Raw genomic sequence first — 94,454 nt, 5'->3', positions numbered from 1 at the left:
CTCATCGGTCAGGTCACTGTCGTAGTAAGGCTGACTCATATCCTCAAGCCATGTAGATGTCACTCTTCTGGTATCGCGCCTTTGTGACCGTAGTTGTCTTCTACTTCACATACATTTACAAACAGTTTCTTAGTGCCAGTCGTTGTTTTGGCGGCGGTCTTTTTGGCTGTGCCGCTAGTTTTGGTGGCTTTGGTTGTTTCAGTCGCGGCAGAAGTGCTAGCTTTGCGCGCTCGCCCTACCTTCTTCGTTCTCGCCTTTGCGTTGAGGGCTTCAACCGCTTTTGGCAGGGCGATCGCCTTCCCACCCTTTACCGTTCAAATTGGCTGAGATCGGACAGAGCGCGATTGCTCGGATAAGGCAAGGGCGATCGTCAGGGTTGCTGTACTGAACAATCGGACAGATCTTTGGCTTTTTTCACAAATTTGTTGTCGAACGTATAGAGGGTTGAACAACTCTGACTTTTAGCTAAATGAAATGCATCCGCAAAATCCAAACCTTGCTCGTGCCACTGTAAAACTTGTGCCATTAAACTGGCGTTTTCAAGTTGCACATTAGGCAACCCAAAAAGTTTGCTTAACGCTCGGCAGTTCTCATCCGGTTTGAACTGGTAAGCAAATCTTAAAACCCATTCCGTTTCAAGAATGACTGCATCCGCGATAAAAATAGCTTGCTCTTGAAACAGCTTGAGGCTTTTGTTGTACTGCTGTTCATCGTCTTGCGTCAGCAGGCGTACAAGCACATTCGTATCAACGGCAATCATGCCACTGCTCCAGGAAACCCTGCTGCACAGCGTTTTCGATGTCATCAAGACTCTTTGGCTTATCTTGATAGTGCAAACAGCCTGCAACGTCTGCCAGCGTCGTTTCTTGGAAGGGCTTTTTGGGTTTTAGCAAAATGCCGTCGCCAAAGGCAGTAGCAATGAGTTCTTGCCCAGCTTCCCAATGATGGGCAGCACGCAATGCCTTGGGAATAATCACTTGTCCCTTACTGGATAAGCGAGTGGTTTCCATTGAACGACCTGTAGGATAAAAAGTAAGAAAGATGTAAGAATTCTAGCAGCGCGATTGTCCCCCTTGAAATGACATCGACGGCAAAACCCTCGGCATCAATTTTTTAACCCTTGTGTTGCGCGAGCGCCTCTTCCTCTTACCGAGCAAATAGTCTGCGATCGCGTTCGTAGCGTTAGGACAAGATCACGTCGTAGAGGCTTTTTTGCTGGTGGTGGATTTTTTAGTGGTGGTTTTCTTGGCGGTTGTCTTTTTGGTGCCAGTCGTTGTTTTGGCGGCGGTCTTTTTGGCTGTGCCGCTAGTTTTGGTGGCTTTGGTGGTTTCAGTTGCGGCAGAAGTACTAGCTTTGCGCGATCGCCCTGCCTTCTTCGTTCCCGCCTTGGCGTTGAGTGCTTCGACAGCCGTTGGCATCGCGATCGCTTCGACGGTTTCGCCTTCGGGTAGCGAGGCATTCACCTTGCCGTGCTTAATGTAAGGACCATAGGGACCATCGTAAATATTGACAGGTTCACCGTCTTCGGGGTGAGCACCTAATTCACGGAGGGGTTTAGCGGCGGCACGTTTGCCCCGTCCGGTTTTAGGTTCTGCCAGCATTTCGAGGGCGCGATCGAGGGTAATCGTCAGAACATCATCGCCTGCTTTGATCGAGCGATACTCCTTCACGCCCTTCCCCTGATCCAGCACCACATAGGGACCAAAGCGGCCTAGGCTAGCCTGAATTTTGCCCCCTAGTTCGGGATGCGTACCCAGGAGACGAGGCAGTTTGAGCAAACCAACCGCTTGTTCGAGGGTCAGCGTGTCAGGCGTTACGCCTTTAGGCAAAGAAGCACGTTTAGGCTTGGGGTTCGCGTCTGATTCATCGCCAAGCTGCACGTAGGGACCATACGCACCGATTTTCAGGTAGATGGGTTCGCCTGTTTCGGGATGCAGCCCAACTTTATCGGGTCCTTCGGTTTTTTGGCGGAGTAAGACTTCGACCTGCGCGGGATCAAGATCGGCAGGAGTCAAATCTTTGGGAATCGAGGCTTTGACTGAGCCATCGCCGTTTTCAGCTTCGATATAAGCACCGAAGCGACCAATCCGCACTTTTGCTGCCAGGTTCTCTAAATCGACCGTGCGAGCTTCTGTTGGATCGATCTCGCTTTCGCGTTCTTTGACCTGCGTTTCTAGCCCGGTTTCGCCCAGATAAAACTCTTTCAGATACGGGAGCCATTCAACTGCGCCCGTGGAAATTTCGTCCAGGGCATGCTCCATACGAGCGGTAAAGCTGGTATCTACAAGGTCGGGAAAGTGTTTTTCTAGCAGTGCGGTGACGGCGAAGGCGGTGAAGGTGGGCACCAGAGCATTGCCGACCATGTTGGCGTAGCCCCGATCGATAATCGTGCCAATAATGCTGGCATAGGTGCTGGGGCGACCAATGCCTTCGCTTTCCAGCGTTTTGACCAGAGAGGCTTCGGTAAAGCGGGCAGGCGGTTGAGTTTCGTGCCCGATCGCTTCCAGATCAGCGCAGTTTGGCGTGTCGCCTACCTGGAGCGGGGGCAGAATGATTTCCTGATCTTCGATCGCCGCATTAGGATCATCTGACCCTTCTACATAAGCGCGGAAGAAGCCTGCAAAGTCAATCCGCTTGCCACTGGCACGAAAGCCAGCATCCTCAACCTGTATTTGCACAGTGACGTTGGTCTGGCGCACTTCTGCCATTTGAGTCGCCACGGTACGCTTCCAGATTAGGTCGTAGAGACGAAATTCTCGGTCTTTCAAACCCGTTTGCTGCGGTGTACGGAAGACGCTGCCAGACGGACGAATTGCTTCGTGAGCTTCCTGTGCGCCCTTGCTTTTGGTGGAGTATTGGCGCGGTTCAGGGCTGAGATACTCGGCACCATACATCGACTGCACACAATCACGAGCGGCTGTAATTGCTTGCTGAGAAAGGCTTACAGAGTCTGTCCGCATATAGGTGATGTAGCCTTGCTCGTACAGACTTTGCGCGGTACGCATGGTGTCACGAGCAGAAAGACCAAGTTTGCGGTTGGACTCCTGTTGCAACGTGGAGGTTGTAAACGGGGGCGAAGGCTTGCGGGTGGTGGGGCGCTCTTCCAGATTTGTGACTGTCCAGGGGCGATCGCGAATGCGATCGTGCAACGTCCGCGCTTCCGCTTCACTCAGCAGCACTACGTTACGTCCTGCAATCACCTGTCCGGTTGCCTCATCAAAGTCACTGCCGTTGGCAACGCGCACACCTGCCAGCGTCACTAACCGCGCTTCAAAGGCTTGCTTCTCCTGACTCTTGGCTCCCGACTCTTGACTGGCTGCCTCTAACGTCGCTTTCAAATCCCAATAGCTGCCCTGCCGGAAGGCTCGTCGCTGGCGCTCTCGTCTGACCAGTAGGCGCACTGAAACTGACTGCACCCGTCCGGCGGATAACCCAAAGGCAATTTTTTTCCACAGTAGGGGGGAGAGGGTATAACCGACGAGACGATCGAGAATCCGGCGCGTTTCCTGAGCACGTACCAACCGTTCATCCACATCACGACAATTGGTGATGGATTGGCGAATTGCTTCTTCCGTGATCTCATGAAACACCATGCGCTTAATGGGCACGGTGGGCTTCAGCAGTTGCAGCAAGTGCCAGCTAATGCTCTCCCCTTCCCTGTCTTCGTCCGTTGCCAGAAAGAGTTCGTCTACGTCTTTAAGCGCTTCTTTTAATTCTTTGACAATTTTCTTCTTGTCCTGTGGTACGACATACAGCGGCTCGAAGTTTGCCTCCACGTTTACGCCCAGCGGTGCCCACTTTTCGCCCTTAACGCTTGCCGGAATCTCACTTGCAGATTGGGGCAAATCACGGACGTGCCCCATGGATGCCTCGACCCGATAACCCGCAGGCAGGTAGTTACGGATGGTGCGCGCTTTGGTGGGGGACTCAACGATGACAAGCTTTGACATGGGTGGGAATCGTTAACACTGAAAAGAATGGGGCAGTGAGCAGGTGTCTTACTCTCTCTTATAGCTAATCTTGCCGAGACTACCAGAGAGAAGTGAGTATTTCCTGAACTATCTTTTGAACGGTGGCAGGTGCAATCTCGCACTCATATTTGGCTAGATGGACAGCTAGAAAGGGCATTCAGTTTCTTTAACGGGAGGCTAAACAATGCCTGAAGACGATCGTGTACGGAACGAGCCTAACTGAAGCTAACTTTAAACCCAATGTGACAAACCGAATGCGGCTAACTACAGCACTACACCAAATTGCGATGTAGAATCCACTGTAGAGGATTTCTGACTCGTGCGCCTCCTTGTTCATTCAACGAGAACGATCGCACGTCCTCTTAACGTAACCCTAACACCGTATTCATAGAGCTAGACCTCATGGATTTTGCCACGCTTGCTGCCCAGCTCAATACCGGGGCGATTCTGCCAGAAGGCATTGTGATTCTTACCCTCATGCTTGTCATTGTGGGGGACTTGATTGTAGGGCGAACTGCCTCCTCGCGTTGGACACCCTCTGTGGCGATCGGGGGGCTTTTAGCTGCTGTGGTTGCCCTCTACTACCAGTGGGATGCGGCTGACCCGATCGCCTTTCTGGGAAGCTTCAACGGCGATTCGTTGAGTGTCCTTTTCCGAGGCATCATTGCGCTATCGGCAGTGATCACCGTTTTGATGTCGGTCAGCTACATTAATCAGTCTGGTACAGCTGTAGCAGAGTTTCTGTCGATTTTACTTACAGCGACGATCGGCGGGATGTTTTTGTCGGGCGCAGACGAACTGGTCATGATCTTCGTCTCGCTTGAAACGTTGAGTATTGCGTCGTATCTTCTAACGGGCTATACCAAGCGCGATCCCCGCTCGAATGAAGCCTCATTAAAGTACCTGCTGATTGGGGCATCCAGTTCTGCTATTTTCCTTTATGGTCTTTCGCTGCTATATGGGCTGTCGGGTGGCGAAACAACGCTCAGCCGCATTGCCGCTAACATTGCAGAGACAGGCTCTTTACAGTCGCTAGGGCTGGTGATTGCGCTGGTGTTTGCGATCGCGGGCATTGCCTTTAAAATTGCTGCTGTCCCATTCCATCAGTGGACTCCAGATGTGTACGAAGGTGCGCCAACACCCGTCGTTGCGTTCCTCTCTGTCGGCTCTAAGACGGCTGGTTTCGCTCTGGCAATTCGCCTGTTGGTGACAGCATTCCCCTTACTAACAGACGAGTGGCATCTGGTGATGACCGTGCTGGCAATTCTAAGCCTCATCTTAGGAAACGTTGTCGCACTGGCACAAACCAGTATGAAGCGGCTCCTAGCATATTCTTCGATCGGTCAGGCTGGCTTTGTCATGATCGGGTTGGTCATCAATAGCGATGCTGGCTACGCCAGTTTGCTCTTTTACCTGTTTTCGTACCTGTTCATGAACCTGGGCGCGTTTATCGGCGTGATTTTGTTCTCTCTGAGAACGGGTACTGACCAGATCAGCGAGTACGCAGGCTTGTATCAGAAAGATCCGCTCTTGACGCTCTGCCTGAGCATCTGTTTGCTCTCTTTGGGTGGCATTCCACCACTGGTAGGCTTTTTCGGTAAGATCTATCTTTTCTGGGCTGGTTGGCAAGCGGGTGCGTATGGCTTGGTGCTGCTGGGGCTAGTGACTAGCGTGATCTCGATTTACTACTACATCCGCGTCGTCAAGATGATGGTGGTTAAAGAACCGCATGAGATGTCGGAGTCTGTGAAGAACTATCCCCCTATCACCTGGGATTTACCGGGGCTGCGATCGCTCCAGGTTGGTCTAGTGATGACGGTGATTGTTACCTCACTTGCGGGCATTCTCTCCAACCCGCTGTTTACGCTGGCAAATAATGCTGTCATGCAAACACCAATGCTGGAACTCTCTCTGACCGCCAGCAAGGAGACGATGACAACTCAAGTCGCTAAAGCAGCGGCACTACGTCAGTTAAATAACGTTGATCTAAGAGGCTAAAGGCTGATTTGGTTGCAGCCAAAGGTCAAACGATACAATGCCCACCCAGAAAACTCTGGGTGGGCATTGGCTGTAAGCGCGGCACGTCTAAAAGACTGATTGAGCAGGCAGTTCATGCCGTCTTTCAAGCGCATAACCTGTCAGAAAACGCGATCGCCGGTCTTGCCACCATTGACACCAAAGCGGATGAAGCGGGACTGATCGAGTTTTGCCGCGATCGCCATCTGCCCTTGCACTGCTTTTCGGCTGACCAACTGCGCTTGATCGCTGTACCTCATCCATCGGGCGCGAGCCTAGCCGCTGTGGGTACACCCAGCGTTGCTGAAGCGGCTGCGCTTCTGGCAAGTTGGGAGGTGGGGAGAGAGAGGGAGGCGGGGGGAGCAGAGGAGCAGGGAAGTGGTAAAGAGGAGCAACAGGAACAGAAGAAACTACCGCAAGGTGAAGCAGGCAAGCCGCACTTACCGACTCCCGACTCCCCATTCCCCATTCCCCCCTCCCAATCCCCGACTTCCACTCTCTATGTTCCCAAACAAATTGTTCGCAACGTAGGGCAGTCAGGATTGGTCACTGTTGCTATCGCTCGATCACTGCTTTATGAAGCGATGGAAGCCTAATTCACGAGGTATTCGTAGGTTCTCAGCAGCTTTTTAACTGCTTTAAGGTGGTCGCGCACGATCGCAGCTGATCCGGCTCCGGCACTCGCATCAATCAACAGATCGCCGATCGTTTCCAGTGCCCGTTCATTAATGGAGTCAATCAACAGCTCAGGCATAGTCAAATTTTCCTCGGCAATGTGCTTCAGCACGGCTGCTGGATTGTTTTGCTCGACAATGACTTTCAGCACTTGCAGTTCGTACTCTGGCGACTGCACCATAAATTCAGTCCATTCATTTGGCAGCTCTGTTGAGGGCTTGTCAGCAACAAGCGGCTCTGGCAGTACCGCCGCCGTGCTGAACTGACCCGCACCGGACTTAAGCGGACGGGCAGGTTTGGCGATCGTGGTTGGGCGTTTGGCTGCCGTTTCCTGAGTCACGATCGTCTTCTTGGCGCGTACCACTGCGGTTGCATCACCTTGATTGTTACTACCGCCGTTCCTGACACTACCATTTTTGCTAGTTACCTCAGTCTCCTCTAGTACAACCAGTGGCGCTTGGGAGGCTTGCTGTAATGCGTTAAGTGCTGCTACCTGTTGTTCGAGCAACTCTTTTTGGCTGCGGCGATCGAGGATTTGCACCTCCAGTTCACGCAGTTCTTCTTGCAGCAACTCGACTTGCGTTTGTAACTGCTTAAGCGCTTCCTGAAGTGGATTGGAGCCAGATTCTAACTCTTGTTTCTTTGCTTCTGCATAGGCTAAAAATTGCTCTAACTCTACCCGACAGGTCTCTAACTCCTGAACTTCACCCCGTAGCGTTTTTACCGTTGCATCAAGTTGCCGTTTTTCTTCCCTGATATCGGCGACATCGCGCGACAGCTTCTCTCTGGTTTGGCGATGGTCAGTAATGTGCCCCTTAATTTGGCTTAGTTCTGTCTGAAGTGCAGCCAGACTAGTTTCGATTTTCTGTTTGGCGGCAGCAGCGTCTGACAAAATCTGTGGGCTAATTTGTGTTTTCGATCGACCCCAATCCGGGCTACTGGTGACTACACCACTGGCTGAAATCTCGGTTGGTAGCTCGTATGCTGGCACCCTGGTACTAGCATTAACTGACAGTTGCGACCCTGCGGATGCGGCTAAATTCCAACTTAGCGGTCTAGGGGATGCAGGCAGCATTCTGGGTGCAAGCGATTCCGTTATGTATCGCTGACCAGACTGAAACGACGGTTGACCAGACTGAAACGCCAGCGTGTTCAGACTAATCGCTAGATGTTCTTTTTCAGCTTCTAGCTGCATATATGCCTGATAAGCTTCTGCACGTCGTTGCTGCAACGCCTGGATGTGATTTTTCAGCTCGGCAATTCTGCTGTGGGCATGTTGATGCTGCTGCCGATCGACTACTGCTGCTGCCACCACGGTTGCCACTGTCGTTGTGACACCTGACGCGATCGCAGAGCCAAGACCACGACCTGTCAAAAAACTGATGCCAAAACTGATGCCAAAAGCGACAGAGCCAAGAAAAAGCCGTTGTTTCACCATAGTCAGGTCACAAGAAATAGCGGGTGAAGAACTAACCCTTCAATCAACCCTACAGCCGTCAGCTGACGAATGGGCGTAGGATAGACATTGAAAGCCTCGCAGCATTTACCTCTTTAACGCTTCTGCAAGTGATTGCCCACAGCATTTAGCGGTGTTGTCCTAAACCAATTGCCTTAAACCAATCTAGTTAAGGTCACTTAAGGGTGAGCGCGTTGCTTCATAGTAGGTTAACTCAATACGTTTGGCGCATTGATGACGGATCGGTCTGTTTGGAAGCGAGTCGGGTTCTATGGGCTGTGCGGTGCACTAGCGGCGATCGCGCTACTGACGATTGCTGCCCTCACCCCGCGTCAATGGCACGCTTCGTCCCAGCCAGCAGACTGTCGGTTCAGCGTTTACGTCTCTGGCGGCGCGATGCACACCAACTTTTTTGTGCCCGTCCGTAATGAGACGTTTGATTGGAACCAGCATCTCGATCTGGCAACTCTTGGTAAGGCAGTTACTAACTACCGCTATCTGCAATTTGGCTGGGGCGATCGCATCTTCTATCTTGAAACGCCCTCCTGGGACCAAATCAACATCTTTAGCGCGCTGCGATCGCTCCTTTTACAAAACCCCGCCGCACTCTTTGTCAAAGGGCACCCGTCTGTTCCTCAATATCCTAACGAAACCCTCAAGTGTATTAGCCTGAGCAGAGGCAACTATCTCAAGCTGATGCACTTTATCAAAGCCTCGTTTCAAACGAATCAGGGCAAGCCTTTACGCATCGGCACCGGGCAAGACGGCGACAGTAGTTTCTACGCTGCTACGGGACGCTACTCCAGCCTCAGAACCTGTAACTCCTGGGTTGCAGAAGGACTACGAACCGCTGATGTAAACACACCTCTCTGGGGCGGACTTGCCCCTGCCGTAATGCGTCAACTGAAGGATACGTGTGACTGCGGGCACAAGGAGCAGTTGGCTATTGAGGGAAAGGCAGGGGTCAGAGGGCAGAAGGAAAGGCTAAAGGCAAGGGAGGATAAGGAAGCAGGGGGCTAGGGAAGCAGGGGGGCAGAGGAGTTAACTCAAAATGCTTCTTTGCTCTCGCTCCTCCAGCCCCTCCGTTTCCCTAGCTCCTTCGGTTTCCAGCACCTCTGATCCTCATACTCTCGTCTGCCTCTTCCAGGGGTTCACAGAAGCGTTTATTCTACTTATTACAGAACCCAACAATTAAGAATGCAGTTTTCAAAAGTTTTGATTGCCAATCGTGGCGAAATCGCTCTTCGCATTCTCCGTACGTGTGAGGAGATGGGGATCGCTACGGTTGCGGTTCATTCGACGGTCGATCGCCACTCGCTTCACGTCGAGCTTGCCGATGAGTCCGTTTGCATTGGCGAACCACCGAGTAACAAAAGCTATCTGAATATTCCCAACATTATTGCGGCGGCATTGACTCGCAATGCGACAGCCATTCATCCCGGTTATGGCTTTTTAGCAGAGAATGCCCGCTTTGCCGAAATTTGCGCCGATCACCAGATCGTGTTTATTGGTCCCTCGCCGGATTCAATTCGCTCGATGGGCGACAAGTCAACGGCAAAAAAGACGATGCAGCGAGTCGGCGTACCAACAGTGCCTGGTAGCGCTGGACTCTTGTTAGATGAGACAGAGGCTCAGGCGATCGCTCGTAAAATTGGCTATCCCATCATTATCAAAGCTACAGCAGGTGGTGGTGGGCGAGGGATGCGCCTGGTGCAAGAAGAAAGCGAATTGGGTAAGCTGTTTGCAGCGGCACAGGGAGAGGCTGAAGCTGCCTTTGGCAACGCTGGTGTTTATCTGGAAAAGTTTGTTCAAAAGCCGCGCCATATTGAGTTTCAGATTCTTGCAGACACCCACGGCAACGTAATTCATTTGGGTGAACGGGAGTGTTCAATCCAGCGCCGTCACCAAAAGCTGCTCGAAGAATCACCAAGCCCTGCGCTCACTCCTACGCTGCGCGAAAAAATGGGCACAGCCGCTGTCATGGCAGCAAAGTCGATTAATTATGTGGGTGCAGGCACGGTCGAATTTCTGCTCGACCAGTCTGGCGAATTTTACTTCATGGAGATGAATACTCGAATTCAAGTGGAGCATCCCGTGACAGAGATGGTGACAGGGCTAGATCTCATCGCTGAACAAATTCGGATTGCTCAGGGCGAGCCATTAAGCTTGACGCAGGATCAAGTCATGCTGCGGGGGCACGCGATCGAGTGCCGCATTAACGCAGAAGACCCTGAACACAACTTCCGTCCTCATCCTGGGCGTATTAGTGGTTACCTGCCGCCTAGCGGTCCCGGTGTACGGATGGACTCTCATGTCTATACTGACTACGAAATTCCACCCTACTACGACTCCTTAATTGGCAAACTCATTGTGTGGGGGCACGATCGTCCCGCCGCCATTAAACGAATGCGCCGTGCGCTCCGTGAGTGTGCTGTCACTGGCTTACCTACCACGATCGCCTTTCATCAAAAAATCCTGGACAACCCAGACTTTCAGAAAGGGGATGTGTACACAAACTTCGTCGAACAAATGATGCAGAAAGCGCAGGACGGGTAAGACAAGAAGCCGTGAGGCAGAGGCATTTTTTGAGGGAATTTTGGGGTTAGAGGTGGAAGTAGGGAGCAGGGGAAGCAGAGGCAGAGGCTTATGCCATCAAAGCTTCATCCCTCATCTTTCACCCTTTATCCCTTTCCCTGCTCCTTAAAAGCTTTTTCCCTGGAGCATCATCGTCAAAAGCCCCTGCTGCCCCAAAAGGATTTCGCGTACAAAGCTAAAGATGCCAACCCAAAGAATGGGTGTGATATCGACACCACCGATTGGTGACACTATCTTGCGGGAGGGTGCCAAAAAGGGTTCGGTCGGCACTGCAATAACATTAAACGGAAAGCGAGTCAGGTCAGCCTGGGGATACCAGGTCAGCACGATACGGAAGATAAACAGAAAGGTCATCGCGCCTAGCAATAGACCCAGAACCAACGTGGCGATCGCGACAGAATCCATATCAGAAGAAAGTTTTAAGCATTGTAAACAGCTTTCTCATTAATTTTAGCGCCATTCAAGTGCCTGCCCGTAAGAAAATCGCGCTGATGTAGTTAAAAACCTTTTGCTGCCGCTTCTCAAGTGTGTAACAGACCGTTAAAATGATGCTTACAGTAATGTTGTACCAAAGAGGCAAACTAATATGACTCCTTCTTTAATGAACTTTTTCATCAGCCTGCTAGCAGGTACTGTTGTAGTTGGAGGAATTTTCGCTGGGGCGCTTTTCATTAGCCAGCAAGATAAAATTCAACGTTAATCTGGTGCGCCAGCGGCAGAAAGAACGGTTTGGTGCTGAGTGGATGCGTTAATAAGTGGATGAATTCTCCCTAGAGCGATCGACAGCGCAAGCGTAAAAGGCTCGCTCAAAGGCATCTGTCGAAGGCACTGATCAAAGGTTGTGTGCAGAACGTTCTACTTCATGCCAGAGCAAAGCTGCAAGAAAGCGAAAGCCCTGAGTCGTCTTACAAGCAGAACTTATAAGCTGTTTTTGAAGGTGATGTCAGGGTTTTGCTATTTGTACAAGTGGCATTGGCTCATGCTGCGATCGCATGAGCTAGCTTTACAGACAAGGCTATAGAATCTGGGTTAGCCTGAACGTTGGGATATTCCGACGGCATCGATTCCTTACTATGCTGTATGACGCTAGGCTCCTGTCTGTGCGTCAGCCATTACTTTTTGCTGCTAGCTCTGGTTAAGAGTATTCTGTATGAAGCTCTCTTTCTTACTCAGGTTTGTTGGAGATTTTGGGCATCAGTCGTTAACATAGGATGTACTTAGGAGAAGGGATGCGATGGTAAACGCCTCACTGAATTGGGCAAGTTTTGTGGGCATTGCGCTGGCAGCCTCTGGTGCTGGTCTATATGCGCTGCGATCGTTGCGCCCCCGGCTTGCTCGCGATCATGATATTTTCTTTGCTGCGATCGCACTTCTCTGTGGTGGCATTCTCTTCTTTCAAGGCTGGCGACTTGACCCGATCTTGCAGTTCAACCAGTTCTTGCTGGCGGGTACAGCTATTTTCTTTGCTTATGAAAGTATCCGTTTGCGTGGCGCTGCTACAGAACAGGCAAAGCGGAATACGCCAATTGTTGACGATGAGCGTCCAGTCAGTCGGGTCTACCGAGCCGATCTGGAAGAGTTGAATCCTTACGAAGACCGTCCCGCTGCTCGACGTATTCGGGGTACTCGCGATGCACGCTCTGAGCGTGATGAATACGAAGAAGGGTCGCGCCGTCGTTCGACTAGCCGTACTGGTGAAGCTCGTCTAGGTACTGGTGCAGGCGATCGCACTCGCAAGCGCCGTCCTCGTTCAACCGATGCGTCGTTTGATGCACCCAGTAGCCGTGAAGACTCAGACCTTTGGGATGACAGACCTGCCCGTAGCCGCAGTAATTCTCCTTCGCGCTCAGGCAATCAACCACCAACATCAGCATCCCGACCCAAGCGGTCTCGTCCGGTTGGTGACGACGTTTCACCCCGCGATCGACGTGATGTAAGGAATGGTTCGTCTTCCTCAGAGTACGTCGATTACCGCCCGGTCGATGTTGATGAAGAGGATAATTGGGGTAACTACTAGCAGTAGTGTCAAATATTTTTGAAGGGTTAAAAGTGCTGAAAAGGCAGGCTTTCACCCTTTAACTTAAGGTTGGTCTCTGATCTGGAGACGTTTTTAGCGTTGTGTACGTGAGGACTGGCAAGCTTGGGTAAGCCCCTTGAGGCTACCGCAAGGGTGAGCCGTAATGTTGAGCGAAAGAGCTGGGCTTGGCGCACTGCAAGTGTGTCTTTAAGTCTTATCGGTCTACTGCTAGGATCTTGCAGTCAAGAAGATAGCCCTCCAACCATTTCTGCTGAGTTTGATAGTCGCCATAATGATGAGCAACCAGCCCTTAGTGGTGATGGTCGCTTTTTGGCGTTTGTTTCAAACCGTAGCGGCAATCGTGGTATTTTGCTGTATGACTTGAAGGAACGGCAGGTTGTGTCGTTGCCTCGCTTGAATCGAAGCGACGCGATCGCAGAGTCACCCAGTTTGAGCTATACGGGACGCTACATTGTTTATATTGCTAGCGATAGCGTTCGTCCTGAAATTGAACTGTACGATCGTGTACTCCAGCAACCGCAGGTGTTGACTGCCCACTATCGCGGCTGGTTTCGCAACCCTAGCATTAGCCCCGATGGACGTTATATTGCCTTTGAAACCGGTGGTCGAGGGCAGTGGGATATTGAAGTGATGGATCGAGGACCAAATGTAGAATCAGATATGCCTGATGGGCGGCGATCGCAAGCTTTTCCTTAACAGGTGTGCGAAGTAGGGGAAGCACAGGGGGCGGGGGAAAAGAGGGCGCAGCGAAGACAAGGAGGCTAGGACTAAACTCAAAACTCAAAACACTTCATTCCTGATCTTTTGTCCTTCACCCCTCATTCATTTGTGCAGTGCCGTTTCTCGCTTATGCTCTGTTTTGCCACCGTCTTGAGTGGCTGTGGTCCCCAACTAGTCAATTTTCCGTTTGAGCCAGGTGGTCGTAGTCTCAACAGTAGTTTCGCCGATCTCCAACCACGAGTCTCGGAGCGATACATTGTCTTTGTGTCTGATCGCAGTGGCAGCCAAAATTTGTATCTTTACGACACGGTTGTCCATAGTTTGGTGGAGCTACCAGGGTTGAATGCGATCGATCTGCTTGTCTCCAGCCCTAGTATTTCGGAGAATGGTCGCTTGATTGTGTTTGCTGGCTCTCGTGAAGGGCGCTCCGGCATTTATCTCTATGATCGCGAAACACGGCAGCTGCGTAACTTGACGGAAAACCTGAAGGCAGAGGTTCGCAATCCGACCATCACGGCTGATGGCAATACGATCGCCTTTGAATCAAGTGCTGATGGGCAGTGGGATATTCTGCTGTACAACCGTGACGGGCAACCGTTAGAGCCGCTGACGGATTTTCGCTAGCGGCTCTAACGTTTTAGCTAATGACAGTCCAGTTCCCTCCAGGCTCTAACCACCGACTGGCTCTGGTGTCTCCGCAAGGGTTTCAAGCTGCACTTGAGATGCTTCTAGCACTTGCACTGAATCAATGAGCGATCGCACTGTAGAAGCGCCTTCGGATGGCTCGAAGCCGAGCGGAAACTTGCCTTTCACAATCATCCGTAACCCTAACGGACTTAAGCTGGCTAGCCCTTTTAGGTCACGGAAGGAGTTACCTACCACTTTTAGACCAAAGAGACGTTCATCGATCCAGCCACCTTGCTTGACCAGTTCAATCAGCGTTTTGCGATGACGAATAATGCGGCTAGACTGAGCGCCCTTACGGTCTAAAATTTCGCCTTTAATTTTGCTGATTTGATCCAGCGGTGCGACTTCCATTGGGCAAACCGAGTTGCAGAAGTAACAGCGAGTACAGCCCCAGACACCGTCTGTACCCTGGTTATATTTTTCTAGCCGCGCTTCTGTTTGATCATCACGAGAGTCAGCCACCATGCGATAGGCTTTTGCCAAGGCATGGGGTCCCACAAAGTTGGGGTTGACCTCATACGCATTGCACTCGGAATAACAAGCACCACAAAGAATGCAATTGCCTGTCTGGTTCAGTTTGGCACGTTCTTCTGGAGTCTGTAAAAACTCGCGTTCTGGTATTTGTCGTGCGGCAGTGCTGACGTAAGGATCGATCGCTTTCAAGTTAGACCAAAAGCTTTGCATATCCACTACCAGATCTTTGATAACGGGCATATTGCCCATCGGTGCGAGCGTAATAGTGGGCATCTCAGCATTGGGCTGCGCTGTCTCGTCTGCCTGAAACGGCAGCGACTGCTGAACACGCGCCAGTTCGCTGCCAACATTCTCTTTGCACGCCAACGCCGATCGACCATTGATGCGAATAGAGCAACTGCCGCAAATCGTGTTACGGCAATTTTTGCGATATGCCAGTGTGCCGTCCTGCTCCCATTTGATGCGGTTTAAGCAGTCCAAAATTGTGCTGCCTGGATCAACGTCGAGTGTAAAGGTTTCCACTCTAGGCGCAGCGGTTTGGTCTTGGCGGATGACTTTAAAGAGAACTTGCATTCTGCGGGTGCTTCAGTCAGGAGTGTGTTGTTTCTAGTCTAAACGCGATCGCTGATGCCGTACCAATCGTCTGATCTACAGGCTTTAGTGCAACCCATTTAAGTGTAGTGCCTAGCCTGAAAGCCTATTAAAGCAACGTGTGATTGATCTTGACGCGCGGATCGGTGCTGTATCCCTTTACTTCTAGCCTACTTTCAACTCATTTCACTTGCTAACGCTGCACTTCTTTACTCCGTTACAAGATCCTTCACAAAACGCGATCTCTGACTGCTTTGCAACGTGCGGCAACAGTCAGATTAATAAACTTCATAGCGAAACGCTGCTTTCTCTGCCACTAACGTTAAATGTTTGGAACTGGCGCGGGTCGGAGTGTAAACGCCCTTCTCCCACTCACTGACCGTTTGTTGCCGCACACCTAGTTCTTTCGCCATCGCTGATTGATTCAGCCCCATGTGCAGCCGCAACGCACGGATTAACTCACTGTTCCACTGCAAGGTGTCGTTGATGCACTGCACTCGGTAGACAGCAGGCGGTTTGGTAAAGGTCACCTGTTCGCTCTCCAGATCGATCGTGTCAACCAGATACCCTGCCGACATCCAGGCAGTGGCTTGCAGTGCGCCTTTGCTGCGGTTGCTCCACCAACCACGCTTGCTGCGAGCAGACGGGGGCAACGCTCCACCCAGTAAGGCTTCGATTTCGGCAAAGGTTAACGTGACGTGGGTTCGATCGCTCTGGTGCAATGCATCTAATAACGGTTGATATTTACTGCCACCTTGTTTTCCACCTTGACTAGACATTTTACACGCCAGCGTGTTAATATTGAGGGCTTGATTGGATGCGATCGCCCTATTATAGATGTCTTCAAAGTCACAGCGAGAGAAGTTGTGGTCGGGTGTTTGGCGATCGTGGTAGCTCCATACGCTAACTGAAGATAAACTTTTCTTTCAACATCCGAAAATTTTTATATTCTAGCTATCCATTTTGGAGGGAGCAATTACGCTCTATTTATCTGCTGCGTCCTGAGTAGCTTATGCCCGTGCGCTAAACTTGTGGCCTACTAGGCATTGATTTAGAACTAAGTGAACAGCCATAAATAAACGTTGTTAAAAGCTTCGCCAAGCTTAGCTCAGCAGCGCCCTAGAACATCATTTAATTATAGACCTCTACTTATGTCCTATGATCTTTCGACAACCTCGCTACAGTAAAGAGGAATTTGCTCGACGTGGCAATGAGATTTATGAATCTCAGGTTCGTTCTCAAGTCGAGGAAGGTAATTACGGCAAGATTGTGGCGATCGACATTGAAACTGGAGCCTTTGAAGTGGCTAATACGCCAATGGAAGCAGTCGATCGTCTTTATGAGCGTGATCCCGATGCTCAACCATGGGTGATTCAGATTGGACATCGAGCAGTCTTCCGTTTCGGCAGCCGTAGTCTGAAGAAGTTCGTATGATGTTTGGCTTAGTTACTAACAATTGTGAAGCCATCGTCAAAGTTGCAGTAGGACGTATTGGCTCACCCAAAATCACTGTTGATACGGTTATCGTTTTGTACTATCTTCAAGCGTAAATCCATAGGCATAAAAAGCGAAGCCTAACGTTTCTATTTCTTCAGCATAAACTCATCAAATTTAACCACCGCAGATTTTGGATCGTGCGTATCAAATCGATAGCTGCTGATAGTGCCTGTACCTGTATCAAAAATGCTGAAGGCGGTAATATCGTTGCTGGCGATGTAGGGCATAGGCTGCTTTTTAGCATCAAGAAGTGGGGCGATCGTGGGTACGATCGGTTCCAACCCATTAGGGTCACCTGTGGCAGCGTAGTCTTCCTTGTAGCCTGTAGGTACATTGCGCTTTCGATCGCCCACAAACGCGCCGTAGGAGTTGCCGACATTCGAGGTTTCTAAGAAGTGCATACCGCTGGGGCTGATAAACCGATTCCACAGATGCGAGTGCCCGTAAAACACCAGTTGCACCTTCGCCTTTTCGAGCAGCGGCACTACATCTCGAATAATGTAATCCTCTTTAAGGGGGTACTCATGACGCATAGATGTAATCTGTCCTGCCTCAGTAGTAACGAAATGCCGAGGATTTGTGTAGGCAGGAACGATGTTTTCGCCTAACGAATGAGGCGGATGATGGAACATCACCACTTTATATTTTGCTTCTTGAAACGCTGGGCTTTTGAGTTCTTGTTCTAACCAGTTGTACTGTTCACTGCCTTGATCAACCTGCTCAAAAAGATGTTGTCCCCACCCCAATAGATCGGGCTGGTTGAGATCAAGGTCTCGTTCTCGGTACTTTCCTTTTGCGTCTGCTGCAAGGCTAGGAGTACGCCAGACGTTGGTGATGTAAAGCACGACTAGACGCACATCACCGAAGGAGACAGCATAGTAAGTTTTGCCGCCTGTGGGGCTTTGGGGTAGTGAAAAAATTTCTTCGTAGGTATCAGTATTAAAGGAGTGATCTTTGATCCACGCTTTACGAATGATTGGGTCACCTGTGGGGTTTAGCGTAGGCGGCTTACCAAATTCGTCCAACTCGAAGTCAGTTTTGCCTCGGTAGCGTTCTTCTGCAAAATCGCTTGGCTGTGTATTGGTAAACTGTTCGTCCAAAGAATCATCAGTGGAGAAGCGTCCCATAACTTCGTGGTTGCCGATCGCCGTGTACATCGGCGCGTTTTGAATAATTGCACCACCCTTGTATCGAGTCTTGATGCCGTTTTTCTCTAGCTCGTAGCAGGCGCGACCTTGCAGGGCTGGGAAGAAGGAACCGCCACAGTTGTCGTCAAACCATTCGGAGGCGCGATCGGCAACATTGATCAGATCACCTGCAAACAGCACGAGATCGACTTGCCCCACGGTTTCTACCACTTTTTGCAGATTCGCCGCTACCATCGGTTTTACTTGATGGTCGGAAGTCAGCAGGATCTTGAGTGGCTTTCCTGGTGAAGGTTTGGCTGCTAAGTTATAGACTGCACTCTTAACCGCAATGCCATCTTCACGCACACTTGTTACTTGATACCGTACAGATTGATCGGGCTTCAATCCGATGACTTCCGCCTCATGTCGCCAGATGGGACGGACGGTAACGCTGGTATATTTCACCGCACGTTTAGATTCTGAGTCTTCGCGGGTGCGGCTGAGTTGTGTTGTTTGGGCGATCGCCTGCTTCGACAACCCTGCGCCATAAGCAACTGTATGCTTGGCACCCGCAAACTCTGTGAACCAGACTACCCGCACAGATGACTCAGTGGGCAGTTGCAGGAACGGCTCGGTCAGGAGTGTTGGTTTGGCAGACATGGCGATCGTTGGGGTGAACGAGAGGAGAATCGACACCGCCAGCGCGGCTAGCAGCAGCATACGATTCGGCAGGCGCTTCAGCATAGGTACTGGGCTACATAAGCTAGACTACATCAGCGAAAAAAAAGAAGAGCTTGATCCGTAACTAGCAGTGAACAGACTGTGTGGTTTTGCCTGGATCAAGAAACCCGCGATCGTGTTGCTTACCGCTGCCCAGCCACCCGCACCAAACGATAAACTCCAGCGCGGCTAATCTCTTGATACTGCTGTGGCTGTAACCCCGATCGCCGGAGGGGTTTTTCTCCAGCAACAATGAGTGCCCCAGTACGATCGCCCGGCTGCGTTTGAAGGTAGTTAATTACCTCTGTTGGCTGCGTTAAGTAGGTGACGTGCTGGCGCGTATAGAAGACCAGGCTAGGCTTTTGGAACCCCAGCATCACTAACTCTTCAGTCGGTTGTTTGGTCTGCACAGCAACTTGCGCCAGTTGGCGTAACGGTAGCTGACGCTCGACATCCGCAATCAAGACTAGTGGATGCACCACCAAGATAAGGAAGGCGAGATACCCTAGCAGGTTAGCGATCCAGAGCCAACGACTCCGCCATAGCAGTAGCCCGATCGCCGCGATCGCTGTCGTACCCCAGATCACGCCACCCAGGAGGGGCAGACCTGCCTGTTGCAGCCGTAGCCCCAGGTTGGGCATCCAGGGATCAGAGCCTAGCCAGCGAGGGCTTTCGATCAGGACAAATGCTGCGATCACTAGGAGCAGTAGATTCAAGACTCCGCTGATGATGAATCCAGCTTGCTTACGAGTTTGTGGTCGCCTTACATAATCCGTCCATAGCAGCGCCACTAAAATTGCCGCCGCAGGCATCAGCGGTAAGGTATAGCTGAAATATTTCGTTGTGGCGATCGTAAAAAAGCCGAGGATCACCAGAAACCAGAAGAGTGCAAAAAGCCCCAGTTGCTGCCAGCGAGTCTGTTGTTGCCAGTAGCGGCGTTGCAAGGGCTTGATGTGCGCGATCGCCGCTGGCAGATAAGCTGACCAGGGCAAAAAGCCAACCACAATAACCAGAATGTGAAAATACCACGGTCCTGCATGGCTATTCACCACCTGCGTAAACCGCTCGACATTGTGATAACCAAAGAAAGAGTCGATGAACGCGTCGCCATTTGCCAGCGTGACCAGCACATACCAGGGCAGCGCAATGACCAGCACTACCAGTCCACCTCGCAGTAACCGCATTTCTCGTAACACTGCTCTGCCGTTGCCAACGTACAGCAAAAAGCAGCTAATGATGAGACCGGGTAAGAGGAGACCGATCGGTCCCTTCGTTAAAACTGCCAGTGCCATCAGCACGTAAAAGGCGAAATACCAACGCTTTTGCCGTAGAGGGCGATCGGGCTGAGCATACCCTAGAAAAAACGCTAGCAGCGAACTACCAATGCACGCATTCAGCAGCATATCGGCATAGCCAGTCCGCCCCCAAAAGAAGGTGTTGGGGTTGAGGATGAGCATCGTTGCAGCGAGTAAAGCAGCAAGGTAAGAGGGTGAAAAGTGTAGCTTGTTGCCGCTTTGCAGCGGAGTGAGGAGTGAATCCGTCCTCTCAGATTCTGCCTTCTGCCTTCTGCCTTCTGCCTCTTCGTAGCGCTGAAGAATGTAGAAGCAGAAAAGCGCGATCGCCACAGCGGCAAGGATAGATGGCAGGCGAGCTGCAAACTCATTAACGCCAAAGCTTTGGAAGGCAAAGACCATCAGCCAATAAATGAGCGGTGGTTTGTCGAAGCGGGGTTCGCCATTGACGTAAGGCGTTATCCAGTCGCCAGTGACGACCATTTGACGTGATGCTTCGACAAAGAGTGGCTCGGTCTCATCAATCAGCCCAATGCTGCTCACATGCCAAACCAGCGTGACGGCTGCGATCGCCAAGAGCCAGAGTAAGGGCATCACCCAGGCAAGTGCAGGGTATTGCTTCCAGTAGTATTGCAGCGGTTGCGTGACGCGAGCAAATTTTACACTCATGCGGTTTCCTTGCCGTCCAACATCCTTCATCCATGTGCAGGCTTAGTCTGAACCGTTGCTTTTGCAGCCTAACAAAATGCTGAAGTGACTCTACTAGCGCCTCTTCAGACTTACTTTAGCGGTAAATCGACACGGGTGTTAGCTTTCCCTGTTTCACTACGGGGTTGACGTGTTAGCAGCACCCAGTCTGCGGCAGAACTTACTGGCTGTACAGAAGGTAGGGCAAGCTGCGTGATGGTTGCCTGTTCAACCAACAGATAGGGCTGTGGGTCTTTTTGCCAGTAGTCTTGTAGTGCTACGGGAAGCTGGATAGGGCTAGCAGAGGATTGTACGATTCGGCGATCGCTGTAAAAGTTGAGCGAGGGACGACTATAGGGATACAGCGTCCAAACGGTAGCGTTGGGCGGAGTATTTTCGCGTACCAGCGTTGCTACGGGCTTAACGGGATAGGACTCATCCAATTCCCATACCCAGTAGGGCGATGTCACGAACAGCAACAGCGAGACATACATTCCCCAAAACAACACTAAGATAAATTGCGAATCTCGCCGCATAATGAGGACGGTCGCAACTGTCAGCGTGAGTGCAACGGCTCCCAAAATGAGCGGTAAGCCTGCCTGCGGAGCAGACCCCATCGGGCTGAAGTAAACGCTGCCGATCCAGCCCGCGATCGCTACCAGGCTAAACAGAATGATCCAGGCGATCGGGTAGTGACGGCGCTCCGCTGGAGTGGTGCTAACTGAAGGTGCATCAACTGAGTGTATGTTAACCAAACGGGTGCCAACCCAATCTGAAAGCTGCCAAATTTCGGCTAGATAGGCTCCTACTGCCAGCGCAAAGGCTGGGTAAACAGGCATCACATACCAGGGCAGTTTTGTACTCATGACAGAAATGATGAGCAGATAGCCCGTCACCCAGAGCAGCACAAGCTTTGCCCAACTCAGGTTGCGGTGCTCCCATGCGAGCCGATAGCCCTGGGGGAAAAACACTAGCCAGGGCAGGCTATATTTCAGGATTTCTAGCACGTAGTACCAGGGCGCACCCCGATTCCCCTCGACTGATACCACCACGCGATCGAGCGCTTGATTCCACAGGCTTACACTCACAAATGCCTGTCCATAATGCTGCCATTGCGCCCAGTACCAGGCAAGAACGGGAATACTGCCTAGCAGCACACCACTCCATACATAACCACATGCCAGCAGGCGAGGCGTATCCCAGAGCATAAAGGCGATCGCGATCGCGCCTAGCAGCAGCGCCACGATGCCTTTAGTCAGGCAAAGCAGCCCAAACGCGATGCCCACACCCAAGCCCCAGCGCAAATCTCGCCGCGATCGCAAGACGCAAAAAATCAGCAGCAGACCGAAGCACAGCACTGCTCCATCCAGCATTGCCAAGCGTCCGTGCCGCACCACTGGCAGCAGCGTTAAGTAGGTCAGCGCTGCAAAGATTGCTGGCGTGCGGCGGGCAAACAACTCCCGCCCTAGCCCATACAGCAGGGGCACCGAAACCGCTGTGAGCATCGCACCTGGCAGTCGCGCCATACTTTCGGTGACGCCACCCAGACGAAACGCTAATGCCATCAGCCAGTGCACCAGGGGCGGTTTGTTGAGATACGGCTCACCTGCGATCGTCGGATGCAACCAGACCCACGACCCAGGGGGCGATCGCCAGATATCCCGTGCCACCTGAGCCACTGTTCCTTCATCCCAATCTCGTAGGGGCAAATCACCCAGGCTTACGCCATACAACACCCCTGCTGCCAGCAAAAGACCCAGCAGCCAAAGGCGATCAATCCAGCGATCACCGATTAATGCAGAACTTGAGTGATCCCAAGGAAGAGGTTTGCGAAGCATGGGGAGATTTCGAGGAGATTAGCCGCAGTCGGGACATTAAATCTAGCGCCCTTACTCTTCTTTGCGTCTTACAGGTATAAACGCTTCGAGCCACTTTGCACCGCCCAAAATAAACAGTGTGAGCAGCGTCCCGATCAGGCTAGCCTGCCATAAGCCAGCGCTGGCAATCATGCCTAACGCTGCTGTTGCCCAGATAGCGGCAGCAGACGTTAAGCCTTTCACTTCTGGCTTACCAGACTTTGTTCGTGCCTGCTGCACAATTTCACCCGCGCCCAAAAAGCCGACCCCGGTTGCAACACCTTGAATCGATCGGCTGATCGCATCTGGATGGATAGTGGCATCGATCGATGTGGGAATCACAAGAAATAGTGCTGCGCCCAGGCTCACCAGCATATGTGTTCTCAACCCACCCGCTTTGCCAGCCATTTGTCGATTGACGCCGATCGCCCCACCTAGCAACGCTGCCAAGATTAACCGCCAACTCAACCCCCACCACTCACCAGCGCTGGCTCCCAGAGATGCTACCGATACCGTCAATTCACCCACCTCATGTCAGAATTCGCAAGCTAATTATAGGGTGAAGGGGTAAGGAGAATTGTGATGGCAAGGGAGGCTAGGAGGTAGAGGTCATAGGGCAGGTAGAAGTAGCAGAGGGGAATAAGTATGGAGTAGCGTTTTACAGCGCCTTGTCAGAGAGTTTCGAGTTGATTCTGACCACTGCTTTTTTACCTTCTGTCTTTTTTGCCTTTTGCCTTCCACCTTCTGCCTTCTGCCCTCTGCCCTAATACGCTATCGGCAAGGGTCGTATATTGGGATTAATCTCTGGCTGATCTGGCAACGCGACTGAGGGCAGCTCAGCAGCAGGAGCAGAGGTGTTGTCTGAGGGTGCGATCGCGATCGATTCGACAGGGGATTCCGCTGCTTTAGGCTTAGCAGCAGGCTTGAGGTCAGCAGGCTGTGGTTTTTCTGCCTGAGGCACTGAGGTAGAGACCTTCACTGGTTGTTTGCCCAGCGAGAGTTTGCCATTGCGTAAGGCAGTTTCGATCGTCTTCATTGCAACTGGTTTACGTGCGTTTCCTGGCAAATCAACTACAACCATATAGCCTGTAAATTTCTTGCCACCAACAATTTGCAGTGCCTTCAAAATTTTGGGCATATCCGCCTGGAGTAGCTGCCCTTGCTCGTTATACAGCTCTAGCGCCGACAGACAGCCGATGGTCGGGTTCCAGTTGTAGGTATCGGGGTTTTTGTCTTTGCCGCTAAAAAAGTCTGGTGATTCGCCTGTACCGTGAATGCGGAAGAGCGATCGCCCCGCTTTACCTGCCCAGAAACTTTCCTGAATGCCCCCATGATTGCGCCAGGTGGGAGGCAGCAAGCGCTTATAATCCCCTAGGCTGCCCTGAAACGGTCCGGGCTTTCCGGGCGTAAACTGCTTTGCACCTGGCTCAAAGGGCACGAATAGGTTCACTAGCGGAAATTGACCGTATGCTCTGAAGAATTCATCATCGGGCTGTGGCACTGCGCCTTCCATCCGGTAAACACCTTGTGGGGTTTCGCCACGGACAAAGTTTGAGCTGAGGTCATGAATTGATCGCAGCAGTAGCGGCACTGACCAAAGCTGCCCGTTTGACTGGCGCACAAAGGCACCATTGCGGTCTTTAAGCAAAGCCTGACACAGTACAGTTCGATCGCGCTGACAGAGGACGTATAAATGCGCCTGCTTGGGCGCGATCGTCCAGTTCAACAAATCCCCTAGAGGCGGCAACGTGCTGGGTGAAATCAACTCTGCCATCTCACGCAGGGTTGTCTGTAACGGAATCGTTGTTGCCCACTTGGGAAACCGTGCCTTGACCCGTCCTACAAGCGGTTGAATTTGTTCAGGCGACAGTCCGCCGTTTGCTAGCCCAGACAGTGACATGGCAACCCATTCGGGGTCAGTGCTACGGTCGATCGTCTCCCGAAATTGGTTGCCGATGCTGGCGTACCGAGTGGGATTACTCACGTACAGTTGTGTGCCCACTCGCGCTGCCATATCGATCGTACGTTTCTGTGCATCCGATAACCCTGGGCGGGTTCCCAGCGAGAGAATTTGCTCGATCGCGTCAGCAGCAAACGCTTCTTGTGGCTGCACAACAGCCGTTGTCCAGAGCAAATTGCGCCAGTGTTTTTCGTTTTGGTTAGTGACCGGATAGCGATCAAGGCTGAAGTTCTCAGGGCGAATTTGACGACTCTGCTCCTGACGCTGCGCGGCTCTCGAAACAGCTTTTGCCTGATTTTGTGGACGATTTCCTGCTAGCAATTCAGGGGTATTGGCGATCGACCTGGAAGCAGGCTTTAACGCCAGTCCGCCCATAACAAGGAGCAGACCCATCACCCCTGCCATGCCATACTGCCGGATTGAATGACGATCAAACTGAGGTGAAAAGCGTTTCATCAGCACGTACAAGTATCAAAGAGAACAAGTGGGCTTATTTATAAAGAGTTCCCTATTTTCTAGCATTCCTAAGCCGCTTATTCGAGGCTATGCAAAATCTTAAAAAGAAACAGAGGCAAAATATTGCTGCAAGGAGTCTGTAGATAAATTCACAACAAAATGGGGAACCTTGACACGACTTTGAAATTCTTCACAAATAGAGACGCTATGCTACCATCTTGGTGGCTAACACGGCTTTAAATCGTTCCTTAGTCATTTTTTTGGTGGTGGAGGAGAGTACAGAAGTGGAAGTGCCCAATCGCATTTCGTCGGCTTGTTCAGGTATACAAATGGCAAACGCTCATCTTACGAGCGTACAGTCACAGAGAAGTCATCCGGAACCAATTCGGGTGGGCGTGATCGGTGTCGGTAATATGGGTCAGCATCACACTCGCGTCCTCAGTATGCTGAAGGATGTCGAGTTGGTGGGCGTGTCAGATGTCAATGTCGAACGTGGCATTGATACTGCTAGCAAATATCGAGTTCGCTTTTTTGAAGATTATCGCGATCTCTTATTACATGTCGATGCAGTGTGTGTTGCTGTGCCAACTCGCTTACACCATTCGGTTGGCATGACCTGTCTTCAAGCAGGTGTACACGTGTTGATCGAAAAACCGATCGCTGCCAGCATTGCCGAAGCCGAATCATTAGTGAATGCAGCCGCAGAATCTCAATGTATTCTGCAAGTTGGGCATATTGAGCGGTTTAACCCTGCGTTTCAAGAACTGAATAAAATTCTTAAAACTGAAGAGCTGCTGGCATTAGAAGCACATCGCATGAGTCCCTACGCCGATCGTGCCAACGATGTGTCTGTAGTGCTGGATCTGATGATTCATGACATTGATCTGATGCTAGAACTAGCAGCCTCTCCCGTCGTTAAGCTTACAGCTAGCGGTAGCCGTGCTTCTGACTCTGGCTTTTTAGACTATGTGACCGCGACCCTCGGCTTTGCGAATGGTATCGTCGCCACCCTTACCTCTAGCAAGGTAACGCATCGCAAGATCCGCCGCATTGCTGCCCATTGCAAGAATTCTCTCACTGAAGCCGATTTCCTCAACAATGAGATTTTGATTCATCGGCGCACGACTGCTAACTGCATCACTGATCACGGTCAGGTGTTGTATCGGCAGGATGGTCTGATCGAAAAAGTCTACACCAGCAATATCGAACCACTTAATGCTGAGTTGGAACACTTTGTTGGCTGTGTGCGAGGCGGCAGCCAGCCGTCAGTCGGTGGTGAACAGGCGCTGAAAGCGCTGCGCCTTGCCAGTTTAATTGAGCAAATGGCGCTCGATGGTCAGGCATGGCAACAAAAAGATATGCAGTTGAATGGTCTTGCTCAAGCTGTAGCCGTTTAAGCGCTGCAAGTTAGACCTGTTTTATTGCTTCAACTAGATAGTTCAATGATTTGAGTGGGTTCAACTTAACCAGTTGAACCCACTTCTTTTTGAAGAATAAGCCCGATCGAGTCAATGGCTAAAGACTGAAACCGAGCGATCGCGTTCTTTAAGAAAGGCTTCAACTGTAGCGCGATCGGGCAAGGATGACTGTGCACCTGCTTTCGTTGCCGATAGTGCTCCGGTCGCGGCACCCCAGACGATCGCCTCTCGGATCGATAACCCTTCTGCTAAGGCGGCGGCAAGCCCGCCATTAAAAGCATCACCAGCTGCAACGGTGTCTACTGCCTCTACTTTGAATGCTGGTATAAAGAACGATTCCTCCGGTGTCGCGCAGAAAACCCCGGTTGCGCCTAGCTTGATTACAACTGTTGCAACGCCTCGTTGCTGCAAGATGGTAGCAGCTTGGGCAGCGGTATCAGCATCATGGACTGGAAACCCCACCAATTGTGCGGCTTCGATCGCGTTGGGTGTGATGATGCTAATCAGTGCATAGAGGTCAATTGGCAGATCTGCCTGGGCAGGGGCGGGATCTAAAATCACTTTTACGCCTGCGTTACGAGCGGCTTGTGCGGCTGCCACTACAGCAGGTAACGGAATTTCAAGCTGCAACAGGAGGGCGGTGGCTCCGGGTAGATGCTGGCTCAAGCGATCAACATCCACTGCACTCACCGTGCCGTTTGCCCCTGGAATCACAATAATGTAGTTTTCACTGCGATCATCCACGGCAATGATTGCCACACCGGAATGGTGGGATTCATCCGCTAAAACGTCCTCTGTATGAACACCAGTCGAGCGGAGACTAGAGAGTAGCTCCTGCCCAAAACTATCACTACCAACACGACCAATCATTATGGTTGGTACATTGAGCCGTGCCACCGCTACAGCCTGATTTGCGCCCTTGCCACCGGGAGCAGTCGCAAAACTGTAGCCAAGCAGCGTTTCTCCAGGAACGGGTAGCGATGGAGTTCTAGCAACGAGATCCATATTGATGCTGCCAAAAACGATGATAGATGGGGAGTTCATAAGTCTGTCAGATAGGTTAAATGAGAGCCTAGAAGTTACTTTTTATTACGCCTGCTGCTGTTTTAAGAGTAGGAGAAACGCCGAAAGCCTTTATTAAGAATGCTTTGAGCATACAGGCATCAGGAATCTATCTTGAGGAATAGGTGATTGAAGTATGAGTTTATTTTGCAAATCGTCACGGTAGAATAGAGCTTAGAGAGCTAAATTGAATCGAAGTCTGCAACATTTAATAACACGATCTTTCAACCGTTTAACTATTGGCTGCATTCACCTTATACCTGTTTAATGATGCTTTAATACAAGCAACTTGATGCTTTGAAAGATTGTAATCTTGTTGTCTTGGAATAAAGCAAGCATCAAATTAGCGAATGCTCCATTCTCTCAAAGTTCCTCAAAAAATGAGCGTTTCACATTATAAGGTGAGGTTTTGAAAAGCTAATAGTCCAGACACTTATAGCCGCATCTAATTGAGTTTTGGCGACTCAAATTAATTGTGTTGCGAATTGAATTGTAGATCTTGATTCTTCTGGCTCCCTCATAACGAGTTGGCAGGAATAAACGTGAAGAAAATTGACTTTAAAGAGATTGCCACTAACAGTTCCCCACGACAGAACAGTAGTGTGACTGGCATGGTTATAGCTGGCATGGTTGGGTTGGCTGGTAGTGCGTTTGTTGCTTGTACGCCTGGTGCTGAGACTAATAGCAGTGTGAATCCGCCCGTTCAAACTGGCGATTTGCAATCGATCGCTGTAACCGTTGGTGATCTCAGCAATCCCTTTTTTGTCTTGATGGGTCGCGGTGCTGAAACTGAGGCAAAAAAGATTGGTGGGGACAAGGTGAGAACAACAATTGTCTCCAGCGGTTATGACTTAAACCAACAGTTTAATCAGATTGAAAACTTCGTTGCATCGAAGACAAATATCATTGTGCTGAATGCAGCCGACAGCAAGGGCATAGCGCCAGCAGTGGCAAAAGCCAAGCAAGCAGGGGCGATCGTCATTGCGGTTGATACGGGCGCTGAAGGTGGGGTCGATGCCACCATTACTTCTAACAATGTGCAGGCGGGAGAGCTGAGTTGCCAGTACATTGTTGATCGCCTCAAAGGAAAAGGTAATGTTGTCATCGTCAATGGTCCGCCGGTTAATTCGGTCATCGATCGCGTCGAAGGCTGTGAAAGCATCTTTGCAAAAAATCCTGGTATCAAGGTGTTATCAAAAGACCAAAACGCTGAGGGTAGCCGTGATGGCGGCTTACGCGTGATGACCGATTTGCTCACCTCTTTCCCTCGCATTGATGCCGTTTTTTCCATCAACGACCCCAGCGGTATTGGGGCAGAGCTAGCAGCCAAACAGGCAAAACGGAGCGAATTCTTCATCGTGAGTGTGGATGGTGCGCCCGAAGCAAAACAGGCGATCGAAGATCCCAAAAGCCTTTTTGTCGCTACGGCTGCTCAAAATCCGTTAGGGATGACGCAAAAAGCGGTTCAAGTCGGCAACGACATTTTGCACGGCAAAAAACCGGCTAATCCCAACATTTTGATTCCCGTCAAATTGATTACCCGCGAAAACGTCAGTCAGTACCAAGGCTGGACAGGAGAATAACTCATGACCATCGATACACAAACCTCTGGTTCCAATGCGTCGATCGCCACCCCCGTTCTAGAGATGCGGGGTATTACTAAACGCTTTAATGGTGTGCCAGCACTGCAAAACGTCAATTTGACGATTTATCCAGGTGAAGTGCACGCGTTGATGGGCGAGAACGGCGCGGGCAAAAGCACGCTGATGAAAATTCTGGCGGGTGCGTACGTTGCTGATGAGGGTGAGATCCGCATCAATGGCGAACCCGTTGATATTGCTGACCCAGGTCGGGCACGACGGGCAGGTATCACGCTGATTTATCAGGAGTTGAACGTTGCGCCTAATTTGACGGTGACGGAAAACATCTTTATGGGCAGCGAGTTGCGACGGGGGCAGTTTCTCGATCGCGCCCAGATGGAAAAACAAGCAACCAACGTACTAGCAACTCTAGGAGCCGACTTTGCGCCCAATGATGTTGTATCTAGTCTGTCGATCGCCGAGCAACAGCAGCTTGAGATTGCGCGTGCGCTCAAAGACCAAAGCCGCATTCTGGTTATGGATGAACCCACGGCAGCCCTGTCTGATCGCGAAACCGAGCACCTGTTTGAGGTAATTCGCAAACTTCGCAGTGACGGCATTGCCATCATCTACATCAGCCACCGTATGGAGGAGGTATACGCCCTGGCCGATCGCATTAGTGTGCTGCGTGATGGCGAATATATTGGTAGCCTCACCCGCGACGAAATTTCGGCCGATCGTCTGGTGCAAATGATGGTTGGCAGAGCCGTAGGGGATTTTTACGAACATCAGCGGCAAACCAACGTTGGCGCCCCCGTGCTGGAAGTCAGAAACATTAGTGATGGACGGAAGGTAAAGCCAGCTAATCTAACACTTCATGCAGGTGAAATCGTTGGCTTATCGGGCTTGGTAGGCGCGGGACGCACCGAGCTATCGCGGCTCATTTTTGGTGCTGATCCAAAAGTATCGGGTGAAGTCATCCTGAATGGCAAGAGACTAGAGATTAACTCGCCAGGAGACGCGATTGATGCAGGCATTGGTTATGTGCCTGAAGATCGCAAAGACCAGGGTTTATTTCTAGAAATGAGTGCTGGCAAGAATATCGCGCTCAACTCGCTGCAACAAGATTCTAGAGCCGGGATGATTAACTTCGGCACGATCGGCAAAATTGCCTCGGATGCGGTCGAGAGCTTTAATATCCGGTTGGCAAATCTGGAGATCCGCGCGATGGATTTGTCTGGTGGCAACCAGCAAAAGCTGCTGCTGGCACGCTGGCTGGCGATTAAGCCCAGAGTCATTCTGCTGGATGAACCCACTCGCGGCGTTGACATCGGTGCCAAAAGTGAAATTTATCGCATCATCAGTGACCTTTCCGCTCAAGGCGTTGCCATTCTCATGGTGTCTAGCGAACTGGCAGAAATCGTGGGTATGAGCGATCGCGTTCTCGTGATGCGCGAGGGGGAATTAGTGGGTGAGTTGGGCGGTACGACCGGTACAGCGATTACACAGGAAAACATCATGGCATACGCTACAGGCGCATCGGAGGTAACAGCATCATGAGCCAAACTGAGCTAAGACCGTTAGGACGGAACACCGGCGATCGACCCAAAGCGCGATCGCGGGGCGGCACGAAAAACTGGCTGCAAGTGGCAGGTATTCTGCCCATTCTGCTGCTGATCTGCATTCTCTTTACCGTCCTCTCGCCGAACTTTCTCAATGCGGGCAATATGGTTAACATTGCCCGCCAAGCTTCGATCAATATCGTGCTGGCAACAGGGATGACATTCGTGATCCTCACGGGCGGTATTGACCTTTCTGTTGGTTCTATTCTCGGTGTGTCGGCAGTGGTTGCCGTGCTGGTGTCCCTTTTGCCTGCCTTAAGTTGGGCAGCCATTCCCGTCGCGCTGCTCACAGGTTTGCTGATTGGGCTAGTCAATGGTGCCCTGATTGCCTTCCTTGATTTGCCGCCGTTTATTGTCACCTTGGGTGCGCTAACGGCATGGCGAGGTGGAGCCTATCTCGTTGCAAACGGCACAACAGTGATCAATCGTGACCTCGGTTTCGCCTGGATTGGCAATGAATATTTGGGTCCGTTGCCCTGGCTGGTGGTAATTGCGCTGCTGGCGATCGGGGCAAGCTGGTTCATCCTGAAGCGCACTGTTTTAGGTGTACAAATCTACGCGGTCGGTGGCAATCAGCGTGCAGCAAGGCTCACAGGTATCAAGGTCAACCGTGTGCTGCTGTTTGTTTATGGCGTGAGCGGTTTGCTGGCAGGACTAGCGGGCGTTATGAGTTCCAGTCGTCTCTACAGCGCGACAGGAATGTTAGGCAATGGGTACGAGTTAGATGCGATCGCCGCAGTTATCTTGGGCGGCACTAGCTTCACGGGCGGCATTGGCACCATGCCCGGTACATTACTAGGTGCGCTGATCATCGCCGTGCTAAACAACGGTCTGACGCTGCTGAATATGTCCTACTTCTGGCAGCTCGTTGTGAAAGGTCTGGTGATTATTGTTGCAGTGACGATCGATCGACTCCGCAGACGAGGATCGCGGTAGCAGTCGAGAGCCAGTTTGTAGAGGAGCTAATGTCTTACAAGCTATAAGCACTGATGCAGAAATCGCGAAAGCTTACCGTTTCAGCCTTCAGGTTTGTCCTGACTAACTCCTCTCAAAATGTCCGTTAATCTTGATATTGAGTCTCTAATAGTTTGGGCAGAGATTGCGTTTACACCTTCATTAAAAGCCCTATACGTATATAGACATAATTCTTTCATTAGATAGACGATTTTTTTTGGTTACCCCTTCTACATTGAGAAAAATGTTCGAGTAGAAGCGATGACACAGGTTTGGCTTTGGCTGGGATGCATCAGCATGACCGTAGGATCAATCTTTTTTGGCTTTGGAGCCGATCGTGCAAAAGGTAAGTCGTGGCAGATTGTTTATTGTTTGAATTTCTTTATTTGTGCTATTGCCGCATCGTTGTATCTGGCAATGATTTTTAAGCAAGGCTTTACCTATATTGGCGATCGTCCTGCCTACCTAACTCGATACTTAACCTGGACTTTTTCTACCCCATTAACGCTCATCTTACTTAGCTATCTTGGGCGAACCAGTATTGTCATTGCAGCCAGTATGATCGGTGCTGATGTTTACATGATTGTGACTGGGTTTGTTGCCACAATTTCATCCAAACCAATTAGTAACGTTTGGTATATTGTGAGCTGTGGTGCTTACGCAGGGTTGGTGTATTTGTTGTTGAAATACTATCGCCAGCAAGCAGAGCAACATTACCCCCGATCCAAGAAAACCTTTAAACGCTTATTAACAGTTCACATCGCCATTTGGACGGCTTATCCGATCGTTTGGATTCTTGCAAGTACTGGTTTTAACGTAATCGGAAGTGTTGCCGAATCTGCCTGTTATACGATTCTGGATGTGGCGGCTAAGGTTGGCTTCGGATTCTTGGCTTTGAATTCGCTTCAGCAGTTAGAACAAGCTGAAGATGTGACCCAATACCAGCAAGAGCGAGCCCTCACTTAATCTTAAAGAGCGCTAAACCTACACCTTGCTGTCTCCGCTGCTTTGAATCTCCTTCAACACAGAGACTAACAATTCAACTAACACAATCAACGACGAAAGCGGGCGATCGCGTTTATCTCTGCTGCGATCGCCTCTCATCCCTGTCTAAATTCATTGAGAATACGCTGACGCAAGAGGTTAAAGTCGCTGGGGTAAAGCTCTGCCTGAGAAGACCAAGCAGCTTCCACGCGATCGAGCACTTCAAAAACCTGAGGCACACCCAGATGCAGTTTTTCTAGGAAGTCGCGGTGGGCAAACACGTCTTGAGGAGCGCCTTGCAGCACCAATTTTCCCTGATCAACCACAAACACCCAATCTGCCCAACTGTAGACCAGATCTAAATCGTGGGTTGCCATCAGAATTGTCGTGCCTGCTGTCCAGATTTGTTTAAGCTTAACCATTAAATCGCGAGTGTGCAGGCGATCGAGGTAAGCAGTAGGTTCATCCAGCAACAGCAGTTCAGGTTGCATGACCATCACATCTGCCAGTGAGACGCGCTTCTTTTGCCCCAGGCTAAGATGATGCACCGGACGATCCACCAATTCGGTCAGTCCAAACGCGACGATCGCCTCACCGACCCGTTGCGCGATCTCATCCTCTGGTAAGCCTAAATTACAAAGCCCATAGGAAATATCTTCTTCTACCGTAGACGCGACCAACTGTTGTTCAGGATCTTGAAACACCAGTCCCACTCGCTGTCGCAGTGCCATCAGTGAGGCGCGATCGTACTGTAATGGCTTCCCCTGCCACCGCACCATACCCTGCTGCGGCTTATACAAACCATTTGCCAACAGAAACAGCGTCGTTTTACCACACCCATTCTGCCCAATAAGCGCACAGCGTTTGCCAGTTGGAATGCCAAGTGTTAAACCTTGAAGGGCAGGCTGAGGACTCCCTACATAGGTGTAACCAACTTGCTCAAACTCCAACAACATACTGCCATCCCGTAAGCGCCACCAAAACTGCGCAGCCAAAGAGTGCTTCTAGACTATAGCGTTTAGAGGTTTTGTAACGACGAGAATGCCAGATGCGAATATCGCCTGTAAAGCCGCGAGAGTCGAGAGCTTGAGACACCTGACGATAGTTTTCGAGCGTGCGGCGGAGCAATTGACCTACTAATAGCCCCAAGCTTTTCATCCACAGTCGCCAAGTGCGGTAGCCGCCGCGTGCTTGCTGCGCTGTCCAAATTTCACTGGCAGTCCGTAGCATCACAAAGATAAAGCGATACATCAACAGCAACAATTCAGTGAGCAATGCTGGGCACCCAACGCGGCGCAGACTGTCTAGCAGTTCAGTAAAGGGCACGGTGAGCATGATGAAGTAGATGCAAGCTGTGGAGGCGATCGCTCGTGCCGCCAATGCTCCTGCTTGCTGTATGCCATGCCTACTGAGATACAGGTAAACGTTGCCCCAGGTAATGCCCTGCCAAATATCTGCCTGCACCGCTGCCAGATGCTCTACACCTACGCCACTGATAATAAAAGCGGGCAAACTGGTCAACCAGAAACCAATCGGAATCAAGAGCAGCCGAAAATAGATGAATGCTGGAATTTTGGCATAAATCACAGTCCACACGCTGAGCCAAACCGCGATCGCAAGCTGAATAGAAACACTAGTGCAGTAGGTGATCAGCAAAAGGGCGATCGCAAACAGTAGCTTATGTTCCGGTGGCAGCTGCCGCAGCCGATTGGTGTATGCCAGTGTGTCAATTTGCAGAGCCATAAACCGTTAGCAAGTTAAAAAGTTTTAGGCAGCTTTAGATTATTTGTAAGGGCGTGAATGTTTAGGTAATCACATAAGCTGGGGAACATAGAGTAAGACACCTAATGAGTTAAGTAAAGCCGTGCTACAAGAATTTAGTACATTACCAAACCTAAAGCTTTTAGAGAGGGAAAGATTACCAGAATGTTCTGCAATTTACTTTGCGATCTCTCGTGATCAGGTTCTCTACGTTGGTCTGGCAACAAACTTAAGAAATCGTTGGCAAAAGCATCATCGTTCACCTCAACTTGAAGCAATCAATAAACGATGTGAGGTCAGGCTATTTTGGCTTAGTTGTGCTCAGAAAGAGCTTAATGAGCTTGAGCAACAGTACATTGAATATTACTGTCCAACCTTAAACCAAACGAAAATACCGGAGCGACAGCTCATACCCAGCTTCCAGATGCTCACGCTGTCATTAAAGAAATTGAGCGAACGAGTAATCTGTTTTGGAGTATGTCCCGCAGATAACCAACAGTTGAAAACATTGTTTTTGGGTTACTTAGCTGGATATAGAGAAATGCAGCTTGCAACAGCTACTCTTCGTAAAAGCTTACAGGCGATCACAAAAAAACCAAATAGTTTATTTAGATGGACAGAGGTTACTCGACGCAAAGATGGTGCTCATTGGTTGACAAGATGTAATGGGATCGAAATTCAACTAATCCCTTGGTTTGGAGAATGCGTCATGCATAATCCCAGTATGTATGAAGTGATGGTAGAGAAGCGGTTTAGTACACGGACTTCAATTCCTGCACCTGAGTATGAATCTATGCGACAGGAAGTAAAAGCAATGTCATTTAGAGAAAGGCTAGAATTGGCTCGTAGTTCAGAAATTGGTCAAAAATTATTTCCATTAGAATGTGCGGCGCAATTCCGTACTGTTAGCGGTGTAGAAATTCTTTGTTTAACTGATAGCCAACTACAAGCCCTACTCTCAGACCATTCAAATCTTCAAGAGCAGCATCCTAAAATGACTGCTGTCCATAGTGATCCAGTGCCTAGCTTGGAGTTTTAACTCGATACCCTTACTAATCCTCATCAACCTCAAGTGCTGATAATGTTCTGAGCAATGATGAAATCTTTGCTAGGACTCGCACTCTCACAGCTCGTACAGACGAACAAAATTTGTTGCTGCATCGCTCAACCTTGCTCGTCTTTTTTGCGTCGCTCCGATCGTCCTTTATACAGCCCTAAAACGTAGCCCGTTACGCCCGCGCCTACACCTGCTTGAGCCGCAAATAAGAACGTTTGCACTTCAGGACCAGAATCTTTAAGGATAGGTTCAAACCAGGGCTTATAGTTTGGATGATCTTTCTCGATCGCAGTCACAAAACTGCTATCAGTTGCGCCAAATTCTTTGCCCTGGAGCACCAATAACGGACCAAAGGCTAGAACCAAAACCCCAATGATTAACAACCAATTACTGGGTAGTTTCTTCATCGCTTATGCATCCTGTTCCAAAAGTTTGAGCGTTTGCAATTCTTGCTTGCCATACTGTTGCAACCAGCCCCAAACCATCACTGTTAGCAGCCCTTCACTAATCGCTAGTGGCAATTGAGTGACAGCGAAGATGCCCGTGAACTTAAGCAATGAAGCAATGAAACCACCCTGCACCGCCGGAAACGCTAGTGCGAGTTGAATAGCGGTCATTAGGTAAGTTAGTAAGTCTTGCAAGACTACAGCCAGAAACACCGCCAGCTTTTGCTGACCCGTTTTCATCACAGTGTTGTAAACCATATAGGCGACTAATGGACCGACGATCGCCATTGAGAAGACATTTGCGCCCAGCGTTGTAATGCCACCGTGTGCGAGTAAGACTGCCTGAAAGATGAGCACCAAAGTACCTAGCACCGTCATGGTAAGCGGACCAAACAAAATAGTACCTAACCCAGTCCCGGTCGGGTGCGAAGAACTTCCGGTGACAGAGGGAATCTTTAAAGCTGAAAGAACGAACGTGAATGCGCCTGCTAATGCCAACAGCAGCTTTAACTCAGGATTTTGCTTTGTGATGCGAGTGAGCGATCGCAGCCCTACTAGAAAAAACGGTAGCGACACAGCCCACCAAAAAGCAGCCCACTGTATAGGCAAGAATCCTTCTGCAACGTGCATTGCATAGGCTGGCTGGGCAGAACCTAGCAATAAATAACAACTTAAGCCAGCCATTAATCCCAGGCTGACCCATTTCCGGTAGCGTGTCTTCATCCTGTGCCTCGCAGATAAGACGGTATCCTTAAACGACTTGGCAGGTGTTCTGACTTAAAGAGTATTGAGTTTTCAATCTTAAATTTCCTGTTGGTTAGCCCAACTCAAAACTCATCATTCAAAACTCATCACTTTTCTCACAGTTGCGGGACAGCGGTAGAGTTTCACTACACTTTCCCTCTTTCCTCTGACAGTTTTCCGCCAGAACCGAGTCGTGAGACTCAGCATACGTGATTAGGAAGATCTTAGAAACCAGATCCCCAAATAGTTCAGATCCCCGACTTCTTTAAGAAGTCGGGGATCTAGAGTTTTTAGAAATGGTGTTTTGGACACTAACCGCCAATCTGTATCCGTCGTTCAAATTCTTCGCGGGTGCTTTCAAGCAGGGCAAGCGCTTCTGGATAAATGTCGCTGTGTTCTTGCTTTACCCATCCTAGTAAGCGCGTTAATTGCGCGTTACGTAGCTCTAAGTCAGTTTGAAAGATAGCAGCAGTCGCCATGTGCTTGGCGTACTCTGTTGGATGCCCTTGCGTCATGAATGTGGCGGTTAACGCAGCAAGCGCGTGTTGACGAATTGGATCGGGCGTCTGTTCAGAAAGCATTGGTAACAAAAGTGAAAGGATGAAGTGTAAACCAACTGCTGGAGAGCATTTCCCTTGACTCAAATTAAGTGAGAATCAAGGGAACGCCCGTGGAGTCGTCAACGAGGAACACTAAACCGACCGACGTTGATCTGACAATAGTTGGTAAGCTGCTAGAAAGTCATCCGTAAATATCTGGATAGTGGATGCATCAGTAGAACCTGCGGCTCGGTAGCGCCGAATTGCTTCTAGCGCTGCCTGGTTGCTAAGAAGCGCCAGATCTGCTCCATTCCAGCCATCAGTTTGAGTTGCCCAATGCGTTAGATCGACGGCTGCTAGAGGACGATCGTCGTTATGAACCTGCAAAATCGCCAGCCGTGTGGGCAGATCGGGCAAATCAACTTTGAGTTGAAGGTCTAACCGTCCAGCGCGGAGAAGGGCAGGATCGATCGCGTCCGGTCGGTTGGTCGCACCAATGAGCAAGACATTAAGGCAGCCCTGAAGTCCATCGAGTTCGGTCAGGAGTTGCCCAACCACACGATCGCTCACTCCCGAATCACCGTTGAATTTACCGCGCACGGGCACCAGCGTATCGATTTCGTCAATAAAGACCACGCACGGAGCCGCCTGCCGTGCTTTAGCAAATAACTCACGCACTTCTTGTTCAGCAGCACCTACCCAGCGGCTTAACAATTCGGGACCGTTCACGGCGATGAAGTTGGCTCTTGCCTGCGAGGCAACCGCTTTTGCCAGCAAGGTTTTGCCGGTTCCCGGTGGTCCCCATAGTAAGATGCCGCGTGGCGCTTTAGCTCCGGTGCGCTGGTAGAGTTCGGGATACAGCAAGGCTCCTTCCACCGATTCTTGCAACGTGCGCTTGATCGCTTCCAGTCCACCGATTTGCTCCCACGGTATGTTAGGCGACTCAACTTCAACCGATCGCAGCACTGAAGGTTTCACCTCTTTGAGCGCTTGCAGGAAATCTGACTGGTTAAGCGTCATGTCGTCTGGAATGGCTCCTTGTAGCGAGGGCACCTGGCGACGTAAAGCGCTATAAGCAGCTTTTTGACAAACCGCTTTGATATCGGCACCCACCATACCCACTGTTAAATCAGCCACGATCGCTAAATCCACTGACTCATCTAGCGGCATGGTGCGGGTGAGAATGGTGAGAATTTCTAGGCGACCATGGCGATCGGGCACACGAAACTGCACTTCGCGATCAAACCGACCGGGACGACGCAGCGCTGGATCAAGATGATCGGGGCGATTGGTCGCTGCCAGAATGATCACGCCCTTCGTTTGAGCAAAGCCATCCATCAAGCCCAGCAGTTGTGCCACTAGACGCTTTTCGACTTCACCTTCCACTTTGCTGCGATCGGGTGCAAGGCTGTCAATTTCATCAATAAATACAATGCAGGGAGCCGCTTTTGTTGCTTTCTCAAAAATGCCGCGCAGGCGTGCCTCTGCTTCCCCGTAGTATTTGCCCATCACTTCGGGACCGACGATCGCAATGTAGTTCACGCCCAATTCTTGCGCCAAGCCTCGCGCTGTGAGCGTTTTTCCTGTTCCTGGCGGACCCACCAACAGCACACCACGCGGCGGTTCCAGCCCCAGTTTTGCCAACAGATCGGGACGCTTCAGCGGAATCTCCACCAGTTCCCGCAGTTCTTTCAGCACGTCAGACAGTCCACCCACATCGTTGAGCGGAGCCGATGTTTCACTATCATTGGCATCACGATCGCTGGAAGGCGGTGTCACAATAACATCCGGTGCCGGCGTTGCTTCTTCTGCTCCCCCTGCCTCCGATCGCATTCGACTCACCCCAATACCACCAGGAATATTGCCTTGTCGAGGTATGCTGCTCAAACTACGGGCATTAATCTGAAAGTTGGTTTTTAACTCTCCCTTCTCGGCTTTTTCTTCCAGGACTTTCGCTAGTTCAAGCAGTTGCTCAAATCCCTTAAATAAATCGCTCATCGTTCTATCTCAGCAATGGTATCCCGACAGTGGGTCTACCTCTAGTAAGCCCACTTTAGGAGCCGGGCTTACACCCTGCAAACGGTTGTCTGTTGAACTGGGATACAAACCTGAAATTCTGCGCCCTGTCCGGGTTCTGAGTGGCATTCTAGTGAGCCTCGATGCTGCTCCGCAATGATTTGATAGCTGATGTATAACCCTAATCCAGTGCCTTGCCCAACTGATTTAGTTGTAAAGAAGGGATCGAATAAGCGTGGCAGTGCTGATGGAGAAATGCCAGGACCATTATCTCGAATGCGGACGATGACCTGTGTATCAGAACATTCTGTAATGATCGTGATGGTGGGTAAGGGTGAGTCAACGGCTTTGCTGCTGAGTTGCCCATTGGGTTGGGCGTTGTGCGTTTCTGCTAGTGCATCAACCGCATTAACCAGAAGGTTCATAAAAACCTGATTGATTTGCCCAGCGTAGCACTCGACCAGAGGCAGCTTGCCGTAGTGCTGGACGATTTGAATACCAGGGCTTTCAGCGTTTGGCTTTAAACGGTTTTGGAGCATGAGTAAGCTGCTGTCAATGCCCTCATGCAGGTCGCTTGGTTTCATGCCCGCTTCATCCAGTCGGGAGAAATTTCGTAGGGAAAGCACAATTTGACGGATGCGATCGGAGCCAATTCGCATGGAGGACAGCAGTTTAGGCAGATCTGCTCGTAAAAAACTCAGATCCATCGTCTCAATTTCGGTCTGGATGGCTGGAAGTGGCTCTGGATAATATTGTTGGTAGAGATCAACTAGGTGGAGCAAGTCTTGTACATATTGCTCGGCTGGGTGAATGTTTCCGTAGATGAAATTGATTGGGTTGTTAATTTCATGTGCAACCCCAGCAACCAATTGCCCTAAGCTGGACATCTTTTCGCTCTGTACGAGTTTTGACTGAGTGTCTTGAAGGGTTCGTAGCGTTTGTTTCAACCGCTGTGCTTGCTCGCGCGATCGCCCTTCCGACTGACGTAGCGCCTCTTCTGTTTGTTTAATCGTTGTAATGTTGTGGAAAACAGCAACACCCCCGCAAAGAATGCCGCTATCATCCCGCAGCGATCGCGCTGTCGCACTCAGCCAGATACTTTCGTCTTTTTGGGGCGATCGCACCAGCATTTCGGTTGCGTTAACAGCTTCTCCATGAATGGCACGGACTAACGGAAACTGCTCGGTTGGGTACGGCGTTTTAGCATCGGGTAGGTAAAAACTGCCAAGGTTGGCTTGCTGCGTTGTCCATTGCTCTAACGAGCTACTATCAGGCTGCACCCCAAGCACCTGCTTGGCAGCCGGATTGATGAACAAAAAACGACCGGCTTCATCCGCCACCATGACACCATCGCCCATACTTTCCAAAATCGATTTCAGGACTCGTAAGGCTTCTTCGGAGTAGGCTAACTGCTGTGCGCGTTCCTGTAGGTCTACCAGTGCCGCTTCTAACCGCACCGACTTTTCTAAGGTTTCTTGCTCATAAACCTCTAGGAGTTCCTCCAATGCAACAACTTGCGCTCGGAGTTGCTCAACTTCTTGAGACTCAGTGACATGGTTTGTATCGTTCACGCTAAATATTTTCCCTATACAGAAGGGTGATTGTCGGACTGTCGATGCAACCATTGGAGTCTTGCACTATAGCGGTCTCAGTTAGGCAAACACGGTGCTTTTGTCAAAGGGGAGCACTGCCATTTTGGCGTTGAGAGCCAACGTTTTGAACATATCTGCCGTAGCGTCGGGGATAGGCACCTTGGAGAACAGAATGATGGCTATGAGGTTACCAGAGGGTAAGATGCCGCCAAAGCCCAGTACTGATTGCACTCCGCAAGGAGTGACAAACTCTGCCTGTGCTGGAACAAACGCACTATTAGCTGCCTGCGCTACATGAAAAACGTTGTAGGTTTTCTGCTCTAGATCTGCCAGTAAATTAGGATCAGGAGCCAGCACAGTACCGATTTCTAGCCCAAACTGCTGGATCAGTTGAGAGATCATTGGTGATTGGGCAACCAACTGTTCACTAACTAATGGAATCGCTTGATGCCCGATCGATGCCTGTCTGGCATTCCATTCGGAGCGATCGCCAGCCGTAGCCAGTAGCGTCAGGCATTTAGTTGTAGGCACATCTGGCTGTTTGCCCAACATTCGATCAGCAAATTGTTGGAGTTCGATCGTTAAATCCTCATAGGAGTGAGTTTTGAAAAAGCGTGTGAGCGCAAACGCACTAGCCTCCGTCTGCTCATCACTAAACTGTTCATAGAAATAGCGAACGATCCGATCGGCTGCTTGCTCCATACTCGTCGCCCCTACACCCAGCTTCCGTAGAGCAGTGCCACATTCGGTCATATCGCTTAGAGTAAAGTTTGTCAGGTTGTACATAGCACTGATACGCCTACAGGGTTTAACTTCGTTGCGTTGCACCCGACTATCTCATCACTCAAACGCGCTATGAAGTAATACTCATTACATGAAGGGTTCCCATCTGGTTCGTTGCACTATCAGATAAGAAAGAGTAGAGTTCCTTGCAGTCAGCGGGGTACTCTGTGGATATGGAACTTCAGCTTTATGACTCGCTTCACCTGACTATGTTTAGCGGCAAGGGCGGTGTTGGCAAAACAACTCTCGCCTGCGGCTTTGCGCGACAATGGGCACAACGATTTCCTGATGAGTCAATTTTGCTGCTGTCTACCGACCCAGCGCACTCATTGGGTGATGTACTGCAAATGACGGTTACAGACGACCCTCAACCTGCTGTAGATCTGCCGAATCTCAAGGTGCGATCGCTCGATGCAGAAACCCTCCTACAAGCGTTCAAGAGCGATTACGGCAATGTATTAGAGCTGTTGGTCGAACGAGGTAGCTTTGTCGAAAACGAAGACCTGACACCCGTTTGGGATCTAAGTTGGCCCGGATTAGATGAATTGATGGGCATTTTGGAAATCCAGCGGCTGCTGCGCGAACATGAAGCCGATCGTGTCGTGGTCGATATGGCTCCCAGCGGACATACGCTCAATCTCTTCGGCTTAATGGATTTTCTGGATGAGTTTCTGAGTGCCTTGGAACTCTTTCAAGAAAAGCACCGCGTCATTAGCCAATCCTTTACGGGGCGCTACACCGCCGATCAGGCTGATGCGTTTTTGCAAGACATGAAAGCAGACCTTGTGGGTGGACGGCAGCTACTTCAGAATCAGGATGCCACTGCTTGCTTGGTCGTGGCGATCGCCGAACCGATGAGCCTTTTGGAAACTCAACGCTTTCTTACAGCGTTAGAAACTTTGAAGATTCCAGTTGGTGGGGTGTTTGTGAATCGTCTAGTGGAGGCAGAAGGCAGAAGGCAGGAGGCAGAAGTAGGGGAGGCAGAGGGCAGCAATCAAGAATCTTTTCATCCTTCATCCCCCGCCCTTCTCGATCGCCTCGCTGAGCAGCAACAACTTCTGTCTAAATTCATTGCCCTAGCAGATCAGAAGCCAATTTTTGCTGTACCGCAGCAAGCGCAAGAGCCAGCGGGGACGATCGCGCTAGATCATCTTTTCACCCAAATTCAGCCAGCAACGGTAGAGTCAGTCGTCATTACAGCACCGCAGATACAAGTGCCAGAGAAGATTCTGCCTGGTTTTGGCGATTTTATAGCGGCGGGACGACAACTGATTTTGGTCGGTGGCAAGGGTGGCGTGGGCAAAACGACGGTAGCAGCAGCGATCGCGTGGGGGATGGCAGAGCGTTATAGCGATCGTAAGATTCGGGTGATTTCGATCGATCCCGCCCATTCGCTGGGAGATGCTTTTGGGCAAGCTCTGGGGCATGAGGCGATCGCGCTGACATCCAACTTGAGCGCGCAAGAAGTAGATGCTGAACAGGTGCTCGATCAGTTTCGGCAAGACTATCTGTGGGAACTGGCAGAGATGATGAGCGGCGAAACCAGTGATGGTGAGACTACGCTCAAGCTTGCTTATGGTCCCGAGGCGTGGCGAAAAATTGTGGCGCAGGCGTTGCCGGGTATTGATGAGATGCTGTCGCTGGTGACAGTAATGGAACTGCTGGAATCTAAAGCCCAAGATTTGATTGTGTTGGATACGGCTCCCACAGGACACTTGCTGCGCTTTTTGGAAATGCCATCGGCAATGGGTGACTGGCTTGCCTGGATCTTTAAGCTGTGGATAAAGTATCAGGATGTGCTGGGACGTACTGATTTAATTGGACGTCTACGGACGCTACGGCAACGGGTGATGCAGGCACAAAAAAAGCTGAAAGATCCAAAATACACTGAGTTTATCGGCGTGATTCAGGCGCAAGCGGCAATTACAGCCGAAGCCCAACGGCTAGCCATAACGCTAAACGACATGGGCATGGCTCAGCATTACATTGTCCAAAATCGCTTTGAAGCGGGACAAAAGCTAGCAGAAGGGCTGTTTTCGGAACAGACGATCGTCCATTTACCAGGGTTGCCCCGATCGATCTCGCCTAGCAATCGCATTCAGATGGCAGCAAAATTATTATTTTAACGGTCAGTATGGTCAGCAGTCACGGCTAAAATACTGGTACTCATTCATTCTGCATGAGCCGCCTGGTTAACCTTTGAAGGAAAGGAGCGATGTCTTTTGAAGTCTTGCCACTAAGAGCTGTGGTGTTTCAATGCTTATTTTTGCTGATTGCGATCGCGATCGAAGCATATGTTCTACATAGAACGTTGAGCCTGGATTACAAAACCAGTATGCAATATGCTGTCAGCGTCAATCTGCTCTCCACATTTCTTGGCTGGATCTGCTTTTTTCTCACTCAACCATTGTTACCACTAGAATGGCGCGTTCAGCTCATTAGCTTTATCTTTTTTGAGCACTTTTATGCAGATCCCATGCTACTTAATGTGGCACCGGTGCTCGTGTTTTGTGCCCTTGGTATGTTTTTAGGCACCTTTCTTGTCAAACTTAAAGGGTTAGATTTTTTGGATATTCTGCTCGAAAAAAATCCCAAGCCCAAAGCCACAAGCGAAGTGAAACCGATGCGCTTTCGCGGTCGACAAGGTCAGCTTGTGGGCGTCCGTTCTAACAGCAGAGTCTACGCTGTACTGGTTGCCAATGCTTGTAGCTTTAGTGCTATTCTGCTGCTACTTTTCTTCCGTCTGGTTGAACAATCTTACCTTCCTCGTTAGATACGTTAACTAGAATGGAAAATATTTTAAGTTTTTTAGGGCAATTAATCTCCAGCCTAATTCCTCCCAGTCTACTTTCCTGGCAGACATTTTTTTGGCTGGGTGTCTTTATTTTCTTCTTTGTAAACTTAGGTTTTAATCTTGCGATTAGACAATTTTTCTTATCCCTTCTTAGCATTGATGAGATCTTTAAGCAGTTACGCAAAACGCTCACGCCACCAAAGCCCGACTCGTGGCAAACGTTGCTCTGGATTAGCATTTTTTCCTGGGCAATGTCGCTTTTGCCTGCCCGCGAATGGATGCAAGGTTTTATTGCCACATGTGCCTGGTTCTTTCTGATTCCAGGCATTCACTGGTTCATGCATGAGGAAAAGTTCAAGGTTTTTGACCTAACGCTTAATATCAAAAAAGGGCTAACTATTGGTGGTTTGTATCTTGCTCCCTGGATAACAGGTGCCTTAATCTGTACCCTTCTTTTTTCCGGTTTGCCGGAGGAGGAGCGCACTCGCATCGCCTTGCTTTCTTGGCCACCGATTTCAGCCGTGATTGCAGCATTGCCAAAGTTCATTGGAATCGGTCCAAAGTACAAAACTCCTAACCCAGAGGCACGTCAAGATCTTGTGATCTTATTGCTTTCCAACCTCCTCTTGAGCTGTTGGTTTCAGCTTTTCTTTCTAACACAATCCTGGCTGGTTGATTACCCTAGCCTCATCACTGAAGACTTAAGTAAAAGTGCGTTTGTGATTAAGTTTGTGAACAATCCTACTGAATCTCGTGGTGTGACGATTTTGGATCAGGCAGAGGTTGTTTTGAAAGAACAGTTGGATGGGCGATCGTGGTCACAGGTAGAGCGGTGGTTGCTAGAGTTAGAGCCGCAAATGCAGCAGCTAGAAGATGTTGTGATGACCCGCATTTCGCCTGTAAAAGAGAACTCGTTGTGGGGTTTGCAGGGTCAAGTCTTGCCGAGAACAGAGTACCAGATGCAGATGATGGCGGTCTGGCAAGGACCATCGGCTGATGGCACCGGGTATTATTTGATGAAGTCTTGCCAAATAACTCGTGTGCCTGATACGCGTCGATCGATCGCACGCACAGTTGCATCGACTCAGATTGCTAGAGTAACGTGTGATGCTGTGACGGACCCGACCGCAGGGCAACCAGGGGATGGAGGAGGGATGCTGAGTGAAGGGGTGAAGGAGTAAAGGGGTAGGAGGGCTAAGTGAGCCAGCATTGATCCATCCCTTGCCCATCGGCAGCGCTGCCGCAAATTTTCTGTCGTGATGTTATGGAAGCCTTCGCTAGAAGGGGTTTGACAAGTTTACAACAAGCATGAGTTTGAGAAAGTAAGTATGAATGCGGCTAGAACATTGGTCATTACAACAAATGTGTTTCGTGAGGTGATGCGCGATCGCGTCCTCTATCTCATTGGCTTGTTTGCGCTGTTTCTCGTTGCCTGTTTGCGCCTGCTGCCCGAAATTGCCGCCGCAACCGAAAATAAAATTCTGCTAGATGTGGGTCTAGCAGCAATGAGCTTACTAGGTCTGGTTATTGCGGTTTTTGTTGGAACGGGACTAATTAACAAAGAAATTGAGAAACGGACTGTGCTGGCGCTACTTGCTAAACCAATCAGCCGTACCGAGTTTATTGTTGGCAAACATCTGGGCTTATCGGCCGTGCTGGCGGTGCTGGTGGCAACGATGACCGCTATTTATATGGCAATTCTGGCTTTTGGTCGCGTGCCATTCCCCGCTGGTAGCATCCTTGTTTCATCACTCTACTTATTTCTCCAGCTTTCGCTGATTACTGCTGTGGCGATCGCGTTTGGCGTGTTTACCAGTTCGCTACTAGCAACGCTGCTCACGTTTGCGGTTTATTTTATGGGCAACTTTAGCCGCGACCTGGTGACGCTGGGCACTCTCAGCAAAAACCCAGCCATTGAAAACATGACCCGAAGCCTCTATTTGGTGCTTCCCGATCTGGCGCGGTTAGATCTCAAAAATCAGGCAGTGTATGGTCAACTGCCCAGCCTCACAGCACTGCTGGAGAATGCTCTCTATGGGATTCTCTACATTGTGGCGTTGCTGGCGATCGCCACCTTCGTTTTCTCGCGCCGTGAGTTTTGACTCTAGGCTGGGATTGCTTTAGCTAGCTTTGCTCCACGCAACGTAGGGTAAGCGTGATGCTGTTGCTTTTACTGCCTCTGCTTGAGCAACCAACTGCCCGCATGCATCCCAGGTGCCGCTGATCATCATTTGACGCACGCCTTCGCCGATCACTACTGGCATTGCAACATCGCCATACTGTACTGTCAACGCTTCTAAATTAATAGTTACAGGCAGGTTAGGGGTTGCCGTGATCGCGTCCTGCAACTGCTTTACCGCTTCAGGCGTAGCCGTTACGCAGGGAATGCCCATTGCTACACAGTTCCCAAAGAAGATTTCGGCAAAGCTTTCACCAACAATCGCCTGAATGCCCCATTTGGCGATCGCTTGCGGTGCATGTTCCCGCGACGAGCCGCAGCCAAAGTTGTTGTTTACAACGAGAATTGTTGCGCCCTGATAGGTCGGCAAATCAAAGGGGTGCTGCCCCTTCGCCTGTGTGCGATCGTCGGCAAACACTTCGGCACCCAGCCCATCAAACGTCACACAGCGCAAAAAGCGGGCGGGAATAATGCGATCGGTGTCGATATCATTGCCAACAACCGGAATGCCGCGTCCCGAAACTGTTTTGACTTCGCTCACCATAGGATCTACCGCTAATAAAGAAGATCCAGTATAGAACGGATTAATCGTACAACGTCAGTGTGTTGGCATGGGAAACTGGGTTTAGAGGCACTAGTCTAACGGTGATCGTCCTCGATACACACTTGGACAACAGTTGCATGGGAACATCAGCCTGAACACGTTAGTCTAGCGGTGGAGCTAGGATCGTCCAACTCATGAACCTGAGATTTTCGCAAGACCTGGAGAACCTGCTTAATCGCCTCATCGAAAAGCCGCTGACGCTGGGCGACATTCTGGCAGAAACGTCGGAGCGAGGCTTTGGTCTGGTGATTGTGCTGATGGCATTACCGTTTTTACTGCCAATGCCACCAGGGTTTGCAGGTCCGTTAGGTTTTGGCTGTCTGGTGTTGTCAGCGCAGATGGCGTTGGGACGACGATCGCCCTGGTTACCCAAACGTATCGCCCGATTTCAGTTTCCAAACTGGCTCGCGCTCAAGTTACTAACTTTGCTTCGGCAAGTGACAGGGCTGCTGGAGAAAATTGCCCGACCACGGCTGCGACGGCTTGCTGAAAGTCATCAAATCTGGCGGCTCAACGGGGTGTGCATTGCGTGGTTAGCTTTTTTGCTCATGCTCCCTATTCCCTTTACCAACCCCATCCCCACGACTGGAATTCTGCTGTTGGCAGTTGCCACACTAGAAGCAGATGGCTTGTTAATGTGTATTGCATATGGCATGACGATCGCGATTACCCTGGCAGTGGCAGGCATTGGCTATATGCTTTGGCAGTCTCCCACTTTCTTTCAGAACTTGTTTCGCTAGGCTTTACCCGAAACACACAAACTACTGCGTCGGTTGTGTGTTTGGTGCTACCGCGACAGCACCCGTTAGCCAATCACAAAAGGGTCAAGCTTATAATCGTTCCACGCCTTCTGGTACCGCTCTGCAACAAAGGGTCGTACTACGAATTTGGGTGGCGTGCCCGCTTGCACATCAATGCGGAGAAACGAATAGGGTCGTCGTCGCTGTGATCCTTGCCCGCTCCGCCCCACAAACAGTTCTGACTTGGCGACTACGGTTTCACTCGCTGCACCAGACCGACTGAGCCATTCTGTTACGTTTGCGCCTTCTTCTCGCTGGCGGCGTAAACTAAAGCCACTACCGCCACAGATAATCCAATTTGTGTTTGCGTCAGCGTGCCCCGTATCAGCTGTGCGGAGATATTCCAAGCAATGAGCGTGACCATTCAGCACGAGATCAACAATAGGACGATCGCCCGCCCGATCGCCCACCGCTTTAGCCACGGCGTTTAACACCTGTCGGAGTCGATCGCGCACGGCTAGCGTTTGTGCCTGGTGCCATTTCGTTGCTTCTGTCACATAGGGCGGATGGTGGAAAAAGAGGATTCGCCCCCGTACTGCGTCTGTATGCCATGACTCAATCAGCCGCTTCTCTAGCCATGCCATTTGCTCTGAATCCGTTTCTGTTCTTCCGTCAGAGGCAAGCTGCTTCGTAATATCTTGCGTGACTTCGGTGAGCTGCTCTAGCTTGGCGTGTAGGTCATCCATCCGTTCTGCATCATCTGGGTCATCAGGCTTCAGTTTCGTAAGGGTCAGCAAAATTTCCTGTATCTGGTTGTCTATGTCTGTTCGTTGCTGTTCTAACTGACGACGGTACTGGTCTCCAGCAGGATTTTTGGGTAGGGCGATCGGTGCATTGATGGTGTTTGAATCCAGCGCGAAGAAGTCAATGCCGCCAGACCGAAACGTGTAGTAGCGGTTGGGCAGGCGAGTGAAGCGTCCCGGTTGATAGCTTAAGCAGCGTCCTGTTTCGGTTTTAGCCGTGTAGTGTTGATCCAGATGCCGTTCTAACTCGGCTCCGGGTTGGTAGGCTTTAAGGTAGTCCAAAAAGGCGCGGGCGTATGCGTTTCCCTGCATTGAACCACGCCAACTGACATCTAAATCAAGGTGTGCCCGCAGCAGTCTACGCAGCGGGATCGTGATCTGTGACAGCACGCCAAACAGCACAGACATATCGTAATAGTCGTGGTTACCGGGAATGGGCAGAAACGGCAGGTTGAACACCATGCGATCGTAGGCAATGTGCTTGGAGTCATTGCCGCCGACCAGAAACTCCCGATACGGCTCAATAAAGTTGGGAGGGTAAAAGGTACTTGAGCCAGTCAGGTAAACAACATCACCTGTATGCAGCACAAAGCGACAGCCGTCTCGCTGCTGCACCATTTGCTCGGCAATGCGCCGCTGAGGGTTGTGCCCCCGATGTGCGCCAGAACCGCTATCTCCTAGCACTAGAAAGGAAAACTCTGGGCTGTCCTCCTGGTTGTCATCCAGCACCAGACGAGTTTGGTCAATGTCTCGCTGCACGATCGCCTGTTCACCCCAACGGACGCGCTGACGCATCTTGAGGATTTTGGTCGCGATCGACGGATCGGTGACAAACTCCATGACAAATTAACTCCGTGTTTTGACCTTTAGTGCTGTCCTTATAACAACCTACACTGATTGTAATGGTTGCTTCATAAGGCTTCGCTTGATCTTTCTTTGGCTTTAAACCCGTTCCTCCACCCTTAGGTAGAGTAAAAGCGTCGCGATTTCTTTTAACTTCAATAGTGCAAAGAGCTGATGACTCCAAAACCCCAGGGCAACCTGGGGCTTTCATATTTTTAAGAGAAAATAGAAGCTAATTGACGATCGACCGCTTCACTTCAAGCTTTTGGTTCATACGTGATCTGCTCTGATGTGTAAGACGGCGGCTCAAGGTGGATGAGAACGCGAACTGGACTGAAGCGCTCTGCCAATTTAGCTTCTACAGCTTCGGTAACTTGGTGAGCCGTTTCGACGTCAGTTGCACTGACAATTAAGTGCATCTCGATAAAGCTTTGCCGACCCACAACCCCTCTAGATGCAATGTCATGGCAGTTAATGACACCGGGAACCTGCATGGCGATCGCGTGGATGGCTTCAGGTGCGATCGCCATTTCATCGACTAAGGACGGCAGGTTCTCTTTGAGCACCGACCACCCGCTAAAAAAGACTAGCAACGCGACTGGAAAGGCAAGCACCACGTCAAGCCATTGGAGTCCCCATGCCCAGATGCCAATCAAACCGCCGATCACGCTGATCGTGACCCAAATATCGCTCATGGTATGTTTCGCGTCGGCAATGAGAATGGCGCTTCCAATACGCAACCCTTCCCGTCGTTCGTAGAAGGCAACAAAGATGTTGATGCCCAGCACGATCAACAACAGCCAGAGTTCCTGAGGCGAAATTTTTACTGGAACATGGTTGGGTTTCAAGAGGTTTTCGATCGCGCCCTGCAAAATCTCAAAGCAGGCGATCCCCAGAAAGGCAGCAATGCCTAAGGCACCAACTGCCTCAAACTTTTGATGTCCGTAAGGATGATCGCGATCGGGTTCGGGCGATGAAAACCGACTAGCAACTAGCCCCAAAACGTTGTTTGCGCTGTCGGTCACGCTATGCAGCGCATCTGCTATCAAACTAAGCGACCCAGTTAGCCAGCCAATGCCAGCCTTCAATACCATCACAAATAGGTTAAGCAGCAGGGTGATTAGCAACACCTTCCGAACCTGCGATCGATTATCTGCAACCACGGCATTAAACAAACTCATTCCCCTTACTGTAGGGCAGCGATCGCGCCAGCACTACTGGCATGACGCGCTTGTAGGCAAAGATTCGCAGTAGTTGGCGGCGGTTACGATCATTCAATAGCAGCAGCCGTTTAGTGGCATGATGCCCTAGTGGTAGCTAAGCCTTCGCGGTAATGAAAGTAGCCCATTCGTAAAGAGAAGATCTTTTCAGTTACTATCACCAGTACTATTTAGAGTGCCGACCGTTGAGTGTAAGCAGCTATGTCTCGGTTCACTATCAATCTTCTAGAGGGGTCTGTTGCCATCAGCTTTACGCCCCAGGCTGCCGAAGAGCTGCAAACGGCACTCTCTCAGTTAATGGATCGCCTCAAAGCCACAGCCGTAAAGACAGCCCCTGGCAGTCGCGCTACGCCGCAAAAGCCAATGGAGTATCAGTACACAGGTGATGTGTTTCTCGAAATTTTTTGCAACCCTAACATTTGGGCAACGCCCTTTGCCGCTAAGGTTTTGATCACGGTAAGAGATGATCGCATTCGTTTAACAACAGAAGCGGAACTCAGCCGTCTGATAGAAGACATCAATCAATATTTAGAGCAATCCTAAGTGAAAAAGAACGTCGATTTTGGCATTGAATTTTTGCACAAATCGAAGTTCTGAAAAAAATGGGCTTAGACTATTCGCATCGCTAGTAAAGGACGTGGCTGAAATGAATGCTGACAATCTTGTACAACTGCTTCAGAACGGTTTTCGCGTCACACTTGGTGCAACAGCATCTTTAGTAGAAGTGATACAAGACTCCGAGAAACGTCATGAGAACCTCTCAAAGCTGAATCAGGAGTGGAGCGTACTCTCATCCGAATGGGCACAAAAGGGTGAGGTTACAGAGCAGGAGGCTCGTAACTTTGTGGATACGCTTCTGGCTCAGCGCAATAACCAGCCTCCAGCTTCAAGTACGACTAGTACAACCGCTACTACGACATCTGCCGCACCTGAAATCCAGCTAGAGTTGCAGGAGCTAACCGCGCAGATTGCAGCGATGCGTGCTGAGTTGGAAACACTCAGAAACCAAAACGCACCCTCTTAGTGGAACGAATGATCACTAAGCTGCGTCTACTCAGTTAGCTCCGTCAGAGTCGGGTTGAGGTTGATTAACAAGCGAGTAGCGGCTACAACGCTCCCGTTTGAGGGATATTTGTGAGGGATCAACATCCCTCAAATAATTTCCAAAGGTATAGGCATAGCGCTAATGCTGAGCAGTGGGGCAAGACGATCGCTTAGTCGTTGTCCCACTGCTCACGACCGACTAAATCGCCAATGCGATCGCGCAGTAGAAAGTTGCAGCGCTCAAGTTCGCACTCGATGGATGCCCACTCGCGTGCTGGAATGAACTGGCAGAGAATATAGATCGGCTGATGACGGCTGACCATACCCTTTTGAACAAGTTCACGCGCTTCGTCTTGGATGACACTAAGAGAATATTGTGCAGATTGAAGCATGGATCTCACCCTTGTATTGGTTAATGGAGCTTTGATAAAAGTGGAGGAGCTTGGCAGCGTAACCCAAGGTTACTGTAGCGGTAGGAATAGAAGCGGTAGCAATAGATAAAAACTCAAGCTTAGGATTTAACGAGGAGGACTGTAGTCCTGTATACTGATCAGTTTTCATTTTCGCGCTAAATCCTCCTTGATTGTATTAAGAACCGTTGAAAAAGTCATCAAACCTTAACTCAATTGTTGTCACTCTTGAACTGAAATAGCCTTCCCTCAGTAGATTCAGGGACAGATTTAAATTATTATTACGACCGATTAACAATTGCTATGAGTCCAGCCCGTTACGGCTGATGTGTGATGGTCGACTGGCGATCGCTGTTTTAAGTAGATTGCCGGTTTGAGCCTTGCTGCTACTAAATGCCTGTAACAGCTACATTAGCGCTGCCACTAGAGAGCTGGTCAGACGTTTCAGTGTTCCCAGTTTTATAGCGCTCGTGACATAGTGCGACTGCCAGTTCTAGTGCTGCTCTCATGCTGGTTGCTTCTGCGATGCCCAGCCCAGCAATGTCGAAGGCTGTACCGTGATCAGGGGATGTCCGCACGAAAGGTAGTCCGATCGACGTATTGACTGCTTGATCGAATGCCATCAGCTTGACTGGGATCAGTCCTTGATCATGATAGAGGGCTAAATAAGCGTCGGCAGGATTAAACGCTGCCGCTGTCTGGGTGCTGCCAAACCACGCTTGCCCTGGTTTGACCCATAGTGTATCGGGTGGCGTGGGTCCATCTAATCGAAGGTGCGGCAACCGCAAACGAGTGTCTTCGAGCCAGGGGATCAGCCAATCTTGCTCTTCGTGCCCCAGCTTGCCTTGTTCGCCACTGTGAGGATTGAGTCCCGCGATCGCTATTCGTGGTGTTTCTAGCCCAAAGTCTTGTCGCAGACAATCAAGCAATAGATCGAGCTTACGGGTCAGCAAGGCAGGGGTGAGCGCATCTGCAACGTCGCGTAGAGGAATATGGGTTGTGGCAAGCAGCGTTCGCAAGGTCCAACCTGTGTGCGGTGATCGAGCAACAAACAACATCCCAAAGCGATCGACCCCTGCTCGTTCTGCCAGCAATTCCGTTTGTCCGGGGTATGGATGACCCGCAGCACTCCAGGCAGCTTTAGAAATTGGTCCCGTGACGATGCCATGAAAAGCTCCAGAGAGAGCATGGGCGATCGCCGTTTCGAGATATTGAAAACTGGCGGCTCCGCTGGCAGCACTTTCCTGACCGATCGCAATTTGCTGCTCAAGGTCAGGAGCAAGCGTGCTATCGAGGATCTGCAAATTGTCTGGGTTTGCCAGGGGCAGCGTTGGATGACGCGATCGCAATTGTTGATAGGTGACTACGAGGTGCGATCGACTGCCCACAAGTGTGACGACGCAACCTGCAAGTGGAGCCGCCAAGGCTTTGAGGATTACTTCTGTACCAATGCCTGCTGGATCACCGAGAGTGACAGCTAACTGAGGCGTATAGGTCTTTGTATCGGATAGCATTAATTATTTTCGTCATTCATCCGTCTCAAAAACTACTGTAGCGAGATCTAGCGCTACCTTGCTTTGATCAATTGCTTTAGAGGTATTTGCAGTGACCCTCATCTACTTCTTTACCCTTTTGAACCTTTCTATGTTTTGGTAAGAACATCATCCAGTTCGGCGTAGTCGGGTAGTGTGGTATCGATCGCCTTACCAGCACGAAGAACCGTGCGATTGTGCTGAGAGCGAGACAGCAGTTCACTATAGCGGCGCGCCTTAAACAAAACGAGGTCGGCAGGCAAACCTATGCCGATACGTCCCACTGTCGGCAAACCCATTAAGTCTGCCGGAGTGGTGGTAATAGAGCGACACCAGGTACCGTAAGGACGATCTAGATGGGCAATTTTGACTGAGAGGCTAAATACTTGTAGACCATCATGGTCGCCAAAGCTGTGGAAGGGATCACGGCAGTTGTCACTGGCGATCGCAACGGGCACTCCAGCTTGCTGTAGCTCGTGCAACAGCGTGACACCCCGCCAACGAGGTGTACGACGAACTTGCCGATCTTGCAGGTAAAGGTTACACATTGGCAAGCTGACGATGCCGATCCCGGCTTGCTTAACGAGGGCGATCGTCGTTGCTGCTATTTCGTCTGATTGCACGGCAAGGCTGCAACAATGTCCACAGACGACTCGCCCCTGATATTGATGTCGGATAGCGGTTTCAGCAATGACGCGCAATGTTGCCGAATTTGGATCATCCGTCTCGTCTGCGTGAAAGTCCAACGCAAGATTTCGTTCTTTTGCCAGCGTGAAAGCGCGATCGACCTGTTGCGCGATCGCGTCATTCATGTAGGCAACCCCGCCTAAAATGCCACCCACGGCGGCAATCTGATCGGCAAGCTGTTCGCCTGCTGGCGTGAGGTAATACTCTAGTGGCACCAGGGAAGCCGCTTGCAACAACAGCCGCTCTGACCATTCTGCTTGAAGGGTTTTGAAAACATCTAGACTAATTGCCGCTTGTTCACCAGAAGCGTCAATGTGTGTGCGGACAGCTTTGCTGCCGTAGGCATAGCTGCACTTCAGCCCAAACGACATCCGACGATACAGATCGTCTGCATCCCAGTGCCGTGTATCGGTTTGTATGGTGGTGATCGCGCTGTTAAAGGTGCCATCAGGATTTGGTGCCCGCTCCCAAACGTGCCCTTTATCAAGATGCGTATGCAGATCGACAAAGCAGGGAAAGACAATACCGTTTTGTAGATCGGCAGAGGGGCTGTCGTCGATCACTTGTCCAGCAGGGGCGATCGCGGTGATCGTGCCGTTGTCAATTTTAAGATCGACCTGCAAAAAATCACTGGGTTCCAGGTTAGTGAATTGAAGATTTTGAGTGCTCCCTGCAAGTATGGGCTGGCTCTGGTCTAGCAGCGGTTGTGGGATATGAGCGTTTCTCAGCCAATAGCGATCGGAAGCCGGGATCATGACGCATATCTCAGTAAAAGGGAAGTGGGCTGCTTTAAAGTGGCTAGCCTCATTCTCATCCACAGGGGGATTAGATAGAACATCCCTACTACAGAGAGTCTATCTGTAAATGTTTGCCTGTCTTGATGCTAAAGGCGTATGCTGGCAAGAAACGTATTGAGGTTAGCCTGTGGATGCAATTTTGGCGCGATCGCGACCACTGAAACAAGCCTTAGTCGATTTTGTGTTAGATGCTGAAGGAGAGCTGGCAGTCGCCCTAGAGCGCTATTCCGCAGAGCAGTTAGCGCGATCGCAGCAGCCCGATCAACATCAGCAAGCGCTGGTCATCGATCGCTTTGTGATCGAAGGAACGGTAGAAAATCAAACGCCGATCGACCTGTTTCTGGCAGAGGCAGAGGATCTATCGGAGAGCGATCAAAAACTGCTCAAAAGCTGGCAGCAAAGCTTTGTGGGGCTATTTGCCGTCACAGCAAAATTGCCAGATGGGTTTGAGTTGATGAACTGGCTGACCGCAAAGCCCTACACCGTCAAGCCCAATGATCCTGCCGTCTTAGAAGAAATGCAGCGGTTTAAGCTCGGTGAAATTCTGCTAACTCAAATTGCACCGATCACCGAAACGTATTGGACGTTTTCAGCGCCGTGGAAGGCAATGGGCAACCTGGGCAAACCAAAGCTAGCAGTGGCGATCGGCAACTTCAAGCAGAACTATAAAGAGTCGCTCTACAGCGACGCGCCAGAACTGCTAGAGGAAGCATGGCGATCGGTCGAACGCTACCATCAAGACTTTTTGGACTTTTTTGGTAGTGATGCCATAACGCTGCCAGGCTATCAGCTTGGTAAGAAAATTGCTGAATTTCAGGACGTACTGACCAAGAAGCAACTGGCAGAAGCCGGTATTGATGAATCAAAATCGCTGGCTGATCTAGCCGCAGAAGCGGGCATGGATGAGGCAGAAATTGAGGAGGCAGCCGCAACGATGGGAGCCGATGCCAAAGCGGTTTCAACCATGCTAAAGAGCAAAGAAACTGCTGCCAAAATGGTAACGCCCCAAATTGATCTGCCGCCCGAACTGAAAAAGGCAGAAAACGTCACTGTGCTGGCGCATCCCCGCTGGGGACAAATGTTTTTGCCAACTTATACTCAGTTTGAAACGTTACTTCAAGCCGAGGACTGGCAGAGTGTACCCGGTGGCGAAAAGCTGGTTCGTAAATACTTAGACGATGCCACTATCAATGCTTTTATCTGGCATCGGTTAGCCGAGGCACATCCAGTTGCTTTAGAAAACGTGTTGCGATCGGTGCTTGATCGTCCCACCTTTGACTTAAAAGCTGACCTGGATGCACTGCTGCAACAGCACAAAAAACCGCTACAGCCCGAACTGCCCGAAATTGCCAGTGTCCCTCTCCATCTACATGACCTGTTTCAAGAAGCACTTAAGGAAGTCAGCAAAACTAAACCAAAAGAGAAAGAGGGACAAAAGGCTAAAAAAGGTTTCCAGCGCTGATCGACGAGTAGCTACTATATTTAGCAGCTAGCAGTCATAGGTAAAAAACCAACTTAAAGGCTGGGGTTGTTGCGAACCTGGAGCTGGTTGATACATTGATTATTCCTCTAAAAGCAAACGCTCAATCACACCCGTACACAAGACGGAATCTACCAGAAGGTAGAAGCGTTAATGAGAGTAGCTAGTTGATCATCGAAGTGTTGAGAAGCTCATCATCTTTCTAATTAAGCAGTCTGTCACCGGGTAGGTAGGCTGCTTTTTTTTGCCTTCAAGTTGAATTTTCAGCCCTTTAGGTTGCGTAATGTACTGGTTATTTCAGGCAAATCCCAAGTACAGTCGCATTATCGACGGCATTCGAGAGTTGAAGGGCATGCATTGGCTAGTGACTCGGTACGCTGACCAAATTGCAGTAGGCGATCGTGTGCTTATTTGGGTTGCAGGCAAGGAAGCGGGCATTTACGCACTTGCTGAGGTGACGCACTCTACCCATTTTGTTGAACAGCCGCCCGATCTCAACTACTGGTTGCTACCAATGCGAGCAATGGGCAGATTCTATGCCCCAGTTCGCTTTACGCACAAACTGTTAAATTACCCTCTGCTCAAAGCCAGACTACGTTACGACCCTATTCTGAGCAACCTACAGGTGCTTCGGGCACCGCACAGCACTAACTTTAAAGTTTCACACCACGAATGGCAGCAGGTCTGTCAATGCCTCAATAGTGATAAAGATGATAAGTGTTGACCTGGACTTTTGAATGATTTGTGCTCACCCATAGTAGAGCTATCGTGAAAGCGATGTTTTTCTACCACATTGAAAAACTCGATTGATCTAAAAAAAGTTTAAGGGAGGCGAGAGCTGCACGCGATCGCATCATTACTGATACAGTTGCTAACGAAAGGAGAAGCAGAATGACACAAGCAACAACACAAGCAAAAATTGGCGATACGGTCAAAGTTCATTACACTGGCAAACTGGATGATGGCACAGTGTTTGACTCCTCGAACGATCGCGAACCGCTAGAGTTTACGCTTGGCTCCGGTAGCATTATCCCTGGTTTTGAACGAGCGGTCGTCGGGATGAGTCTGGGTGAAGCAAAAACAGAGGTCATTCCTACAGACGAAGCGTACGGTCCGCATTTAGAAGATATGGTCGTTGTCGTCGATCGCCAGCAAATGCCAGCCGAAATTGAACCCCAGGTTGGGCAACAGCTTCAGCTTCAGCAGCAAGATGGGCAAGTGTTACCCGTCGTGATCACTGATGTCTCTGGTGCCGCTGTGACACTGGATGCAAATCATCCCTTGGCAGGTGAAGCCCTCACGTTCGATATCAAATTAGTTGATATCGTCTAATTTTGCTTGACGCTCACTTGTAATCAATTTGTCTCAAGCTGAAGGGTGAACGCCTTTCGCCCTTCAGAAAAGCGATCGCTTTTAACTAAGAATTTTAAATCTCTGTTTTAGTAAGCTGGAGCGAAGATTGGAACATCTTTAACAGCTTGATAGGTAGTAGAACTAGTTAAAAACAACTGGCAAACTCAAGCACTAGATCAAGCCGTTAGGCATGGAAGAAAAGAATCAAACTAGGTGCTTCAGGTAGACCAAAATAAGAAGCATATCTTAAACCGAATTACTTGCTTAAGAGAGCTGTTGTTCTCCTCCTAACAATCAAGAATAAACTCAGGTGCATTAGCATCATGTTGAGCAACCGAGCTTATTTTTTAAAAGCCACTATCACTGTTCTAATTATTTTTCATACAGCTATTCATCTATAGCTGGGAGAATCTCGATAGTACCTTTTTGCCCATCAATGCGAACGCGCTGACCATCTTGTAGCAATTGGGTTGCGTTTTGAATGTCCATGACGGCAGGGATGCGGTACTCACGAGCGACGATCGCCCCATGCGATAGTCTTCCACCCACTTCTGCAATGAGTCCTCCCGCCCTTGCCAGTAGCGGTGCCCAGCCAGAATCAGTGTATGGCACAACGAGAATGGTTTCGCGATCAATCTCTGGCAACGCTGTCAAACTCCGCACCACTTTGACAATGCCCTCTACCTGTCCCGGGCTTGCTCCAATGCCCTGCAACTGCTGTGATGCCTGCCAATTGTGCGAACTAACGGTTGGAGCAGGCGGATCATTCCCATAAACCAGATAGGGCACTGCTTCAAGGGTGCGATCGGCTTCAAATTGCGATCGTCGTCCCTCTACTAGCTTCTGAATGTTTTTCCCTCTCCCCTCTCCTCTCTCTACCAATCGCTGAATCTCCTCCCACTCTAGGAAAAAGATATCTCCCGCTCCTGCCAGCAAGCCTGACTCTAGCCAGAGTTGCTCTAGCGCCATAAAGTTCCAGCGCAGTTCTGCAAGCAAACGGCTATAGACCTCTGTTACTCGTCCTTTCAGCGTCAAACGACGTTGTACTCGCTTCACGTTGCCGCTTTGGCGATCGACTGGAGATGCAATTGGTGGTAAATCCTGACAAAACTGAGTAAAGAGCGATCGCACAGGCTGCGGATCTTCGCGCCAGGTTGGCACTGCAATATCAGTTCCCACTTCACTTAAGTAGCCGTATTGCTCCAACAGCGTATCAAACCGAGCTAAGATTACCTGTCCTTCAGGCGACTGTGTCAACAGGGTGAACAATGCTTCTACTGAATGCTGACCACTGACTGCTGATTGCTTCTCCAGAAAAGCTCGCGCCTCTCTCGCTAATGCCTGAAGCGATCGTAATGCCGCAATCTCTGGTGTATCGCTGTTGTCTAGTTGTTCATCATTTGCCTTAAAGATGGCTTTGCGGAGGGCAGCGCTAAGGGGAGCCAGAATACTGTAGTACGTAGCCGTTTGAAGGAGGTTAAGGATACGATCGATCCTTGCAAGAAGCTCTGCTGGCTTAAGTTCAGAGGCTGGTTGTTGAAAAAACTCTGCCAGTGCAGGTGCAAATTGACGACGATCGTCGCGTTGGAAATCCTTCTCTAGCTGCCATTCTCGACCGACTAGACGCAGAAGTCCAGGTACGTTTCGCAGTGTCGATTGCAGCGGTGGTTTGCTAAACTTCGCGCCGCGTGTGAGAAACTCTAGACTTTCAGGTGGCAACCCCATCCGTCGAAACAGTTGTCCTAACAGTGAGGCATTAAAGTAGGCATGGGAGTAATGCAGCGTGGCAGTTTCATTGAAGTCTAAACCCTCGGCACGCTTGCCCAAGACGAGGGTGAAGAGGTTGCCCCAAACGCCGCAAGTAAGAGGACGATTAATTGACCAGGTAAGGGGACGAATCGACCCAGGAATCACCTCCGCCGCAATCTTGCGCGTCCAGATCGGCAGCAGTGTGGTGATTGGTCGCGCCTGCAAGAGCCAAAGTTGCTGACCATCATAGCTCCACTCAATATCCTGGGGAATGCTGCGTTGCGCCTCTAAATGTCTTGCCAAAAATGCGACCTGCTGGATGAGCCGTGGTGGTACAGCGCCACTACCGTTGATTGCCAGAGTGCGATCGTCCGGCAGCTGCCAATCTGCTGGAGTCTGAGCCGTTGCAGGCTGAACGTCAATTGCAGGTACCATCACCTGATAGCTTTCAGGTGTAACTTGTCCTGATACTACCTGAGACGCGCTGCCTGGAAGGGCTTCGATCGCTACCGCCTCACCTTGTCGCGCAATGGGATCGCGGCTAAAGGCGACACCGGAAAATACTCCTCGTACCTGCTGCTGGATCAAGACTGCCATGGCGGCATCAGGAAGCTGGCGATCGCGGCGATATTGCACAGCACCGGGTTCGTTATATGAGGCAAAGCAACGAGAAATAGCAGGTAATAACTGCTCACGGCGAACGATGCCTGCAATCGATTCGTACTGCCCTGCTGCCGATGCAGTTTCCGAATCTTCGCCCACAGCTGACGATCGCACGATGAGCGGTGCTTTTGGAGACGGGTTGAGTAACTCTACTAGCGGCTCTGGGTCGTCACCAGGCCTCAGCACCCAGCCCATCGGTACGGGATAGCCCGATCGCTTCAACTGTGCGAGTGTTGCGGCTTTTTGCCCGACCTTACGAACATCTAACGGATCATTTAAAGAGCGGATAGCACGATCGCTCCGAAAAAATTTGAACATTGCTTTAGACCCTGACTGAGCCGATGTTGGAGCTAAATCCAGGTCATCGGGAAGCTTTGTATAAATCCAGCCCAACAGAACTGCAAGGACGATCGCAGCTCCAATAAGCGCGTGATCAGAGGAATGGCGTAACGCCGTCATGAGGGGAAAGATGACTAAAACGCTCAGTCGCCCCTGTTGCCGTTCACGCAGAACAGTAAAGCTAATACCGCTAATGAGAAAGACAAAGCCAGCGGCGGTCGGGTCGTGAACAACGTAGCCCCATACAACGTTCGTCGTTCCTGCTCCCTTGCCAAACCAGTAGCGCCCGACTACCAGTGCCATGAGTGCTACCAGTTCCCAGGCAGGATCGGCTGGAAAAAACGATCGCGCCAGCAAAACGGCAGCAATGCCCTTCAGCGCTTCCGACAAAACTGCCGCAATGCCTGCTACTCGTCCACCATGGTAAAAAGCGGCTGAAACGCTAATGTTGCCAGTGCCCAACCTGGCTAGCTGTCGTCGCGTCAGAGCATAGGTTGTCCAAGCGATGAGGGGCAGCCCGCCCAACAGCGGACAGACAATGAAAAGCAGCAGCGCACCCCAAACTTGCGTTAGCGTCATAATGTCAATTAGATTCTAGCTTCCCGACTGCCTCGGGTTCAGGCAAGCCAATCATGACACGAACAAAGACGTTGGGTGTCTGTGACGCAGGTTAGATCCTAGATTCCCGACTGCTGCATCAGCTACGAGCAATCTAATTAGGGCTAGATAAAGAAGTCGGAGATTTGCCAAAAATTAATTGCTAGAAGCATCAGCCACCAAGACCACCCGTATAAGCATCGCCAGCATAAGGATCGCCAGTACCAACTAGTTCCGGTCGCGTTCTCCCCCCAGATAGCGATCGTGTCTCGCCTGTGTCAATGTAGCCGACATAGAATGCGCCTTCTTCAACGCTAAGGGCACTGGCAGTGACATCACCTTCTAACCGAGCCGTACGACTTAACGTGAGCTTCCCTTCTACCAGCACTCGCGCCTTGAGCACTCCATACACCGTCAGGTTCTTAGCCCGTACCTCAGGTCCCTCAATGAGACCGCTTTCCGATATCTGCATATCGCCCTGCACTTCGACCGTGCCATGAACAATACCATCCACAAGCAGATCGCCTTCAACGTGCAGGGTGCCCTGAAACTCGCTGTTCGGCGCAATGTAGGTTGGTAGGACTTTTGAGGGTGGAGGCGTATTTTTTCTAAACATATTGTTCTCTGAGGGTAAGACTCGCGCGGACTCGTTCGTATGAGCGTGAAACCTGCACTGATTGCCTTCTCGCTCCTCGCCGCCATCATGGCACATCTCCTTACCTAAAGTTAAGACTTTGGCAGTAAAAACTTATGCTGCGCGCTATACATCACTGGCTGAAACCGGCTGCTCTACAACTGCATTGCAGCTTTGCCAGTAAAAGCAGCGTGATGTTAGACAGTGCCTAGCTCTTACTTGGGGCTGGGATGGTAATGTCGAGTGTCGTTACGGGCTGCCCCAAAGTATCTAACGATGGTTTGATTGTGGCTTGATTGCCAACTACTAGCGTGACGATTTTGTCTGGCTGTAAGTAGGTTTTGGCAACGCGCTGCACATCGGCGATCGTCGTTGCAGCTACACCCTTTTGATAGCGGAAAATGAAATCAGCCGGGTAGCCAAAGTATTCGTAACGCAGTAGGCGAGAAAGCGTCTGCTCAGGCTGTTGAAAGTTGAAAATAAAGGAATTGAGCACTGAATCTTTTGCAAAGGCAAGCTCTACGGGGGCAATAGGCGCAGTGCGGACTTTCTGGATTTCTGCCTGCACACTTTTGATGAACGGTACAGTGGCATCCGATCGGGTCTGTCCACCTGCTACAAAAAGCCCAGGGTAGTCATACCGCGACCCCCAATAGGCATAGACTGAATACGCTAACCCCTGACGCGATCGCACCTCATTAAATAGTCGCCCGCCAAAGCCATTTAGCACTTCATTCATAACCGATAGCGCAGGATAGTCGGGGCTGTTTGCTTGTCCACCCAGATGACCAATCTGCACATTGCTTTGCGTTAGCTGGGGCTGATTTACAAAAAAGACACCGCCTTTTTTTGCCTGCTCCACTGTTGGCAATGCTGGGGGTGCTGCCGTTACAGGCTTCCAGTCCGCAAATGTCGTTTCGACAAGCTGACGCATTGACTTCGTATCAAAGTCACCGACGATGCCCAGCAGAATATTGTTTGGGTGAAAGTATTGCTGGTAAAAACTGACAAGATCATCACGCGAGACGTTAGCGAGGGTGGCATATTCCACAAAGCGAGCATAGGGGCTGCGATCGCCATAGACTAGCTTGCGAAATTCACGACTGGCGATCGAGTCTGGATCGTCATTCCGACGGGCAATGCCACCGCGCTGCTGCGTTTTTGCCAGGTTGAGCTTGTCATCGGGAAACGCAGGTTGTCGCAACGTTTCAGCAAACAGTGCAAAGACTTCTGGCAAATCTTCCGTAAGTGTGTCAAACCCAGCACTGCCAGCATCATCGCCGATCCCTGTTTCTACAGATGCCGCCCGTTGCTCTAAAAATTCGTTGATGGCATCGGCGGTATGTTTTTGTGTGCCGCCCGATCGCATCACTGTCCCGACCAATTCTGCTAGCCCCACTTTGTCTGACGGCTCCAGACGATCACCTGTGCGAATCAGCGCTGTCCCATTAATTAATGGTAGTTCGTGGTCTTCTACTAGATAAACCACCATGCCATTTGCCAACTTGAAGCGTGTGTAATCTGGCAGCTTCAACTCTGGCGGCGGTGCAAACGTCAAGTCTGTATAATGCTTCGGTGTTTCTGCTACTGCCGGACGGAATGCCATGAACAGCAGAATGAGCGGCACCAGCACAAAGGAAAAGACCAGCGTGATCGTTTTTGCTACTTTCTGCTTTTTAGCGTCTGCTGTCATTTGTTCGTCTCACTAGGGCTAGGTTCACGTTGAGCAACGCCTGCTTTAAATCTGGCTGCTGCTGTCATTAAGTTAGCTACTGCTTTTAGGCTTTCGGCAGCAGTTTGCCGATCGTACGGTTTTGGGGTACGAAGGTTGCCTGGGCAATGCGCTGTACTGCCTGTGGAGTAACGGCTGCAATTTCGTCGATTTGTTTGAACAAGTTACGCCAACTGCCAGTTTTGACGTCGTATTCCAACAAGGCTTGCGCCATGCCCATATCAGAGTCGAGCGATCGCAACAAGCCTGCTCGCGCTTGCGTTTTCACACGATCGAGTTCGGTCACTGACACCAGTTCAGTTTTCAGACGATCGATCTCTACACGTAGCGCGGCTGCCACTTCATTGACGGTATGCCCTGGAGCCGTCAGCGCATAGAACAGCATCAAATTGGGAAACTTATTACCCGGAAAACCGCTGAAGCCAGCCGCGTTAAGCGCCAACTGTTGTTTTTCGACTAACGATCGATACAGCCGTGACGTGCGCCCCTCGCTGAGAATACTGGCAATCATGTCGTAAATCACATCGTCTGGATGCTTGAGAGCCGGACGGTGATAGCCTTCGAGATACCACGGCTGCGTTTCCAGCTTTAGCGTGACTTCGCGTAGCTCTGTTTGGGCAGGCTCGGCAGCTACCACTTCTGGCGGTGCCGGTTTTGCCTTAAAGCGACCAAAGTAAAGCTGTGCCAGCCGCTTCACTTCGGCTGGGTTCACATCGCCCACGATCGCGATCGACAGATTATTTGGCGCATAGTGCGTGTCGTAAAACGCCTGTACATCTTTGCGAGTCAGCCCTTGAATATCCTGGTTATAGCCAATTACCGGACGCCGATAGGGATGCACCTTAAACGCAACATCCGAAAAGGCTTCAATCATTTGACCGATCGGCGAATTGTCCGTCCGCAGTCGCCGCTCCTCTAAAATCACATCTTGCTCTTTGTGAAATTCCCGAAAAACGGGTTCTAGAAACCGCTCCGACTCCAGTGACATCCACAGTTCCAGCTTGTTAGAGGGAAAGCTGTAAAAGTAGCGTGTGGCATCGGTCGATGTATTGGCATTCAGCCCTACGCCGCCTGCTTGCTCAACAATGCGCCCCAACTCGTTTTGCTTCACTAGCTTTGCAGCCGCTGCTTCCACCTTGGCAAATTCTGCCTTAAGCGTGTCCAGTTTTGCTTTCTGTCCTTGCGCCGTTGCTGTCTGGATTTGTGCTGCTAGTCGATCGAGCTTGTCTAGTAGCGGTGCTTCTGCTTTGTAATCGACCGTGCCAATGCGGGTTGTCCCCTTAAAGGCAAGGTGTTCTAGAAAGTGCGCGACTCCCGTTTTCCCGTCTGGTTCATCAGCACCCCCAACATCAGCATAGGTAAGAAACGAAATCACTGGAGCCTGATGCCGCTCCAGCACAATAAATTTCATGCCATTCGACAAACGAAATTCTGTAATCTGTTGAATCACCCGATCGAGATATGGCTGAATCGACTGCGCTGGCGTTTGCTGAGCCGTTGGTGCCGTTTCCGTGCGTGCCCATGCTGCTGCTGGCACCGTACTCCAGCCGACTAGCAGCAACAGTAGCAGCACAATGGTTCTGGCTATGCTTGCAGGAGACAACCAGGCAGCAGAAAACAATGATGGACGCGATCGACGGGTCTGGAGCATAAACAACCACAGTAAGCAGAACTTCCAGGATAACTCGGTCTTGGAACTAGGGATCAGTGGTTAGCAACCAGTGGTGTCAATAAGCAAACCCAACTTAGCCTTCAGCTTTCAGCTTTCAGCCCTTATCCTTTAGCCCTTCCTGCCCCCCAATTACTCGATTGCGTCCCGCTGCTTTTGCCCTTAGCAAGTTTTGGTCAGCGCGTTGCAAGAGGCTAGCACCCTTCGAGTCATCACTATCATTTAGAGAAGCAACACCAGCGCTGATAGTCATCTCAAGGTTGAGATCATCATTGACTGCAAACGGTTGATCGCCGATGAGCCGACAGAGGCGACGACCAACCAGTAAGGCTTCTTGTGCATCTGTACCGCTCAAGAGAATGACAAACTCTTCGCCACCGTAGCGAAAGAGCGTATCGCGAAACCGCAAGTTATGTCGTAGGCGACCCGAGATTAACTGTAGGGCGCGATCGCCGATCGGATGCCCGTAGGTATCGTTGATGTTTTTGAAATAGTCTACGTCCAGCATAAGTACGCTCATTTGCTCCGAACGCGAACGCGAGTTCTGTACTTGACGGGGTAGTTCCCAATCAAGGGCACGACGATTATTGAGTTCGGTCAGCGGGTCTGAAAGGGCGATCGCCGACAAAATATCGTTGGTACGCATCAACTCGCGGTGGTTCTTTACCATACGCAGCCCAGAAGCAATCTGAGCGCTTAAAAGACGGTCTTGCTGCATGACCGTATCCTTTGGCAGGGCTGCACCATTGGCATCGCTTTGGGGAAGCCAGAGATAAGCATCTGCACCATTTTCCAGCGCTTCAGCGCGACACTTCATGATCCAAAAGTCATCTTGCCATGCCTCTGCCAGCTTTGATGTAGGGAGATCCAATAGTAGGCAATAGATCCAAGCAAGGCGGGTTTGCTCCTTAATTTGGCGGCAAAGCTCCAGGCTCACCGTCTGATTCCCTTGAAGAATAACCAGATCTGGCTGCTGCGCCTGGATCAGTGGCATAGCCTCGTTAGGGCTGGGTGCGACCTCTACTGTACAACTCACCAAGTTACGGATACGAACTAGAAGTGTTGCTAGAAAGTCATCACCTCCGACTAATAGAATCGAAGCGTCCATTGGCGTTTTAGCAGCCTAGTTGGGAAATCGGGTTCATTACTCCACTAGGGTACTGGGATTTCCATTGCTAAAGGTATAGATCATAGACCATCTAGCAGAAGGGAGCAGTACCCCGAATCGTTAAGTATAAATCTACACTCTAAAAAAGTGATACACGTAGATGGCGATCAGTTTCGCAAGGCTAGCAGAAGCAATTATTTCGCTAGCGTAGTTTTATAGCTTGGCAATCGACTCTCTGGAGAGTCTTGCTTTTTAAAACCAGACGCCTTTAACAAAGAAATGTTACGGCAGTTTGCGATCGCTACTATTTCTTAAGAATGCCCATCTTTACTGGCGGCGAACCGTCATGCTTGTCTTGCTGCGCTCAGGGGCAGTCTCACAGTAGGCAAAACTCAACCGTGAAGAAGGCTTCACAATGGCGTGTCAGACTGCAATACCATATGTCCTTTAGCGACCAGCGTCTGACGACTTTAATAGGAATACCTTAGCCAGTGCCCTCGCTGCCATTGCGTCCCATGCAGGTGTGTTGAGCGCTGGTGTGTTTGATAAAATCTAGCAAGATGCGCTGATGGGGTTTGCCTAGGGGACGCACCTGCTTTGCTTGCTCTGAATAGCGATCGCCCCGCCCAATCTCTTCAGGAGTCGCTAACGCCATATCCCATCCTTCATTGAGCACAAGCTGGCTTTGAGCGACACCCAGTTCTCCCTGGTAAACATAGCGAACAACCTGCGTATCTTCATACAGGTCAAACTGAGTCAGGGTAGTGGGTGCATAGCCAATTTCTTCTAGCAACTCTCGCCGGATCGCAGCATCAGGGCTTTCACCTGGTTCAATGTGTCCGCCAAACAGTGCCCAATGACCGGGGTAAAAAATACCAGGAATGTCATCACGAAGCTGTAGCAAAAAATTGTCATTCTGATGCAGGATTGCGATCGCAACCCTATGCCGTTGATCCTGGCTCATCCCTTATTCCTCATCCCCCCACGATCGCTTTTCACTGCTGGCGATCGCTGAAGTAGTTGCTGTTGCTCGACATAGGAATCGCCTTGTTCTTTGCCATTAAGTGGAATGCTTTGGTAGAGTAGCTTGCCTTGAATAACAACCTCATCGCCTGTGCCGGGGATCGGTTCAGTGGCAATTACCCAGATACTGCCTGTCATGTCCTGAAGCTCGTACGCACTTTTGCCCAGCAGGGGAGCATGGTTGCTGACTCGACCCTTCAGTTGGACACTTTTAGTCTGAGCGATCGTGTTGGCTGAAGTTTGCTTAATGTCGGCAATGGTCACTGTGCTAAGTGACATGTTCACAGGTTGAACGCCACTGCTCTCCGTTTTTGACCAACTGAGAGATGTGCACCCGACGAGGCTCACGCACAGAAAAGCGATCGCCCCCTTGCTTTGAACATTTAATAATTGAGCCTTTAAAAAAGCCATCGCACTTCTAACCTCTAGGGTTTGACGAAAAAGGACGCTGGATCTGCGAAACTGGTGGACAGCCTAACGCTGTGTTAACACAGTCTTACGGTATTTGACCAGCCTTTGACCACTCGTACGACAGCGATCGCTGTCTTAAGTTTGACGTATGTCTTCTACTGCTCAATTGCTTGATGGTAAAGCCTTAGCTAACGGCCTGCAAACCGAGCTGATGCAGCAGGTTCAGGTTTTACAAGTGCACATGGGAAGACCCCCCGGTTTGGCAGTGCTAATGGTGGGTGATAATCCTGCCAGTGCGGCGTATGTCCGCAATAAAGAGCGAGCTTGCGCCAATGTTGGTATTGCCTCTTTTGGTCAGCATTTTCCAGCCACAGCGACCCAGGCTGAGTTGGAGCAGGCGATCGCAACGCTTAACCGTGACGATCGGGTGGATGGCATCCTTGTACAGCTTCCTTTGCCCGACCATCTGGATGCGGTCGCGTTGCTGAACCAAATTGAACCTTCTAAAGATGCCGATGGGCTACATCCAGTGAATTTAGGGCGCTTAGTACGGGGTGAACCTGGCTTGCGTAGCTGTACGCCCGCTGGGGTGATGCGTCTGTTAGAGGCTTACAAGGTGAATTTGAAGGGGCAACAGGCAGTCGTCATTGGGCGGAGCATTCTAGTGGGTAAACCGCAGGCATTAATGCTGTTAGAAGCGGATGCTACTGTCACGATCGCCCATTCACGTACGCCTGATTTAGGCGCGATCGCCCGGACGGCTGATGTCCTCGTGGTTGCCGTGGGTCGCCCAGCCTTAATTACGGCTGAAATGGTTAAACCGGGAGCGATCGTGGTCGATGTTGGCATGAACCGAGTCACGGATGCTACAGGTAAAGCCCGACTGGTCGGGGATGTAGATTTTGCTTCTGTGCAGCCGATCGCGAAAATGATTACACCAGTACCGGGCGGGATCGGTCCCATGACGGTTGCTATGCTGCTGCAAAATACAGTACTAAGCTATCGTGAGCGGTAAAAAAGGGCTGTACGTTAGTGCCAGCCGCCACCTTAGGTAGCGGTCATTAGCTGCCGTTGCTGATGTACTGTTGCAACAGTCTGTTAGTCAATGGCTCATGCGTGCAGAAACCTCCGTAGAATGATTGAGGGACAAAAATGATTGAAAAGCGATCAATCCGTGTGCTTGTGTTGTAACTGAAGTGAGAATGGGGGAGAGATAGAAAAATGGTTTTATCGGACAAACGGCAGATGTCCCAAAAGGAACGCCATTTTGATCTGGCAGCCTATCTACAAGAACGGCAGACGCTTGTAGAAGCGGCGCTCGATCGTTCCCTCCCAGTCATTTATCCAGAGAAAATTTATGAAGCGATGCGCTACTCGCTTTTAGCGGGCGGCAAACGGCTACGACCGATTCTCTGTCTGGCAACCTGTGAACTGATTGGTGGCACGATCGAAATGGCAATGCCGACTGCCTGCGCGTTGGAAATGATTCATACGATGTCATTGATTCATGACGACCTACCCGCAATGGACAATGACGACTATCGTCGCGGCAAGCTGACTAACCATAAGGTCTACGGCGAGGATATTGCGATCTTGGCAGGCGATGGCTTGCTTGCGTACGCCTTTGAACACGTTGCGATCGAGACAAAAGATGTGCCTTACGATCGCCTCCTGCGGATTGTCGCCATTTTGGGTCGAGCCGTAGGGGCAGCGGGTCTCGTTGGTGGGCAAGTCGTCGATCTGGAATCAGAAGGCAAGACTGAAGTATGCCTGGAAACGCTCAACTTCATCCATAACCATAAGACGGCCGCTTTGCTGGAAGCCTCAGTGACGTCGGGAAGTATTTTGGCAGGCGTGAGTGATGCTGACTTGCAGCGCCTAACCCACTATGCTCAGCACATTGGTTTGGCGTTTCAAATCGTGGATGATGTTTTGGACATCACGGCAACCCAGGAAGAACTTGGTAAGACGGCTGGTAAAGACCTGCGGGCGCAAAAGGCAACCTATCCTAGCGTCTGGGGATTAGAGGAGTCCAAACAGCAAGCACAGGTGCTAGTACAGAAAGCCAAGGCAGAACTGGCTGGCTTTGGCGATCGTGCCAAGCCACTGATTGCGATCGCGGACTTTATCACGGCGCGCACCCACTAATTGGAACGTTAATGGCTACAAGATGAACGCGCTTCTTTCACCTTTAGCCTTCTCTCCTTGTTCTTTATTTTTCCTCTAACGCAAAACATATGCAGCACTTTGGCGATATTATCCACAACCAGGTACTGCTAGTTTCACTAATCGCCTGTTTGGTTGCTCAGGCAATGAAGCTTGTGATCGAGTTAGCCAAACAGCACAAAGTTAATTTGCGAGTGCTGGTTGAAACTGGCGGTATGCCAAGTGCTCACTCTGCGCTCGTAGCTGCACTGGCTACGGGGGTCGGTCAAACCTCTGGCTGGGCAAGCTCAGAGTTTGCGATCGCGGTTATTTTTGCCGTCATCGTTATGTATGACGCGGCTGGTGTACGACAAGCGGCTGGCAAGCAAGCACGTATTCTTAACCAGATCATTGATGAATTCTTTCAGGAAGACCAGCAGTTCAACGAAGCCCGCCTGAAAGAGTTGCTGGGTCATACGCCTGTTCAGGTCATTGCTGGCTTAATTCTGGGGGTAGCAATCTCCTGGATCGCCGAAATAGCCTACTAAAGTAGCCTAAGTCAAGACAGTTCTGACGAAGGAGATGCTTTACAGCCGTTTCCACATGCCGTAACCATATTTATTACCATTACATAGCTGCACAAATCGGCAAGCACTATACTTACCGATTTAATTGCTGCAACTACCCATTACCAGGAAAATGCTCAATTTGGGCATAGCCGCTAAAAACCAGCGTCTTGCCTTGAGTCTCCAAACGATTAATCCGCATCGTTACGCCATCTAGGTCAAAACGATCTAGATCCACCATATTGTCGAGAATTTCGGCGAATGCCAGCGTCATGACGCGTGAAATACCTCTCAGTTCTTCGGGCACAACAGCTTCGTTAAACTGTGGCTGCTGGAACGAGATGCGGCGGCGGCGTTCAACTGCTAACGTTGCCGTAAGGCTAATCGGCACAGTGCCATTAGGTAGTTCAGTTTTAGCAAAAATCTGAATCTTGCTATCTGGCAACAGTTGGAGGTTGACATCTGTAAATGAAACAGGTTCACCACCAGAGAGGTTTGTCAGCTCAGGCGTGTCAATGTTCAAAAGCCGTTTTTTAACCAACTCAGATGAAAAGGCATGATTGATGCCCTCTTCGGTCAGTACGACTTGAGCGATCGCCTGAGTCGGCTGCCTCAACCGAATCTTGCCACCTAAAACAGAGCTAAAGTCAATCGAAACGGCATCCGTTTCAAACGACATTTCCTTAACCCAAAAATCTTTTCGGATAACGAGGGAACGCCCGTTCATCTTAAAGTTATCAATGCTCCCTTGCAGCAGCTTGCTAGAAGGCGAACATCGAATCGAAACGTCCACTGACTCGCTTTGGGAGAACAGATGGCGAATCGATTGGCTGACGACCTTGTTGAGCATACGCTCACCAAAGTCAGTACCAGTAGGGGGTGCAGTAAAGCCACCAATCATGCGATCTTTAGTCCCGAAGGTTGTCTCACTAAGTTGTAACAAATTGTGAAGAAACCGACAATTGTTTTCTGCCTTTTTTGTTACTTCTGGCAGCAAATGTCATCAGTTGAGGTTCGTCAAACACCTCTGTATCAAGCTTATGGCAAGTGATCCTACTGCCTGACACGCGAATGATTAAGGTTTTCCCAGCATTCGATTAGCAAAAGTTATCTTCTAGCTCTATTGCATGTCTCGATCGTACTGTGCTTAAGGGCAGAAAGACAGCATTGTGATAGGCGATTGCGAATTGGAACACTGGGATCGGAACGACTCAACTCAAAACTCCTTCGGCTCCAGCTTGGGTCGAAAGCAAAACATCCTTTTCATCCTTTCCTAAACGCATTAGACGAAGCGCTAGATGGAGATTCTGCATAGCGTTTTAGCTCCCGTGCCATACGGCGGATGCCTTGTTGCTCGTCCTGACGAATAAAGGGATAGAAAACTCGTGTGAGCAGTCCTGAGAAATTTTCCTGATGAATGTATTTAGTGCGATCGCGTCCTGTTTCCTGAAGCTGAAAGATATGCTCATTGGCAAACCCAGGAATGGATGAAACCCATTTCAGGCAAACCTCTGGTTGTACCAGCGTGATGCGTGGTTGAAACTCAGTTTCTTCATCGCCCGGTCTACGGCGCAGCGAGAGCGAAACCTCCTGCCCTTGCTCAAATGTTTGGTTTGAGTCGCAGTCATAGAGAAACGTATTCCAGTACAGCCACTGTTCTTTGCGCAATAATGCTTGCCAAACCCTGCGCCGGGAGGCATTGATTTCAATTTCAGCGTAGAGACTGGGCATAGTGAACAACACTTCACAGAAATCACATCCAGGCAGTTGGTGTGACTTGGTACAATTGCGGGTCAAACATTCCTTTAAGCTAGGAACGCTTTTGCGGGCTTTACCTTTCGACTCGACGTTAATTAAGCTAATCTCAAGGCGACAATCTACAATACCCACACGCCCATGACCAACCTTACTCCTAATCCCAGTTTTAGCCTTACTATCCGCTTTCAGGTGCCAAACCGACCAGGTATGTTGGCATCGGTGACAATGGCAGTATCTAGCCTGGGCGGCAATATGGGTCAGATTGATCTGATTGAGCAGACACGCCAGCTTTCACTGCGAGATATTACCATTGACGCTGCTAGCACCGAACATGCAGAGACGATCGTCGCCGCAGTTAAGGCACTACCCGACATTAAGGTGCTGAATGTGTACGATCGTACCTTTGATTTGCATCGCGGCGGCAAAATCACCGTGGAGAGCCGCATTCCATTGCGGGGGCAGCAAGATCTAGCAATGGCTTACACACCGGGAGTCGGACGGATTTGTACGGCAATTGCTGAAGATCCAGAGCAGGTACATACGCTGACGATCAAGCAAAACACTGTGGCGATCGTCACGGATGGCAGTGCTGTTCTGGGCTTAGGCAATCTTGGTCCCGAAGCGGCAATGCCTGTTATGGAAGGTAAAGCCATGCTGTTCAAAGAATTTGGTGGGCTGGATGCCTTCCCCATCTGTTTGGCGACGCAAGACACCGATGCGATCGTCGAAACGGTAAAAAATATTGCGCCTGTTTTCGGTGGCATCAACCTGGAGGATATTGCTGCTCCTCGCTGCTTTGAAATCGAAGCCCGGTTGCAACGCGAACTGGATATTCCTGTGTTCCACGACGATCAGCACGGGACGGCAATTGTTACCCTGGCAGCGCTCATTAATGCGCTAAAGCTGGTACACAAGTCTATGACGGATGTCCGCATTGTGATTAATGGTGCTGGTGCTGCTGGGGTGGCGATCGCCCGTCTTCTCCGTAAAGCTGGCGCAGAGCATATCGTTATGTGCGACTCTAGAGGTATTCTGTCCCTCGATCGCGCTGATCTGACAGCGCAAAAGCAAGACTTTGCAGTTGAAAAAAGCGGCAACTTGGCAGACGCAATGAAAGGTAGCGATGTTTTCTTAGGCGTAAGCGCTCCCGGTGTTGTTACACCAGCAATGGTGCGCTCGATGGCAAAAGACCCGATCGTCTTTGCAATGGCAAACCCTATCCCCGAAATCCAGCCTGAACTGGTCAAGCAGGATGTTGCCATCATGGCAACGGGTCGCAGCGACTATCCTAATCAAATCAACAATGTGCTGGCGTTTCCAGGTGTGTTTCGGGGTGCGTTAGATTGCCGTGCCTCCACCTTTACAATCACTATGTATCTAGAAGCCGCACAGGCGATCGCATCCTTAATTAAGCCCTCTGACCTCAGTCACGAATTCATTATTCCCTCGGTCTTTGATGAGCGTGTAGCAACGGCGGTTTCTGCGGCTGTACAACAGGCAGCTCGTCAAGATGGGGTTGCACGTGCCTAATATAGCGATCGGACTGACTCAGCAGCCTCTGCCCGTCTCTAGTCCATTGGTACTACACACCAACGATTAATTATTATAGCCGTAGTCAATTTGGTGAGGACGGGGTGCAGGGGTTGAAACCCTCTTCGGCTTGAGCGCTCACGTCGAAAGCTGGCTAAGGGCAAAGCCCACCCCCCCTTGCTCCCAATGTCCTTATGTTTATGGCAGCAGCTATAGAATTAGGCGCAAGAGTTTGCAACTTTGGTCAGTGTGATCAAGCGATCATTCATTAATGGAGCGATCGCTTGATCGTTGCTAGAGGTAGTGATACCAAACGTCTCAAGTGTGGCAGTGAATCAAATAGATCCAAGAAAATCCAAGAAAGTCAAGAATAGATCGTAGCCGCTAGAGGCACCATTAACGCCTGGAAAAACTTGAACGTAATAGGTGCCAGCACTTAAATTATTGAAAGTGATTGAATCAGCCGCATTACCACTAAATGTAGACTCTTGAATCAAGCTCCCATTAGAACTACGCAAGGCAATATCTAGATCATTACTTAAACCAAACAGATCAACAGAAACGAAACGAGTCGTCGTCAGTGTAAAGCGGTAGTAGTCGTTTGTATCACTACCACTAATGAAGTTGTGAAAGTAAGTGAATCCTGAGCTAGGAGAACCCAGACTCAGAGCAGTGCCCAATGTGTTGCCAGGATCCGCTGTAGCGGAACGGCGGTCACTTAAACCGTAAGTTACCCAGTGCTCAAAACGCTGACGGTTCGTGTTAATGCCAGCGCTAGCTAAGTCGGGGTTCGCAATGGGGTAAGCGCTAGCGTTAAAGGCGGGAGAGAAGGATCGTCCTTCATCCACGCCAAAACTTACCAGGTGGGCAAAAGCTGCCGCTTGATTACCGTTAAAGGCTTGACTGACGTCCGCATTGTTTGCCAAGTAGTAGCCAACATCGACAAACGGTGAGAAGCTACGGGACTCATTAATCCCGTAAAGCTCTAAATGTACTAGTGCGCCAAGCCGACTGCCATTCACTGCGTTGTAGACATCACTATTAGCAAACAAGTAATAATCTAAACCTGCGACAGTACTAACATTGTCAGCAATATTGTCATTAGTACCCATAAAAGGGGAGAACCAACGTCCTTCCTCGATACCAAAGATGCTTAAGTGCTCCAGTATTAGCTCTCGATTTCCTCCATAAGCCTGGTTAACATCCCCGTTGAGGTTCCTATAAAAGTCAATGTCAACATATTGAGAGAAGCGCCGACCCTCAGCGACACCAAAATTCTGTAGATGACCAAGCAGCTGTTGATTACTTGTTAAGCCTGCGGCTACTAAGTCAGGGTTGCTAGAGCGATAGACGCTCAGGTTGGCAAAGAAGGAAAAGAACCGTCCTTCATTGACCCCAAAGTTTTGAAAGTGTTGGGTCAATTGCTCATCGGTAGTTAAACCTGCTGCACCTAAATCTGTATTGGCAGCACGGTAAGCATCTACATCAAAAAGGTCAATAGCCATTTGTCTGGTCACGAAATAATAACGGCTTTATAGTTGCATAAGCGATAAAGCACAAACAATCCTTAAATGGAAAAATTGCGTAAATTTACGTAAACTTTATGTCTCAATTTTACAGTTCGCCGACGCTTTGCTCATCTACTAGAAACGCTAGCACTAGCTGATAGCGGTTGAAAAACGTAATTTGACGCGCGATCAAGATACTCGTCAGGTCTTTAAGCAGAATGACCTTTGCATGAGCTTAGGTTCCAACGTGCAGTGCTTGCTGACGTTTGACAACTCTTGATTCAGCAGCATCCTATGTCTTGTTAATTGCTATAGGCGATCGACGGTAACCTCAACTTTCCGATCGCCTAGAGAGAATTTGTGCATTTAGCAACTCTTGGGGAGAGGCAAGAAGCTTAATTTTTGCGAACGTTAACTCTTTGTTTTCGTTAAGTGTAAAGAGCCAGGAGACATTGACTCCAAAAATGGGGGTTTGCACCTTTCCGCTAACCTCCACTGTGGTACAGCCATCCTCCACCGCTTGCGCCACACCCTGACGTGGTTGCAACTTTAGACCTTTTGCTTCTGCTTGCAGGTAGGTGGCGATCGCAGCCTGACCCTCTATCGCTTGCTCAAACGGTGGTTGCATTACACCATCAACGGCAAACAGTTGACTCGTTGCCTCAAACGCCTCTTCGTTAAGCGTTTCAAAGTAGCGCAAGATTACTGGTTCGCTGATGCCAGCAATGGTAAGCGCTGGTGATGCAGTTGCTTGGTGCAGGGTGGAGGGTGACGGTTGCATAGTTTTGGTTAAAGCTAGGGCGATCGCAGCCTGGAGTAAGCCAAGCTGCGTAAGGCAAGCATAGGTAGGGAAACCAATAAACGCTTGCCTCCTTAGAGAGATTCTGTGCCGCAAGCAGCCAAAACTTTGCTATATCAGTAGCACTAGGGATAGACAGGTGTTGTCGGCACGACTACAGACCCTGGAGTGGGTGATGGAGTGGGAGAGGGTGATGGGGTAGGGAATAGTGATGGCGTGGGTGATGGAGTGGGAGAGGGTGTGGCTGATGGTGTGAGCAATGGAGTTGGTGTAGGTGATGGAGTGGGAGAGGGTGATGGAGTTGGCGTGGGGAAAGGTGATGGATTGGGTGTAGGGAACAATGATGGAGAGGGTGATGGAGTCGGATTCACCGGGGGCGTGAGGGATGGAGTTGGTGTAGGTGATGGAGTTAGTGTTGGTGTGGGTGCCAGAGTGGGTGATGGAGTCGGATTCACCGAGGGCGTAGGCACTAGTATTGAAGGCATTGGGGATGGGTTTGGTGTCGGTACGCCAAGTTCCGTAGAGGATGGTGGTTGAGCCGGTATTGGAGCACCGACGACCACAACATAGTTAGATGGAATAGTAGGCAGTCGTCCAGCATTTACTAATGCCTGATAGACAAAGGCAGCAACTTCAGCACGAGTGGTAGGACGAGCTGGGTTTAAACCTTTTACTCGAGGATAGTTGACAACAATTTGGTTCTCGGTTGCCGCTGCGATCGCCCCCATTGCCCAATCTGGAATTTGAGCAGCATCCTGGTAATAGGACAACACATCTGCGCCTGTGCTGCTGAATTGCAACCCGCTGGCTAGTGTCACTAGTGCTTCGACACGGGGAATTTGTTGATTGGGCTTAAATGTGTTGTCTGGATAACCCGACATAAAGCCCTTCTCGTAAGCCATTTGAATAGCTTCGGCACCCCAAAAGCTGGGTTGAATATCACTAAAGGCGGTGCGGGGGCGTTGAGCAGGCGTGCTAAACGCTTTGCTAACGATCGCGGCAAACTGTACGCGTGTTACCGGATCATTCGGACGAAAGGTGCCATCTTCAAAACCACTGATGATGTTTTGTGCAGCCAGTGCATCAATGTAAGTCTTCGCCCAATTTGACTGCGTATCAACAAAAGCCGTTAGCTTAATGTTGGATGGTGCCGTATCGCTGGTGAGATAAACCAGTCCCAGCACCTTGCCATTTTCAGTGCGCTTTGTGAGTCGCCAACCAGAGTTAAGACTGATTTTGACAAAAGCGCCAGCCGGGGGTAATCCATTTGTTCTGCCAATTTCGATCGGTGGTGCATCACGATTAGTCAAATTGGTCGCCAATAGCACCAGATCGTTTTCACGTCGGGCGATACCAAGTTGAAAGAGAAGACCAAATTCCCGGTTAGCCATGCGGACCGAGTAGCCGTTACTGTCAGTACTACGCGCACAAATGTCTGTGAAGTCAAATTGCAAGAGGAGTGGATCGATTAGTGTAGGGTTTGTGCCGCTCTCACTCCAGCAGGGACGTGCGTTAGAAACCTGCTCTAGGATCAAAAGTTGGTATGCATTAGCACCGAGCGGAGACGCAACAACTGCAAACTTGTTGGGGTCAACCTCTGTTTGCCCAAAGACTGCCGCGATCGCGGTTTTTGCCGAAGGCAACAGACCTAGAGATGTGATGCCTAAAACCGTAGCGATAGAAGCAAGGCGCGATCGGATTGAAGTTGCCATAGATGTAACCTACCTGCGTAAACGAGTCGAACCAACGTATTGTTCGATCGCTTAACAGCATAGCAATCGATCGAACCTTGCCGGTTTTACTCCTCGTTGACGCATTGGCACCTTAATAGTGCCGTTCCCAGATCAACTTCTTCCAAAGCCTTAATAGCAACTCCCTTTTTGAACGCTACAAGGTAGAATCCCTTGCCTGCAACTTCTCCTTTCATAAGGAGAATTGAGAGGGATGCATCAGGCTAATGGTTTGTTTAACTAGGAACCGTCAGCGGTTGACCATTATGTTCAGGTTTTAAGTTAAGAAAAAAGGGAATGGCGCTGGCAGCCCAATCGTGTGGCGCGATGAAACTGGCTGCGTCGCTGCCATAGCAAGTTTCCAGCATCTCAGTATGCACAATACCAGGACTGAGAGGAATGGCTGCCATGCCTGGAGGAAGCTCTTGAGCTAGGGCGCGAGTTAAGCCTTCGATCGCCCATTTAGACGCGCAATAAGATGCAACATTAGGCGAAGTCGATCGCCCCCACCCGGAGCTAAGATTCACAATGATGCCATGCTGCTTTGTCACCATTGCGGGTAAAAAATGGCGAATGACATTAGCAACACCTTTAATATTAATGTCGATCAATGTAGAAAAGTCTGCTGACGGCACTTCCCAGAGGGGCGCTAGCGTGTTGATAATCGCAGCATTATTGATCAGCAAATCTGGCGTTCCATAGGTTGCCAGCAGTCGCTTTGCCCATGCCTCTACCTGAAGCTCATGAGCGACATCGATCGCGGCAAAGTCATGCGGTGAGCCAAAGCGCTGCTGAAGTTTTCCTATCGCCTTGGGCGATCGAGCACAGCCTATAACTGTATGTCCTGCTTGGGCAAACCCCTCTGTCATTGCAAGCCCAAGTCCCTGGCTCACACCAGTAATGAGGATCAATTTAGTCATCCGCTCTGTTCGCCCATTTACAGGTCGCTACATCGACTGCTTCAGTCTAGTCACTACCAACGCTGATACCGCTACCTTCCAGGAGTGCCCCTGTGATATCCACACCACTGGTTTTAGCACCAGCGGTTTCAGCATTACTCACATTAGCATCTTTCAAATTGGCATCTGTAAGGTTCGCTTGATTGAGGCTAACGTTACTAGCAAAGGCTTCCGAAAGATTAGCACCTTCAAGATTAGCACCTGTTAAGTCAGCACCTTCGAGGTTGGCATTAGTCAAATTAGCACCTTGCAGATTGGCATTTCTAAGGTCAGCGCCAATCAGGTGCGCCTCTGTTAAGTCTGCGCCAGATAAATCGCACCCAGCACACGATCGCGTTTCGATTAGGCGCTGTACGTGAGCCGGATTTGCAGCCTGCGCTGGAGCGGTGATCGCCAGAGCAGCGGCGATTAAAAGCGCGGGAGAAAGTTTAAGGTTCATATTTGCCTCTTGGAATGTCCATTGCTTGCTTCGCGCAAAGTGAAGCGTCAGTTGGCTACTACACAAGACACACGACAAAAATCGGAATTGAGCGAAAGGGAATAAGTCAACTACTTCTACATTGCCACAAGGCTCGGCGCTCGCAATCCTGCTATCGGCAGAGATTTGTAGGAAACATTAGCCAACCGCTATAACAGTTTGTTGCTAAAAAATTGCTACCAAAATAAGTTGGGTTTTGCGATCGCCTCTAGCTTTATCGCCTTAAAAACGGGCGCGATCGTGGGGCTCATCAAAATTGATCAATGGACCTTTTGGAACAATGTGATTCGGGTTTACCTGCGTCTGGCTCATATAGTAATGGCGCTTGATGTGGTCTAAATTGCACGTTGCTTTAATGCTGGGATATTGATAGATATCTTTCAGGTAATTCCACAAATTTGGATAATCAACAAGGCGCTTGAGATTGCATTTGAAGTGCCCGTGATACACAGCATCAAAGCGTATCAAGGTTGTAAAGAGACAGATATCTGCTTCAGTGAGTTGATTGCCACACAAATAACGCTGCTGACCTAGAACGGCTTCCCAACGATCAAGGTTTTCAAACAGTTCTGTTACTGCTTCTTCGTAAGCGTCTTGAGATGTAGCAAACCCAGACCGATACACGCCGTTATTAATAGGCATATAAATCGCGTCGATCGTCCGATCAATTGTGTCTTGCAAGGCTGGAGGATAGAAATCTGTGTCTGGTTTGGCGATCGCCGTAAAGGCAGTATCAAACATCCGAATAATTTCACGCGACTCATTGTTGACGATCGTCTGGGTCTGCTTATCCCACAGCACAGGCACCGTGATCCGTCCGGTGTAGCGATCATCTGCTTTAACGTAAAGGTCCTGCAAGTATTGAGCGTGGTTTACTGTATCGGGAAGGCAGCCTGGTGCATCCGAAAAGCCCCAACCCTTATCCGTTAAAATAGGATCGACGATCGACAACCCGATCGCTTCATCTAACCCTTTAAGCTGACGCATCATTAGCGTCCGGTGCGCCCACGGACACGCCAGCGAAATGTAGAGGTGATACCGTCCTGCTTCTGCCTTAAACCCGCTCGACCCATCTGCCGTAACCCAGTGACGGAACTTTGTTGGCATTCGGTTAAATTTGCCCGTCTTGTCACGCTCTGTCCATTCTGTTGTCCATTTGCCATCGACCATCATACCGAGTGCCATACGGTGCCTCCATTGGAAGTTTTAGGTGTTGAGTTTTGAGTTGTAGGAGCGGAATAAGGAGAGGGGGAAGGAAGGGGCGAGGATCTGCTTCAGACTTCAGTCTTTAACCTTCAGCCTTTAGCCTTCTCTCCCCAACCCCTTCCTAACTCACTGTTATGCCAGATCAAACAGCAGGATTTCTGCATCGGTGCTGGCTGCAAAAGCTAATTCGGTTGCGTTACTGATTGCAGCCGCATCACCCTTATCAAGTGTGGTACCGTTCAGCGTCACCTCCCCCTGCACAATTTGTACCCAGGCATGGCGATCGGCTTGCAGCGTATAGGTAAGCTGCTCACCTGGCTCTAGAATCGTGGCGTAGATTGCGGCATCTTGATGCAGCTTGACTGCACCATCCGTTGCCTCACGATTTGCAATAGCCCGCCATTGGTTGCGTTTTGTTGCTGCTGGGAACTCTTTTTGCTCGTAGCTAGGCGTGATGCCTTGCCGTTCTGGCAAAAGCCAGATTTGCAGCAAATGCAATCCTTCTGTCGTGGAGGGATTGAACTCGCTGTGAGTAATCCCGGTGCCTGCCGAAAAGCGCTGCACACCACCAGCACCAACCTTCTCTGTATTACCGATACTATCTTTGTGAGCCACGGCACCAGAGACGACATAGGTGATGATTTCCATATCCCGATGGGGATGCGTTGGGAAACCTTTAGCAGGGGCAACCATATCTTCGTTGATGACCCGCAGGCTACGAAAGCCCATGTGCTGTGGATCGTAATAGTTGGCAAATGAGAATGAATGATAGGAGTCTAGCCACCCGTGGTTAGCGTGTCCCCGGTCTTCAGCTTTACGAACTGTGAGCATGATCAGTGCCTCCTGTAGAAATATACTAAGTCATACACTTCGTATGCAAACAGAATAACACATAAAATGTTTGTATGCAAACTAATTGGCATTAGTCTTGATATGCCTACTATGCCGCTGCTATGCGGTACGCTTCTATAGCTGTGAGGGGCGATCGCTCTTCTGAAGTCAACGATTAGCAGGATGACACATTGCGAGGCGCGATCGTGTTGTCAACTTGCACCATCTTTATAAGAACTAACCGCTATGTGGTGTCGCTGAAGTTGAGTACAGCGTAAGCCATTCGCATATCAACTTCATTCCTGAAGCCTAAACATACATACAAACGGTCGGGTTGCAGAAACGGTTAATCAAACAAACTACCCGCGCGGGTAATTAGATAGTTAAGCACCCTCACTCATAATGTGGGCGTACAGCTTTAGCTTGAAGATAGAGGAGAACCCGATTGCACCAGGAAACTGTCAAGCAAGTGAGTCCTTTTGGAGAAGCAGATTGCGAATCTGAAGTGAAACTCCTCAAGCAAGAGTACAGCGAATATTTCTTTTACGAAACTCGATTCAATAGTTTAGCGCTTGATCCAAATGCCTTCCTTATCGTGGGCAGACGAGGATCGGGAAAAACTGCCCTCTCTCAATTCTTCTCCTTTCAAAAGCAACTTCGCAACACGATCGCAATTGATGTTGATGAGCCTGTAGCGTTTGAACAGATTTTAGAAAAAGTTTCTAAACTCACGATGCAGTCTCGCGAAGTTGCCATTCCTAGAATTGCAAAAATATGGGACTTTCTCATTTGGCTCATCATCTTTAAAGAACTGAAGGATCAGGATATACGGATTCGGGCTGCCTGTATCTTTGGCGATCACAATAGCAAAGTCTCCAACTTCATTCGCCATACACTCAGCGCTCTGGTTAATCATTTTTTGGATACCAAAGGTGATTTACTGAGTGAGTTAGAAGCGATTCTTTCAGACGAAAGAATTACCGCTGGTAAAGCTGCCGTACTGGAAATAGCACGCAAAAAACCGATCATCGTAGCGATCGACACATTGGAAAATTACGCTGTTAATGACGACATTATGATGCGAACAACGGCAGCGCTGATTCAGTGCGGTTCTGAGTTCAATCGCGATCACGCTAGAAATGGAGTGCATTTAAAGATCTTTTTGATGGCTGAAGTTTTCCCTCACCTGAAGGAAGAAGTCATTCTAAACACGCTGAAATTTGTGCGACATGAAGTCTATTTGCATTGGCGACCAAAAGATTTACTGCGACTTATTAGCTGGCGCTTTCATCATTATTTACGCGCAGTGGGTCAGCTCTCCAAAGAGTCTACAAACATCAAATGGGATGACTATAACGAAGTCCGCGAGAAGATGTGGAACCCTTATTTTGGCAACAGCCTACGGAATCATAAAGGCTTGTCTGAGCTATCGTTTCCTTATGTGCTGCGTCATACGCAAATGCGTCCTCGGCAACTGATTGTACTCTGTAATACGATCGCAGCTCGAGCGACTAGAGAAAAAACATTCCCAGCTTTTCGTCCAGAAACGATTATCAAGGCTGTTGCAGAAGGTGAATATGCTTTGGCGGAAGAAGTGCTTAACTCTTACAGTGCCGTTTACCCAAAAGTTGGCAGAATTGTGGAAGCGCTGTCAGGTTTACCGATGATCTTTAAAGGGAATGAATTAGATAAAAGAGCACCGCTTACTTCATCGGAATGGCCGACTGGAGAATATTCTCCCTTCGCGTTTCGGCAACTCATTGCTGAACTAGGCATTATTGGACGAGTACGAAATATTGATCAAAAATCGGGCTTTGTAGAAGCAGATTTTGAATATAGTTCAAAAACACGACTACCGCTACTTGTTACAGATTGCTGTGTGGTGCACCCAATGTTTTACCGACGGCTCAATATCAACCAGAACCATAATCTGAGGGTTTACCCTTTTCCTGAACATGAGGAATTTCAGGAGCTTGCCTATCGATAAGCGATCGTTGTTTGCCAGAAAAAACAGCTTTCACTGATCCTCTTGATCCCTCCACCACGTTAGCGATCGCCACTTTTGATAGTGCTGGCGCGATCGCTGCCACCTTCAAGCGATCGTCTTTGCTGTAGGCAAGCATTATGCAACGTCGATCGCCTATGGTCGTAGCAGTGATCAATACAAAGGAGTTTCAATCGTGAGTAGTCAGCAAGCGCAAACCTGGCAGACGACTGCACTACTGGTGCTCGTCGGCATCGTGGCGCTGTTAGGGCTGAATGCCTTTGTCATCATCAACCCCGGTGAGGCTGGGGTTATTAGCATTCTCGGTAAAGCGCGTGATGGTGAACTGCTAGAAGGCATTCATATCAAGCCACCGTTTGTTTCCAGAGTCGACATTTACGATTTGACTGTGCAGAAGTTTGAAGTGCCTGCCCAAAGTTCTACCCGCGATTTGCAAGACTTGACTGCCAGCTTTGCCATCAACTTTCGCTTAGATCCAGCTCAGGTTGTGAATATCCGACGCACACAGGGCAGTTTGCAAAACATTGTGTCGAAGATTATTGCACCTCAAACGCAGGAGTCGTTTAAGATTGCGGCGGCACGGCGCACCATTGAAGAAGCGATTACTAAGCGTGATGAGCTGAAGCAGGACTTTGATATGGCACTGGGTGATCGCCTGAATAAGTACGGCATCATCATTCTTGATACCAGCGTCGTTGATCTGAAATTTTCGCCCGAATTTTCTAATGCGGTAGAGGAGAAGCAGATTGCAGAACAGCGCGCCCAACGAGCCGTGTATGTTGCTCAGGAAGCCGAGCAAGAAGCCGAAGCAACGATCAACCGCTCTAAAGGACAAGCAGAAGCCCAACGCTTGCTGCGTGAGACGCTGACACCAGAACTGCTACAGAAACAGGCGATCGAGAAATGGGACGGCAAGTTTCCACAGGTTATGGGTGGCAATGGGGCGCTGCCGTTCATTAATCTCGATACGGCGAAGCTGGCAACAAAATAGCGCATCATCTTGATCGTCTTGTATCAGGGATGGCACGCTTTGCAACGCTGGCATCCCTAATACGTTACCCAACAGCAAGTAACGCCTACCAGGACTATCCAACCGGATGAAACGTTTTCGCATTCAGTTTTTCTAAAGCGACGCAGTGAATTCTGAGACCACACGAGTGCTCATTTTAGGTGGCACAGGCGATGCAGCCGCACTCGCTGCCCAACTCTCGGTTTTGCCCGGAGTAGCGATTACCACCGCTTTAGCTGGACGGACACAGCAACCGTCCGCGCTACCTGGAGCAGTGCGCGTTGGTGGTTTTAGTGGCTCTAATGGCTTGCTTGCTTACCTCAAACAGCAACATATTGATATCTTGATTGATGCCACGCATCCATTCGCTGCACAGATGTCCTGGAATGCAGCAATGGCAGCAGTTGAGGCACGTCTTCCTCATCTCATGCTGGTGCGACCAGAGTGGAAGAAAGTTGCGGGCGATCGCTGGATTGAGGTCGAGACTGTCGAAGCCGCTGCCCCAGCTATCCCAACGAATGCCAAGCGAATTTTTCTTACCATTGGCAGACAGCAGCTTGCACCCTTCGCGCTGTTACCACATTGGTTCCTCATGCGGTCGATTGATCCACCAGCCACCGACATGGCGTTACCAAATGGCGAATTGCTGCTTGATCGCGGTCCCTATACGCTAGAAAACGAGATTGCGCTCCTAAAACAGCACAGGATTGAGGCGATCGTCAGCAAAAACAGCGGTGGTGCTGCCACTTACGCCAAAGTTATGGCAGCGAGAGAACTGGCGCTACCGATCGTGATGGTGCAGCGTCCTGCAATGCCATCTGGCGATCGAGTCTCAGATGTTGCTAGTGCAGTGGAGTGGGTGAAGCAAATGCTTTGAAAAGTGCTCAGCTTTCAGCAGTCGGCTTTCAGCGATCGGCAAGAGAACTGATCGATAGCACAGTAACGGTTACAAAACCAATCGGCTATCTAAGAATTTTAGTGATAATCAATGCTCCCAAGGTTGGGAGTGAAAGGCTTTTCATCCTTTATAGCTGCGGTTAGCGGCGGTCTTAGCTAGGGTTTGACTACTGCCCACTGCGTAATTGGTGCGAGCGATCGCCAACCCAAAAAACGCCCAATCGGTTCGGCACGTTGAATAGCAATGCGGGTAAAGGTGCCGCCTAGTTTTTCATGCCATTGAAAGAGGAGTCGTTCACCCTCGATCGTGACCACATTAGCAACTAGACGACCACCCTGTGGCAACGCTGCCCAGCAGGTTTCAATCATGCCGTCGGTGGTGGCACCACCACCAATAAAAATAGCGTTGGGTTGAGGCAAATCTTGGAGCGCATCAGGTGCTTTGCCGTTGATGATGTGTAGCCCCGGTGTGCCGAGTGCCGCTGCATTATCGGCAATATACTGTGTTCTGGTTTTCTCAATGGCGATCGCCCGACAACGGGGATGGCTCCGCATCCATTCAATGGCGATCGACCCACAGCCTGCGCCCACATCCCACAAAAGTTCTCCTGGCATGGGCGCAAGCGCCGACAGGGTAAGCGCCCGTACCTCATGCTTGGTCAGTTGTCCGTCATGGTGATAAGCATCGTCTGGAAGTCCCGGTGTACGCGGCAGGGCTGTTACGCCTGAATGGGCAACGCACTCAACCGCGATCGCGTTGAGGTTGGCTAAATTAGTCTCGCTCCATGTTGAGGCAGTGCCCACTACATGACGTTCGTAAGCGCCACCCAACCGTTCTAAAACCGTCATTGAACTATTGCCAAAACCGCGTTGAGTCAGCAGTGCCGCAACGATCGCGGGTGTTTGTTGACTTTCACTCAAGATCAAGAGCCTGGCACCCGGATAAAGATAGGCGTGCAGCAAGGCAGGCGGACGATTGCACAAGCTGACCGTTTCGACTTCCGTAAGCGACCAACCGAGTCGGGCACAAGCAAGGCTGAAGGTCGATGGTGCCGGAAGAATCGTCATTTCCGTCAAAGGGATGTGACGAAGCAGCGTGACCCCAATGCCGTAGCACATGGGATCGCCACTTGCCAGCACACAGACGGCTTGCCCCTGACGATGCAAAATTGCCTCGATCGAGTCCCGCAGAGGCGATGTCCAAACCAGGCGTTCGCGCTCGTCTGTCGGCAGCATAGCCAGATGTCGATCGCCCCCCACTAGCACTTCAGCACGATCAACTAGAGAACGAGCGATCGGGCTGAGTCCCGCTAACCCGTCCTCGCCAATCCCCACTACCGAAAGCCATTTCTGAGTCATGTAGCAGCACTAAAGAGTTTAATGGAGCCGTCAGCGGTCAGCTTTCAGCGGTCAGTCTCAGGGTGGGAGCTAAAAGCTGATAAAGTATCCGCTAGTGAGAACGAAGCCGTCAGGGGTTAGCTTTCAGCAGTCAGCCTCGAGTTAAGAGCTAAAAGCCTGATAAAGTATGCCGCTAGTGAAGCAGGTAATTCAAACTCTCAGGCTGATAGCTGATAGCTAACCGCTGATAGCTGATAGCCAATAGTCGCTCGCTGAAACTCGACCGGCTCATTACAAAAGTTGGTATCTCGCGTCTTGCCTGCCTTCTCATGCTAAGTTACTGAAGCCTCAAGTCGGGAAAGTCCGGTGTGATTCCGGTACTGTGCCGCAACTGTGAAGAGAAAGGACGAAGCAAAGGATGAAGGATAAACGCTAAAGGATAAATTTTTATCTTTAGTTTTTAGCCTTTAGCCCTTAGCCTTTCCAAGTCAGAATGCCGACTGGGCTGGTATCTGTGGGATGCCTTTGTCGTCTACTCCCTGCGTCGCACGGGGAAGGAGTAAAAGTTTTGTCAGCCTTAGCCGTATCACCATTTGCCACGTGTCCCGGTTTATTTCAGCCGTCAGCTGCACAGGATGGGCTGCTTTTGCGCTTGAGAATACCGGGTGGACTGCTGACGGTGCCGCAGTGTGAGGCGATCGCTGACCTCGCTGACCAGTTTGGTGGCGGCTATGTAGAAGTGACAAACCGCGCAAATGTGCAAATTCGTGAGCTTCGGGCAGGCATTACAACAGAGATGCTGGATCGCCTGCAAAACCTTGATTTAGCAGCCCCGCTCGCCGCTGTAGACTCACTTCGCAACATCATGTGTAGCCCTACCGCAGGCATCGATCGCCTGCAATTACTGGACACACGCCCGTTTGTTGCTGCCTGGAACCGTTATCTCACGACACGTCCCGATTTTGCAGTGCTGTCGCCCAAATTTAGCGTGTGCTTTGATGGTGGCGAAGCAGTTTCGGTGCGCGATCGACCTAACGATATCAGCTTGGTTGCCGTGCAAATTGGTGAAGCGGTTTGGTTCCGTCTCCATCTCAATCTGGGCGATCGTGGAGCAGCGCCCTGCGATGTCAAGGTGCTGGTCAAGCCGGAAGAGAGTTTACAGGTGCTATCAGCCATAGCAGAGATCTACCGCGATTACACAAGCGCGATCGACACTACAAAACGTCGTAAACCACGCTTAAGAGAGCTTTTGCACGACTGGGGTGTGGAAAATTTTTTACAAGCAGTTGCACGTCATCTCCCCTTTCCCTTGCAGCGAAGTGAAAGAACTGACAACGGTTCACTAACAAATGGCTATCAACATTTAGCAATCCATTCGCAACGGCAAACCGGACTTTCTTACATTGGTACAATACTTCCCCTCGGTCGTTTAGAGACGCAGCAACTACGTGGCTTAGCAACACTTGCAGCACACTATGGCAGCGGCATACTGCGCTTTACACCCTGGCAAAATGTCTTGCTTCCTGATCTGCAAACGTCACAAATAGCAGTAGTACAGCAGAAAGTTGAACAGTTGGGCTTGCATACATCTGCAACGCATCCTCAAAGCGCGATCGTGGCTTGTTCTGGTACAACCGGCTGCAAGTCATCCGCTACTAATACGCAAGCCGACGCACTAGCACTGGCAACCTATTTAGAAGAACATATTGCGCTTGATTGCCCCATTAATATCCATTTCAGCGGCTGTGAAAAATCCTGCGCTCAGCATCATACTAGCGATATTGCACTGGTTGGCGTAGCTCAAAATGGTTATGAAGCATATCACGTTTATGTTGGTGAAGATGCTTCAGATGAGGATAGTACAAAGTTCGGTCGATCGCTCTATCAAAACTATGCCTTCACACAATTACCTGGCTTGATTGAGCAGATGTTACGGGTTTATCAAAACCAACGATCGCACTCACAGGAAACCTTCAAGCACTTTGTCAATCGATATGCGATCGCTGAGCTGCATCAGATGCTTAGTTCGTCGTCAGATTGCGGCTTGATGGGGGTTAAAGGCTAAAACTGATGGCAATGAAACTGGAGAAGGTCGTACCATTTGGGCGATCACTAGATGAATATATCAAAATGTTTAACCTGACGGATGTTGATCTAAAGCAACGTCTTTTAGGGGTGGGCGATGGTCCTGCTAGTTTCAACGCTGAGGCAACGCAATTGGGTTATAGCGTTACTTCAGTTGATCCGATTTATCAATTCAGCGGTGTCGAAATCTTGTCTCGTTTTCATACCGTTGTAGACAATATTATGAGTCAGATTAAGGCATCGCCAGACGATTGGGTTTGGTCGTATCACCATTCACCAAATGACCTACGCAAAAATCGAGTGAAGGCGATTCATACGTTCATTAATGATTATGAAACTGGGAAAGCAGACGGACGTTATGTAATCGATGCCTTGCCTCATTTAGCACAGCTTGATCAAACGTATGATTTAGCCGTCTGTTCACACTTTTTATTCTTGTATTCAGAACAGTTCGACTATCAATTTCATCTAGAATCGATTCAAGAAATGCTAAGAGTTAGTCGAGAAGTGCGTATTTTCCCCATCCTCACGTTGATGCGCCAGCGATCGCCCCATCTCGATCCAGTTATGCAAGCTCTAGCCAATCAAGGTCATCGTTTAGCGCTCAAAAAAGTGCCTTACGAATTGCAAAAGGGTGGTAATGAAATGTTGATGATTACAACTGAACGTAAGCATGATTGACTACATTCGCGATGGTAACGAAATCTATCAACACTCGTTTGCCATCATTCGAGCCGAGGCAAATTTAGCAACATTACCAGCCACACTAGAAGCGGTAGCCGTGCGGTTGATTCACGCTTGCGGTATGACCGATATTGTGACTGATTTGGCATATTCAACTGATGCAGCGAGCGCAGGACGATCAGCACTCATTAACGGTGCGCCCATTTTGTGTGACGCTCAAATGGTGGCAAATGGTGTCACTCGTAAACGCCTACCTGCAAACAATGCTGTCATTTGTACGTTGAACGATCCACAAGTGCCTACGATCGCCCAAACAATCCAGAACACCCGATCGGCTGCCGCGTTAGAACTGTGGAAACCACATTTAGAAGGCGCAGTGGTGGCGATTGGCAATGCCCCAACTGCGCTCTTTCGCCTGCTGGAACTGCTAGATGAAGGCGCACCCAAACCTGCACTAATCTTGGGCTTTCCGGTTGGCTTTGTCGGTGCTGCTGAATCAAAAGCGGCGCTGGCAGCTAACAGCAGAGGTGTCCCCTTTTTGACCATTCAAGGTCGTCGGGGTGGTAGTGCAATGGCAGCCGCAGCCGTGAATGCGTTAGCAAAGGAGCATGAATTATGACGGCAATGGATGGGCAGAAGGCAGAAGGCATGGGGCAGAAGGTAGAAGGCAGAGGGCAGAAGGCAAAGGAAGCAGGGGAGGTAGGGGAAGCAGTTCAGCACTCAACACTCTCTTCCCCCACTCCCGACTCCCGACTCCCGACTCCCCCACCCCTCGGAAAACTTTACGGCTTGGGCATTGGTCCCGGTGATCCAGAGCTACTGACGCTCAAAGCCCACCGCATTTTGACTTCGGTGCCGGTGATTGCGTATCCCACAATGGAAAGCGGCAAAGTGTTGGCACGAGCGATCGTTGCAGATTTCATCCGCCCAGAGCAGCTTGAAGTGCCCATGCCGCTACCGTTTAGCGTAGAGCGATCGTCTCAGCCACATTATGACGCTGCCGCTGAGACGATCGCCCAGCATCTTGCGGCGGGACGCGACGTAGCGGTGCTATGTGAAGGCGAACCAATGCTGTATGGCTCGTTTATGTACATCTTCAATCGCCTTGCGGGACGCTTTGATACTGAAGTGGTGCCGGGGATTTCTTCGACCTTTGCTAGCGCTGCGATGTTGGGTGCGCCTCTGACCTATCGCAACGATGTTCTCAGCATTATGCCTGCGACACTGGATGAAGCGACCTTGCGCGATCGCCTCGCCGTTGCCGATGCTGCCATCATCATTAAACTGGGCAGGCACTTCGCCAAAGTCCGCACTATTCTGGACGAGCTAGATTTACTCTCACGGGCGCTATATATCGAACGGGCGACCATGCCAAACCAGCAGATTCGCCCGATCGCCGACATGAATCCGGCTGACGTTCCCTACTGGGCGCTGATTCTCATCCCTAGCCAAACACGCCCTCAATGAAATTATTGATAATAGAATCACCTTCACCCCAGATCGGGGAACTGTTGCCATGACTTCCTTGCCTCAAACCACGACTTCTCAGTTAAAAGGGTCGGCACTGCCACCACTGGAAAACGGCGATCGCTTGACCCGTCCCGAATTTGAGCGCCGTTACCATGCCATGCCCAAATTGAAAAAAGCCGAACTGATTGAAGGAGTCGTGTACATGGCATCACCGTTACGCTTTAGACCTCATGCCAAACCACATGGGCGCTTAATCACCTGGCTAGGAGTGTATGAAGCCGCTACGTCGTGTGTAGAAATGGGCATTGAGCCAACCGTTCGTCTGGATATAGACAACGAGCCACAACCAGATGGTGTTTTACTCATTAGTGCAGAAAGCGGTGGGCGCTCTATGTTGAGTGAGGATGAGTACGTGGAAGGGGCACCAGAACTGGTCGTAGAGGTTGCTGCTAGTAGTGCCGCGATCGATTTGGGCGACAAGAAAAGAGCCTATCGACGGAGTGGCGTGCAGGAATACATCGTCTGGCAAGTGTTTGACCAAAAAATTGATTGGTTTCAGTTACAGGATGGGGATTACGTTTCGTTAGCACCTGATGAAGGTGTGCTTCACAGCCAGGTATTTCCAGGCTTGTGGCTAAACGTCGAAGCTATGTTGCAGGGCGAGATGCGATCGGTGTTAGCAGTCTTACAAACGGGCATTGAGTCCGCAGCGCATCAAGCCTTTGTCCAGCAACTTGAGTTGCAAGACAAGCCGAGCCAGGCAAACGATCGACCACAATGAGACCACCCGTTGTTATTATTCTTGGCGAAACCAGTGTAGCGATCGCACGGCAGATCCAGGCAGCAGTGCCAGCCGCAACGATCTATGGTTTAGCTGGACGCACGCAGTCTGTTGATGTGCTATACGCCAACTTTGGTGACACGGTGCGAGAACTGTTCAGCAAGGGAACCCCCATCATTGGCATCTGTGCCGCTGGGATTTTGATTCGATCGCTGGCAACCCTGCTGACAGATAAACGAGCAGAACCACCTGTTATAGCTGTGGCAGATGATGGTAGTGCTGTCGTACCGCTTCTGGGTGGCTTAACGGGTGCGAATGAATTGGCAACGACGCTCGCTCGTGCCCTGGATACCAACGCTGCCATTACTGCCACTGGACAACTACGCTTCAACATTGTGTTAGAAGCACCGCCACGTGGTTATCGGTTAGTCAATCCAGAACACGCCAAAGCGTTCACGTCCGATCTCATCTCTGGAGCGACAGTGAGACTCCTTGGTGATGCGTCCTGGCTTAGTCAAAGCAATCTTCCTTTTACAACTGACGGTACTCACACGATCGAAGTGAGCGATCGTCCTGTAGCAGGCAGCGCGACCCATCTGGTCTATCAACCCGTTACTGTTCCGGGTAAGCTGGCGATCGTCGGTACAGGTCCCGGAGCCGTTGAGTGGATGTCGCCGGAGGTCAAGGCAATTCTGCTAGCCGCTACGGATCTGGTCGGCTACAAGACCTATTTAGATTTGGTCGGCGCGTTTGCTCAAGGCAAGCGGCATGAATCGGATAATCGTGTGGAACTCGATCGCGCCCGTCAAGCGCTGGAACTTGCGGCTGAGGGTCGCTCAGTCGTCGTTGTTTCCTCTGGCGATCCTGGCATTTACGCGATGGCAGCCGCCGTATTTGAGGTGATCGATCGCGAGGCAAATCCGGCCTGGCAACAGCTTGAGATTCATGTAGCGCCTGGAATTTCAGCGATGCAGGCAGCAGCCGCAGCGATCGGTGCTCCACTGGGGCATGACTTCTGCGCTATCTCCCTATCGGATATTCTCAAGCCGTGGTCAGTGATTGAAGAACGCATTGCCTTAGCAGCGCAAGCTGATTTTGCAATGGCGTTTTACAATCCCGTTTCTAAACAACGAACGTGGCAACTAGATAAAGCGAAAGAGATTTTAATGAAATGGCGATCGCCCGCAACGCCCGTAGTGCTGGCACGTAATTTGGGTCGATCGGGTCAATCTGTGCAGGTTATTGCTCTCGATCAGCTCACAGCCGCACACGCAGATATGCGAACAGTACTGTTAATCGGCTCTAGCAAAACGCGCACGATCGCACGAGCTGATGGCAACGTTTGGGTTTATACACCACGGCACTATGAGGGCTGAGGGAGAGTTTTGAGTTTTGAGTTGATTGAGCAATCAGCAGTCAGCTTGCGTCTAAAAACTAAAAACCAACAACTCTTTAGTCTCTTGCTCCCCCTGCTTCTCCTGCTCCCTCCGCGCCCTCTGCCGACACCCAATCCTATGAGAATTGCTATACGATCAGAAGTCCCATAGGGCAGAATGGTAGGGTAACGCTGTTACGTTCAGGAGAACTGCCGGGTTTTGAGGATGTCTTATGTCTAAGGGTCTTGCCAATCGTCGTCGCACCGCTCCCTGGATTCAGCGCTGGTCGCGTCCGCTGCTTGGAGGCGTTGCCATTCTGGGCGCTCTCAACACTGCCTATATCACCATTTCTAAATTCACTAATACTGATACTGCTTGCCCAAGTGGGGGCTGCGAACAAGTGCTTTCCAGTCCTTATGCCACGGTATTTGGGTTGCCGCTCGCGCTGTTTGGCTTGGTGGCATATATCAGCATGGCACTCTTTGCACTTGCCCCCCTAGCTATCCAGGGCGATCAGCAAAAAGAGCTGCGATCGAACCTGGAAAACTGGACCTGGTTTCTGCTGTTTCTTGGATCAACTGCCATGTTGATCTTCAGCGGCTACCTCATGACCATTATGTTCACGAAGTTTGTGGCGCCCTTTGGTGTTAAAGGCATTTGCTACTACTGTATTGCGTCAGCGATCTTTTCAGCTAGCCTTTTTGTGCTGACGCTTTTAGGGCGCGTCTGGGACGATATCGGTCAGCTTCTGTTCTCAGGGCTGATTGTTGGGGTTGTAACGTTAGTGGCTACGTTGGCAATTTATGCACCTGTAGGCAAGCCTGTTGCGGATGCTTATAATATCGCGTCTGCTAGTGGACAAGTGTTTGCCACTATTAAAGACACCTCTGGCGAAGCAGAAATCCAGCTTGCCCGTCACCTCAAGCAGACTGGCGCAAAGATGTACAGCGCCTACTGGTGTCCTCACTGCACTCAACAGAAAAAGCTGTTTGGGGTAGCAGCACTGAATGATTTGCCGTATGTTGAGTGTGCTCCTGATGGCGTAGAGAGTCAAACGGCTGCTTGTCAGACGGTTGCTGCTCAAGTTGAGAAACAAACGGGTCAAGGTTTTGGGTTTCCCACTTGGGAGATTAACGGTAAGTTCTATCCTGGACAGCAAACCTTGCAACAGCTAGCCGATGAGTCTGGCTACAAGGGACCGCGTAACTTTAAGAACAGCTTGTAGTTCTAAGGAGATTTCTTGCAAACAAAGTACCCGTAGGGTCAGGTTTGATGCCAATGTGAGCAGCTATGAGCCAAGATTCTGGCAAAACCTGCCCCCTACAAGTGGTACCTTCTGGTAGTGCTACACAAGTAATGATGCGTTGTAGTGATGGATGAAATACCAAAGGGCACCAAGATGATTCTCTACGGATTTTGAAAATGACAAGGTTTTGCGAACCAGTCGAGACACTCGTTGCCTCAACGTGTTGTTGAAGCGTTCAATGTAGTTGGTTCTACCCGTTTCTTTAC

At 50.2% G+C, this 94,454-nt stretch carries 85 protein-coding genes and 2 riboswitches; of the genes, 40 read left to right on the top strand and 45 right to left on the bottom strand.

What is annotated here, in order from left to right:
- Positions 1-132: 132 nt before the first annotated feature.
- Positions 133-327 carry a hypothetical protein gene (locus tag H6F86_RS26620; RefSeq protein ID WP_190452962.1) on the top strand — a complete coding sequence of 65 codons (195 nt, stop codon included), beginning with the start codon at positions 133-135 and terminating at the stop codon, positions 325-327.
- 43 nt (positions 328-370) lie between these two features.
- Here the strand turns inward: H6F86_RS26620 and H6F86_RS26615 are convergent, their stop codons facing one another.
- From H6F86_RS26615 to topA, 3 genes are all read right to left on the bottom strand, one after another.
- Positions 371-760, bottom strand: a complete 390-nt coding sequence (locus tag H6F86_RS26615; protein WP_190452961.1) for a type II toxin-antitoxin system VapC family toxin — start codon at positions 758-760, stop codon at positions 371-373.
- Positions 747-1,010 (bottom strand): AbrB/MazE/SpoVT family DNA-binding domain-containing protein, encoded by a 264-nt coding sequence (locus H6F86_RS26610; protein ID WP_190452960.1) that lies wholly within the window; start codon positions 1,008-1,010, stop codon positions 747-749. The genes H6F86_RS26615 and H6F86_RS26610 overlap by 14 nt, the downstream gene beginning before the upstream one ends.
- A 183-nt stretch (positions 1,011-1,193) precedes the next feature.
- Complete coding sequence (gene topA / locus H6F86_RS26605) at positions 1,194-3,950, bottom strand: type I DNA topoisomerase (protein WP_190452959.1); 2,757 nt, start codon at positions 3,948-3,950, stop codon at positions 1,194-1,196.
- A 423-nt stretch (positions 3,951-4,373) separates the two neighbouring features.
- Here topA and H6F86_RS26600 point away from each other — a divergent pair, with 423 nt between their 5' ends.
- Together H6F86_RS26600 and H6F86_RS26595 are read left to right on the top strand one after the other, a co-directional pair.
- Positions 4,374-5,969 carry an NAD(P)H-quinone oxidoreductase subunit N gene (locus tag H6F86_RS26600; RefSeq protein WP_190452958.1) on the top strand — a complete coding sequence of 532 codons (1,596 nt, stop codon included), beginning with the start codon at positions 4,374-4,376 and terminating at the stop codon, positions 5,967-5,969.
- Between the two features lie 8 nt (positions 5,970-5,977).
- Positions 5,978-6,583 (top strand): cobalamin biosynthesis protein, encoded by a 606-nt coding sequence (locus H6F86_RS26595; RefSeq protein WP_190452955.1) that lies wholly within the window; start codon positions 5,978-5,980, stop codon positions 6,581-6,583.
- On the opposite strand, the gene H6F86_RS26590 is transcribed toward H6F86_RS26595, so the two are convergent.
- Entirely contained in the window at positions 6,580-8,100 is a 1,521-nt protein-coding gene (locus H6F86_RS26590; RefSeq protein WP_190452953.1) for a tellurite resistance TerB C-terminal domain-containing protein, read from the bottom strand. The genes H6F86_RS26595 and H6F86_RS26590 overlap by 4 nt on opposite strands.
- A gap of 252 nt (positions 8,101-8,352) precedes the next feature.
- On the opposite strand from H6F86_RS26590, the gene H6F86_RS26585 reads away from it, so the two are divergent.
- Positions 8,353-9,138 carry a DUF2459 domain-containing protein gene (locus tag H6F86_RS26585; RefSeq protein WP_190452949.1) on the top strand — a complete coding sequence of 262 codons (786 nt, stop codon included), beginning with the start codon at positions 8,353-8,355 and terminating at the stop codon, positions 9,136-9,138.
- Between the two features lie 177 nt (positions 9,139-9,315).
- A complete protein-coding gene (accC, locus tag H6F86_RS26580) occupies positions 9,316-10,674 on the top strand; it encodes an acetyl-CoA carboxylase biotin carboxylase subunit (RefSeq protein WP_190452947.1) in 1,359 nt (452 codons plus the stop codon).
- A 144-nt stretch (positions 10,675-10,818) separates the two neighbouring features.
- Here accC and H6F86_RS26575 read toward each other — a convergent pair whose 3' ends face one another.
- Complete coding sequence (locus tag H6F86_RS26575; protein WP_190452946.1) at positions 10,819-11,118, bottom strand: YggT family protein; 300 nt, start codon at positions 11,116-11,118, stop codon at positions 10,819-10,821.
- Positions 11,119-11,299: 181 nt separating this feature from the next.
- On the opposite strand from H6F86_RS26575, the gene H6F86_RS33010 reads away from it, so the two are divergent.
- From H6F86_RS33010 to H6F86_RS26555, 4 genes are all read left to right on the top strand, one after another.
- A complete protein-coding gene (locus H6F86_RS33010; protein WP_190452943.1) occupies positions 11,300-11,413 on the top strand; it encodes a photosystem II reaction center X protein in 114 nt (37 codons plus the stop codon).
- A gap of 534 nt (positions 11,414-11,947) precedes the next feature.
- Positions 11,948-12,730, top strand: a complete 783-nt coding sequence (locus H6F86_RS26565; RefSeq protein WP_190452942.1) for a Ycf66 family protein — start codon at positions 11,948-11,950, stop codon at positions 12,728-12,730.
- A 201-nt stretch (positions 12,731-12,931) separates the two neighbouring features.
- Positions 12,932-13,447, top strand: a complete 516-nt coding sequence (locus H6F86_RS26560; protein WP_347241157.1) for a biopolymer transporter Tol — start codon at positions 12,932-12,934, stop codon at positions 13,445-13,447.
- Positions 13,448-13,600: 153 nt separating this feature from the next.
- A complete protein-coding gene (locus tag H6F86_RS26555; protein WP_190452940.1) occupies positions 13,601-14,095 on the top strand; it encodes a PD40 domain-containing protein in 495 nt (164 codons plus the stop codon).
- A 45-nt stretch (positions 14,096-14,140) separates the two neighbouring features.
- On the opposite strand, the gene H6F86_RS26550 is transcribed toward H6F86_RS26555, so the two are convergent.
- Positions 14,141-15,205 carry a succinate dehydrogenase/fumarate reductase iron-sulfur subunit gene (locus tag H6F86_RS26550; RefSeq protein WP_190452938.1) on the bottom strand — a complete coding sequence of 355 codons (1,065 nt, stop codon included), beginning with the start codon at positions 15,203-15,205 and terminating at the stop codon, positions 14,141-14,143.
- Positions 15,206-15,501: 296 nt separating this feature from the next.
- Positions 15,502-16,002: a helix-turn-helix transcriptional regulator gene (locus H6F86_RS26545; protein WP_190452937.1), complete on the bottom strand. Its 501-nt coding sequence runs from the start codon at positions 16,000-16,002 to the stop codon at positions 15,502-15,504.
- Positions 16,003-16,381: 379 nt separating this feature from the next.
- Here H6F86_RS26545 and H6F86_RS26540 point away from each other — a divergent pair, with 379 nt between their 5' ends.
- Complete coding sequence (locus H6F86_RS26540) at positions 16,382-16,657, top strand: hypothetical protein (RefSeq protein WP_190452936.1); 276 nt, start codon at positions 16,382-16,384, stop codon at positions 16,655-16,657.
- 149 nt (positions 16,658-16,806) lie between these two features.
- Here H6F86_RS26540 and H6F86_RS26535 read toward each other — a convergent pair whose 3' ends face one another.
- The 5 genes from H6F86_RS26535 to H6F86_RS26515 all read right to left on the bottom strand — a co-directional run bounded on the left by H6F86_RS26535 (position 16,807) and on the right by H6F86_RS26515 (position 24,818).
- Positions 16,807-18,591 (bottom strand): metallophosphoesterase family protein, encoded by a 1,785-nt coding sequence (locus H6F86_RS26535; RefSeq protein WP_190452935.1) that lies wholly within the window; start codon positions 18,589-18,591, stop codon positions 16,807-16,809.
- Positions 18,592-18,710: 119 nt separating this feature from the next.
- A complete protein-coding gene (locus tag H6F86_RS26530; protein WP_190452934.1) occupies positions 18,711-20,528 on the bottom strand; it encodes a glycosyltransferase family 39 protein in 1,818 nt (605 codons plus the stop codon).
- 110 nt (positions 20,529-20,638) lie between these two features.
- Positions 20,639-22,384: a glycosyltransferase family 39 protein gene (locus H6F86_RS26525; protein ID WP_190452933.1), complete on the bottom strand. Its 1,746-nt coding sequence runs from the start codon at positions 22,382-22,384 to the stop codon at positions 20,639-20,641.
- 51 nt (positions 22,385-22,435) lie between these two features.
- Positions 22,436-22,921 carry an MgtC/SapB family protein gene (locus H6F86_RS26520; protein ID WP_242033710.1) on the bottom strand — a complete coding sequence of 162 codons (486 nt, stop codon included), beginning with the start codon at positions 22,919-22,921 and terminating at the stop codon, positions 22,436-22,438.
- A 244-nt stretch (positions 22,922-23,165) separates the two neighbouring features.
- Complete coding sequence (locus H6F86_RS26515) at positions 23,166-24,818, bottom strand: hypothetical protein (RefSeq protein ID WP_190452932.1); 1,653 nt, start codon at positions 24,816-24,818, stop codon at positions 23,166-23,168.
- Positions 24,819-25,147: 329 nt separating this feature from the next.
- On the opposite strand from H6F86_RS26515, the gene H6F86_RS26510 reads away from it, so the two are divergent.
- Entirely contained in the window at positions 25,148-26,215 is a 1,068-nt protein-coding gene (locus H6F86_RS26510; RefSeq protein WP_190452931.1) for a Gfo/Idh/MocA family oxidoreductase, read from the top strand.
- 111 nt (positions 26,216-26,326) lie between these two features.
- On the opposite strand, the gene rbsK is transcribed toward H6F86_RS26510, so the two are convergent.
- Positions 26,327-27,280 carry a ribokinase gene (gene rbsK, locus H6F86_RS26505; protein ID WP_190452930.1) on the bottom strand — a complete coding sequence of 318 codons (954 nt, stop codon included), beginning with the start codon at positions 27,278-27,280 and terminating at the stop codon, positions 26,327-26,329.
- 560 nt (positions 27,281-27,840) lie between these two features.
- On the opposite strand from rbsK, the gene H6F86_RS26500 reads away from it, so the two are divergent.
- From H6F86_RS26500 to H6F86_RS26485, 4 genes are all read left to right on the top strand, one after another.
- Positions 27,841-28,881, top strand: a complete 1,041-nt coding sequence (locus H6F86_RS26500; RefSeq protein WP_347241153.1) for an ABC transporter substrate-binding protein — start codon at positions 27,841-27,843, stop codon at positions 28,879-28,881.
- Positions 28,882-28,884: 3 nt separating this feature from the next.
- A complete protein-coding gene (locus H6F86_RS26495) occupies positions 28,885-30,438 on the top strand; it encodes a sugar ABC transporter ATP-binding protein (protein WP_190452928.1) in 1,554 nt (517 codons plus the stop codon).
- The gene (locus H6F86_RS26490; protein WP_190452927.1) at positions 30,435-31,436 is read left to right on the top strand and encodes a ribose ABC transporter permease; all 1,002 of its coding nucleotides are present in this window, start codon (positions 30,435-30,437) and stop codon (positions 31,434-31,436) included. Before H6F86_RS26495 ends, H6F86_RS26490 begins: the two co-directional genes overlap by 4 nt.
- 279 nt (positions 31,437-31,715) lie before the next feature.
- Positions 31,716-32,420, top strand: a complete 705-nt coding sequence (locus H6F86_RS26485; protein WP_190452926.1) for a bacteriorhodopsin — start codon at positions 31,716-31,718, stop codon at positions 32,418-32,420.
- Between the two features lie 134 nt (positions 32,421-32,554).
- On the opposite strand, the gene H6F86_RS26480 is transcribed toward H6F86_RS26485, so the two are convergent.
- Both H6F86_RS26480 and cbiQ read right to left on the bottom strand, forming a co-directional pair.
- Positions 32,555-33,394: an ABC transporter ATP-binding protein gene (locus tag H6F86_RS26480; protein WP_190452974.1), complete on the bottom strand. Its 840-nt coding sequence runs from the start codon at positions 33,392-33,394 to the stop codon at positions 32,555-32,557.
- Positions 33,378-34,181, bottom strand: coding sequence for a cobalt ECF transporter T component CbiQ (gene cbiQ, locus H6F86_RS26475; protein ID WP_190452925.1), 804 nt, complete (start codon positions 34,179-34,181; stop codon positions 33,378-33,380). Before cbiQ ends, H6F86_RS26480 begins: the two co-directional genes overlap by 17 nt.
- A 121-nt stretch (positions 34,182-34,302) precedes the next feature.
- Here cbiQ and H6F86_RS26470 point away from each other — a divergent pair, with 121 nt between their 5' ends.
- On the top strand, positions 34,303-35,238 hold the full coding sequence (locus tag H6F86_RS26470) for a GIY-YIG nuclease family protein (protein WP_190452924.1): 936 nt from the start codon (positions 34,303-34,305) through the stop codon (positions 35,236-35,238).
- Positions 35,239-35,363: 125 nt separating this feature from the next.
- On the opposite strand, the gene H6F86_RS26465 is transcribed toward H6F86_RS26470, so the two are convergent.
- The 6 genes from H6F86_RS26465 to H6F86_RS26440 all read right to left on the bottom strand — a co-directional run bounded on the left by H6F86_RS26465 (position 35,364) and on the right by H6F86_RS26440 (position 41,379).
- Positions 35,364-35,663 carry an energy-coupling factor ABC transporter substrate-binding protein gene (locus H6F86_RS26465; protein ID WP_190452923.1) on the bottom strand — a complete coding sequence of 100 codons (300 nt, stop codon included), beginning with the start codon at positions 35,661-35,663 and terminating at the stop codon, positions 35,364-35,366.
- Between the two features lie 3 nt (positions 35,664-35,666).
- Positions 35,667-36,425 (bottom strand): energy-coupling factor ABC transporter permease, encoded by a 759-nt coding sequence (locus H6F86_RS26460; protein ID WP_190452921.1) that lies wholly within the window; start codon positions 36,423-36,425, stop codon positions 35,667-35,669.
- Between the two features lie 21 nt (positions 36,426-36,446).
- A riboswitch (cobalamin riboswitch) is annotated at positions 36,447-36,652 on the bottom strand.
- Between the two features lie 105 nt (positions 36,653-36,757).
- Positions 36,758-37,027 carry a hypothetical protein gene (locus H6F86_RS26455; RefSeq protein WP_190452920.1) on the bottom strand — a complete coding sequence of 90 codons (270 nt, stop codon included), beginning with the start codon at positions 37,025-37,027 and terminating at the stop codon, positions 36,758-36,760.
- Between the two features lie 111 nt (positions 37,028-37,138).
- The gene (locus tag H6F86_RS26450; RefSeq protein WP_190452918.1) at positions 37,139-38,983 is read right to left on the bottom strand and encodes an AAA family ATPase; all 1,845 of its coding nucleotides are present in this window, start codon (positions 38,981-38,983) and stop codon (positions 37,139-37,141) included.
- Between the two features lie 68 nt (positions 38,984-39,051).
- Entirely contained in the window at positions 39,052-40,572 is a 1,521-nt protein-coding gene (locus H6F86_RS26445) for an ATP-binding protein (protein ID WP_347241149.1), read from the bottom strand.
- Between the two features lie 81 nt (positions 40,573-40,653).
- On the bottom strand, positions 40,654-41,379 hold the full coding sequence (locus tag H6F86_RS26440) for a hypothetical protein (RefSeq protein ID WP_190452913.1): 726 nt from the start codon (positions 41,377-41,379) through the stop codon (positions 40,654-40,656).
- A 170-nt stretch (positions 41,380-41,549) separates the two neighbouring features.
- On the opposite strand from H6F86_RS26440, the gene H6F86_RS26435 reads away from it, so the two are divergent.
- From H6F86_RS26435 to H6F86_RS26420, 4 genes are all read left to right on the top strand, one after another.
- Positions 41,550-43,502, top strand: coding sequence for an ArsA family ATPase (locus tag H6F86_RS26435; protein ID WP_242033707.1), 1,953 nt, complete (start codon positions 41,550-41,552; stop codon positions 43,500-43,502).
- A gap of 89 nt (positions 43,503-43,591) precedes the next feature.
- The gene (gene fraC, locus H6F86_RS26430) at positions 43,592-44,149 is read left to right on the top strand and encodes a filament integrity protein FraC (RefSeq protein ID WP_190452911.1); all 558 of its coding nucleotides are present in this window, start codon (positions 43,592-43,594) and stop codon (positions 44,147-44,149) included.
- Between the two features lie 14 nt (positions 44,150-44,163).
- The gene (locus tag H6F86_RS26425; protein ID WP_190452909.1) at positions 44,164-45,351 is read left to right on the top strand and encodes a DUF5357 family protein; all 1,188 of its coding nucleotides are present in this window, start codon (positions 44,164-44,166) and stop codon (positions 45,349-45,351) included.
- A gap of 147 nt (positions 45,352-45,498) precedes the next feature.
- Positions 45,499-46,272, top strand: a complete 774-nt coding sequence (locus tag H6F86_RS26420; RefSeq protein ID WP_190452907.1) for an ABC transporter permease — start codon at positions 45,499-45,501, stop codon at positions 46,270-46,272.
- A gap of 18 nt (positions 46,273-46,290) precedes the next feature.
- On the opposite strand, the gene leuD is transcribed toward H6F86_RS26420, so the two are convergent.
- Complete coding sequence (leuD, locus tag H6F86_RS26415) at positions 46,291-46,890, bottom strand: 3-isopropylmalate dehydratase small subunit (RefSeq protein WP_347241161.1); 600 nt, start codon at positions 46,888-46,890, stop codon at positions 46,291-46,293.
- Positions 46,891-47,087: 197 nt separating this feature from the next.
- Here leuD and H6F86_RS26410 point away from each other — a divergent pair, with 197 nt between their 5' ends.
- Positions 47,088-47,693 carry an exopolysaccharide biosynthesis protein gene (locus H6F86_RS26410; RefSeq protein WP_190452903.1) on the top strand — a complete coding sequence of 202 codons (606 nt, stop codon included), beginning with the start codon at positions 47,088-47,090 and terminating at the stop codon, positions 47,691-47,693.
- Between the two features lie 65 nt (positions 47,694-47,758).
- Here H6F86_RS26410 and H6F86_RS26405 read toward each other — a convergent pair whose 3' ends face one another.
- Both H6F86_RS26405 and H6F86_RS26400 read right to left on the bottom strand, forming a co-directional pair.
- Positions 47,759-49,336 (bottom strand): metallophosphoesterase, encoded by a 1,578-nt coding sequence (locus tag H6F86_RS26405; RefSeq protein ID WP_190452902.1) that lies wholly within the window; start codon positions 49,334-49,336, stop codon positions 47,759-47,761.
- Positions 49,337-49,596: 260 nt separating this feature from the next.
- A complete protein-coding gene (locus H6F86_RS26400; RefSeq protein WP_190452969.1) occupies positions 49,597-50,502 on the bottom strand; it encodes a cation diffusion facilitator family transporter in 906 nt (301 codons plus the stop codon).
- A 258-nt stretch (positions 50,503-50,760) separates the two neighbouring features.
- Here H6F86_RS26400 and H6F86_RS26395 point away from each other — a divergent pair, with 258 nt between their 5' ends.
- Both H6F86_RS26395 and H6F86_RS26390 read left to right on the top strand, forming a co-directional pair.
- Positions 50,761-51,102, top strand: coding sequence for a hypothetical protein (locus tag H6F86_RS26395; protein ID WP_190452900.1), 342 nt, complete (start codon positions 50,761-50,763; stop codon positions 51,100-51,102).
- A 103-nt stretch (positions 51,103-51,205) separates the two neighbouring features.
- Positions 51,206-51,583, top strand: coding sequence for a hypothetical protein (locus H6F86_RS26390; RefSeq protein WP_190452898.1), 378 nt, complete (start codon positions 51,206-51,208; stop codon positions 51,581-51,583).
- 190 nt (positions 51,584-51,773) lie between these two features.
- Here the strand turns inward: H6F86_RS26390 and H6F86_RS26385 are convergent, their stop codons facing one another.
- The 3 genes from H6F86_RS26385 to H6F86_RS26375 form a co-directional block, all read right to left on the bottom strand.
- Complete coding sequence (locus H6F86_RS26385) at positions 51,774-51,995, bottom strand: DUF4327 family protein (RefSeq protein ID WP_190452896.1); 222 nt, start codon at positions 51,993-51,995, stop codon at positions 51,774-51,776.
- Between the two features lie 407 nt (positions 51,996-52,402).
- On the bottom strand, positions 52,403-53,527 hold the full coding sequence (pdxA, locus tag H6F86_RS26380) for a 4-hydroxythreonine-4-phosphate dehydrogenase PdxA (RefSeq protein ID WP_190452895.1): 1,125 nt from the start codon (positions 53,525-53,527) through the stop codon (positions 52,403-52,405).
- Between the two features lie 128 nt (positions 53,528-53,655).
- Positions 53,656-54,987, bottom strand: coding sequence for a cytosine deaminase (locus H6F86_RS26375; RefSeq protein ID WP_190452893.1), 1,332 nt, complete (start codon positions 54,985-54,987; stop codon positions 53,656-53,658).
- Positions 54,988-55,156: 169 nt separating this feature from the next.
- On the opposite strand from H6F86_RS26375, the gene H6F86_RS26370 reads away from it, so the two are divergent.
- From H6F86_RS26370 to H6F86_RS26360, 3 genes are all read left to right on the top strand, one after another.
- Entirely contained in the window at positions 55,157-56,491 is a 1,335-nt protein-coding gene (locus H6F86_RS26370) for a hypothetical protein (protein ID WP_190452890.1), read from the top strand.
- A gap of 301 nt (positions 56,492-56,792) precedes the next feature.
- Positions 56,793-57,233, top strand: a complete 441-nt coding sequence (locus H6F86_RS26365) for an EVE domain-containing protein (RefSeq protein ID WP_190452889.1) — start codon at positions 56,793-56,795, stop codon at positions 57,231-57,233.
- Positions 57,234-57,400: 167 nt separating this feature from the next.
- On the top strand, positions 57,401-57,841 hold the full coding sequence (locus H6F86_RS26360) for a peptidylprolyl isomerase (protein ID WP_190452887.1): 441 nt from the start codon (positions 57,401-57,403) through the stop codon (positions 57,839-57,841).
- A 408-nt stretch (positions 57,842-58,249) separates the two neighbouring features.
- Here the strand turns inward: H6F86_RS26360 and H6F86_RS26355 are convergent, their stop codons facing one another.
- The 7 genes from H6F86_RS26355 to H6F86_RS26325 form a co-directional block, all read right to left on the bottom strand.
- Positions 58,250-61,192, bottom strand: a complete 2,943-nt coding sequence (locus H6F86_RS26355; protein WP_190452884.1) for a glycerol-3-phosphate acyltransferase — start codon at positions 61,190-61,192, stop codon at positions 58,250-58,252.
- A 190-nt stretch (positions 61,193-61,382) separates the two neighbouring features.
- Positions 61,383-61,826 carry a polymer-forming cytoskeletal protein gene (locus H6F86_RS26350; RefSeq protein WP_190452881.1) on the bottom strand — a complete coding sequence of 148 codons (444 nt, stop codon included), beginning with the start codon at positions 61,824-61,826 and terminating at the stop codon, positions 61,383-61,385.
- Between the two features lie 226 nt (positions 61,827-62,052).
- The gene (locus H6F86_RS26345; protein WP_190452879.1) at positions 62,053-63,537 is read right to left on the bottom strand and encodes a pitrilysin family protein; all 1,485 of its coding nucleotides are present in this window, start codon (positions 63,535-63,537) and stop codon (positions 62,053-62,055) included.
- 85 nt (positions 63,538-63,622) lie between these two features.
- Positions 63,623-65,227, bottom strand: coding sequence for a pitrilysin family protein (locus tag H6F86_RS26340; protein WP_190452876.1), 1,605 nt, complete (start codon positions 65,225-65,227; stop codon positions 63,623-63,625).
- 115 nt (positions 65,228-65,342) lie between these two features.
- On the bottom strand, positions 65,343-66,353 hold the full coding sequence (locus H6F86_RS26335; RefSeq protein ID WP_190452874.1) for a diguanylate cyclase: 1,011 nt from the start codon (positions 66,351-66,353) through the stop codon (positions 65,343-65,345).
- Between the two features lie 484 nt (positions 66,354-66,837).
- Positions 66,838-67,317 (bottom strand): NUDIX hydrolase, encoded by a 480-nt coding sequence (locus H6F86_RS26330; RefSeq protein ID WP_190452871.1) that lies wholly within the window; start codon positions 67,315-67,317, stop codon positions 66,838-66,840.
- On the bottom strand, positions 67,314-67,655 hold the full coding sequence (locus H6F86_RS26325; protein ID WP_190452869.1) for a hypothetical protein: 342 nt from the start codon (positions 67,653-67,655) through the stop codon (positions 67,314-67,316). The genes H6F86_RS26330 and H6F86_RS26325 overlap by 4 nt, the downstream gene beginning before the upstream one ends.
- Positions 67,656-67,935: 280 nt before the next feature.
- On the opposite strand from H6F86_RS26325, the gene folD reads away from it, so the two are divergent.
- From folD to H6F86_RS26310, 3 genes are all read left to right on the top strand, one after another.
- Positions 67,936-68,802 carry a bifunctional methylenetetrahydrofolate dehydrogenase/methenyltetrahydrofolate cyclohydrolase FolD gene (gene folD, locus H6F86_RS26320; RefSeq protein WP_190452868.1) on the top strand — a complete coding sequence of 289 codons (867 nt, stop codon included), beginning with the start codon at positions 67,936-67,938 and terminating at the stop codon, positions 68,800-68,802.
- 206 nt (positions 68,803-69,008) lie between these two features.
- The gene (gene crtE, locus H6F86_RS26315; protein ID WP_190452866.1) at positions 69,009-69,935 is read left to right on the top strand and encodes a geranylgeranyl diphosphate synthase CrtE; all 927 of its coding nucleotides are present in this window, start codon (positions 69,009-69,011) and stop codon (positions 69,933-69,935) included.
- An 89-nt stretch (positions 69,936-70,024) separates the two neighbouring features.
- Positions 70,025-70,480, top strand: a complete 456-nt coding sequence (locus H6F86_RS26310) for a divergent PAP2 family protein (RefSeq protein WP_190452864.1) — start codon at positions 70,025-70,027, stop codon at positions 70,478-70,480.
- 133 nt (positions 70,481-70,613) lie between these two features.
- Here the strand turns inward: H6F86_RS26310 and H6F86_RS26305 are convergent, their stop codons facing one another.
- Together H6F86_RS26305 and H6F86_RS26300 are read right to left on the bottom strand one after the other, a co-directional pair.
- Positions 70,614-71,441, bottom strand: a complete 828-nt coding sequence (locus tag H6F86_RS26305; protein WP_347241142.1) for a DUF2993 domain-containing protein — start codon at positions 71,439-71,441, stop codon at positions 70,614-70,616.
- Between the two features lie 320 nt (positions 71,442-71,761).
- Entirely contained in the window at positions 71,762-72,229 is a 468-nt protein-coding gene (locus H6F86_RS26300; RefSeq protein WP_190452862.1) for an SRPBCC domain-containing protein, read from the bottom strand.
- Positions 72,230-72,394: 165 nt separating this feature from the next.
- Between H6F86_RS26300 and H6F86_RS26295 the strand changes: the two genes are divergently transcribed.
- On the top strand, positions 72,395-73,786 hold the full coding sequence (locus H6F86_RS26295; RefSeq protein WP_190452860.1) for a malic enzyme-like NAD(P)-binding protein: 1,392 nt from the start codon (positions 72,395-72,397) through the stop codon (positions 73,784-73,786).
- A gap of 335 nt (positions 73,787-74,121) precedes the next feature.
- On the opposite strand, the gene H6F86_RS26290 is transcribed toward H6F86_RS26295, so the two are convergent.
- The 7 genes from H6F86_RS26290 to H6F86_RS26260 form a co-directional block, all read right to left on the bottom strand.
- Positions 74,122-75,291, bottom strand: a complete 1,170-nt coding sequence (locus H6F86_RS26290; RefSeq protein WP_190452858.1) for a PPC domain-containing protein — start codon at positions 75,289-75,291, stop codon at positions 74,122-74,124.
- Between the two features lie 334 nt (positions 75,292-75,625).
- A complete protein-coding gene (locus H6F86_RS26285; protein ID WP_347241139.1) occupies positions 75,626-76,189 on the bottom strand; it encodes a ketosteroid isomerase family protein in 564 nt (187 codons plus the stop codon).
- Positions 76,190-76,218: 29 nt separating this feature from the next.
- Entirely contained in the window at positions 76,219-77,805 is a 1,587-nt protein-coding gene (locus H6F86_RS31780) for a DUF3747 domain-containing protein (RefSeq protein ID WP_199305527.1), read from the bottom strand.
- Between the two features lie 254 nt (positions 77,806-78,059).
- Positions 78,060-78,743: an SDR family oxidoreductase gene (locus tag H6F86_RS26275; protein ID WP_190452857.1), complete on the bottom strand. Its 684-nt coding sequence runs from the start codon at positions 78,741-78,743 to the stop codon at positions 78,060-78,062.
- Positions 78,744-78,789: 46 nt separating this feature from the next.
- Complete coding sequence (locus tag H6F86_RS26270) at positions 78,790-79,221, bottom strand: pentapeptide repeat-containing protein (protein ID WP_190452854.1); 432 nt, start codon at positions 79,219-79,221, stop codon at positions 78,790-78,792.
- Positions 79,222-79,482: 261 nt separating this feature from the next.
- The gene (locus H6F86_RS26265; RefSeq protein ID WP_190452852.1) at positions 79,483-80,445 is read right to left on the bottom strand and encodes a glutathione S-transferase family protein; all 963 of its coding nucleotides are present in this window, start codon (positions 80,443-80,445) and stop codon (positions 79,483-79,485) included.
- Between the two features lie 153 nt (positions 80,446-80,598).
- Positions 80,599-81,297 (bottom strand): pirin family protein, encoded by a 699-nt coding sequence (locus H6F86_RS26260; protein WP_190452850.1) that lies wholly within the window; start codon positions 81,295-81,297, stop codon positions 80,599-80,601.
- Between the two features lie 445 nt (positions 81,298-81,742).
- Between H6F86_RS26260 and H6F86_RS26255 the strand changes: the two genes are divergently transcribed.
- The 3 genes from H6F86_RS26255 (at position 81,743) to H6F86_RS26245 (ending at position 85,188) form a co-directional block, all read left to right on the top strand.
- Positions 81,743-83,284, top strand: coding sequence for a hypothetical protein (locus H6F86_RS26255; RefSeq protein WP_190452847.1), 1,542 nt, complete (start codon positions 81,743-81,745; stop codon positions 83,282-83,284).
- 193 nt (positions 83,285-83,477) lie between these two features.
- Entirely contained in the window at positions 83,478-84,293 is an 816-nt protein-coding gene (locus H6F86_RS26250) for an SPFH domain-containing protein (protein WP_190452845.1), read from the top strand.
- A 145-nt stretch (positions 84,294-84,438) separates the two neighbouring features.
- The gene (locus H6F86_RS26245) at positions 84,439-85,188 is read left to right on the top strand and encodes a cobalt-precorrin-6A reductase (protein WP_190452843.1); all 750 of its coding nucleotides are present in this window, start codon (positions 84,439-84,441) and stop codon (positions 85,186-85,188) included.
- 176 nt (positions 85,189-85,364) lie between these two features.
- Here H6F86_RS26245 and cbiE read toward each other — a convergent pair whose 3' ends face one another.
- Positions 85,365-86,567: a precorrin-6y C5,15-methyltransferase (decarboxylating) subunit CbiE gene (gene cbiE / locus H6F86_RS26240; RefSeq protein ID WP_190452841.1), complete on the bottom strand. Its 1,203-nt coding sequence runs from the start codon at positions 86,565-86,567 to the stop codon at positions 85,365-85,367.
- A gap of 296 nt (positions 86,568-86,863) precedes the next feature.
- Positions 86,864-87,066, top strand: a riboswitch (cobalamin riboswitch).
- A gap of 48 nt (positions 87,067-87,114) precedes the next feature.
- Here cbiE and cobG point away from each other — a divergent pair.
- The 7 genes from cobG to H6F86_RS26205 all read left to right on the top strand — a co-directional run bounded on the left by cobG (position 87,115) and on the right by H6F86_RS26205 (position 94,167).
- Positions 87,115-88,611 carry a precorrin-3B synthase gene (gene cobG, locus H6F86_RS26235; RefSeq protein WP_242033706.1) on the top strand — a complete coding sequence of 499 codons (1,497 nt, stop codon included), beginning with the start codon at positions 87,115-87,117 and terminating at the stop codon, positions 88,609-88,611.
- A gap of 5 nt (positions 88,612-88,616) precedes the next feature.
- On the top strand, positions 88,617-89,312 hold the full coding sequence (locus tag H6F86_RS26230) for an SAM-dependent methyltransferase (protein ID WP_190452837.1): 696 nt from the start codon (positions 88,617-88,619) through the stop codon (positions 89,310-89,312).
- Positions 89,305-89,934 (top strand): precorrin-8X methylmutase, encoded by a 630-nt coding sequence (locus tag H6F86_RS26225; protein WP_190452835.1) that lies wholly within the window; start codon positions 89,305-89,307, stop codon positions 89,932-89,934. Before H6F86_RS26230 ends, H6F86_RS26225 begins: the two co-directional genes overlap by 8 nt.
- Positions 89,931-90,782, top strand: a complete 852-nt coding sequence (locus H6F86_RS26220; protein ID WP_242033705.1) for a precorrin-2 C(20)-methyltransferase — start codon at positions 89,931-89,933, stop codon at positions 90,780-90,782. Before H6F86_RS26225 ends, H6F86_RS26220 begins: the two co-directional genes overlap by 4 nt.
- A gap of 49 nt (positions 90,783-90,831) precedes the next feature.
- A complete protein-coding gene (locus H6F86_RS26215) occupies positions 90,832-91,566 on the top strand; it encodes a Uma2 family endonuclease (protein ID WP_190452834.1) in 735 nt (244 codons plus the stop codon).
- Positions 91,563-92,942, top strand: a complete 1,380-nt coding sequence (gene cobJ, locus H6F86_RS26210) for a precorrin-3B C(17)-methyltransferase (protein WP_190452832.1) — start codon at positions 91,563-91,565, stop codon at positions 92,940-92,942. The genes H6F86_RS26215 and cobJ overlap by 4 nt, the downstream gene beginning before the upstream one ends.
- Positions 92,943-93,174: 232 nt before the next feature.
- Positions 93,175-94,167 (top strand): vitamin K epoxide reductase family protein, encoded by a 993-nt coding sequence (locus H6F86_RS26205; protein WP_190452830.1) that lies wholly within the window; start codon positions 93,175-93,177, stop codon positions 94,165-94,167.
- Positions 94,168-94,287: 120 nt separating this feature from the next.
- Here the strand turns inward: H6F86_RS26205 and H6F86_RS26200 are convergent.
- Positions 94,288-94,454 (bottom strand): IS1 family transposase (locus H6F86_RS26200; RefSeq protein ID WP_242033292.1); only part of this gene is annotated, 167 nt, incomplete at its 5' end.

The sequence above is a fragment of the Phormidium sp. FACHB-592 genome, assembly GCF_014695795.1.
In the GTDB taxonomy this organism is placed as follows: Bacteria; Cyanobacteriota; Cyanobacteriia; order Leptolyngbyales; family Leptolyngbyaceae; genus Stenomitos.
Note: the sequence above shows the minus strand (reverse complement) of the source record. Positions and strands in the feature narration are given on the sequence as shown.

What these genes read in the sequence shown, in the direction of transcription:
- H6F86_RS26440 (WP_190452913.1), bottom strand. Translation starts at nt 41,379, where the DNA reads ATGTACAACCTGACAAACTTTACTCTAAGCGATATGACCGAATGTGGC.
- H6F86_RS26350 (WP_190452881.1), bottom strand. Translation starts at nt 61,826, where the DNA reads ATGTTTAGAAAAAATACGCCTCCACCCTCAAAAGTCCTACCAACCTAC.
- H6F86_RS26295 (WP_190452860.1), top strand. Translation starts at nt 72,395, where the DNA reads ATGACCAACCTTACTCCTAATCCCAGTTTTAGCCTTACTATCCGCTTT.
- H6F86_RS26565 (WP_190452942.1), top strand. Translation starts at nt 11,948, where the DNA reads ATGGTAAACGCCTCACTGAATTGGGCAAGTTTTGTGGGCATTGCGCTG.
- H6F86_RS26230 (WP_190452837.1), top strand. Translation starts at nt 88,617, where the DNA reads ATGGCAATGAAACTGGAGAAGGTCGTACCATTTGGGCGATCACTAGAT.
- H6F86_RS26300 (WP_190452862.1), bottom strand. Translation starts at nt 72,229, where the DNA reads ATGCCCAGTCTCTACGCTGAAATTGAAATCAATGCCTCCCGGCGCAGG.
- H6F86_RS26545 (WP_190452937.1), bottom strand. Translation starts at nt 16,002, where the DNA reads ATGTCTAGTCAAGGTGGAAAACAAGGTGGCAGTAAATATCAACCGTTA.
- H6F86_RS26575 (WP_190452946.1), bottom strand. Translation starts at nt 11,118, where the DNA reads ATGGATTCTGTCGCGATCGCCACGTTGGTTCTGGGTCTATTGCTAGGC.
- crtE (WP_190452866.1), top strand. Translation starts at nt 69,009, where the DNA reads ATGGTTTTATCGGACAAACGGCAGATGTCCCAAAAGGAACGCCATTTT.
- H6F86_RS26385 (WP_190452896.1), bottom strand. Translation starts at nt 51,995, where the DNA reads ATGCTTCAATCTGCACAATATTCTCTTAGTGTCATCCAAGACGAAGCG.
- H6F86_RS26495 (WP_190452928.1), top strand. Translation starts at nt 28,885, where the DNA reads ATGACCATCGATACACAAACCTCTGGTTCCAATGCGTCGATCGCCACC.
- H6F86_RS26465 (WP_190452923.1), bottom strand. Translation starts at nt 35,663, where the DNA reads ATGAAGAAACTACCCAGTAATTGGTTGTTAATCATTGGGGTTTTGGTT.
- H6F86_RS26600 (WP_190452958.1), top strand. Translation starts at nt 4,374, where the DNA reads ATGGATTTTGCCACGCTTGCTGCCCAGCTCAATACCGGGGCGATTCTG.
- pdxA (WP_190452895.1), bottom strand. Translation starts at nt 53,527, where the DNA reads ATGCTATCCGATACAAAGACCTATACGCCTCAGTTAGCTGTCACTCTC.
- H6F86_RS26325 (WP_190452869.1), bottom strand. Translation starts at nt 67,655, where the DNA reads ATGTCACTTAGCACAGTGACCATTGCCGACATTAAGCAAACTTCAGCC.
- H6F86_RS26450 (WP_190452918.1), bottom strand. Translation starts at nt 38,983, where the DNA reads ATGAGCGATTTATTTAAGGGATTTGAGCAACTGCTTGAACTAGCGAAA.
- H6F86_RS26535 (WP_190452935.1), bottom strand. Translation starts at nt 18,591, where the DNA reads ATGCTGAAGCGCCTGCCGAATCGTATGCTGCTGCTAGCCGCGCTGGCG.
- H6F86_RS26275 (WP_190452857.1), bottom strand. Translation starts at nt 78,743, where the DNA reads ATGACTAAATTGATCCTCATTACTGGTGTGAGCCAGGGACTTGGGCTT.
- H6F86_RS26390 (WP_190452898.1), top strand. Translation starts at nt 51,206, where the DNA reads ATGAATGCTGACAATCTTGTACAACTGCTTCAGAACGGTTTTCGCGTC.
- H6F86_RS26260 (WP_190452850.1), bottom strand. Translation starts at nt 81,297, where the DNA reads ATGCTCACAGTTCGTAAAGCTGAAGACCGGGGACACGCTAACCACGGG.
- H6F86_RS26585 (WP_190452949.1), top strand. Translation starts at nt 8,353, where the DNA reads ATGACGGATCGGTCTGTTTGGAAGCGAGTCGGGTTCTATGGGCTGTGC.
- H6F86_RS26375 (WP_190452893.1), bottom strand. Translation starts at nt 54,987, where the DNA reads ATGATCCCGGCTTCCGATCGCTATTGGCTGAGAAACGCTCATATCCCA.
- H6F86_RS26340 (WP_190452876.1), bottom strand. Translation starts at nt 65,227, where the DNA reads ATGCTCCAGACCCGTCGATCGCGTCCATCATTGTTTTCTGCTGCCTGG.
- H6F86_RS26525 (WP_190452933.1), bottom strand. Translation starts at nt 22,384, where the DNA reads ATGCTTCGCAAACCTCTTCCTTGGGATCACTCAAGTTCTGCATTAATC.
- H6F86_RS26515 (WP_190452932.1), bottom strand. Translation starts at nt 24,818, where the DNA reads ATGAAACGCTTTTCACCTCAGTTTGATCGTCATTCAATCCGGCAGTAT.
- H6F86_RS26225 (WP_190452835.1), top strand. Translation starts at nt 89,305, where the DNA reads ATGATTGACTACATTCGCGATGGTAACGAAATCTATCAACACTCGTTT.
- H6F86_RS26425 (WP_190452909.1), top strand. Translation starts at nt 44,164, where the DNA reads ATGGAAAATATTTTAAGTTTTTTAGGGCAATTAATCTCCAGCCTAATT.
- accC (WP_190452947.1), top strand. Translation starts at nt 9,316, where the DNA reads ATGCAGTTTTCAAAAGTTTTGATTGCCAATCGTGGCGAAATCGCTCTT.
- H6F86_RS26270 (WP_190452854.1), bottom strand. Translation starts at nt 79,221, where the DNA reads ATGAACCTTAAACTTTCTCCCGCGCTTTTAATCGCCGCTGCTCTGGCG.
- H6F86_RS26460 (WP_190452921.1), bottom strand. Translation starts at nt 36,425, where the DNA reads ATGAAGACACGCTACCGGAAATGGGTCAGCCTGGGATTAATGGCTGGC.
- H6F86_RS26265 (WP_190452852.1), bottom strand. Translation starts at nt 80,445, where the DNA reads ATGGCACTCGGTATGATGGTCGATGGCAAATGGACAACAGAATGGACA.
- H6F86_RS26330 (WP_190452871.1), bottom strand. Translation starts at nt 67,317, where the DNA reads ATGAGCCAGGATCAACGGCATAGGGTTGCGATCGCAATCCTGCATCAG.
- H6F86_RS26540 (WP_190452936.1), top strand. Translation starts at nt 16,382, where the DNA reads ATGATCTTTCGACAACCTCGCTACAGTAAAGAGGAATTTGCTCGACGT.
- H6F86_RS26455 (WP_190452920.1), bottom strand. Translation starts at nt 37,027, where the DNA reads ATGCTTTCTGAACAGACGCCCGATCCAATTCGTCAACACGCGCTTGCT.
- H6F86_RS26365 (WP_190452889.1), top strand. Translation starts at nt 56,793, where the DNA reads ATGTACTGGTTATTTCAGGCAAATCCCAAGTACAGTCGCATTATCGAC.
- H6F86_RS26345 (WP_190452879.1), bottom strand. Translation starts at nt 63,537, where the DNA reads ATGACAGCAGACGCTAAAAAGCAGAAAGTAGCAAAAACGATCACGCTG.
- H6F86_RS26205 (WP_190452830.1), top strand. Translation starts at nt 93,175, where the DNA reads ATGTCTAAGGGTCTTGCCAATCGTCGTCGCACCGCTCCCTGGATTCAG.
- H6F86_RS26290 (WP_190452858.1), bottom strand. Translation starts at nt 75,291, where the DNA reads ATGGCTATTGACCTTTTTGATGTAGATGCTTACCGTGCTGCCAATACA.
- H6F86_RS26610 (WP_190452960.1), bottom strand. Translation starts at nt 1,010, where the DNA reads ATGGAAACCACTCGCTTATCCAGTAAGGGACAAGTGATTATTCCCAAG.
- topA (WP_190452959.1), bottom strand. Translation starts at nt 3,950, where the DNA reads ATGTCAAAGCTTGTCATCGTTGAGTCCCCCACCAAAGCGCGCACCATC.
- H6F86_RS26310 (WP_190452864.1), top strand. Translation starts at nt 70,025, where the DNA reads ATGCAGCACTTTGGCGATATTATCCACAACCAGGTACTGCTAGTTTCA.
- H6F86_RS26410 (WP_190452903.1), top strand. Translation starts at nt 47,088, where the DNA reads ATGAACCTGAGATTTTCGCAAGACCTGGAGAACCTGCTTAATCGCCTC.
- H6F86_RS26480 (WP_190452974.1), bottom strand. Translation starts at nt 33,394, where the DNA reads ATGTTGTTGGAGTTTGAGCAAGTTGGTTACACCTATGTAGGGAGTCCT.
- folD (WP_190452868.1), top strand. Translation starts at nt 67,936, where the DNA reads ATGTCTTCTACTGCTCAATTGCTTGATGGTAAAGCCTTAGCTAACGGC.
- H6F86_RS26490 (WP_190452927.1), top strand. Translation starts at nt 30,435, where the DNA reads ATGAGCCAAACTGAGCTAAGACCGTTAGGACGGAACACCGGCGATCGA.
- H6F86_RS26485 (WP_190452926.1), top strand. Translation starts at nt 31,716, where the DNA reads ATGACACAGGTTTGGCTTTGGCTGGGATGCATCAGCATGACCGTAGGA.
- H6F86_RS26405 (WP_190452902.1), bottom strand. Translation starts at nt 49,336, where the DNA reads ATGGAGTTTGTCACCGATCCGTCGATCGCGACCAAAATCCTCAAGATG.
- H6F86_RS26215 (WP_190452834.1), top strand. Translation starts at nt 90,832, where the DNA reads ATGACTTCCTTGCCTCAAACCACGACTTCTCAGTTAAAAGGGTCGGCA.
- H6F86_RS26435 (WP_242033707.1), top strand. Translation starts at nt 41,550, where the DNA reads ATGGAACTTCAGCTTTATGACTCGCTTCACCTGACTATGTTTAGCGGC.
- H6F86_RS33010 (WP_190452943.1), top strand. Translation starts at nt 11,300, where the DNA reads ATGACTCCTTCTTTAATGAACTTTTTCATCAGCCTGCTAGCAGGTACT.
- cbiQ (WP_190452925.1), bottom strand. Translation starts at nt 34,181, where the DNA reads ATGGCTCTGCAAATTGACACACTGGCATACACCAATCGGCTGCGGCAG.
- H6F86_RS26335 (WP_190452874.1), bottom strand. Translation starts at nt 66,353, where the DNA reads ATGGACGCTTCGATTCTATTAGTCGGAGGTGATGACTTTCTAGCAACA.
- H6F86_RS26360 (WP_190452887.1), top strand. Translation starts at nt 57,401, where the DNA reads ATGACACAAGCAACAACACAAGCAAAAATTGGCGATACGGTCAAAGTT.
- H6F86_RS31780 (WP_199305527.1), bottom strand. Translation starts at nt 77,805, where the DNA reads ATGGCAACTTCAATCCGATCGCGCCTTGCTTCTATCGCTACGGTTTTA.
- H6F86_RS26395 (WP_190452900.1), top strand. Translation starts at nt 50,761, where the DNA reads ATGTCTCGGTTCACTATCAATCTTCTAGAGGGGTCTGTTGCCATCAGC.
- cobJ (WP_190452832.1), top strand. Translation starts at nt 91,563, where the DNA reads ATGAGACCACCCGTTGTTATTATTCTTGGCGAAACCAGTGTAGCGATC.
- H6F86_RS26550 (WP_190452938.1), bottom strand. Translation starts at nt 15,205, where the DNA reads ATGCAAGTTCTCTTTAAAGTCATCCGCCAAGACCAAACCGCTGCGCCT.
- fraC (WP_190452911.1), top strand. Translation starts at nt 43,592, where the DNA reads ATGTCTTTTGAAGTCTTGCCACTAAGAGCTGTGGTGTTTCAATGCTTA.
- H6F86_RS26420 (WP_190452907.1), top strand. Translation starts at nt 45,499, where the DNA reads ATGAATGCGGCTAGAACATTGGTCATTACAACAAATGTGTTTCGTGAG.
- H6F86_RS26530 (WP_190452934.1), bottom strand. Translation starts at nt 20,528, where the DNA reads ATGAGTGTAAAATTTGCTCGCGTCACGCAACCGCTGCAATACTACTGG.
- H6F86_RS26555 (WP_190452940.1), top strand. Translation starts at nt 13,601, where the DNA reads ATGCTCTGTTTTGCCACCGTCTTGAGTGGCTGTGGTCCCCAACTAGTC.
- H6F86_RS26220 (WP_242033705.1), top strand. Translation starts at nt 89,931, where the DNA reads ATGACGGCAATGGATGGGCAGAAGGCAGAAGGCATGGGGCAGAAGGTA.
- rbsK (WP_190452930.1), bottom strand. Translation starts at nt 27,280, where the DNA reads ATGAACTCCCCATCTATCATCGTTTTTGGCAGCATCAATATGGATCTC.
- H6F86_RS26615 (WP_190452961.1), bottom strand. Translation starts at nt 760, where the DNA reads ATGATTGCCGTTGATACGAATGTGCTTGTACGCCTGCTGACGCAAGAC.
- H6F86_RS26510 (WP_190452931.1), top strand. Translation starts at nt 25,148, where the DNA reads ATGGCAAACGCTCATCTTACGAGCGTACAGTCACAGAGAAGTCATCCG.
- cbiE (WP_190452841.1), bottom strand. Translation starts at nt 86,567, where the DNA reads ATGACTCAGAAATGGCTTTCGGTAGTGGGGATTGGCGAGGACGGGTTA.
- H6F86_RS26355 (WP_190452884.1), bottom strand. Translation starts at nt 61,192, where the DNA reads ATGACGCTAACGCAAGTTTGGGGTGCGCTGCTGCTTTTCATTGTCTGT.
- H6F86_RS26590 (WP_190452953.1), bottom strand. Translation starts at nt 8,100, where the DNA reads ATGGTGAAACAACGGCTTTTTCTTGGCTCTGTCGCTTTTGGCATCAGT.